95 protein-coding genes (1 of these 95 cut by a window edge) are annotated in these 114310 nt (G+C 73.4%); 34 read left to right on the forward strand and 61 right to left on the reverse strand.

Annotated elements, in window-relative coordinates; all coding sequences use genetic code 11:
- The first annotated feature begins 620 nt into the window (after positions 1–620).
- Positions 621–1070: a PTS glucose transporter subunit IIA gene (locus tag AB0C96_RS16645; RefSeq protein WP_362917992.1), complete on the forward strand. Its 450-nt coding sequence runs from the start codon at positions 621–623 to the stop codon at positions 1068–1070.
- Between the two features lie 76 nt (positions 1071–1146).
- The gene (gene ptsP / locus AB0C96_RS16650) at positions 1147–2817 is read left to right on the forward strand and encodes a phosphoenolpyruvate--protein phosphotransferase (RefSeq protein WP_362917994.1); all 1671 of its coding nucleotides are present in this window, start codon (positions 1147–1149) and stop codon (positions 2815–2817) included.
- A 96-nt stretch (positions 2818–2913) separates the two neighbouring features.
- Here the strand turns inward: ptsP and AB0C96_RS16655 are convergent, their stop codons facing one another.
- Both AB0C96_RS16655 and AB0C96_RS16660 read right to left on the reverse strand, forming a co-directional pair.
- Entirely contained in the window at positions 2914–3879 is a 966-nt protein-coding gene (locus tag AB0C96_RS16655; protein ID WP_362917996.1) for a hypothetical protein, read from the reverse strand.
- Positions 3880–4025: 146 nt separating this feature from the next.
- On the reverse strand, positions 4026–6044 hold the full coding sequence (locus tag AB0C96_RS16660) for an acetoacetate--CoA ligase (RefSeq protein WP_362917998.1): 2019 nt from the start codon (positions 6042–6044) through the stop codon (positions 4026–4028).
- A 330-nt stretch (positions 6045–6374) separates the two neighbouring features.
- Here AB0C96_RS16660 and AB0C96_RS16665 point away from each other — a divergent pair, with 330 nt between their 5' ends.
- Positions 6375–8780, forward strand: coding sequence for a glycoside hydrolase family 31 protein (locus tag AB0C96_RS16665; RefSeq protein ID WP_362918000.1), 2406 nt, complete (start codon positions 6375–6377; stop codon positions 8778–8780).
- Between the two features lie 91 nt (positions 8781–8871).
- Positions 8872–9672 carry a M15 family metallopeptidase gene (locus tag AB0C96_RS16670; protein WP_362918001.1) on the forward strand — a complete coding sequence of 267 codons (801 nt, stop codon included), beginning with the start codon at positions 8872–8874 and terminating at the stop codon, positions 9670–9672.
- On the opposite strand, the gene AB0C96_RS16675 is transcribed toward AB0C96_RS16670, so the two are convergent.
- The 8 genes from AB0C96_RS16675 to AB0C96_RS16710 form a co-directional block, all read right to left on the reverse strand.
- The gene (locus tag AB0C96_RS16675; protein WP_362918003.1) at positions 9617–10930 is read right to left on the reverse strand and encodes an adenylosuccinate synthetase; all 1314 of its coding nucleotides are present in this window, start codon (positions 10928–10930) and stop codon (positions 9617–9619) included. The genes AB0C96_RS16670 and AB0C96_RS16675 overlap by 56 nt on opposite strands.
- Positions 10931–10971: 41 nt before the next feature.
- Positions 10972–11961: a hypothetical protein gene (locus tag AB0C96_RS16680; protein WP_362918005.1), complete on the reverse strand. Its 990-nt coding sequence runs from the start codon at positions 11959–11961 to the stop codon at positions 10972–10974.
- Between the two features lie 129 nt (positions 11962–12090).
- Complete coding sequence (locus tag AB0C96_RS16685) at positions 12091–13200, reverse strand: molecular chaperone DnaJ (RefSeq protein ID WP_362918007.1); 1110 nt, start codon at positions 13198–13200, stop codon at positions 12091–12093.
- A complete protein-coding gene (locus tag AB0C96_RS16690) occupies positions 13197–14189 on the reverse strand; it encodes an NUDIX domain-containing protein (RefSeq protein WP_362918009.1) in 993 nt (330 codons plus the stop codon). Before AB0C96_RS16690 ends, AB0C96_RS16685 begins: the two co-directional genes overlap by 4 nt.
- Before the next feature lie 139 nt (positions 14190–14328).
- Complete coding sequence (locus AB0C96_RS16695; protein WP_362918011.1) at positions 14329–15141, reverse strand: ABC transporter permease; 813 nt, start codon at positions 15139–15141, stop codon at positions 14329–14331.
- Positions 15142–15164: 23 nt separating this feature from the next.
- Positions 15165–16007, reverse strand: a complete 843-nt coding sequence (locus AB0C96_RS16700) for an ABC transporter permease (protein ID WP_362918013.1) — start codon at positions 16005–16007, stop codon at positions 15165–15167.
- A 19-nt stretch (positions 16008–16026) separates the two neighbouring features.
- Positions 16027–17205: an ABC transporter substrate-binding protein gene (locus AB0C96_RS16705; RefSeq protein ID WP_362918015.1), complete on the reverse strand. Its 1179-nt coding sequence runs from the start codon at positions 17203–17205 to the stop codon at positions 16027–16029.
- A gap of 126 nt (positions 17206–17331) precedes the next feature.
- A complete protein-coding gene (locus tag AB0C96_RS16710) occupies positions 17332–18408 on the reverse strand; it encodes an ABC transporter ATP-binding protein (RefSeq protein WP_362918017.1) in 1077 nt (358 codons plus the stop codon).
- 207 nt (positions 18409–18615) lie between these two features.
- Here AB0C96_RS16710 and AB0C96_RS16715 point away from each other — a divergent pair, with 207 nt between their 5' ends.
- The 3 genes from AB0C96_RS16715 to glpK all read left to right on the forward strand — a co-directional run bounded on the left by AB0C96_RS16715 (position 18616) and on the right by glpK (position 22908).
- Positions 18616–20310: a GGDEF domain-containing protein gene (locus tag AB0C96_RS16715; protein ID WP_362918019.1), complete on the forward strand. Its 1695-nt coding sequence runs from the start codon at positions 18616–18618 to the stop codon at positions 20308–20310.
- Positions 20311–20544: 234 nt separating this feature from the next.
- Positions 20545–21318, forward strand: a complete 774-nt coding sequence (locus tag AB0C96_RS16720) for an MIP/aquaporin family protein (RefSeq protein ID WP_362918021.1) — start codon at positions 20545–20547, stop codon at positions 21316–21318.
- 63 nt (positions 21319–21381) lie between these two features.
- Entirely contained in the window at positions 21382–22908 is a 1527-nt protein-coding gene (gene glpK / locus AB0C96_RS16725) for a glycerol kinase GlpK (RefSeq protein WP_362918023.1), read from the forward strand.
- Between the two features lie 102 nt (positions 22909–23010).
- Here the strand turns inward: glpK and AB0C96_RS16730 are convergent, their stop codons facing one another.
- The 3 genes from AB0C96_RS16730 to AB0C96_RS16740 all read right to left on the reverse strand — a co-directional run bounded on the left by AB0C96_RS16730 (position 23011) and on the right by AB0C96_RS16740 (position 25330).
- A complete protein-coding gene (locus AB0C96_RS16730; protein ID WP_362918024.1) occupies positions 23011–23619 on the reverse strand; it encodes an ATP/GTP-binding protein in 609 nt (202 codons plus the stop codon).
- A 162-nt stretch (positions 23620–23781) separates the two neighbouring features.
- The gene (locus tag AB0C96_RS16735) at positions 23782–24399 is read right to left on the reverse strand and encodes a TetR/AcrR family transcriptional regulator (RefSeq protein ID WP_362918026.1); all 618 of its coding nucleotides are present in this window, start codon (positions 24397–24399) and stop codon (positions 23782–23784) included.
- Positions 24400–24460: 61 nt separating this feature from the next.
- Entirely contained in the window at positions 24461–25330 is an 870-nt protein-coding gene (locus AB0C96_RS16740) for an alpha/beta hydrolase (RefSeq protein ID WP_362918028.1), read from the reverse strand.
- Between the two features lie 157 nt (positions 25331–25487).
- Here AB0C96_RS16740 and AB0C96_RS16745 point away from each other — a divergent pair, with 157 nt between their 5' ends.
- Positions 25488–26312 carry a PP2C family protein-serine/threonine phosphatase gene (locus AB0C96_RS16745; protein ID WP_362918030.1) on the forward strand — a complete coding sequence of 275 codons (825 nt, stop codon included), beginning with the start codon at positions 25488–25490 and terminating at the stop codon, positions 26310–26312.
- Between the two features lie 31 nt (positions 26313–26343).
- The gene (locus AB0C96_RS16750; protein ID WP_362918032.1) at positions 26344–27345 is read left to right on the forward strand and encodes an MASE1 domain-containing protein; all 1002 of its coding nucleotides are present in this window, start codon (positions 26344–26346) and stop codon (positions 27343–27345) included.
- An 85-nt stretch (positions 27346–27430) separates the two neighbouring features.
- Here AB0C96_RS16750 and AB0C96_RS16755 read toward each other — a convergent pair whose 3' ends face one another.
- From AB0C96_RS16755 to AB0C96_RS16765, 3 genes are read right to left on the reverse strand one after another with little or no spacing between them, the layout of a single operon-like run.
- Positions 27431–27844 (reverse strand): DUF742 domain-containing protein, encoded by a 414-nt coding sequence (locus tag AB0C96_RS16755; RefSeq protein WP_362918034.1) that lies wholly within the window; start codon positions 27842–27844, stop codon positions 27431–27433.
- Between the two features lie 14 nt (positions 27845–27858).
- Entirely contained in the window at positions 27859–28299 is a 441-nt protein-coding gene (locus AB0C96_RS16760) for a roadblock/LC7 domain-containing protein (protein WP_362918036.1), read from the reverse strand.
- On the reverse strand, positions 28296–31142 hold the full coding sequence (locus AB0C96_RS16765) for a nitrate- and nitrite sensing domain-containing protein (protein WP_362918038.1): 2847 nt from the start codon (positions 31140–31142) through the stop codon (positions 28296–28298). Before AB0C96_RS16765 ends, AB0C96_RS16760 begins: the two co-directional genes overlap by 4 nt.
- 377 nt (positions 31143–31519) lie before the next feature.
- On the opposite strand from AB0C96_RS16765, the gene AB0C96_RS16770 reads away from it, so the two are divergent.
- Together AB0C96_RS16770 and AB0C96_RS16775 are read left to right on the forward strand one after the other, a co-directional pair.
- Positions 31520–31861 (forward strand): hypothetical protein, encoded by a 342-nt coding sequence (locus AB0C96_RS16770; RefSeq protein ID WP_362918040.1) that lies wholly within the window; start codon positions 31520–31522, stop codon positions 31859–31861.
- 299 nt (positions 31862–32160) lie between these two features.
- The gene (locus tag AB0C96_RS16775; protein ID WP_362918262.1) at positions 32161–32958 is read left to right on the forward strand and encodes an IclR family transcriptional regulator; all 798 of its coding nucleotides are present in this window, start codon (positions 32161–32163) and stop codon (positions 32956–32958) included.
- An 85-nt stretch (positions 32959–33043) separates the two neighbouring features.
- Here AB0C96_RS16775 and AB0C96_RS16780 read toward each other — a convergent pair whose 3' ends face one another.
- From AB0C96_RS16780 to AB0C96_RS16815, 8 genes are all read right to left on the reverse strand, one after another.
- Positions 33044–37750: a hypothetical protein gene (locus tag AB0C96_RS16780; RefSeq protein ID WP_362918042.1), complete on the reverse strand. Its 4707-nt coding sequence runs from the start codon at positions 37748–37750 to the stop codon at positions 33044–33046.
- A gap of 58 nt (positions 37751–37808) precedes the next feature.
- The gene (locus tag AB0C96_RS16785; RefSeq protein WP_362918264.1) at positions 37809–38708 is read right to left on the reverse strand and encodes a hypothetical protein; all 900 of its coding nucleotides are present in this window, start codon (positions 38706–38708) and stop codon (positions 37809–37811) included.
- A gap of 202 nt (positions 38709–38910) precedes the next feature.
- Complete coding sequence (locus AB0C96_RS16790) at positions 38911–40434, reverse strand: hypothetical protein (protein ID WP_362918044.1); 1524 nt, start codon at positions 40432–40434, stop codon at positions 38911–38913.
- 118 nt (positions 40435–40552) lie between these two features.
- Positions 40553–40693, reverse strand: coding sequence for a hypothetical protein (locus AB0C96_RS16795; protein ID WP_362918046.1), 141 nt, complete (start codon positions 40691–40693; stop codon positions 40553–40555).
- On the reverse strand, positions 40690–41334 hold the full coding sequence (gene pcp / locus AB0C96_RS16800; protein WP_362918048.1) for a pyroglutamyl-peptidase I: 645 nt from the start codon (positions 41332–41334) through the stop codon (positions 40690–40692). The genes AB0C96_RS16795 and pcp overlap by 4 nt, the downstream gene beginning before the upstream one ends.
- Before the next feature lie 124 nt (positions 41335–41458).
- Positions 41459–42427 (reverse strand): DUF979 domain-containing protein, encoded by a 969-nt coding sequence (locus tag AB0C96_RS16805; protein WP_362918050.1) that lies wholly within the window; start codon positions 42425–42427, stop codon positions 41459–41461.
- Positions 42424–43134, reverse strand: a complete 711-nt coding sequence (locus AB0C96_RS16810) for a DUF969 domain-containing protein (protein WP_362918052.1) — start codon at positions 43132–43134, stop codon at positions 42424–42426. Before AB0C96_RS16810 ends, AB0C96_RS16805 begins: the two co-directional genes overlap by 4 nt.
- A gap of 154 nt (positions 43135–43288) precedes the next feature.
- Complete coding sequence (locus AB0C96_RS16815; RefSeq protein WP_362918054.1) at positions 43289–44032, reverse strand: GntR family transcriptional regulator; 744 nt, start codon at positions 44030–44032, stop codon at positions 43289–43291.
- 293 nt (positions 44033–44325) lie between these two features.
- Between AB0C96_RS16815 and AB0C96_RS16820 the strand changes: the two genes are divergently transcribed.
- The 4 genes from AB0C96_RS16820 (at position 44326) to AB0C96_RS16835 (ending at position 47149) form a co-directional block, all read left to right on the forward strand.
- Complete coding sequence (locus AB0C96_RS16820; RefSeq protein WP_362918056.1) at positions 44326–45132, forward strand: 5-oxoprolinase subunit PxpA; 807 nt, start codon at positions 44326–44328, stop codon at positions 45130–45132.
- Entirely contained in the window at positions 45129–45803 is a 675-nt protein-coding gene (pxpB, locus tag AB0C96_RS16825) for a 5-oxoprolinase subunit PxpB (protein ID WP_362918058.1), read from the forward strand. The genes AB0C96_RS16820 and pxpB overlap by 4 nt, the downstream gene beginning before the upstream one ends.
- The gene (locus AB0C96_RS16830; RefSeq protein ID WP_362918060.1) at positions 45800–46663 is read left to right on the forward strand and encodes a biotin-dependent carboxyltransferase family protein; all 864 of its coding nucleotides are present in this window, start codon (positions 45800–45802) and stop codon (positions 46661–46663) included. The genes pxpB and AB0C96_RS16830 overlap by 4 nt, the downstream gene beginning before the upstream one ends.
- Before the next feature lie 204 nt (positions 46664–46867).
- Positions 46868–47149: a hypothetical protein gene (locus AB0C96_RS16835; protein WP_362918062.1), complete on the forward strand. Its 282-nt coding sequence runs from the start codon at positions 46868–46870 to the stop codon at positions 47147–47149.
- A gap of 56 nt (positions 47150–47205) precedes the next feature.
- Here AB0C96_RS16835 and AB0C96_RS16840 read toward each other — a convergent pair whose 3' ends face one another.
- Genes AB0C96_RS16840 through AB0C96_RS16855 form a run of 4 tightly spaced genes read right to left on the reverse strand, consistent with a single transcriptional unit; the run spans position 47206 to position 54297 of the window.
- Positions 47206–50841, reverse strand: a complete 3636-nt coding sequence (locus AB0C96_RS16840; RefSeq protein ID WP_362918064.1) for a hydantoinase B/oxoprolinase family protein — start codon at positions 50839–50841, stop codon at positions 47206–47208.
- Positions 50838–51932, reverse strand: coding sequence for an SGNH/GDSL hydrolase family protein (locus AB0C96_RS16845; protein ID WP_362918066.1), 1095 nt, complete (start codon positions 51930–51932; stop codon positions 50838–50840). The genes AB0C96_RS16840 and AB0C96_RS16845 overlap by 4 nt, the downstream gene beginning before the upstream one ends.
- 2 nt (positions 51933–51934) lie before the next feature.
- Positions 51935–53173, reverse strand: coding sequence for a glycosyltransferase (locus AB0C96_RS16850; protein WP_362918068.1), 1239 nt, complete (start codon positions 53171–53173; stop codon positions 51935–51937).
- Complete coding sequence (locus AB0C96_RS16855) at positions 53170–54297, reverse strand: glycosyltransferase family 1 protein (RefSeq protein ID WP_362918266.1); 1128 nt, start codon at positions 54295–54297, stop codon at positions 53170–53172. The genes AB0C96_RS16850 and AB0C96_RS16855 overlap by 4 nt, the downstream gene beginning before the upstream one ends.
- A 157-nt stretch (positions 54298–54454) precedes the next feature.
- Here AB0C96_RS16855 and AB0C96_RS16860 point away from each other — a divergent pair, with 157 nt between their 5' ends.
- The gene (locus AB0C96_RS16860; protein WP_362918070.1) at positions 54455–54703 is read left to right on the forward strand and encodes a DNA-binding protein; all 249 of its coding nucleotides are present in this window, start codon (positions 54455–54457) and stop codon (positions 54701–54703) included.
- Between the two features lie 159 nt (positions 54704–54862).
- Here the strand turns inward: AB0C96_RS16860 and AB0C96_RS16865 are convergent, their stop codons facing one another.
- On the reverse strand, positions 54863–56287 hold the full coding sequence (locus tag AB0C96_RS16865; RefSeq protein WP_362918072.1) for a HEAT repeat domain-containing protein: 1425 nt from the start codon (positions 56285–56287) through the stop codon (positions 54863–54865).
- Positions 56288–56608: 321 nt separating this feature from the next.
- Here AB0C96_RS16865 and AB0C96_RS16870 point away from each other — a divergent pair, with 321 nt between their 5' ends.
- On the forward strand, positions 56609–58072 hold the full coding sequence (locus AB0C96_RS16870) for a SpoIIE family protein phosphatase (RefSeq protein WP_362918074.1): 1464 nt from the start codon (positions 56609–56611) through the stop codon (positions 58070–58072).
- 218 nt (positions 58073–58290) lie between these two features.
- Here the strand turns inward: AB0C96_RS16870 and AB0C96_RS16875 are convergent, their stop codons facing one another.
- Positions 58291–59829 (reverse strand): hypothetical protein, encoded by a 1539-nt coding sequence (locus tag AB0C96_RS16875; protein ID WP_362918076.1) that lies wholly within the window; start codon positions 59827–59829, stop codon positions 58291–58293.
- 287 nt (positions 59830–60116) lie between these two features.
- Between AB0C96_RS16875 and AB0C96_RS16880 the strand changes: the two genes are divergently transcribed.
- Both AB0C96_RS16880 and AB0C96_RS16885 read left to right on the forward strand, forming a co-directional pair.
- On the forward strand, positions 60117–61250 hold the full coding sequence (locus tag AB0C96_RS16880; protein WP_362918078.1) for an aminoglycoside phosphotransferase family protein: 1134 nt from the start codon (positions 60117–60119) through the stop codon (positions 61248–61250).
- 472 nt (positions 61251–61722) lie between these two features.
- Positions 61723–63729, forward strand: coding sequence for an N-acetylmuramoyl-L-alanine amidase (locus tag AB0C96_RS16885; protein ID WP_362918080.1), 2007 nt, complete (start codon positions 61723–61725; stop codon positions 63727–63729).
- A 140-nt stretch (positions 63730–63869) separates the two neighbouring features.
- On the opposite strand, the gene AB0C96_RS16890 is transcribed toward AB0C96_RS16885, so the two are convergent.
- From AB0C96_RS16890 to AB0C96_RS16900, 3 genes are all read right to left on the reverse strand, one after another.
- On the reverse strand, positions 63870–64370 hold the full coding sequence (locus tag AB0C96_RS16890) for a hypothetical protein (RefSeq protein WP_362918082.1): 501 nt from the start codon (positions 64368–64370) through the stop codon (positions 63870–63872).
- A gap of 85 nt (positions 64371–64455) precedes the next feature.
- On the reverse strand, positions 64456–64851 hold the full coding sequence (locus AB0C96_RS16895; protein WP_362918084.1) for an ACT domain-containing protein: 396 nt from the start codon (positions 64849–64851) through the stop codon (positions 64456–64458).
- 10 nt (positions 64852–64861) lie between these two features.
- Positions 64862–65470, reverse strand: a complete 609-nt coding sequence (locus AB0C96_RS16900) for an ABATE domain-containing protein (RefSeq protein ID WP_362918086.1) — start codon at positions 65468–65470, stop codon at positions 64862–64864.
- A gap of 61 nt (positions 65471–65531) precedes the next feature.
- On the opposite strand from AB0C96_RS16900, the gene AB0C96_RS16905 reads away from it, so the two are divergent.
- Genes AB0C96_RS16905 through AB0C96_RS16915 form a run of 3 tightly spaced genes read left to right on the forward strand, consistent with a single transcriptional unit; the run spans position 65532 to position 67253 of the window.
- On the forward strand, positions 65532–65786 hold the full coding sequence (locus tag AB0C96_RS16905) for a pyridoxine 5'-phosphate oxidase C-terminal domain-containing protein (RefSeq protein WP_362918088.1): 255 nt from the start codon (positions 65532–65534) through the stop codon (positions 65784–65786).
- Positions 65777–66514: a maleylpyruvate isomerase family mycothiol-dependent enzyme gene (locus AB0C96_RS16910; protein ID WP_362918090.1), complete on the forward strand. Its 738-nt coding sequence runs from the start codon at positions 65777–65779 to the stop codon at positions 66512–66514. The genes AB0C96_RS16905 and AB0C96_RS16910 overlap by 10 nt, the downstream gene beginning before the upstream one ends.
- Positions 66515–66524: 10 nt before the next feature.
- On the forward strand, positions 66525–67253 hold the full coding sequence (locus tag AB0C96_RS16915) for a leucine-rich repeat domain-containing protein (RefSeq protein WP_362918092.1): 729 nt from the start codon (positions 66525–66527) through the stop codon (positions 67251–67253).
- Positions 67254–67299: 46 nt separating this feature from the next.
- Here AB0C96_RS16915 and AB0C96_RS16920 read toward each other — a convergent pair whose 3' ends face one another.
- The 5 genes from AB0C96_RS16920 to AB0C96_RS16940 form a co-directional block, all read right to left on the reverse strand.
- Positions 67300–67539, reverse strand: coding sequence for a DUF397 domain-containing protein (locus AB0C96_RS16920; RefSeq protein ID WP_362918094.1), 240 nt, complete (start codon positions 67537–67539; stop codon positions 67300–67302).
- Positions 67540–67654: 115 nt separating this feature from the next.
- Positions 67655–68821: a thiolase domain-containing protein gene (locus tag AB0C96_RS16925; RefSeq protein ID WP_362918096.1), complete on the reverse strand. Its 1167-nt coding sequence runs from the start codon at positions 68819–68821 to the stop codon at positions 67655–67657.
- Between the two features lie 17 nt (positions 68822–68838).
- A complete protein-coding gene (locus AB0C96_RS16930; RefSeq protein ID WP_362918098.1) occupies positions 68839–69897 on the reverse strand; it encodes a thiolase domain-containing protein in 1059 nt (352 codons plus the stop codon).
- A complete protein-coding gene (locus AB0C96_RS16935; protein WP_362918268.1) occupies positions 69897–70844 on the reverse strand; it encodes an OB-fold domain-containing protein in 948 nt (315 codons plus the stop codon). Before AB0C96_RS16935 ends, AB0C96_RS16930 begins: the two co-directional genes overlap by 1 nt.
- 24 nt (positions 70845–70868) lie before the next feature.
- Positions 70869–71669, reverse strand: a complete 801-nt coding sequence (locus AB0C96_RS16940) for a crotonase/enoyl-CoA hydratase family protein (protein WP_362918100.1) — start codon at positions 71667–71669, stop codon at positions 70869–70871.
- A 221-nt stretch (positions 71670–71890) separates the two neighbouring features.
- Here AB0C96_RS16940 and AB0C96_RS16945 point away from each other — a divergent pair, with 221 nt between their 5' ends.
- Complete coding sequence (locus AB0C96_RS16945) at positions 71891–73519, forward strand: acyl-CoA synthetase (protein ID WP_362918102.1); 1629 nt, start codon at positions 71891–71893, stop codon at positions 73517–73519.
- Positions 73520–73611: 92 nt separating this feature from the next.
- Here AB0C96_RS16945 and AB0C96_RS16950 read toward each other — a convergent pair whose 3' ends face one another.
- Positions 73612–74265 (reverse strand): chorismate mutase, encoded by a 654-nt coding sequence (locus tag AB0C96_RS16950; RefSeq protein WP_362918104.1) that lies wholly within the window; start codon positions 74263–74265, stop codon positions 73612–73614.
- A gap of 249 nt (positions 74266–74514) precedes the next feature.
- Between AB0C96_RS16950 and paaK the strand changes: the two genes are divergently transcribed.
- Positions 74515–75843: a phenylacetate--CoA ligase PaaK gene (paaK, locus tag AB0C96_RS16955; protein WP_362918106.1), complete on the forward strand. Its 1329-nt coding sequence runs from the start codon at positions 74515–74517 to the stop codon at positions 75841–75843.
- 28 nt (positions 75844–75871) lie between these two features.
- Here the strand turns inward: paaK and AB0C96_RS16960 are convergent, their stop codons facing one another.
- The 7 genes from AB0C96_RS16960 to AB0C96_RS16990 all read right to left on the reverse strand — a co-directional run bounded on the left by AB0C96_RS16960 (position 75872) and on the right by AB0C96_RS16990 (position 84558).
- Positions 75872–76672, reverse strand: coding sequence for a VOC family protein (locus tag AB0C96_RS16960; RefSeq protein WP_362918108.1), 801 nt, complete (start codon positions 76670–76672; stop codon positions 75872–75874).
- A 98-nt stretch (positions 76673–76770) separates the two neighbouring features.
- On the reverse strand, positions 76771–78318 hold the full coding sequence (locus AB0C96_RS16965; RefSeq protein WP_362918110.1) for an acyl-CoA synthetase: 1548 nt from the start codon (positions 78316–78318) through the stop codon (positions 76771–76773).
- Between the two features lie 72 nt (positions 78319–78390).
- Positions 78391–79443 (reverse strand): tetratricopeptide repeat protein, encoded by a 1053-nt coding sequence (locus AB0C96_RS16970; RefSeq protein WP_362918112.1) that lies wholly within the window; start codon positions 79441–79443, stop codon positions 78391–78393.
- A complete protein-coding gene (locus AB0C96_RS16975) occupies positions 79433–80053 on the reverse strand; it encodes a hypothetical protein (protein ID WP_362918114.1) in 621 nt (206 codons plus the stop codon). The genes AB0C96_RS16970 and AB0C96_RS16975 overlap by 11 nt, the downstream gene beginning before the upstream one ends.
- A 134-nt stretch (positions 80054–80187) precedes the next feature.
- On the reverse strand, positions 80188–81747 hold the full coding sequence (locus AB0C96_RS16980; RefSeq protein WP_362918116.1) for an acyl-CoA synthetase: 1560 nt from the start codon (positions 81745–81747) through the stop codon (positions 80188–80190).
- A 19-nt stretch (positions 81748–81766) separates the two neighbouring features.
- Positions 81767–82885 carry a nitronate monooxygenase family protein gene (locus AB0C96_RS16985; protein WP_362918118.1) on the reverse strand — a complete coding sequence of 373 codons (1119 nt, stop codon included), beginning with the start codon at positions 82883–82885 and terminating at the stop codon, positions 81767–81769.
- Positions 82886–82986: 101 nt separating this feature from the next.
- Entirely contained in the window at positions 82987–84558 is a 1572-nt protein-coding gene (locus AB0C96_RS16990) for an NAD(P)/FAD-dependent oxidoreductase (RefSeq protein WP_362918120.1), read from the reverse strand.
- Positions 84559–84734: 176 nt separating this feature from the next.
- On the opposite strand from AB0C96_RS16990, the gene AB0C96_RS16995 reads away from it, so the two are divergent.
- Entirely contained in the window at positions 84735–86024 is a 1290-nt protein-coding gene (locus tag AB0C96_RS16995; RefSeq protein ID WP_362918122.1) for a glycoside hydrolase family 27 protein, read from the forward strand.
- Between the two features lie 127 nt (positions 86025–86151).
- Here AB0C96_RS16995 and AB0C96_RS17000 read toward each other — a convergent pair whose 3' ends face one another.
- The 7 genes from AB0C96_RS17000 to AB0C96_RS17030 form a co-directional block, all read right to left on the reverse strand.
- Entirely contained in the window at positions 86152–86286 is a 135-nt protein-coding gene (locus tag AB0C96_RS17000; RefSeq protein WP_362918124.1) for a hypothetical protein, read from the reverse strand.
- 93 nt (positions 86287–86379) lie between these two features.
- Entirely contained in the window at positions 86380–88344 is a 1965-nt protein-coding gene (locus tag AB0C96_RS17005; protein WP_362918126.1) for a serine/threonine-protein kinase, read from the reverse strand.
- A 32-nt stretch (positions 88345–88376) separates the two neighbouring features.
- Entirely contained in the window at positions 88377–89294 is a 918-nt protein-coding gene (locus AB0C96_RS17010) for an oxygenase MpaB family protein (RefSeq protein ID WP_362918128.1), read from the reverse strand.
- Positions 89295–89316: 22 nt separating this feature from the next.
- Positions 89317–90507 carry an acyl-CoA dehydrogenase family protein gene (locus AB0C96_RS17015; protein ID WP_362918130.1) on the reverse strand — a complete coding sequence of 397 codons (1191 nt, stop codon included), beginning with the start codon at positions 90505–90507 and terminating at the stop codon, positions 89317–89319.
- A gap of 266 nt (positions 90508–90773) precedes the next feature.
- Entirely contained in the window at positions 90774–91208 is a 435-nt protein-coding gene (locus AB0C96_RS17020; RefSeq protein ID WP_362918132.1) for an SH3 domain-containing protein, read from the reverse strand.
- Between the two features lie 147 nt (positions 91209–91355).
- Complete coding sequence (locus AB0C96_RS17025) at positions 91356–92120, reverse strand: VOC family protein (protein WP_362918134.1); 765 nt, start codon at positions 92118–92120, stop codon at positions 91356–91358.
- A gap of 235 nt (positions 92121–92355) precedes the next feature.
- On the reverse strand, positions 92356–93513 hold the full coding sequence (locus AB0C96_RS17030) for an NAD(P)/FAD-dependent oxidoreductase (RefSeq protein ID WP_362918136.1): 1158 nt from the start codon (positions 93511–93513) through the stop codon (positions 92356–92358).
- Positions 93514–93753: 240 nt separating this feature from the next.
- Between AB0C96_RS17030 and AB0C96_RS17035 the strand changes: the two genes are divergently transcribed.
- From AB0C96_RS17035 to AB0C96_RS17060, 6 genes are all read left to right on the forward strand, one after another.
- A complete protein-coding gene (locus tag AB0C96_RS17035; protein WP_362918138.1) occupies positions 93754–97977 on the forward strand; it encodes a bifunctional nitrate reductase/sulfite reductase flavoprotein subunit alpha in 4224 nt (1407 codons plus the stop codon).
- Positions 97978–98165: 188 nt separating this feature from the next.
- Positions 98166–98417, forward strand: a complete 252-nt coding sequence (locus AB0C96_RS17040; protein ID WP_362918140.1) for a hypothetical protein — start codon at positions 98166–98168, stop codon at positions 98415–98417.
- Positions 98418–98533: 116 nt separating this feature from the next.
- Positions 98534–100930, forward strand: coding sequence for a phosphoketolase family protein (locus AB0C96_RS17045; protein ID WP_362918142.1), 2397 nt, complete (start codon positions 98534–98536; stop codon positions 100928–100930).
- A gap of 132 nt (positions 100931–101062) precedes the next feature.
- Positions 101063–101461 carry a hypothetical protein gene (locus tag AB0C96_RS17050; RefSeq protein ID WP_362918144.1) on the forward strand — a complete coding sequence of 133 codons (399 nt, stop codon included), beginning with the start codon at positions 101063–101065 and terminating at the stop codon, positions 101459–101461.
- Positions 101462–101479: 18 nt separating this feature from the next.
- The gene (locus AB0C96_RS17055; RefSeq protein ID WP_362918146.1) at positions 101480–102880 is read left to right on the forward strand and encodes a DUF2252 domain-containing protein; all 1401 of its coding nucleotides are present in this window, start codon (positions 101480–101482) and stop codon (positions 102878–102880) included.
- A 67-nt stretch (positions 102881–102947) separates the two neighbouring features.
- On the forward strand, positions 102948–103895 hold the full coding sequence (locus AB0C96_RS17060; RefSeq protein ID WP_362918270.1) for a Ku protein: 948 nt from the start codon (positions 102948–102950) through the stop codon (positions 103893–103895).
- Positions 103896–103975: 80 nt separating this feature from the next.
- Here the strand turns inward: AB0C96_RS17060 and AB0C96_RS17065 are convergent, their stop codons facing one another.
- Both AB0C96_RS17065 and AB0C96_RS17070 read right to left on the reverse strand, forming a co-directional pair.
- Positions 103976–105517 carry an alpha/beta hydrolase gene (locus AB0C96_RS17065; RefSeq protein ID WP_362918148.1) on the reverse strand — a complete coding sequence of 514 codons (1542 nt, stop codon included), beginning with the start codon at positions 105515–105517 and terminating at the stop codon, positions 103976–103978.
- A gap of 197 nt (positions 105518–105714) precedes the next feature.
- The gene (locus AB0C96_RS17070; RefSeq protein WP_362918150.1) at positions 105715–105888 is read right to left on the reverse strand and encodes a CsbD family protein; all 174 of its coding nucleotides are present in this window, start codon (positions 105886–105888) and stop codon (positions 105715–105717) included.
- A gap of 261 nt (positions 105889–106149) precedes the next feature.
- On the opposite strand from AB0C96_RS17070, the gene AB0C96_RS17075 reads away from it, so the two are divergent.
- Positions 106150–108270 carry a SpoIIE family protein phosphatase gene (locus AB0C96_RS17075; protein WP_362918152.1) on the forward strand — a complete coding sequence of 707 codons (2121 nt, stop codon included), beginning with the start codon at positions 106150–106152 and terminating at the stop codon, positions 108268–108270.
- 117 nt (positions 108271–108387) lie between these two features.
- Here AB0C96_RS17075 and AB0C96_RS17080 read toward each other — a convergent pair whose 3' ends face one another.
- Positions 108388–108816, reverse strand: a complete 429-nt coding sequence (locus tag AB0C96_RS17080) for an SRPBCC family protein (protein WP_362918154.1) — start codon at positions 108814–108816, stop codon at positions 108388–108390.
- A gap of 224 nt (positions 108817–109040) precedes the next feature.
- Positions 109041–109634, reverse strand: coding sequence for a helix-turn-helix domain-containing protein (locus AB0C96_RS17085; RefSeq protein WP_362918156.1), 594 nt, complete (start codon positions 109632–109634; stop codon positions 109041–109043).
- Between the two features lie 104 nt (positions 109635–109738).
- On the opposite strand from AB0C96_RS17085, the gene AB0C96_RS17090 reads away from it, so the two are divergent.
- Positions 109739–110665, forward strand: a complete 927-nt coding sequence (locus AB0C96_RS17090) for an alpha/beta hydrolase (RefSeq protein ID WP_362918158.1) — start codon at positions 109739–109741, stop codon at positions 110663–110665.
- A gap of 96 nt (positions 110666–110761) precedes the next feature.
- On the opposite strand, the gene AB0C96_RS17095 is transcribed toward AB0C96_RS17090, so the two are convergent.
- The gene (locus AB0C96_RS17095; RefSeq protein WP_362918160.1) at positions 110762–111871 is read right to left on the reverse strand and encodes a PP2C family protein-serine/threonine phosphatase; all 1110 of its coding nucleotides are present in this window, start codon (positions 111869–111871) and stop codon (positions 110762–110764) included.
- A gap of 96 nt (positions 111872–111967) precedes the next feature.
- Between AB0C96_RS17095 and AB0C96_RS17100 the strand changes: the two genes are divergently transcribed.
- Positions 111968–112834 (forward strand): alpha/beta hydrolase, encoded by an 867-nt coding sequence (locus AB0C96_RS17100; RefSeq protein WP_362918162.1) that lies wholly within the window; start codon positions 111968–111970, stop codon positions 112832–112834.
- Positions 112835–112913: 79 nt separating this feature from the next.
- Here the strand turns inward: AB0C96_RS17100 and AB0C96_RS17105 are convergent, their stop codons facing one another.
- From AB0C96_RS17105 to AB0C96_RS17115, 3 genes are all read right to left on the reverse strand, one after another.
- On the reverse strand, positions 112914–113234 hold the full coding sequence (locus tag AB0C96_RS17105) for a helix-turn-helix domain-containing protein (RefSeq protein ID WP_362918164.1): 321 nt from the start codon (positions 113232–113234) through the stop codon (positions 112914–112916).
- A gap of 65 nt (positions 113235–113299) precedes the next feature.
- Positions 113300–114289, reverse strand: coding sequence for a hypothetical protein (locus tag AB0C96_RS17110; RefSeq protein ID WP_362918166.1), 990 nt, complete (start codon positions 114287–114289; stop codon positions 113300–113302).
- Positions 114286–114310 carry the 3' portion of a flavoprotein gene (locus AB0C96_RS17115; protein ID WP_362918168.1) on the reverse strand. Its footprint extends 587 nt past the window's final position, so the window shows 25 of its 612 coding nt (coding positions 588–612); its start codon lies off the right edge, out of view — the gene reads right to left on this strand; the stop codon is at positions 114286–114288. The genes AB0C96_RS17110 and AB0C96_RS17115 overlap by 4 nt, the downstream gene beginning before the upstream one ends.

Genomic DNA, 114310 nt, shown 5'->3' on the forward strand with positions numbered 1-114310 from the left:
GCACGCCGCCAGCGTTCGTCCTGAGCCAGGATCAAACTCTCCGTGAATGCTTCCGGGCTATCCCGGTGAACACTCGCGTTGAGCGGAACGAGCGGAAGGAATAGTCCCGTTCGTTCACAGCGTCCTCGCTGTGTTTTTCAAAGGAACCTCGTCACCGGAAGGTTTTCCGGCAGACGGGGTTATCAACATATCTGGCGTTGACTTTTGGCACGCTGTTGAGTTCTCAAGGAACGGACGCTTCCTTTGGATTCCCTCTCGGGTTTCCTCCGGGCGCTTCCCTTCGGTGTTTCACACTCTATCAGGCCTTTTCCGGCTTTCGAACCGCCGCTCTTCCGCAGGCATGCAGAAGCGTGCAATTCTTGAGTCGCGATCAAGACGCAGAGGAGTGCCGCCCACCATCAACCGACCGCAGTTGATTGCGGTCTGGCTGTCCGGGGCAGGTCTCAGACAGTACAGCCCTGCTGTGGGCGAGGCAAATCGATTCAGCGGGACTCGCGGTGTGCAACCGGTGTCTCTCATGCGGAACCGTCAGTTCTTATGACTTACGCTTCTGAACGGTGCGCCGTCCAGGACAGGTAGTGACGGCGACCTGATGAATCTCCACCCCTGGGAGGCTTCCCATGACCACCGTGACGTCCCCGCTCGCTGGACGCGCCATCGGACTCGCGGCCGTGCCCGACCCGGTGTTCTCCGGAGCGATGGTGGGTCCCGGTACCGCCATCGACCCGGTTCGTGAGCCCTCTGCCGCCGTCTCGCCCGTGGACGGCGTGCTCGTCTCGCTGCACCCACACGCGTTCGTCGTCGTCGACGGTGAAGGACACGGCGTGCTCACCCATCTGGGCATCGACACCGTTCAGCTCAATGGCGAGGGCTTCGAGCTGCTCGTGAACAAGGGCGACACCGTCACCCGCGGCCAGGAGATCGTGCGCTGGAATCCGGCCGCGGTCGAGGAGGCCGGTAAGTCGCCGATCTGCCCGGTCGTCGCGCTGGAGGCCACGGCCGACTCGCTCGGCGGCGTCCGTGAGGACGGCGACGTCAAGGCCGGCGACGAGCTGTTCTCCTGGCAGTAGCCGGGCGCCGTCCCGAACGGCAGGTACGACATCCACAGCGGCGGCCCGGCCGCCGCATCAACCGGAGACGGGTGCAATGGAGACAACGCTGCGAGGCGTCGGCGTGAGCCACGGTGTGGCCATAGGCGAGGTGCGGCACATGGGCACGGCGGTGCTGGAGCCGCCGGCCAAGCAGATTCCGGCGGACGAGGCGGAGCGCGAACAGGGGCGTGCCCGCCAGGCCGTGGAGGCGGTCGCCGCCGACCTGATAGCGCGGGGGAATCTGGCGGGCGGCGAGGCCCAGGCCGTGCTGGAGGCCCAGGCGCTGATGGCGCAGGACCCGGAGCTGATGGCGGACGTCGAGCGGCGGATCGCCGTCGGCAGCACCGCCGAGCGCGGGGTGTACGACGCGTTCGCGGCGTATCGGGCGCTGCTGGCGGGTGCCGGTGAGTACCTCGCCGGTCGGGTCGCCGACCTCGACGACGTCCGGAACCGTATCGTCGCCCGGTTGCTCGGCGTGCCGATGCCGGGTGTGCCGGACAGTGACGAGCCTTTTGTGCTGATCGCGCGGGATCTGGCGCCGGCCGACACGGCGCTGCTCGACCCGTCGCTGGTGCTCGGTTTCGTGACCGAGGAGGGCGGGCCGACCAGCCACAGCGCGATTCTCGCGCGGGCGCTGGGCGTGCCGGCCGTGGTCGCGCTCCCCGGTGCGAGTGAGCTGGTCGAGGGCACCGTGATCGCCGTGGACGGCAGCACCGGTGAGATCTTCGTGGAGCCGAGCGCCGAGAAGCGCGCGGAGCTGGAGCGGGCGGCGGCCGAGCGGAAGGCGGCACTGGCCGCGTCGTCCGGTCCGGGTGCCACCTCCGACGGGCACAAGGTGCCGTTGCTGGCGAATGTCGGCGGTCCCGGTGATGTGGCCGCGGCGGTCGAGGCCGGGGCCGAGGGCGTCGGGCTGTTCCGTACCGAGTTCCTCTTCTTGGACGACAGCAAGAACGCGCCGACCGAGGAGAAGCAGGTCGAGGCGTACCGCAAGGTTCTGGAGGCCTTCCCCGAGGGGCGGGTCGTGGTGCGGGTGCTCGACGCCGGTGCCGACAAGCCGCTGGACTTCCTGACGCCGGCCGACGAGCCGAACCCGGCGCTGGGCGTGCGGGGTCTGCGGACGCTGCTCGACCACCCGGACGTGCTGCGCACCCAGCTGACGGCGCTGGCGAAGGCCGCCGAGGGGCTTCCGGTCTACCTGGAGGTCATGGCCCCGATGGTGGCGGACCGGATCGACGCCAAGGCGTTTGCGGACGCCTGCCGGGAGGCCGGGCTCCAGGCGAAGTTCGGCGCGATGGTGGAGATTCCGTCGGCCGCCCTCCGGGCGCGGTCGATCCTTCAGGAGGTGGAGTTCCTGTCGCTGGGGACCAACGACCTGGCGCAGTACACCTTCGCGGCGGACCGCCAGGTGGGCGCCGTGTCGCGGCTACAGGACCCGTGGCAGCCGGCGCTGCTGGACCTCGTGGCGGCGTCGGCCGAGGCCGCGAAGGCCGAGGGCAAGAGCTGTGGGGTCTGTGGTGAGGCGGCCTCCGATCCGCTGCTGGCGTGTGTGCTGACGGGGCTCGGTGTCACCAGCCTTTCGATGGGCGCGGCGTCGATCCCCTACGTGCGGGCGACGCTCGCCAAGCACACGCTGGCCCAGTGCGAGCGTGCGGCGGCCGCGGCGCGGGCCGCGGACACGGCCGACGATGCCCGGGCGGCCGCGCAGGCGGTGCTGTCCGGGGAGTGATCCCGCGCGGCACCCTGGCCCGTGTGTCGCCGTGTGCTGACGGCCGTCCCGCCCTCGTGGCGGGGCGGCCGTTCGCCGTTCGGGGGGGCGTGACGGTCAGTGGTGGGTGTGGGGGTCGGGCGGTGGGGTGAGCGGGAGGCCGGGGGCGTAGTCGACGCCGTGCTCGGGTGGGATCGGTTCGCCGGTGTCGGTGTCGGTGCAGTAGGCGCTGAAGACCTCGGCGGCGCTGAGGGGGCGGAGCCAGGAGTCACGGAGGGACCAGCCGCGGACGGTGCTGGGGTCGGGGGTGGCGGTGTCGGTGGGGTCCGTGTGCTCGGCGGGGCGGGTCGTGGTGCGGGCGACGATGCCGCCGGGGGTGCGCAGGGCGAAGCCGACGGCGAGGACCGTGCTGAAGAGGAGGCTCTCGGATGCGGCGAGTTGGGGCGGGGCGCCGTCGCGGGCGGTGGCGTGCAGGACCGCGAGGAGGGACGGGTCGCCGGCCGCGAGGGAGCAGACGAGGTGGTGGGCGCCGTCGCCGAGGGCGGCCAGAAGCTGCTGGAGCGCCTGGGTGGCCCGGGTGAACGCGGCCGGGGCGAGGTCGGCACCGCACTCTTCGCAGCCGCCGGCCCGGGACAGCAGGGCCGAGGCGTGGTGCCAGGTCGCATGGCGGGCGGCTTCCTCGACGAGTAACGGGAGGAGCTGGCCGAGCGGCTCGCCGTCGTACGTCAAGGTCGCGCCGGTACGGGCGACTTCGGCCGTGTAGCGGGTGCGGCTGTCCGGGCGGTCCGGGTCCAGGGCGAGGTCCGCGCAGTACCTCTCGTAGGCCGCCGGGTCGAAGAGGCTGAGAGTCGTCAGGACGCCCTGGGCGCTGAGGGCGCGCAGCAGGGACTCCAGGTGCCGGAGGTAGCTGCGGTGGTCGTCGAACGGGAAGCTGCGGTAGCGGCGCATGGCGCGGAAGTCCCGCTCGTCGGCGAGGACCGCGGCGGCGCTGGGGACTTCGCGGCGCAGGGCGCGACGGGCGGCCGCGCCGTCGGTACGGTCGCCGCGCGCGCTGCGGCCGGCGGGCCGGGATGTGGATGTCATGACTCCCCCTGGGTGTGCTCGGCGTGGTGTGCGCGGACCGCACGCCACTGGTCACCGAGAGTAATCGGAGGGTCTGACAATGCCGGCCCCGCGCCGGTCCGTGGGCCTCCGAGCGGCCTCCGGTCCGGCGCGGGCGGGTGCGCGGGCTACTGCGCGCGGTCGCGGGCCACCTGCTCGTAGAAGCGGAGGAGTTCGAGGTTGTCGACGGAGCCGGGGTTCACGGCCTTGTCGAGCGGGGTGCCCTGGAGGAGGCGCTTGACCGGGACCTCGATGCGCTTGCCGGTGAGGGTGTGCGGTACGCCGGGGGCCTCGATGATGTCGTCGGGGACGTGCCGCGGGGAGAGCTGCTCGCGGATGGTGCGCTTGATGCGGTCGCGAAGGTCGTCGTCGAGGGTGGCTCCGGGGGCGAGGTGGACGAAGAGCGGCATCCAGTAGCCGCCGTCGGGGAGTTCCAGGCCGATGACGAGGGATTCGCGGATCTCGGGGAGCCGTTCGACGGCCTCGTAGATGTCGGCGGAGCCCATCCGGACGCCCTGGCGGTTGAGGGTGGAGTCGGACCGGCCGTGGATGACGACGCTGCCTCGTGAGGTGACGGTGATCCAGTCGCCGTGCCGCCAGACACCGGGGTAGGTGTCGAAGTAGCTGTCGTGGTAGCGGGCGCCGTCCGGGTCGTTCCAGAACCGGATGGGCATGGACGGCATGGGGTTGGTGACGACGAGTTCGCCGACCTCGTCGACGAGGGGCTTGCCCTGGGGGTCCCAGGCCTGTAGGTCGGTGCCGAGGCAGGGGGCCTGGAGTTCGCCGATGTGCACCGGGAGGGTGGGGACGGCGCCGGCGAAGCAGCTACAGACGTCGGTGCCGCCGCTGACGGAGGCCATCCACAGGTCGGCGCCGCTCTCCGCGAAGGAGTCGTGCAGCCAGCGGAAGCCGTCCGGCGGGAGTGGTGAGCCGGTGGTGGCGACGCAGGTGATGGCGGAGAGGTCGAGGTCGCGGGCGGGGTGGAGACCGGCCTTGCGGCAGGCCATGACATAGGCGGCGGAGGTGCCGAAGAGGGTGGCGCGGGTGGCTTCGGCGACCCGCCACTGGGCGGCGATGTCGGGGTGGCCGGGGCTGCCGTCGTAGAGGACGACGGTGGCGCCCACCAGCAGGCCGGCGACGAGGAAGTTCCACATCATCCAGCCGGTGGAGGTGTACCAGAAGAACCGGTCGTCGGGGCCGAGGTCGCAGTGCAGGCCGGTCTGCTTGAGGTGTTCGAGCAGGATGCCGCCCTGGGACTGGACGAGGGCCTTGGGCAGTCCGGTGGTGCCGGAGGAGTACAGGACCCACAGCGGGTGGTCGAACGGAACCTGCTCGAAGACCGGTTGGACGTCCTGATCGGTCAGGTCCGACCAGTTCAGGGCGCCTTCGGGGGCGGGGGTGCCGAGCAGCGGGATGTGCACCACCGCGCGCAGGGTGGGCAGCTCGGCGCGGAGTTCGGTGACGGTGTCGCGGCGGTCGTGCTCCTTGCCGCCGTAGCGGTAGCCGTCGACCGTGAACAGGACGACCGGTTCGATCTGTTGGAAGCGGTCCAGGACGCTGCGGGCGCCGAAGTCGGGGGCGCAGGAGGTCCAGATGCCGCCGACCGCGGCGGTGGCGAGCAGGGCGACGACGGCCTGCGGGACGTTCGGGAGGTAGCCGCTGACCCGGTCGCCGGGGCGGACGCCGAGGCGGCGGAGCGCGGCGGCCAGCGAGCCGACCTGGGCGCGGAGCTCGGCCCAGGTGACGGGGGTGGGCCGGTGGGTCTCGTCGACGTACAGCAGCGCGGGGTCGTCGGCGCGGTCCGGGTCCTCGGCGGCGCGCAGGGCGTGCTCGGCGTAGTTGAGGGTGGCGCCGGGGAACCAGCGGGCGCCGGGCATCGTTCGGTCGGCGAGGACGGTTTCGTAGGGGGTGGTGAAGCGGACGTCGAACCACTCGGCGGTGGCCTGCCAGAAGGCCGGGAGGTCGTCGACCGACCAGCGGTGCAGCGCGGCGTAGCTGGCGGCGGGGTCGCCGGGGGTGGGGGCGGGCGCGCCGTGGTGGGCGGCGGCCCAGGTCTGGAAGCGGGTGACCTGTGCGCCGGCGATCCGGTCCGGTCCGGGCTGCCAGAGGGGTTCCGGCTGGGCGGCGGACTGCGGTGCGGTGGTCATGATGCGGCTCCCGGGCGGTACGCGTCGTCTGCGTCGGGCGCGCACGGCGGCGGGGGTCTCCCGTCTGTGCGTGTGCGCGTGACACGGCTTGCCTGGACGATGCCATGTGATCGACTCGTGCACCAGGGTGGACCCCCCACATTCGGGGGTGGCCGGGTGTGGTGTCGCCACGTGGGCCTGGTCCGGCGCCGGGCATGCGCCAGGCATACAGCGGGATTCGGCCAGCGGACGGCGGCCATCGGCCTCGGCGTGGCCGAGCGTGACCGCGTGCAGGTGAACGGCAGTTGAACGGTGCCCGCACACCGTGGCGTCAATGGCAGGCTGACCGGCATGGACGGGCGTGATCTGGTGCGGTCGGTACGGGTGGTCAGGGCGGTCGGGTCGGCGCAGGGGCTGCGGTCCGTGCGCTCGGCGTGGCGGGCGCGGCGGGCGGATGCCCGGGCGTTGCCGGCGCGGACGGTGGAGCGGGCGCGGGTGCCGGGGCCGGCGCGGGACGCCGAGCCCCACCCCGGCGGTGGGGTGATCCACTTCGCGCGGTCGTCGCTGCGGGTCCGGGTGGCGTCCGGGGGTGCGGTGTTCTGCGGCTGGGACGGCGCCGAGCCGGAGCCCTCGTACGCGCTGGCCGGGGCGTGTCCGGACGTCGATGCCCGGGCGGTGCTGGAGCCCGACACGGAGGGCGGCTGGCGGGTGGTCTCGGAGCGGGTGCTGGTGGTGGTGTCCCGGCACGGCGCGGTGGAGGTGCGGACGCCCGGCGGGGCGGTGCTGCGGCGGGAGCTGCCGCCGCGCTGGTGGGACCGCACGGAGGGGCCGGGCGCCGCGGCGGGGGGCGAGCGGGCCGGGCGGCCGGAGGGGGGTGGCGCCTCGCGGTGGGTGCAGCGCTCGGAGGTGGCCGCGGACGCGCGGTTCTTCGGGCTGGGCGGCCGGGCGCACGGGCCGCGGCTGCGGGACGGCTCCTACCGGCTGTGGAACACCGATCCGGGCGGGGCGTTCGAGCCGGGTGACGATCCGCTGTCGCTGACGATGCCGGTCCAGCTGGTGGTGGCGGACGCCGGTACGCACCTGGTGTTCCACGACAACTCGTGGGACGGCCGGGTGCTGCTCCGGGAGGGCGCGGAGGGCGCGGGTTCGGGGCACGACCGGCCGGGCACCTGCGAGCTGCGGATGGACGGCGGGCCGCTGCGCTACTGGGTGCTGGCCGGCACCCCGGCCCGGGTGCTCCAGGTCTGGACGGCGCTGACCGGTGCGCCCGCGCTGCCGCCCCAGTGGGCGTTCGGCCATCAGCACGCGCGGTGGGGGTTCGGCGGCCAGGACGAGGTGCGCCGGGTGGTGACCGGCTATCAGGAGCGTGATCTGCCGCTGTCCGCGGTCCATCTGGACATCGACCACTACGACCGCCACCGGGTGTTCACCGTCGACCGCTCGCGCTATCCGGATCTGCCGGGTCTGGCCCGGGAGTTGCGGGCCGAGGGGGTGCGGCTGGTGTCGATCGTGGATCCGGCGGTGAAGGCGGAGCCGGGGGACGCGGTGTACGAGGGCGGGGCGGCCGCCGACGCCTTCGTGCGGGACGCGCGGGGGCGGGAGGTGCGCGGGGTGGTCTGGGCCGGTGAGTCGGTGTACCCGGACTTCACCGACGCCCGGGTGCGCAAGTGGTGGGGTGCGCTGTACGCGGAGCGGCTGGCCGAGGGCTTCTCGGGCGTCTGGCACGACATGAACGAGCCGGTCTCGTTCGCCCCGTTCGGGGAGCGGACGCTGCCCCGCTCGACCCGGCACGCGCTGGAGGGCCGGGGCGGTGACCACCGGGAGGCGCACAACGTCTACGGTCTGGCGATGGCCCGGGCCGGCTTCGAGGGGCTGTGCGAACTGCGGCCGGACGAGCGGCCGTTCCTCTTCTCCCGTTCGGGCTGGGTCGGGTTGCAGCGCTACGGGGGCACCTGGTCGGGGGACGTGGCGACCGGCTGGCCGGGGCTGCGGGCGTCGCTGTCGCTGGTGTTGGGGCTGGGGCTGTGCGGGGTGCCGTACAGCGGTCCGGACGTGGGCGGGTTCTCCGCCGAGCCGTCGCCGGAGCTGTATCTGCGCTGGTTCCAGCTGGGCGCGTACCTGCCGCTGTTCCGTACCCACTCGGCGGCCCGGGCCGGTCGCCGGGAGCCGTGGGAGTTCGGGACGGAGGTGCTCGACCACGCCCGCACGGTGCTGCACGAGCGACGGCGGCTGCTGCCGTACTTCGAGACGCTGGGCCAGTTGGCGCGGCTGACCGGGGCACCGTACGTCCGGCCGGTGTGGTGGAGCTCGCCGCGGGACCGGGCGCTGCGGGACTGTGAGGACGCCTTCCTGCTGGGCGATGCGCTGTTGGTGGCGCCGGCGCTGGCCGAGGGCGTGACCCGGCGGCCGGTGCGGCTGCCGCGCGGGCGGTGGTACGACACCGCGAGCGGGCGGGCGTACGACGGTCCCGGGCAGGTGTGGGTGGAGGCACCGCTGTCGCGGATTCCGGTGCTGGCGCGGGCAGGTGCGGTGATGCCGGTGGCCGGTGCGGACGGTGCCACGGAGCTGGAGGTGTGGGCGCCGACGGCCGGACGTGGTGGCAGCGGCCTGGTGGTGCCGGACGCCGGGGACGGCTGGCAGCGGCCGACCGTGGAGCGCTTCAGCACCCGCCGGGAGGGTGACCGGGTGGTGGTGGAGCGGCGGGACGGGGAGCCGGTGGGGTACCCGGTGCGGGTGCGGGGGCTGGCGGACGGGTAGGCGGGGCCCGGCGGCGGTGCGGGTGGCGGTGCGGGTGGCGGTGCGGGTGGCGGTCTTCCGCCGCCCCGGCCGCGCCTGGTAGACGAGGGCCATGCCGAGACTCGCTGCCGCGCTGCGCGGCCTGGCCGTTGCCGCCGCCGCCCTGATGACCGTCACCACCGCGCCGTCGCCGGCGGCGGGTGCCGCCCACCGGGCGGCGTCCCCGGCCACGATGCCCGAGGAGTTCGTCGCGCTGCGCGAGGTGGACCCGACGATCGTGCAGGAGATGCGGTACGCCACGCCGCACACCTTCATGGGCGTGCCGGTGGACGGCTACCGCCGGCCGACGTGCCTGCTGACGCGGGACGCCGCCCGGGCCCTGCACCGTGCCCAGCGGGCCTTCGTGCGGCGCGGGTACACGCTCAAGGTGTACGACTGCTACCGGCCGCAGCGCGCCGTGGACCACTTCGTCCGGTGGGCGACGGACCTCGGCGACCAGCGGATGAAGGCCGAGTTCTATCCGAGGGAGGACAAGGCGAAGCTGTTCGACGACGGGTACATCGCCGCCAAGTCCGGGCACAGCAGGGGCAGTACGGTCGATCTGACCCTGGTGCGGCTGCCGGCGGTGCCCACCCGGCCGTATGTGCCGGGTGAGCCGCTGACGTCCTGTTACGGGCCGAAGGCGGAGCGCTTCCCGGACAACTCGCTCGACATGGGGACCGGCTTCGACTGCTTCGACACGCTCGCGCACACCCTCGACCCGCGGATCCACGGGCGGCAGTTGCGCAACCGGCTGCTGCTGAAGCACGGTCTGGAGCGGGCCGGGTTCGTCAACCTCCCCGAGGAGTGGTGGCACTTCACCTTCCAGCCGGAGACCTTTCCGGACACCTACTTCGACTTCCCCGTCCGGTGACCTTGTCGGCGGCGGTGGGGCCGTGGGACTCCATGACGACGGGGGCGTCCAGGGCGTGCGCGAGGGCGTCGCACCAGGCGTGCGGGTCGGTGCCCGGTGACTGCCAGGCGGTGGGGGTGGCGGCCAACAGGCGTGCGGTGAGCCGCTGTTGATGGTCCAGGTCGCCGGCTGGGGTGGTGGGGATGTGGTCCCAGGTGCCCTCGGGGGTGCGGTAGGCACAGGCCATGCGCAGGGCGCCACGGGACCGGGCCGGGGCGTCCAGGTGGGTGACGGCCAGGGCGTCCACTCCCCCGCAGACCTCGACGGCGTAGGCGTGCGCCGGGGCGTCGAAGTGGCCGGTGCGGAAGGCACCTTGCCACCGGCCGGTCCCGTTGTGCGCCTCGGGGAGGAGGGAGCCCAGTGACGGGTCCTCGGTGACCAGCGGGCCGGGGCCGTGCCGGGTGGTGTGGGTCCGCACGACGCCCAGGCGGCGGGCCGCGCCGGGCGCCCCGGCCTCGGTGAGCAGGTCCTCGGCCCCGGCGAAGGTGGTCGTCGACCAGGTGGTGTACGGGTGGAAGCCGTGCCACTCGTCGAGCAGCACGCCCTGGGCCCCCTCGAAGACCACCGGACCGGTGCGCAGCAGCCGCGCCAGATGGTCGCCGTCGACGAGCCGTACGTGGTCGGCGAAGGCCGCGAAGGCGTCCAGGCAGGCCTCGACGGGCGGGGCGGCGAGCGGGCCGATCTCGTCGGTCAACCGGTCGCGGAGCAGGGTGAGTTTGCGTCGCAGGGTGGCGGGCGAGGTGCAGTCGCCGGCCGTGGGGGCGTCGTCGGGGTGGGCCAGCGCATAGGCGGCGGTCTCACCGATGCCCATCCCGCAGGAGCCGTGCCGGGCGGTGCCGCGGGCGCGCTCCCGGGCCTGGTTGGCGGCCGCGTGGTAGGGCGTGGTGAGCCGGGCCCGTCGGTCGACGGTCAGCAGGGCGAGCGGGGCCGGGACGCCGAGTGCGGCGAGGTGGCGGGCCTCGGCGGCGAGCGCGAGCGGGTCCACCAGCATCCGGCGGGACAGGTGGGTGGGGACGCCGCTGAAGGTGCCGGAGCCGAACTGGGCGAAGGTGTGGTGCCGGCCGTCGGTGGTGACGACGTTGTGGGCGGCCTGGGCGCCGCCGTTGAACCGGACCACCGCCGTGACCGGCGCCGCGCCCGGTCGGGGTGCGCAGAGCCGGTCGACGACGGTGCCCTTGCCGGCGTCGCCGTAGCCGAGGTCGACCACGATGGTGTGCATGGGCGTTTCCTTGGGTGTCCTCGCAGGTCGTCGGGGTGTCCCTACAGCCGGGTGGTGCCGCCGGCGCCGGCGTCGTCGATCAGCGGTGCGGAGGACCGGGCCACGGCGCCCCGGCCGCGGCCGAGGGTGGCCAGCGCCTTGCCGACGCTCTCGCCCGCGTCCGAGCCGACGTCGGCGAGGTCGTCGAGTCCGGCCGCGAGGTCGATGGCCTCCTCGCCGAGTCCGATGGTCAGGGCGATGGTTTCGCAGACGGCTCCGAGGTCGTCGAGTTCGATGACGTTCTGGCCGAGCAGCTTGCGCCAGGTGTCCAGGACGGCGGTGTTGCCGACGTGCAGGGCGCCGGCCGGGACGATGAAGTAGACGTCGAACGTCCGTTGCAGCTCGGCGAGGATCGTGCGGATCGGGATGTCCTCGGTGAGCTGGTCGCCGAAGACCGCACGGACCTCGCGGGCCTTGACCTTGCCGTAGGGCATCTCGTCGCCGATGAGGAAGAGGTAGCCGCGGCGGCCGCGCTTCTCGTGGCAGTCGATGCTGGTGTGCCGGGCCATGGCGTACAGGGCGAGCTCGTACGACTCGGTCATCTGGCCGCCTCCGCCGCCCTCCAGGAGGATGTTGCCGAGGTGGTCGTCCATGCGGTTGTCGGACTCGAACTGGCCCAGCTGGAGCGGCACCCGGTCGCAGGTGGCGTCGCCGACGGCGCCGAAGAGGATCTGCGGGTGCTCGACGTACCCCTTGCGCAGCAGCAGGCCGAACAGCTCGGGGAGCTTGGTCTGCAACACCCGCGGCACCGAGCCCATCGATCCGGTGACGTCGAAGAGGACGGAGACGGCCAGCGAGGTGGGGTGTTCGTCGGAGTCGCGGCTCTCCCGGACGGTCAGGCCCTTGGGGTCGAGCGACGGGTGCGCCGTCCAGGTGTGGCGCGGGGAGGAGCTGGTGGTGCGGTCGCTGTAGTCGAAGGCGCTGGCGCCGGAGGCGGCGCGGTAGCTCGCCGCGGCGCCGTAGACGTTGGTGGACCAGATTCCGCTGCCCATGGTGGATTCCCCCTGTGGTGTGGACTGTGGTGTGAGCTGTCGAGTGGTGGGTCGGATGTCGTGAGGTGTGGCGAGGTGAGGTGCGCCCGTGGGGGGCGCGTACGGCTGCGCCGCCTATGGGTACGGGATCTAAACCCGCTCCGGCTCCGGTTGCGGTTCCCGCTCCGACTCCGACTCCGGCTCCGGCTCCGGCTCCGGCATCGTGAACGGCCGGAAGGTGCGCGGCCCGTAGAGCCGGTCGAGGAGGTCGTCCAGCTCGGCGAGGAGCCGCCAGGCGTCGTGCGGGCGGCGCTGCGGAGACGGGAGCGTGCAGCCGCGCAGGAAGGCCCGCATCGGTTGCGGGGCGCGCTCCCCCATCAGTGCCTCGATGGTGCGCGAGGCGAGGTGGATGTCGGTGGCCTCGGTCGCCGGACGGCGGCCGGTGACCTCGGGTGGGTAGTGGGCCCGGTGGCGTTCGACGAGCGCCGGGACGCGGTCGCCCGGCGCCGTGCTGTAGCACCAGTCGACGAGGACCAGGCCGTGCAGCCCCGGGTGGATGAGGACGTGTTCGGGCAGCACGGCGCCGTGGACGCGGCCGGCGCGGTGCGCCCAGCCGAGGGCGACCAGGAGCCGGCGCCACATCCAGGCGGCGTCGCGCGGGTCGAGTCCGCCCGGGTGCGCGTCCCGTACCGCGGTGAGGGTGTGGAACCCGGTGAGCGGCACCAGGGCGTTGACGCGCCGTTCGGCGCCGGTGTCGGGCGCGCGGTGCCGGAAGGACTCCAGCAGACGGGGTGCGTAGCCGCGGTGGCGCGGTTCGCCGTACCGGGCCAGCCCGTCCAGCGCCGCCGCCTCGCGCTCCAGCAGGTCGTTGTCGGTGACCGCGCGCGGGATCTTCAGCAGTGCGCGGTGCCGGGTGCCGTCCTGCTCGTACCAGGCCTCGCGGAGCACGGTGAGGTCGCCGGTGGCCAGCGGCGCGCCGAGGGTGTAGGTGCGGTTACGGGTCGCCACCGTCACGGTGGGGCTGGCGGCGGCGGTGCGCTGCTGCCAGAGGGCGTTGAGGCGGGCGAACTCGCCCTCGGCGGCGGGGCGTTCGGCCGGTGGGGCGGTGTCGGGGTGGAGCAGTCGGGCGAGCCTGCGGAAGGTCCCGGCGGCCTCGGTGTCGTCGGCGGGGAAGAGGTCCGCGGGCCGGTGGGCGGCGGCCAGCGCCGCCCGGGCAGCGGCGCGGGTGCGCGGGGCGTGCGCGGCCGTCGTGGTGGTCATCGCACGCTGTCCTCCCGGTCGGGGCGCAGCAGCGCCGGGTGCAGCAGCCGGGCGTCGCCGGCGCGGTAGAGGCGGGCCCGCGGGCCGCCACGGGCTCCGCCGCGGGCCGCGGTGGCGCCGGTGGACTCGACGAATCCGGGGACGGAGAGCACCTTGCGGTGAAAGTTCCCGGCGTGCAGCGGGCTGCCCCAGATGGATTCGTAGACCCCGCGGAGTTCGACGATGGTGAACTCCGCGCCGAGGAAGGCGGTGGCCAGCGGGGTGTACTCGATCTTGGCGCGGGCGCGGTCGAGTCCGTCGGCGATGATCCGGGCGTGGTCGAAGGCGAGCGGGAGCGGCGCCGGAGCGGCATCCTCGGCCGGCGCCGCGTCGTCGGCGGGCCGGGGCACGGAACCACCCCCGTCGATCCCGTGCCCCGGACCCAGTCGTGGGGGACGCGGTCCTACCGCGTCCGGTTCGCCGACAGCCTGCGGAGCGCGCGCCTCGGTGGCCGCCGCGTCGCCCGGGGCGCCGAGGTCCAGCCGGGTGACCGGGACCCAGGCCGCGGACGAGGCGTCGCCGCCGCCCCGCGCCTCGGGGAGGTCGGGCGCGAAGGCGAGGTAGGCCACGGTCACGACGGGCATCCGCGGGTCCCGGCCGGGATCGCCGTACGAGCCGAGCTGTTCGAGGTGGACGCGCTCCAGCTGGGTGGCGTCCAGCCCGGTCTCCTCGGCGAGTTCGCGGGCCGCGGCCTCGTCGAGCGACTCCTGCCCGGCGCGGACGAAGCCGCCGGGCAGGGCCCAGGCGCCCTGGAAGGGCCGGCCGCCGCGCTCGACGAGGAGGACGTGCAGCACCCCGGCGCGCAGGGTCAACGCGACGATGTCGACGGTCACCGCGATGGCGGGGAAGTCGCGCGGGTCGTAGGACGCGAGGAACGCGCGCTCGTCGCCGTCATCGGGACCACTGCCCCCGTTGTCCCGCCGGTCCACGTCCACGGCCGCCCCCGTCATTCAGTCATTCTCACTTCGAGTCTTTCTCGGAACGAGAACAACATAGCATCGGGGGCGGTGCGCGTCCAGGAGAAGCAGGGCGGAGGGGCCCTGACGCCCTGCCAGGGCCGGGCGAGGGCGACCGCCGCCGCCCGGGCGCTCAGAGTCGGCCGCCGGCCGGGTCCGACGAGAGCCGCTGGGCGACGTGGACCGGGAGGACCGACAGGACGATCAGCAGCGCGGCGACGACGTCGACGACCGGGGCCTGGCGGGGGCGGGCCAGGTTCTCGTAGATCCAGATCGGCAGCGTCCTGGTGCCGGCACCGGCCGTGAAGGTGGTCACCACCACCTCGTCGAAGGAGAGCGCGAAGGCCAGCAGGGCACCGGCGAACAGGGCCGGAGCGAGCGCCGGAAGGGTGACGTGGCGCAGGGTCTGCCAGGGGCGGGCGCCCAGGTCGGCGGAGGCCTCGGCCAGCGAGGGGGCGATCCGGCGGAGCCGTGCGGCGACGTTGTTGAAGACGATGACGACGCAGAAGGTCGCATGGCCGACGACGACGGTGAACAGGCCGAAGCCGATGCCCAGCGGGACGAGCACGGTGCGGAAGGCGGCGTTGAGGGCGATGCCGGTGACGATGCCGGGCAGCGCGATCGGCAGCACGATCAGGAACGAGACGGTCCGCCGGCCGAAGAACCGGTGGCGGTGCACGGCGAAGGCGGCGAGCGAGCCGAGGACCAGCGCGACGGCGGTGGCGCCCAACCCCGCCCGCAGCGAGGTCCACAGCGCATCGCGCGCACCCGGGCTGTCCAGCGCGCGGCGCCACCACTCGCCGGTGAGCGCGCCGGGCGGCCAGGCGAACGAGCGGTCGGCGCTCACCGAGTTGAGCAGGACCAGCAGCAACGGCAGGTAGATCAGGGCGAGTCCGGCGGCCGTGAGGCAGCCGAGGACGATCCGGGCGGTGCGGGTGAGGTGCATCCGGCTGCCTCCTTCGGGACCGGTCAGAGCGAGTCGAGCGCGCCGGCCCGGCGGACGGCGGCGAGGTAGCAGACCACCAGGGCGACCGGAACCACGGACAGCGCCGCGGCCAGCGGGAGGTCGAGGGTGACCTGGGCGGCGATGACGTTGCCCAGCAGTTGGGTGCGGCCGCCGACGATCTGCACGGCGAGGTAGTCGCCGAGCGAGAGCGAGAAGGTGAAGACCGAGCCGGCCAGCAGCGCCGGACGGACGGCGGGGGCGACGACGGAGCGCAGGGTGCGCACGGTGCCCGCGCCGAGGTCCGCGGAGGCCTCCAACTGGTGCGCGGGCAGGCGTTCCAGGGCCCCGTGGATCGGCAGGATCATGTACGGCAGCCAGAGGTAGGCCAGCACGATCACCACCGCGGTGGTGCCGTATCCGGGGCCGTGCAGCCCGAACGGGGCGAGTGCCGCGTTGACGACGCCGTGCTCGCCGAGCATCAGCCGCCAGGCGTAGGCCTTGACGAGGTAGCCGGCCCACAGCGGGGTGACCACCGCCACCAGCAGGGCGCGGCGCAGCCGGCCGCGGGCCACGCGTGCCGTGAAGTAGGCCATGGGCAGCGCGAGCAGGGCGTCGAGCACGGTGACGAGGAGGGCGATGCCCAGGGTGCGCAGCGCGACGGTGCGGTAGACGGGGGTGGTGAGGACGGCGCGGAGGTTGTCGGTGGTCCAGCTGCGGACCACGTCGGAGGTGAACGGGTCGGTGGTCCAGAAGGCCGAGAGCAGCAGCACGGCGAGGGAGCCGAGGTAGGCCAGGACCAGCCACAGCAGGGGCGGGGCGAGCAGCGCCGCGAGCCGGGTGCGGGCGCCCGGCTCGCGGGTCGTCACGGGCACCGGGTCCCCGGGCTCAGCCCTTGATCTCCGTCCAGGCACGGGTCCACTCCGCATAGTCGGTGCACCGGACGTTCGTGCGGCCGTCGAGGCACTGCGGGACGGGGGTGGTCCAGAAGTGGACGCGGCGGTAGTAGCCCTCGTCGTCGGCGTGGTAGACGGCGCAGTGGTGCGGGTCGGAGGTCTCCCGGCAGGCCTCGGCGTTCGCCGGCGCCTCGCCGAAGTACTCGGCGACCTGGGCGTTGACCTTCGGCGAGATGATCCAGTCGAGCCACTTGTAGGCGCAGTTGGGGTGCTGGGCCTTGGCGGAGACCATCCAGGTGTCGGACCAGCCGGTCGCGCCCTCCTTCGGGAGGACGGCCCTGACCGGTGCCTTCTCCGCGCTGGCGGTGTTGGCGATCACCTGCCAGGTGGTGCCGATGACGCTGTCGCCGCCCTTGAAGGCCGTCACCTCCTTCTGGTAGTCGCTCCAGTACTCGCCGACGTGCTGTCGCTGCTTCTTCAACAGCACTACTGCGGCGGCCAGTTGATGCTCATCGAGGGCGTAGGGGTCCTTGATGCCGAGGGCCGGCCGGGTCTTCATCAGGTACAGCGCGGCATCGGCGATGTAGATGGGCGAGTCGTAGGCGGTGACCTTGCCGGAGTACTTCGCGGCCCCGTCGAAGACGGCCTTCCAGGAGTCGGGGGCCGGGGAGACCTTGTCGGTGCGGTACATCAGCAGATTGGCGCCGCGACCGTGCGGGATGCCGTACATCCGCCCGCCCTGGGAGTTGAACGGGCGCATCTTCAACCCGGCGAAGACGTCGCGGTAGTGCGGGACCAGCCGGGTGTTGACCGGTGCCACGTCCTTGGCGGCGATCAGCCGCAGGGTGGCGTCACCCGAGGCGGAGACCGTGTCGTACTGGCCGGTCTTCATCAGGGAGACCATCTCGTCGGAGGTTCCGGCGATCTTGGCGTTGACCCGACAGCCGGTCCGCTTCTCGAAGGGGTGCACCCAGTCCGTCTTCGGGTCGTTGGAGCCGTCCTCGACATATCCGGCCCAGGCGATGATGTCGACCCGGCCCTCCCCCTTCCCCACGGACCTCTGCTCGGTCGCTCCCCCACCGTCCTCGCCCCCACCACCGGAGCCGCAGGCGACGGCCAGCAGCAGGACGCCGGCCGCCACGGCCGCCTTCCACGGATTCGCGTTGCGCATGGTGAACTCCCTGTCGCGCACGGCTGTCGGGCCCCGCCAGTATCCGGAAGCAGACGCGGTGCCACCAGAGCGCGTCCGACGCCCGACGCGCAGCGTCCCTGCCCCCTCTCGGATTCCGGCGATCCGTCAATCCGGCACGGCGAGAACGTCATTGACGTTCCACAGCAGGTGTACGGGCGCGTCGGGGCGGGTCGTGGCGGGCAGCTCCGTGGAGTTCAGCCGCAGCGCGGTCAGCCGGTCGTCACCGCCGTCGAGCCGGACGACGAAGCGGGTGTGCGCGCCGGCGTGCGCGATGTCGGTGATCCGGCCGGGCAGGCACCGCTCGTCCGGTCCCGGTGCGCCGTCCGGACCGTCGGGGGCGGCGAGCCGGATCCGTTCGGGGCGGATGCTGTAGGTGCCGGGGGTGCCGACGACGCGGACCGCGGCGGGGCCGCTCAGCAGGTTGGTGGTGCCGACGAAGCCCGCGACGAAGGCGGTGGCCGGCCGGTCGTAGATCTCCAGCGGCGGGCCGGTCTGCACGATGCGGCCGTGGTCGAGGACGGCCAGCCGGTCGCTGAGGGTCAGCGCCTCCTCCTGGTCGTGGGTGACGAGCAGGAAGGTGACGCCGGTGGCGCGCTGGATGTGCCGGAGTTCGCGCTGCATCTCCTGCCGCAGCCGGAGGTCGAGCGCGCCGAGCGGCTCGTCGAGCAGCAGCAGTCCGGGGCCGTCGATGAGGGCGCGGGCCAGGGCGACGCGCTGGCGCTGACCGCCGGAGAGCTGGGCCGGGCGCCGTGGTCCGTGGCCGTCGAGCCGCACGGTGCGCAGCGCCTCGCGGGCGCGGGCGAGGCGTTCGGGTTTGCGCACCCCGGCGACGGTCAGGGCGTAGGCGACGTTCTGCTCGACGGTCATATGGGGGAAGAGGGCGTAGTCCTGGAAGACGGTGTGCACGTCGCGGCGGCTGGGCGGGAGGGCGGTGACGTCGCGGCCGGCGAGTTCGATCCGGCCGGCGGTCGGGCGCTCGAAGCCGGCGATCAGGCGCAGCAGGGTGGTCTTGCCGGAGCCGGACGGACCGAGGAGGGAGAAGAACTCACCCTGTCCAATGGTGAGTTCGGCGTGCTCGACGGCGCGCAACGGGCCGAAGTCCTTGCTGACGGCGGTGAGGCGTACGGCGGGTGCGGCGACCGGGGGGAGGGGACGGGCGTCGGTGCGGGCGGCTTCGGTCACGGGCGCTCCCCTTCGCGAACGGCACGATCGCGCGGTGACTGTACCGGGGTTCGGGGCCGGGCGGCAGGGGGCGGCACGGGCCCGCCGCACGGCCCGTCGAACGAGCTGTGTGCATCGCGCGGGAGCCGCCCGTACGCTCCGGAAGGATGCGTGAACAGTGCGTTAATCAGCCGCAGTTCACGAGGGGGGCCGGGCAAGCTACTGCCCGTGCCTGCCTGGACGGACCAGCTCCGATTCGCCTTCCAGCCCGTGGTGAACCTCTCCACCGGGTCGGTCGCCGCGCTGGAGATACTCGCCCGACCCGAGCCCGGCGCGGTCGACGTCCTGACGTCCGCGCGGCGCTGCCCCGACCTGGACGCCGAACTCGCGGCGCTCGCCGTCCGGGCGGCGGCGCACCAGGAGACGCTGCTGCCGCTGCACCTCAACGTCTTCGCCACCACGGTCGCCGAGCTGCCGCGGCTGACGTCGCTGGGCAAGGCCGTCCACGACATCGGCCGGCGCCCCTGGGAGGTCACCCTGGACCTGGTCGGGCCGTTCACCCACGTTCCGCACGCCGCCCTGCTGGAGTCGGTGTCGGTGCTGCGCGACGAGGGGTACCGGATCTGCGCGGACGGCGTCGGGGACGGGGACCTGCCGCTGCGGCTGCTCGGTGAGCTCGCGCCGGACCTGGTCAAGCTCGACGCCTCGCTGTGCACCCGGCTGGACACCGACCGGGGACGGCAGGCCGTGGTGGCCGCGATGCGGCAGCTGTGCGAGCGGGTGGGCGGACTGCTGGCCATCGAGGGGGTGGAGACCGAGCGGCAGTACGCGGCGGTGCGGGACGCCGGGGTGCAACTGGCGCAGGGCCATCTGTTCGCGCCGCCGACCCGGCGGCCGGCCACCGACGTGTACCTCCCGCCGTCGGTCCCAGCGGCGGCGGGCGGGCCGGCGGTGCCGTACCGCCCGCCGTCCGGGCCGCCGGTCGCGCAGTTCCTCCAGCCCGCCGCGCTGCTGCCGATGTCCGCGTCGGCGGGCGCGGTGCGCAGCCACCTCACCGGATTCCCCGAGGTGTCGGGGGTGCTGCTGGTGGACACCGACGGGGTGCCGGTCCGGGCGATCGACCGGGACCGGTTCCTGCTGTCGCTGTCGGGGCGGTACGGGCACGCGCTCTACGCCGACCGGCCGGCGCTGCGCCTCGCGGACCGGCCGCGGACGGTCGGCGCGGACGCCACCGCCTGGCAGGTGCTCGATGTGATCGCCGAGGGCGACCGGGACCGCACCGGGGACGACGTGGCGGTGGTGGACGAACGCGGCCGGTGCATCGGCGTGGTGCACCTCGCCGACATCCTGCGGGCGCTGGCCGAGAGCCGGGTGGAGGAGGCGGCACGGCTCAATCCGCTGACTCGGCTGCCCGGTTCGGACGAGGTCAACGGCGAGGTGGACCGACGGATCGCCGAGGGGCGGGCGTTCGCCCTGAGCTGGCTGGACGTGGACGGGTTCAAGCAGGTCAACGACGGGGCCGGGTTCGCCGCCGGCGATGAGCTGATCCGCTCGGTGGGGCGGACGCTGGCCGAGGTCGCGGCGGGCCGGCCGGGCTCCCGAGTGGGCCACATCGGCGGCGACGACTTCCTGGTGCTGGTCGAGCCGGACGGCGTGGAGCCGTTCGCCGCCGCGCTGTTGGACGGGGAGTGGTCGGCGGGCGGGCGGCCGGTGACGCTGTCGTTGGCGACCGTGGTGTGCCCGCCCGGCAGCGTCGGCGGCCACCACGAGACCGCGGCGGCGCTCGCCCCGCTGAAGCAGGAGGCGAAGGCGCTGCCGGGGGCGAGCTGGGTGCTGGGCCGTCCCGGCTCGGAGCGCACCGAGATCCTTCGGGGGGCGCACGCCCGGGTGCCCGGCCAGGAGGGTGCACGGGCCCGCGGCTGACGGCTGCCGGTCCCCGTCGAGGCGCCCGCCGAACCGCTTAGAAGATCCCAACATCGCCTGCTGTAGGCGACCTTGACGCCCCCTCAGCTCGGGTGAACACTTCCGGGTGCCAGTCAGCACCGCCGCACTCAGGCACCCCGGCCGGGTGGCAGCGGCTGCCCGCTGCCCGCCGGTGGCACGCACCCTGCACGGAGGACCGGGGGACGTTCCCCGGGCGAGGGCCAAGGAGCCGCCATGTATTCCAATGGGGACATCGTCGCCGGTGAAGTGATCGGCACCGCCGTCCTGATCCTCTTCGGCGCCGGCGTGTGCGCCGCGGTCACCCTGCACCACTCCAAGGCCAGGGCCGCCGGCTGGGTGGCGATCGCCTTCGGCTGGGGGCTCGGCGTACTGGCCGGGGCGTACACCGCCGCGCCGCTGTCCGGCGGGCACCTCAACCCGGCGGTGACGCTCGGCTCGGCGGTCGCCGGCGGCACCCCGTGGTCGAAGGTGCCGCTGTACGTCCTGGCGCAGATGGTCGGCGCGATGATCGGCGCCGTACTGGCCTGGGCGCTGTACTACGCGCAGTTCGCCGCCAACGACGGACGGTCCGGTGCGACCCCGCAGCCGACGCTGGGGATCTTCTCCACCGCCCCGGAGATCCGCAAACCGGTCGCCAACCTCGTCACCGAGATCATCGCCACCCTCGGGCTGGTGCTGCCGCTGCTGTTCTTCGGCCAGAACAAGGGCATCGGCCTGGGTCAGGTCCCCGGCGCACCGGCGGGGGTCTACGGCTCGGGGATCAATGTGCTGCTGGTCGCGCTGCTGGTCGTCGGCATCGGGCTGTCGCTCGGCGGACCCACGGGCTACGCCATCAACCCGGCCCGCGACCTCGGCCCGCGCCTCGTCCACGCACTGCTGCCCATCCCCAACAAGGGCTCCTCCGACTGGAGTTACGCCTGGATACCGGTGGCCGGGCCGCTGATCGGCGCGGTGCTCGCGGGCCTGGTCCATCGGTGCGTGTTCTGAGCGCGTTCCGATACCGGCGGGCCCGCACTCACTCAGAGCCAGGACGCAAGGAGGCGTGACGGCATGACGGACCACACCGAGAAGTACGTCGCCGCGATCGACCAGGGCACCACGTCGAGCCGCTGCATCATCTTCGACCACGGCGGGGCGGTCGTCGCCGTCGACCAGCGCGAGCACCGACAGATCTTCCCCCGGCCCGGCTGGGTGGAGCACGACGCCACCGAGATCTGGACCAAGGTGCAGGCCGTGGTGGCCGGCGCGCTCACCAGGGCGGGGCTGCGGGCGGACCAGCTCAGCGCGTTGGGCATCACCAACCAGCGGGAGACGACGGTCCTGTGGGACCGGGCCACCGGACGGCCGGTGCACAACGCCATCGTCTGGCAGGACACCCGCACGGCCCAGCTGTGTACCGAACTCGGCGGCGCGGACGGCCAGGACCGCTTCCGGGACGCCACCGGCCTGCCCCTGGCCAGCTACTTCTCCGGCCCCAAGGCGGCCTGGCTGCTGGACGAGGTACCGGGCCTGCGGGCCCGCGCCGAACGCGGTGAGATCGCGTTCGGCACCATCGACTCCTGGCTGATCTGGAACCTGACCGGCGGCACGGACGGCGGGGTGCACGTCACCGATGTGACCAACGCCGGCCGCACCATGCTGATGAACCTCGCCACCCTCCAGTGGGATCCGACGATCTGCTCCGCGATGAACGTCCCCGCCGCGATCCTCCCGGAGATCCGGTCGTCGGCGGAGGTGTACGGCACGGCCGTGGGCCAGTTGCACGGGGTGCCGGTGGCGTCCGCGCTGGGCGACCAGCAGGCCGCGGTCTTCGGGCAGACGTGCTACGGCGTCGGCGAGGCCAAGAACACCTACGGCACCGGCTCGTTCCTGCTGCTGAACACCGGCAACCGTCCGGTCGCGTCCAAGAACGGACTGCTGACGACCCTGGGCTACCGGCTCGGCGGTGAGGCGCCGGTCTACTGCCTGGAGGGGTCGATCGCCATCACCGGCGCACTGGTGCAGTGGTTCCGCGACCAGCTCGGCATCATCGCCTCCGCCGACGAGATCGAGCCGCTGGCGGCGAGCGTGCCCGACAACGGCGGGGCGTACATCGTGCCGGCGTTCTCCGGGCTCTTCGCGCCCTATTGGCGCTCGGACGCCCGCGGTGTGGTCACCGGCCTGACCGGCTTCGTCACCAAGGCGCACCTGGCGCGCGCGGTGCTGGAGGCGACCAGCTGGCAGACCCGTGAGGTGGTGGACGCGATGTTCCAGGACTCCGGCGTACGGATCACCCAGCTCAAGGTCGACGGCGGGATGACCGCCAACAAGCTGCTGATGCAGCATCAGGCGGACGTGCTGGGCGTGCCGGTGATCCGCCCGGTGATCTCCGAGACCACCTGTCTCGGGGCAGCGTACGCGGCCGGCCTGGCCACCGGTGTCTGGCAGGACCTCGACGAACTGCGCAGCCACTGGAAGCGGGATGCACAGTGGACGCCGCGGATGGACGGGCCCACCCGGGACCGCGAGTTCGCCAACTGGCGCAAGGCGGTGGAGCGCAGCTTCGGCTGGCTGCCCGAGGACGGCTCGGCGTCCTAGACGATCGCTCCTCGGGGGGGGCTCCGGCCGGGCCCCTCGTACGACGCAGGCGTACGGCCGGCGCCCCGGACGGCGGGGTACCGGCCGTACCTCCGCGTCCGGTCAGGGCAGCGCGGGCTCCCGCTGCTGGACGCCGCGCCGCATCGCGTGCTCGACGACGGCGACCAGCACGTCCCGGGCGGACTCCCGGACGCGGGCGTCGCACAGCACCACCGGCACCTGCGGATCCAGGTCCAGCGCCTCCCGTACCGCCTCCGGCGGGTAGCGGTCGGCGCCCTCGAAACAGTTGACGGCCACCATGAACGGCAGTCCGCGCCGCTCGAAGTAGTCGATGGCGGAGAAGCTGTCCGGCAGCCGGCGGGTGTCGGCGAGCACCACCGCGCCGAGCGCACCGCGCGCCAACTCGTCCCAGAGGAACCAGAAGCGGTCCTGGCCCGGCGTGCCGAAGAGGTAGAGGATCAGCTCGTCGTTGAGGGTGATCCGCCCGAAGTCCATCGCCACCGTGGTGGTGGACTTGCCCTCCACCCCGACGAGGTCGTCGACCGGCCGGCCGGCCTCGGTCAACCGCTCCTCGGTGCGCAGCGGTTTGATCTCGCTGACGGCACCGACCAGGGTGGTCTTGCCGACGCCGAACCCGCCCGCGACCAGGATCTTGAGCGTCATCGGCTCGGCAGTGGCGGTCCGGCGGTGACGGGCGGAACGCCAGGCCATGGGATTCTTCTCCTGATTTGCCGGGTGTGCGGGTGGAGCTCACGCTTGTGCGCCGGGCATCCAGAGCACGAGGCAGCAGGTGCAAGGGAACCGTACAACGTGCTCAGCACGGCGCCCACTTGAGATGCATCACGCTTGGGCCACAGGTGGCCGGACGCCCCCTCAGCGCGGTGCGAGGGCCCTCGGCCGGTCGAGGAGGCCGAGCAGGCTGACGAAGCTGGCCTCGATGAAGGCGCAGAGTTCGTCGCGGGCGGCGTCGTCGTCCTCGTCCAGCGGCCAGGAGATGACGGCCTCTTCGGCGAAGGCCATCCAGGCGCGGGAGGCCGGCTCCAGACGCGGGGCGTCGGGCATGCCGAGCCGGCGCTGGCCGTCGCGCAGTCGACGGGCGAGGGTCTCGCGGGCCTCGCCGACGATGTCGCCGACCGCGGGGTGGCTGCCGGCCGCGCCCCGCACCAGGGCGAGGTAGACCCGCCGGTGCTCCAGGACGTACGCCACGAAACCGGTGATGAACGCCCGCATCCAGGCGACCGGTTCCAGCGATCCGTCCGGTTCCGTGGCGGCGGTGAAGCGGTCGCAGGCGGCGCGGACCACCGCGCGGTAGAAGTCGCGCTTGGAGTCGAAGTAGTGGAAGAGCAGCCCGCGCGAGATCCCGGCCCGGCGGGCCACCTCGTCGGTGGACAGTTCGTCCAGCGAACGGTCGGCGAGCATCTCCAGGCCGATCTGGACCAGCTGCTCCCTGCGCTGGTCGGGGGTTAGTCGGGTGGCTCGCTTGCCGGGCATGTGCGCAGTTTACGGGCGGGTGGCGGGCCGGGACCCGCGCGGCCGGCCCCGGCGCCGGGGGTCAGGCGTGGCTGCGCAGGTGGTCGAGGATGGCGGGCGTGACGAGGTCGGGGACCTCTTCGGGGAGCCAGTGGCTGACGCCCTCCAGGGCCTCGAAGCGGTACGGGCCGTCCACCCACTCCCCCGTCGACTCGGCCGCGCCGCGCCCGAGGGCGACGTCCTCGCTGCCCCACAGGAAGAGGGTGGGGACGGTGATCCGCCCGGCGGGTACCGAGATGATGGACTCGGGGGCGCGGTACCAGTTCAGGGTGGCGGTCAGCGCGCCCGGTTCCGAGAGCCGGCGGACATTGGCCTCGACCAGTGCGTCGGGGACCTTGCCGCCGTATGCGGCGCGCAGCCGGGCCGCACCGTCGGCGAGCAGGGCGGCCTCCGCCACGCCGTCGCCCTGCCGGAAGAGCCGGACGTAGTCGAGGCGGTGGTACTGGACGGCGTCCTCGGCGGCGGCGCGGTTGAGCGCGTCCGGGTGCGGAGTGGCCAGCACCGTCAGGGACTTCAGCCGCTCGGGGTGGGCGCCGGCCAGCGCCCAGGCGACCATCCCGCCCCAGTCGTGGGAGACCACGTGGAAGCGGCCGGCGCCCTGGGAGTCGGCGAAGGCGAGGGCGTCCGCGACGAGTTCGGGGACGGCGTAGTCGGCGATCCGGGGCGGGCGGGCGCCCGGGGAGTAGCCGCGCTGGTCGACCGCGACGGCGCGGTAACCGGCCGCTCCCAGGGCGGGAAGCACACCGCTCCAGGAGTCGGCGAACTCGGGCCAGCCGTGCAGCAGCAGGACGACGTCCCCGTCGGCGGGTCCCGAGGCCAGGGCGTCGTAGGTGTGCGGTCCGACCTGGATCTCCAGGCGGTCGAAGGGGGTGGCGTTCGCATCGGTGGCCATGGCTGCGCTTCTCCTCCTGTTGACTGTTGCTCAATAGAGCCTAGCGCGATATTGAGCATTGCTCAACGAAGCCGGGACGGGCGTCGTACCGGGCGTAATGTGAGAATTCAGCGGCGCATTCCCCCACCGGAATCGGCCATCTGGAGCGGGGTGCTGAATGAACCGACACCGCACCACCGCCGGCCCACCGTCCGAGGAGCTGCTGCATCTCCTCGGCCAGCTCACCGGCCGGGTCATGGAACGGATCAAGTTGCAGCAGGCGCGGGTGGCCCTCGCCGTCGAACTGCAACGGCACATGCTTCCGCCCGATCTCCCCGGCCTGCCGGGACTTCAGACCGCGGCGCGTTACGTACCGGCGCAGACCGGGCTGGACATTGGCGGCGACTGGTACGACTCCTTCCTGCTGCCGGACGGCTCGCTTGGCTTCGCCATCGGTGACGTCCAGGGCCACGACGTGGAGGCGGCCGCCTTCATGGGCCAGGTCCGTACCGGCCTGCGCGCCGTCGCGGGCGCCACCACCGACCCCGGCGACGTCCTGGGCCGAGCCAACAACCTGCTGCTGTCCATGAGCTCCGACCTCCTGACGACCTGCACCTTCCTCCGCTTCGAACCGGAGACCGGCGAGCTGACCGACTCCCGGGCCGGCCATGTGCCGGCGGTCTGGGGCACGGCCGACGGCGTGGAGGTGCTCCAGGACCCGGGCGGCCTGCCGCTGGGGATCTTCCCCGGCCAGCGGTACCCGGTCACCCGGCGCCGGCTGAACCGGGTGGGAGCGTTCGTGCTGATCACCGACGGGGTGGTGGAGGGGCCGACCTACCCGATCGAGCAGGGGTTGTGCCGGGTGGCCGAACTGGTCGGCGCGGCGTACGACGCGGACGCCGACGACCTGGCCGCCGAGGTGATCGGGGTGGCCGATCTGACCGGGCACAGCGACGACGCGGCCGTCCTGGTGATCCGCCACAACGGCGGCCCCTACACGTAGGCGCATTCCGCGGCGGCGAACGGAGGCCGGAGTGGCGCAGAACGCGTGGCTGAGGCGAAAGGGCAGCACGGTCGTGCTGGTCCTGGTGGTCGCCGGGGCCTACTACGGCGGCGCCCGGCTCGGCCTCCTCCAGGAACTGGTCCGCGGCCAGGTCACCCCGCTCTGGCCGCCGACCGGTATCGCCCTCACCGCGCTGCTGCTGTTCGGCATGCGGGTGTGGCCGGGGATCGCCCTCGGCGCCTTCCTGGTCAACGTGTCCTTGGGGCCGTCGCTGCTGGTGGTCCTGGCGATCGTCGCGGGCAACACCGTGGGGCCGCTGCTGTCCTACCGGTTGCTGGGCCGGGTGGGGTTCCGAACGGAGCTGGACCGGTTGCGGGACGCCGTGGCACTGGTGTGCCTCGGCGCGCTGACCGGGATGCTGGTCAGCTCGACCGCCGGCAGCGGGGTCCTGGTGCTCTCCGGGGCGCTGCCCGCCGCGGACTTCTGGCCGACCTGGGCGGTGTGGTGGACCGGCGATGCGATGGGCGTGCTGGTGATCACGCCGGTGCTGCTGCTCCTGAGCACCCTCCACCGGCCACGGAACGCCCGTGTCCGCCCCGCGAGATGTGCGGAGGCGGCGCTGCTCGCGGTCTGTACGGCCGTCGTCACGGAGCTGGCCGTGAGCAGCTCGATGAACCTGCTCTTCCTCGTCTCGCCGTGCCTGATCTGGGCCGCGTTCCGCTTCGAGCGGGCCGGGGCGGCGCCGTGCGCGCTGCTGGTCTCGACGATCGCGATCGTGGCGGCGGCCGAGCGGGCGGGGCCGTTCGCCCATCACGACCTGTTCACCAACATGGTCACCCTTCAGGCGTTCAACGGGATCACCTCGCTGACCGCGCTGCTGCTCGCCGCGGTCATCACCGAGCGGCGCACCACCCACCGGGAGATCGAGCGGGTCGTCGCCCAGCTCACGGATGCGGTCAGCCAGCTGGAGGCGGGTACGCCCGCGGAGCAGTGGCCGCCGCCGCGCCGGAGGAAGACCGACGACGACGGCTGACGGCCCTGGGCCAAGGCCAGGGCCAGGGCGACACGCCGCGGGGGCCGGTGCGGCGGATGATCCGCCGCACCGGCCCCCGCGCGGGTCACAGAGCGCGCAGACCGTCGATCACCTCGCGCAGCACCTGCTCGTCGGGCAGCTCGGCCGGTGGCACCGGCCGGCTGACCCGGACCAGGTCCGCGTCGAGCAGATCGCCGATCAGCACCCGTACGACGCCGACCGGCAGGTCCAGCTCGGCCGCCAGCTCGGCGACCGACAGCGGCGACCGCCGGCACCGCTCGACGATCTCGACGTGCTCGGGCGCCAGCGTCTGGTCCTCGATCGCCTCCGGTGTGCGGCTCTCGGCGATCACCTGCGCGATCAGGTCGAGACGCCCCTCCGCGGCCGTACGGGTACGCCCGCGGGTCATGGCGTACGGCCGGACGACGGGACCCGCCTCGTCGTCGTACCAGCGGGCCGCCTTTCGGTCGCGCGCCGCCCGGCCGTCCTGGTCGCTCATGGTCGTCGTCGCGCTCAGGTGGACAGGCCGGACCGGGGCGCGGTGCCCAGGTGTGCGCCCACGCGCTTGACCAGCAGGGTCATCTCGTAGGCGACCAGCCCGACGTCGGAGTCCGCGTCGGCCAGTACGGCCAGGCAGCTGCCGTCGCCGGCCGCGCTGACGAACAGGAACGCCTCGTCCAGCTCGACCATGGTCTGACGGACCTGCCCGGCGTCGAAGTGCCGGCCGACGCCCTTGGCCAGGCTGTGGAAGCCGGACGCGACCGCGGCCAGGTGCTCGCCGTCCTCGCGGGTGAGGTCCTTCGAGGCGCCGGTGGCCAGACCGTCGCTCGACAGGACGAGCGCCTTGCGGATCGAGCCGACCCGGTCGACCAACTCGTCCAGGAGCCAGTTCAGCTCACCGGATCCCCTCTCCGAGACCGATGCGGTGGAAGCTGCTGACTTCGGTGCGGTCATGGACCGTCGCCTCCCGATGTGGTTCCTGGTGGTGCTTGGGTGCCCGTGGCGTCGCCGTTGTGGCTGGCCGTGTCGCGGGCATCCGGGCGTGTGGTGTCCGCGGCGGCGGGTCGCCCGCCCGTCGCGTCCTCGTCGGTCGGCGCCGCGGTCCCCCGCGGGTCGTCGCCGTTGTCGCGGCGGCCGCGCTGCCAGCCGCGCTGGAGCGAGCTCATCCGGGCGCGGACCGCCTCCGCGTCCCGGTCGTCCGCGGGCGGTACGGTCCGCCCCTCCCCCGCGGGCTGCTCGCCGTCCTCCGACTTGAGCTGCGGCGCCAGGCTGGCCTGCCGGACCCGGCGGGGCAGCCCCGTCGGCGTGGTGGCCGGTGGTGCGTCCCGGGGCGGGGCCGCGTCGCCGGCGCCTGTGGTGGCGGGCTGCTCGGTGGACGGCTCGGCGGGCGGCTGCCGGTCCGCCGCACCGCCGTCCCGGCCGTCGACCGTCCGGCCGTGGTCGGAGACCAGCACCGGCGGGCGGGGGCGGCGCGGCAGCGGCGCCAGCCCTTCCCCGGCCGTCGCTCGGGTGGGGGTGCCTCCGGGCGCCTGGTCCCGGGACTGCTGGTGCTGCTCGCCGTCGGGAACCGGCGGCACCGCGGCGATCCCGCGCGGTGCGGGGCCCGGCCGGGACGGCGGCGCACCCGGGCCGCGGCGCTCGCGTCCGCGGTCCCTGCCGCGCTCCCGCTCCCGGCCCCCGAACAGGCCGTCGCCCTCGTCCTCGTGCCGCTCCGACCCGTCCGGCCCCAGCGGCGGTTCGAGCTCCACCGGGCCGTCGATGATGCTCGGTGTACGCCGCCGCGGGAGCGGCTCCGGCGCATGGGCGAGCGCCGCCAGCTTGCCCGCCGCGTGCTCCAGTTCGTTGCCGGCCGGGCCGCCGGAGAGCGCGTCCACGGCCGGCCCGTCGTCCCGGCCGGCGTCCGGGGTCTCGGTGAGGATCTCGCCCGGGACGAAGACCACGGCGGTGGTACCGCCGTACGGCGAGGGCTGGAGGGAGACCCGTACGTGCTGCCGCTGGGCGAGCCGGCTGACCACGAACAGGCCGAGCCGGTCGGTGTCGGAGAGCTCGAACTCGGGGGTCTCGGCGAGCCGGAGGTTGGCCTCCAGCAGCAGGTCGGGCGCCATGCCCAGGCCGCGGTCGTGGATCTCCAGGGTGTAGCCGTTGGCGACCCGCTCGCCGAGCACCTGGACGGAGGTGTGCGGCGGCGAGAAGACGGTGGCGTTCTCCAGGAGTTCGGCTACCAGGTGCGTGAGGTCCGAGACCGCGGAGCCGTCCACCGCGAGCCGGGGCAGCCGGCGCACCTCGATCCGCTCGTAGTCCTCGACCTCGGCGACCGCGGCGCGCACCACGTCCATCAGCTGGACCGGGTTGCGCCACTGCCGGGAGGGGGCCGCGCCGGAGAGGATGACCAGGCCCTCGGCGTGCCGCCGCATCCGGGTGGTGAGGTGGTCGAGCCGGAAGAGGTCGGCGAGTTCGTCGGTGTCCTCGGTGCGCCGCTCCATCGCGTCCAGGAGCGTCAGCTGGCGGTGCAGCAGGACCTGGTTGCGCCGGGCGAGGTTGACGAACACCTCGGAGACCCCGCGGCGCATGTCCGCCTGCTTGACGGCGGCCTCGATGGCGGCCCGCTGGAGGGTGTTGAGCGCCTGGCCGACCTGGCCGGTCTCGTCCGGGCCGAATTCGAGGCGGGGCGCCTCGGTCTCCACGTCGACCTGCTCGCCGGCCGCGAGCCGGCGCATCACGCTCGGCAGCCGTACGCCGGAGACCTCGTGGGCGGTCTTGCGGAGCCGGGTCAGGTCCCGGACGTGGCGGCGGCCGATGCGGAACGACACGATGATCGAGACCAGCAGCGCGACGAAGCCGAGCACACCGGCGACCGCGGCCTTGAGCAGGATGCGCGTCGCGACCGGTGCCACCCGTTCCTGGTAGCGGTCGCCGGCGTCCTTGCCCATCCGTTCGAGGTCCCCGAGCACCTTGCCCGCGGCCGAGTTCCAGCGCTCGGCGTTGATCACCCGCGGTCCGGCCTGCGCACCGGCGGTGATCACCCGGTCCTCGTACGAGGTCAGTTCACGGGCCTCGGCGGATCGCCAGTAGTCCTCGTAGAGACCGCGGTCCTTGGCGGGCAGGACGGGGAGGCCGGTGCCGTAGAGGACCCGGCGCTCGGCGACCCGGTCGGAGAGTGCGCGCAGATCGCGCTTGCTCATACTGCCGGAGGCCAGCACCGCGGACATCAGCGCGTCCTCGCGGGCCACCGCCTCGCGGGCGCGGGTGACGTTGACCAGCGCGCGCCCCTGCTTGTCCATGTCCACGTTCTCCAGGGTGTGGAGCGCGGACAGGAAGTCGTAGCCGGGGTCGACCAGGGAGTTGTAGTCCTCCATGGCCTCGTCGCGGCTGACGGTGTTGTCCTCGACCTGGGCGCGCAGCGAGGTGAGCGTGGCCAGGCCCTTGAGGACGCCGTCCAGCCGGTCGCCGGCCTCGCCGGTCAGGTCCTCGCGGACGTCCCGGGTGTCGGCGTCCGCGCGCAGCCGGGTGACGGCCTCGTCGGTGGCCCGGGTCCGGCTGCGGAGTTCGCCGAGCGCGTCCGCGCCGCGCCGGTCGGCCAGGTAGAGGAGGCTCTGGCGGCGCTCGCGCTGGAGGGCCTGGATGACGTCCTCGACCGGATAGCCCAGGTTCTGCACGACGTTGCCGACGTCCAGCAGCTGGTTGGCCTCACGCCCGGTGATATAGGTCGTGAACGCCCACATGGACGTCAGGGACACCAGCGGTACGAGCAGCAACGCCACGATCTTCCGGCGGACCGACTTCCCGCGAAAGCGCATGGCCTCCCCTACGTCAACCCCGGCGCACGGGGGTGGTGTTCCGTCAATAAACGGCGCGAGCCTACTACTGCCGGGTGACCAACCCGAAGGCCTCTCGTGACGTCGGGGAAGGACCCGGTGCGGGATCGTCATACGTTGTCCGTTGATACCCGGAAAACCCGCCCGTATGTACGAGCCCGAGCGCCGCCCCGGCAGCGGGGCGGGCGCACACCCCGGTCGGTTGGCCGGTTTCCCTCTCCCCCGGATGAACCCCTGCCGCTTCGGTGCGTGACCATGGAGGGGGACGGTGGACGACACCCAGGGAATGCAACCGGCGAAACCGGTGCAGCACCCCCGGAGTCGGACACTCTGGAGAGTACGGGGAGTGTGACACGTTCATGGACACCGGACGGCCGCCGTTGTGGCAGGAGGAGCCGACGGCCCGGCCCAGGATGCCCGATGCGGTGCGCACGGCCGCGGTGCGCGCGGTCATCATCGTGGCGCTCACACTGATTCAGGCCATGGTGGCGTTCCTCAGCACCCTGGCCGGCTCCTGGCTCGCCTTCCCGGCGGTGCTCAGCACGGTCGCCAGCACCGTGGTCGCCACCTGGGCGGTGCTCGACGTCTGGGTGACCCGCCAGGTCTGGGTGCAGCGCCACGGGGTCCACTCGCAACCGAGCAGCACGGCACGGCAGTTGCGCCGCGAACGGCGACGGGCCCGACGGGCCGCGACCCGGTGACGGGGCGGTGGGCCACGCCACCGCCTCTTCCCGTACCGCGGGCCGCACAGGGATCGCTCCGTCCAGGACGCCGACCCCGTGCGTACGGACTCGCCCTCGGGCAGGTCCTCGATGCGGCAGAGGGGAAGCCTCTGGTCCGCCTCGCGCCGATCGGTATCATGTGTTCTGAATAACGCATCACGGAGCGCGATGCGCAACAGAATCCAAGGCGGAGTGCGGACCGTCAAGGGCCCCGGCAGGTGCCCGACCGCGCACCCGTCGGGGGCCACCGGACGGTGACGGAAAGACCCATGTCGAACATGAGCGGTACGGCGGACGAGCGGTCCGAGGAGCGACGCGGCGCGGTGGCATCCGTCCAGTCCGTGGACCGTGCGGTGAGCGTACTGGAGATCCTGGCCAAGCTGCGCGAGGCCGGGGTGACCGAGATCGCCGAGGAGCTGGGCGTCCACAAGTCCACCGCCTTCCGGATCCTGGGAGTGCTGGAGAAGCGCGGTCTGGTGGAACAGGAGAAGGAGCGCGGGAAGTACTACCTGGGCGCCGGGGTGCTACGGCTGGCCGGCGCCGCGGCGGTCCGGCTGGACATCTCGCAGGAGGGCCAGCCGGTGTGCCGCGCGCTCGCCGATGACACCGGGGAGACCGCCAACATCGCGCTCCTGGACGGCGACGCCGCGGTCAACATCATGCAGGCCCGGGGCGCCGCCGCGGTCACCGCGTACAACTGGCTGGGCCGGCGCACCCCGCTGCACGCCACCGCCAGCGGGAAGGTCCTGCTGGCGCACCTGCCGCAGCAGCGCCGGGAGCGGCTGGTGACCCGCAAGCTGGCGCGGTTCACCGAGCACACCCTGACCACGGCGGCCGACCTGCGCACCCAGCTGAGCGCCGCGCTGGAGGACGGATTCGCCTGCACCAGCGAGGAGTTGGAGATCGGGCTGAACGCCGTGGCGGCGCCGGTGCGGGCGCACGACGGCGCGGTGATCGGCGCGATCGGGGTCTCGGGGCCGGCCTACCGGATGGACCGCGCACTGCTCCCCGAACTCGCCGAGCGCTCGGTGAAGGCCGCGCTCGAACTCTCCCGCCGGATGGGCTACCCGGCCTGAAGCGGTGGCGGAAGTCCCGCTCCGCCCGAAGTCCGGCCGGTACGGCACCTGCCTGCCCGGCCGTGACGTCCCACCGCGGCCCCGGTCACCCGACGTCCACCCGCTCCCCGGGGGCGGGCCCGTCCGGACGCGCTTCGGGGGCGGGCTCTTCCGGACGGCGGAACATCCGGGTCGCGGTGATCTCGCCGTGCACCGCCTCCCCGCCCGGGTCCTGCTGCGGCAGGCCCGGTCGCAGGTGCTCCTCGACGCTGATGTACTTCAGGCCGGCCCGCAGGTCCGCGTCATTGCGCAGCCGGATGACCAGCGGGAACTCTGCGAGCGCGGTGGTGTCGAACAGGCCGGTGGTGTAGAGCAGCTGGACGCCCAGCGCATCGGCCACCGCCCGTTGCAGCTCCAGCAGGTAGGTGGCGTTGGCCCGGCCGATGGGGTTGTCGAGGAACAGCGTGCCGGCGTGCCGCTGCTTGTCCCGGCCCCGGTCGTTGCTGCGCAGCGCGGCCATCGTGCAGTACAGCGCGATGGCCGCGGTCAGCAGCTGGCCGCCGGAGAAGACGTCGCCCATCTGCCCGACCGGCACCCGCTCGGCGCGCAGCACCGCGTCCGGCTTGAGGATCTCCACGGCCACCCCGCGCGGCTGGAGGGCGGCGTGCACCCCGCGCAGCAGCAGGGACATCCCGTCCCGCCGCAGATCGCTGTTCTTCTTGACCGCCGAGCGGGTCGCCTCGTCGATGACCTCGCCCAGCCGCTCGGCGAGCGTGGCCTGGTCGGGGTCCTCGAAGCGGATCCGCAGGAACTCCTGGCCGGACCACTCCCCCAGCCCCTCGGGCAGCCGGGACAGCCGCTGGGCCGAGCGCAGCGTGGTCAGCGACGACTCGACCAGGCCGCGGAGCCGGTCGACGATCGAGTCGCGGTTGCGCTCCAGCTGCGCCAACTCGTCGGTGAGCACCCGCAGTCGGGGCGCGAAGGCCTCCGCCCACTTGGCGGCGTGGTCCGGCAGCGCCGCCGCCGGCAGCTCGCGGATCTGCTGCCGGGCCGGCGTACGGACCTGCTCGTAGCGGGTGGCGTTGGCGTGCCGTACGAGGACGTCGGCGGCCTCGCGGACCGCGGCCTCGGCGGCGGACAGGTCGGCCGCGCAGCCGCGCAGCGAGCGGCGGGACTCGGCCGCGGCCTGCCGGGCCTCGGCGAGGGAGCCGGCGTACGGCTCGATCGGCGTCTCGGCCCCGCCCTCGGTGTCCTGGTGGTCGCGGAGCAGATCGCGCAGCAGCGCGGCGGTCTCGTCGAAGCCGCCGGCCGCGTCCTCGGCCGCGCGATGGGCGCGCAGCAGCTCCTCGTGGCGCTCCCGGGCGCTCGCCAACGCATCGGTGGCGGTGGCCAGTTCGCCCGACGCGGCGCGCAGCAGCCCCTTGGCCCCGTCGGCGTCCGCCGGCACCAGCTCCTCGGGCAGCTCGGTGTGGGCCTCGCCGTCCGTGGGGGCGAGGCGCTCGGCCTCGCCGCGCAGCCGGCCGAGCTGCTCGCTGGCGGCCGAGGCGCGGCTCTCCAGCATCTGCACCAACGATTCGGCGCGGGCCGCGGCGGCCTGCCGGGACGGGCCGTCGGCGGCGTCCGGGCTCTCCAGCAGCGCCTCCGCCCGGGTGCGGACCTTGTTGGTGAGGCGGTTCAGCTCGGCCAGGGCGGCCGACTCGTCGCCCTCGGCACGGGCCTGTTCGGCACGCAGATCGGCGCCGACGCCGACCTTCTCGTAGAGCTGGGAGGCCGCGCGGTAGGCCTCGCGCAGCGCCGGCAGCGAGGCGTTCGCGGCCTCCGACGCGTCCCCGAGGTCGTCCGGCACCCCGGCGATCTCGGCGCGCTCGGCACGCAGCGCGCGGGCCGTGCGCCGGGCGTCGTCGGCGGCCCGCTGGGCGGCGCGGCGGTCCTCGTCGGCGGCCCGGGCGCGGTCCACGCACTCCTCCGCGCGGGCCTCGAACTCGGCCGCCTCATCGGCGAGTTCCCGCATCCGGGACTGCCAGGAGGCGCGCTCGCGCAGCCGGTGGGCGAGGCCCGCCAGCAGGTCGGCGGCGCGCCGGGCGCGCTGCGCGGCGTCCTGCCGTTCGTCGCGCACCCCGGTCGCCTCGGCCGCGAGCTCCTCGGCCTCGGCACGGGCGGCACGGGCCTCGGCGAGCTCGGCGGCGGCCTCGTCCGCGGCCGTCCGGGTCTCCTCCGCGGCGGCGGCCAGCTCCACGAGCCGGCCGGCCGGGCAGCCGGCGCGCCACGAACCGAGCCGGGCGGCCAGCGCACGGTCCCCGGCGAGCCGGGCGGCCAGCGCGCGGATCTCCTCGTCGCGCTCTATCGCGCGGGCCCGCAGCGCCTGCCGCTCCTCGTCGGCGGCCGACTCGTCGTGCATCGCCGGGTTCGGCGGGACGAGAAAGACGTCGGAGTCCCGCTCGTCGGGGGCCGGGGTGGGGGCCAGCAGCGCGGCGGCGGTGCCGACGGCGACCGCGGAGCGCGGCAGCAGCGCTGCCTGGGCGAGCACCTCGCGGGCCCGGGCGTGGGTGTCCGGGTCGGTGATGATCACACCGTCGACGAGCTCGGGGCGGGCGGCGAGTACCCGTGCGTGGTCCGCGGGGTCGACGGACTGGGCGAGGTAGCGCCAGCCGGGCAGCGCCGGGACGCCGTGCTCCCCCAGGTACTCGACCGCGGCCAGCACGTCCGGGCCGGGCGGCAGCAGACCGCCGTCGCCCAGCGCGCCCAGGATCCGGGCGTCGTCCGCGGCGGCCGTCCGCAGGTCGAACAGCTGCCGCTCGGCGGCGGCGACGCCGTCCTCCAGCAGCTCCCGCAACGCATCGGCGCTGCGGTCCAACTCCTCGGCGGTCAGCGGGCCCGCGCCGCCGGGGCGCCGCGGGACGCTCCGGTCCGCGCCGGCGGTCTCCGTACGGGGGCCGGGCACACCCGCCGGCCGCGGTCCGGACTGCGGGAGTCCGAGGAGTTCGGTGAGCCGCTGCTCGGCGCCGATCGACTCGGCGGCCCGCCGCTCGGCGTCGTACGCCCGCCCGGCGGCCTGCGCGGCGTCCTCGGCGCGGGCCGCGGTCAGTTCGGCGGCGGAGTGCCGGGCGGTCGCCTCGCGGGCCCGGTCGGTGGCCTGCCGCGCCGTCTCACGGGCCGCGTCCCAGGACTCGACGGCGGCCTTCTCGGCGTCCGAGGCGGCGAGCGCGGCACGGGCCGGATCGGCGTCCGGTGCGCTGTCGTCCAGCCAGCCGGCCCGGACGGCCTCGGCGGTCTCCTCGGCGACCTCGGTGAGCCGCTGCTTGAGGTGGTCGGCCTCACTCCGGGCGCGCTGGGCGTGGGTGGCGGCCGAGGTGGCGTCGCGGTGCGCGGACTCACCGGCCTCCTGGAGGGCGACGGAACGCTCCTCCCCCTCGTTGGCGATCCGCTCACCGGCCTCGGCGGCCGCGTGCAGGGCGCGGACCAGGTCGGCGGCGGCGGTGGCGCGGGCGGCGAGCGCCGGGGCGGCGTCCCGTTCGGCCTCGCGGATGGCGGCGGCGACCCGCGCGGAGCGGTCGGCGGCGGCGCGGTGCCGCAGCGCGGTCTCCGCGGCCTGCCAGGCGCTGTGCAGCGTCCGTGCGTCGTTCAGCTCGCGGCGCTGGGCGGCGGCGCCCTTCTCGGCGGCGGCCAGCGCCAGCGAGGCGTGCCGGTAGGCGAGTTCGGCGGAGACCAGGGCGCGGCGCTCGCGGACACGCTCGGCGTCGGTGACGCGGTGGGCGGCGCCGGCGACCTGCTCGGCCAGCTCGGCGGCGCGGCCGCGCTCCTCGGTGCCGCGGGCGTGCAGCCGCTGGGCCAGGCCGCGGGTGCGGCGCTCGGCACCGGCGTGCACCTCACGCGCCCGCCCGCGGTGTTCGGCGGCCTCGCCGATGCGGGAGAGCATGTCGAGGGAGCCGGCGGTGAAGTCCCGCTCAGCGGTGAGCTCGGCGCGCCGGCCGAGTTTGTGGGCGAAGCCGTGGACGAGGTCGGCGAGGCCGTCGGTGTCCCGGGTGTCCGTGACGGCGCGCAGCAGCAGATCGGTGAAGTCGGAGTCGTTCTTCACCGCGAACAGGCCGGCCGCCTCGCCCTCGTCCGCGTTCATCTCCCGCTGGTAGCGGAAGAGTTCCGGGTCCAGGCCCAGCTCACCGAGGTGCTCGTTCCACCGCTCGTGGATCTCCTCCCAGACGACGTCCAGGTTGGGGTAGTTCTTCCCGGCCTCGGTGAGGACGTCGCGGAAGCCCTTCATCGTGCGGCGGCGGCCCTGGGCGCCCGAGGTGCCCTCGCCCTCCTGGCGGGGGCGGACGACGGTGGCCTCGGCGACGGGCAGCGAGTCCAGGCTCATACCGGGCCCGGGCCGGAAGCTGTACCAGGCCTCGGCGAACTTCCTGGGGTCGTTGGAGACCTGCCGGCCGCGCCACTCGCTGACCTTGCCCACGACCACGGTCTCGCCGGTGAGGACGTGCTGCCACTCCAGGGCGACGTGACCGCAGTCGTCGGCGAGCAGGAACTTGCGCAGCACGCCGGAGCTGGCGCCGCCGAGGGTGTTGCGGTGGCCGGGCAGCATCACCGAGAAGATCAGCTTGAGCAGCACCGACTTGCCGCCGCCGTTCTCCAGGAAGAGCACGCCGGCGGGCGCGGGGCGGCGCGGCGGTCCGACCGGTTCGTCCTCGAAGAAGTCCGCCTGCGCCGGTGCCGGTTGGGGCACGGGTGCACCGACTCCCCGCAGGTCCAGCACGGTGTCGGCGTAGCGCGCACCGGCCGGCCCGATGGAGTAGAGGCGGACCCGGGACAGCTCGTACATGGCGGACTCTCGTTGTCGTGGCGGGGAGGCGGTGGTCGTGCGGTCGGTGGGGCGGCGGTCAGCCCGAGTGGAACGGCAGGCCGGCGTCCGCGACCAGGTCGAGGTCGTCGGTGTCCTCGCCCGGGAGGAGCGAGCCGCTGCCGTCGGCGACGGGGACGATGCCCAGGTCGAGGAGTTCGGCCATGGCGGCGGTGCCGGCCATGTCGCGGACCTGGAGTTGGTAGCGGGCGGTGGTGCGGTAGGCGCCGCCGGCGTCGTCGCCGGTGCGCTGGAGGAAGCCGGAGTCGACGAGGAAGGTGACGGCCTTGGCGATGATGCCGGTGGTCGAACCGGCCAGCCGCCGGGCGTCCTTGGTGGCGCCGGTCGCGCTGCGCCGCGCGTAGATCCGCCAGGCGGACTCCAGGCCGGGGGCGTCGCTGACCGGGTCGGTGTTCTCGCCGTCCTGCTCGGCGCGCTCCTCCAGGCGGCGACAGGCCTGCCGGACGAAGGCGTCCACGCCGTTGACGGTGATCCGGCCGATGTACCCGTCGTCGGCGAGGTCCTCGGGGCGCGGGAAGGCCAGCGCGGCCACCGCCAGGTGTGCCAGGCCGTGCAGGAAGCGGTCGGCGGAGTCGGCGGAGGCGCGGCGGGCGTAGTCGCCCATCCGCACGGCGAAGACGGAGTCCTCGGCGGCCGTGACGGCCATCCCGGCGCGGGTGGAGACCTCCAGGACGACCAGGCCGAGGCCGGTGGCGACGGCGTCGGCGAGCCGGGCGAAGGCGGGCTCGTCGCGATAGCGGCGCAGCAGTTCGCCGTACTCGGCGTCGCGGGCGGGCAGCAGCTTGGGTTGGAGCCCGAAGGAGACCAGCCGCGCGGCGTCGGCGGCGTCGGCCGGGGTGAGGGGCGAGGGCGCCGCCGCGGCCGGCTCGGCATCGGCGGTGGGCGCGCCCCAGCCCGGTTCGCCGGTACCGGACGCCAGGTCCGGCTGCGGCACCTCGTCGGCGTCGTACTGGGTCACGGGACGGGCTCCTTGCGGGGGACGGTCGGGGGGTTCTCTTGCCGGTGCGCGGTCCGGCGGCCGGGCGGCACGGGTCGGCGGCGGCCGGCGCCGGGTGACGGCTGCGGCCCGCCGGGGGTCGGCGGGGTGCCGGGTATCCGCGGCCGGCCGTGGGCGCGGGGCATCACGCCGCCTCCGAGCGGTCGGCGGCCATCCCCGCGGCGTCCAGCAGGGCCGTGCCGACGATGAGGTCGGCGCCGCCGAACTCGGGGTCTATCAGCTCGGTGCCGTCGTCGACGGCGAAGAGCAGCTGCTGCTCGCCCTGGCGGTAGGCCGTGCCGACCGGCGGACTGGCCGCGTGCACCGCCAACAGGGCGACGAGGTAGGGGAGTTCGGGGTCGCTGCGGCGGGCCTCGGCGAGCAGGCCGGAGAGTCGGCGGGGCGCGTCGGCGGGCAGGTCGAGCAGCGCCATCGCGGCGTCCAGCTGCGCCTCGCTGAAGCGGCTGTCGTCGGGCGTGGCGACGAGGTCGGGCTCGGGCATCTCGGCGCCGAGGTGCTCGCGCTCCACGGGCGGGGTGAGCAGCATCTCGACGAGGTCGCCGACGCGGACCGCCGACGGGGTGCGCAGGCCCGTGCCCTTGGCGAAGAAGGCGTCGGTGACGCGGATGGCCTGCTCGGCGGGGAGCGGCAGCACGGGCGCGACGAGCTGGCCGTACAGGTCGAGGCCGGAGCGGGCGACGGGGGCGGCGAAGGCCTGCCGGTCCTGTTCGGCGCGGAACAGCGGGCCGGCCTCCAGCAGCCGGGACTGGAGCTGGGTGTGGCGGCGGATGCAGTCCTTGACGATGTCGACGAGCTCGGCGGCGCGGCGCTTGTGCTCGGGCTCCTCGGTCTCGTCGCGCGCCTTGCGGATGTTGGTGAGGATGGCGTTCTCGTGGCGGTAGCGGTCCGCGACGTGGTCGAGCGCCTCACTGATCATGTTCGGGACGGTCTCCAGCCAGTCGACCGCCCGGACGTTGCGCCGGGTGGCGTCCAGGGTGCGGCGCAGCGTCTCGGCGTACTGGACGGTGCGGTAGCGGGCCTGCTCGGCGGCGAGCTGGGCGTCGGCCAGCCGGCCGCGGCTGATCAGCACCTCCAGCTTGACCTCGGCGGCGATCTGGGCGCTGGTGACGTCCGTGTCGAGCGCGCCGACCAGGACGTTGACCGCCTCGTCGGTGGCGCGGAGGTACACGCTGCCGCCGGCGCCGGGGACCTCCTCGATGAGCTTGAAGTCGTAGTCGCGGCGGACGTACTCGCCGTCGGTGGTGAAGGTGCCGTAGACGGCGCGGAAGCCGCGGTCGACGCTGCCGACGTTGATCAGATTCTCCAGCACCCAGCGGGCGACCCGCTCGTGCTCGCCCGGGGGACGGCCGGGGGTCTGGGCGGCCACCCGGGGGAGCACCTTCGCCACTATCTCCTCGTGGTCGGCGCCGGTGTCGAAGTCCATGTTGAGGGTGACGAGATCGATGACGGCGAGCGCCACCTCGGCCATGGCGTAGACGCCGTACTCGCCCGCGAGGTTGGCCTTGCGCACGTCGAGGTCGTGCAGCGGCGCGGTGCACGCGAGGGCGCGCAGCCGGCGGGCCAGGCCTTCGTCGGCGGCCGGGCCCGGCGCGGGGCGGTTACCCCCGTTGAGCTGGGGCGCAGCGGGCCCCGGGGCGGGAAGAGTCACGTCGCACAGAGTAGGCGGTCGCACTGACAACGGACGAAACGGCGCGGATCCGCTCATGGGTGGAACGGCTGGTGGGCCCGTTGACGGGCGGCCGCCGGACGACGCGTCGGCCGGTGCGTCAGTCTACGGCGTGGCCTGCGGCGGCCGGCCGCCAGGTCCCGTCGTGTGCCGGCGGCCCGTCCGGCGCGAGGGCCGCGGAGGTGGCGAGCCGGTGGTCGGCGGGTCCGCCGGCCCGCGCGTCCCGGTCGTGGTCGCTCAATGGGTGGCCCCGCCGGCCGCGCGGAGGTCGGTACGGGTGTGTGCCGCGGTGACGGCGATCTCCGCCAGCGCCCGGGTCACCGCGGCGACCGGTAGCGACGGCTGGGACCGGTCGGTGACCTGCTCGGGCGCGTAGGGAACGTGCACGAACCCGCCGCGGATGTCGGGGAGTTCGGTCGCGATGAGGTGGGCGAGGCCGTAGAAGACGTGGTTGCAGACGAAGGTGCCGGCGGTGTTGGAGACGGAGGCGGGCAGCCCGGCGGCGCGTACCGCCGCCACGCAGGCCTTGATCGGGAGGGTGGAGAAGTACGCGGCGGGGCCGCCGGGCACGACCGGCTCGTCGATCGGTTCGGCGCCCGTGGTGTCGGGTATTCGGGCGTCGTCGACATTGATGGCGACGCGTTCCACGGTGATGTCCGGACGGCCGCCCGCCTGGCCGACGCAGACGACGACCCCGGGACGGGCCTCCTCGATCGCGGCGCGCAGCACCGCGATCGAGGCTCCGTAGACGCAGGGCAGCTCGACGGCGGAGACCTCGATGCCGGCGGGCGGTTCGGCCGCGACGGCGCGTACCGCCTGCCAGGAGGGGTTGGTGGATTCACCGTCGAAGGGGGCGAATCCGGTCAGCAGTACCCGGGTCATACGGCCATCCTTGGTGCGGATCACGGTGCGGATCGTGGTGCGGTGCGCGGAGCGTACGGGGCCGGGGGCGCCGTGCCGCGAAAGTGCGCCGAAAGCGCGCGGTTCCTGCGGGGCCGACGGCGGTTCAGAACGCGAACAGCGCCATGATCACGATGTTGCAGCCGAGCAGCACCCCCGCGGTGGGCAGCTGCGCCTTGATGGGCCCGTACTGGTCCTTGAGCTCCAGGAGGGCGGCCGGAACGAGGTTGAAGTTGGCGGCCATGGGCGTGACGAGCGTGCCGCAGAATCCGGCGAGCATGCCGATGGCCAGGACGGCGGCGGGGTTGCCGTCGAAGTGCCCGATCAGCACGGGCCAGCCGACGGCGGCGGTCATCACGGGGAAGGCGGCGAAGGCGTTGCCCATGATGACGGTGAAGGCGAACATGCCCACGCAGTAGACGACGACGGCGACGTAGAGCGAGTCCTTGGGCAGGACCGCGGTGGCGAGCTTGCCGACCTGGTCGCCGACGCCGGAGACCTGGAAGATGGCGCCCAGTGTGGCCAGCATCTGCGGCAGCAGCATCGCCCAGCCCATCGCCTCCAGCATGGAGCGGCCGGACTGCACCGGCACCGAGATCCGCTTCTCGCGCAGCATGACCATGCCGACGACGAGGGCGACGACGGCGCCGATCCCGAGGCCGAGGATGGTCTCGCTGCCCTCCTGGAGGACCGGTTCGCCCCCGATCGAGAGGTGCTTGACGCCGATGGCGCAGGCCATGGCGACGACCGGGATGGTGAGCGCGGGGACGAACAGCTTGTTGCCGAGCCGAGCGGCGCTGGCGGTGCGCTCCTCGGGGGTGGTGGTGCGCGGGGTGCCCCGTCCGGTGAAGCCGAAGCCGGCCAGGCAGGCCATGACCAGGACGGCGACGCCCAGCGGCTCGGCCGGCGCCTGCTTGGTGACGACCCAACTGCTGTAGACGAAGCCGGCGCCGATCAGGCCCCAGAAGGCGCCGGTGCCGTACCGCTTGGGGTTGCTGCGGTCGGTGACCATCTGGGAGGCCATCACCAGGAAGCTCAGCCCGACCAGCCAGTAGAACCACTCTGCCTTGATCACTGTGCTGCCTCCACTGCGGCGTCGGACGGGACGTTGGCGGCGAGCAGTTCGCGCTCCAGCCGGCGGTCCAGGCGCAGCAGCCGCCAGCCGTGGACCACGAAGGCGCACACGGCGGTGGGGATCGCCCACAGCGCGAGGTGCAGCGGTTCGAGGTGGGTGCCGTAGGTGGTGTTCACGAACCCGGTGATCAGCAGGATCGACCCGACGGCGAGGAAGACGTCCTCCCCGAAGAACAACCCGACGTTGTCCGCGCTCGCGGCGAACGACCTGATCCTCTCCTTCGTCCGGGCCGGGAGGTGTCCGTACGCGCGCTCCGCGGCACCCTCGGCCATCGGGACGGCGAGCGGACGGACGGTCTGGGCGTGCCCGAACACATTGGTCAGCCCGACAGCGGCGCCGATCTGCCGCAGGCCAAGGTAGAGCGCGAGGAAGCGTCCGGTGGTCAGCTTGGCGAACCGGGCGATGAGGCTGCGGGCCCGCTCCTTGAGGCCGTAGCGCTCCAGGAGGCCGATGACCGGCAGGGTGATCGCGAAGATCGTCACCGCCCGGCTGCCGGCGAAGCCCTCGCCGAAGGCCGCGAGCACCCTGCCCGGTGACAATCCGCCCAGAAGACCGGTGGCGATGCCCGCCACCCCCACGACCAGCAGGGGATTGCGTTTCGTGGCGAAGCCGATGACGACCACGAGCACGCCGAGGAGCACGATCATGGATCCGCCTTCCGCGTACGGGACCCGAGGGTCCTTGGAGAGGGACGAAGAGATTGCAGCGGAGGCTAAGTGATTGTTCAACGATCCGACAAGGGGTCTGCGGAGACCAACCCCAAAACCGTGCTCTTCCCCGTCTCCCTCTCCTGCCGCCTGCTCACTCCTCCGCGATGCGCCGGGCGTACGCCCCGGACAACTGCACCCGGGAGTCCTCCAGGTAGGCGTGCAGCAGGCGTTCGGCCTCGGCGGCGTCGCCCGCCTGCAACGCCTCCAGGATCTGGCGGTTGCGGGTGAGGTAGGGGGCGTGGAAGCGCCGCGGGTCGGCCATGACATGGAAGACCAGCCGGAGCTCGGCCAGCACGCCGCGCATCAGCTCGTCCGTGCGCGGACTGTCCGCCAGGGCCACGACCCCTTGGTGGAAGCGGATGTTGGCGGTCGACAGGTCCTGCCACTCCCGTTCGTCGGAGGCGGCCTCACCGGCCTGCACGGCGGCCTCGATCGCCGCGATGGCCTGGCGCGCACGGGCGCCGTAGGGCCCCTTGCCCAACCCGCGGACCGCCGCGCACTCCACGAGCTGGCGCACCCGGTAGATGTCGTCCAGGTCCTCGACGGTCACCACCCGGACGAACACCCCGCGGTTGAGCTCGTGCACCAGCAGCCGCTCGTGCGTGAGCAGCCGGAACGCCTCCCGCAGGGTGTTGCGCGAGACGCCCAGGGCGCCGCCGATGCTCTCCTCGGAGAGCCGGGCGCCGGGCGGGAAGTAGCCCTCGGTGATCCGGTCGCGCAGGATGTCGGCGACCCGCTCGGCCGTGCTGGCGCGCCCCAGCAGCGCGCGGTCCCGTTCCAGCCCCGCGACCTCGGAGAGCCGCCCCTGGTCGTTCTTCGCCACTCCGCCCGCCATACCGCTCCCCGCTCTCGCGCCGTGCCCGGCGGCCGGGGCCGTCCGGGTCTTCTCCGGGCGAAAGTCAATACCAGCTGGGGGGACAAGACAACGGAGTCCCTAACGGGCGCCGCACACCCCTTGTCGGATCGTTGAACAATCCTCTACGTTGTCCTGACCGCCGGCCGGCCCGAGTGCCCTCGGGGGAGAGTCACTACGGATACGGGCCGGCCGGAGCGCCCGCCCCCGGGCCGCCCCGCCGTGCGCACGGCGGCCCGCCCGACCGGCACCGAACACCTCTGGAACGGACAGACATGACCGACGCGGTGGACCCCGAGGACCTTCCCGAACCCCCCGTCATCACGCCCGTCATCGACCTCAACGCCGACCTCGGCGAAGGCTTCGGCCGCTGGCAGCTCACCGACGACGAGGCCCTGCTGTCCGTCGTCACCAGCGCCAACGTCGCCTGCGGCTTCCACGCCGGCGATCCGGCCACCATGCGCCGGGTGTGCGCACTGGCCGCCGAGCGCGGCGTGGTGATCGGCGCCCAGGTCTCCTACCGGGACCTGGCCGGCTTCGGGCGCCGCGCGATGGACGTACCGCCGGACGAACTGGCCGACGAGATCACGTACCAGATCGGCGCGCTGGAGGTGTTCGCCCGCGCGGCCGGCAGCCGGGTCGGCTACGTCAAACCGCACGGCGCCCTCTACAACCGTTGTGTGCACGACGAGGAGCAGGCCGGCGCCGTCATCGAGGGCATCCGCGCCGCGGGCGGTGGTCTGCCGGTGCTCGGCCTGCCCGGCTCCCGGCTGCACGAGGCCGCGCGGCGGGCCCGACTGCCCGTCGTCGGCGAGGCGTTCGCCGACCGCGCCTACACCGCCGAGGGCACCCTCGTGCCGCGCCGCGAGCCCGGTGCGGTGATCCACGACCCGGACGAGGTCGTCAAGCGCACCATCGGCATCGCCCGCGAGCGGACCGTCACCTCGCGCGAGGGCCGGCCGGTCGGGATCACCGCCCGCTCGCTGTGCCTGCACGGCGACACCCCGGGCGCCGCGGACCTCGCCCGGCGGGTACGGGCCGAGCTGACCGCGGCCGGTGTGCGCGTACGGAGCTTCGTATGAGGCCGCTGCCGGTCGGCGAACACGGGCTGCTGATCGAACTGGACAGCGCCGAGCAGGTCGAGGCGCTGCACGCCGAGTTGCTCCGCCGGGCCGCCGCCGGCGACCTGCGGTGGGCGGGAGGCCCGCCCGCGGCGACCGGCGGGACCCCCGCCCGGACCGCGCCCCGGGGAGAGATCGTGCCGGCCGCCCGCACCGTCTTCCTCGACGGGCTGGCCGACCCGCGCGGTCTGATCGCCGAGCTGGCCACCTGGGACGTGCCGCCGCTCACCGCCGGCGACCGGCCCACCGTCGAGATACCGGTCCGCTACGACGGCCCCGACCTGGCCGAGGTCGCCGCGCTGTGGGACACCACCACCGACGAGGTGGTCCGCCTGCACTCCGGCACCGCGTTCCGCGTCGCCTTCTGCGGCTTCGCCCCCGGCTTCGGCTACCTGACGGGCCTGCCGGAACCGCTGCACGTCCCGCGCCGGGCCACACCGCGCACAAAGGTCCCGGTCGGCTCGGTCGCGCTGGCCGGCCCGTACACCGGCGTCTACCCGCGCTCCTCCCCCGGCGGCTGGCAGCTGATCGGCACCACCGACACCGTGCTGTGGGACCCGCGCCGCGAGCCCGCGGCCCTGCTCTCCCCCGGCACCCGGGTCCGCTTCGTCCCCGTGGAGACCACCCGATGACCGACCGCGCCTTCTCGGTCGTCCGGGCCGGGGCGCTCACCACCGTGCAGGACCTCGGCCGACCCGGCCACGCCCACCTCGGTGTGCCGCGCGCCGGCGCCCTGGACGAGCCCGCCCACCGCCTCGCCAACCGCCTGGTCGGCAACCCCGAGTCGGCGGCCGCCCTGGAAACGACGCTGACCGGCTGCGCGGTACGCCTCCGCAGGGCCACCACCGTCGCCGTCACCGGCGCCCCGTGCCCGGTGACCGTCGACGGCCGCCCCGCCGCCTGGGGCGCCGCGGTGCACGTCCCGGCGGGCGCCGTCCTGGACGTGGGGACGGCCACCCACGGCGTGCGCTGCCACCTCGCCTTCGCCGGCGGCATCGACGCCGAAGAGGTCCTCGGCAGCCGGGCCACGGATCTGCTCTCCGGCCTGGGGCCCGAGCCGCTCGCCGACGGCGCGGTCCTGCCCCTGGGCACCCCCCGCGGCACGCCGGCCGGCGCCGACGCCGTCCCGCACGCCGGTCCGGTGGCCGAGCTGCTTCTGCCGTTCCTCCCCGGCCCCCGCGACGACTGGTTCACCGACGCCGGACTGCGCACCTTGGCCACCGGCCGGTTCCGGGTCTCCCCGGCGAGCAACCGGATCGGACTGCGCACCGAGGGCCCCCCGCTGGAGCGCGCCCGCTCCGGCGAACTCCCCAGCGAGGGGATGCCGTTGGGCGCCCTCCAGGTCCCGCCCGACGGCCTGCCGGTGCTGTTCCTGCACGACCACCCCACGACCGGCGGCTACCCGGTCGTCGGCGTCGTCCCCGAGCGCCACCTGGCCCGGGCGGCGCAGGCGACACCGGGCACACCGATCCGGTTCCTGCGGCTGCGCTGATCGCGAGGCGGGCGGCCGGGACGCCGCACGCCGGCGGGCACCGGGGCGCGCCCCCGCGCCGACGTGCGCTTCACACCCCCGCTGTTCCCTCGCCGCGCCCCACTCCCGCCGCGTCACCGCCCACGCCGTGGGTACTTTCCGTGACGGATCAAACACGCCGAGTGATCCGCTCGGTGTCGTCACACGGAAGGAACCACCGTCCCCATGCGCCTCATCCCGCGCCTCGCCGCCGCCGTCACCGGTCTCGCCCTCGTCCTCGGCGGGGTGGTGGCCGCCGCCCCAGCCGCCGACGCCTCCCCTCTGGGCTGCTTCTACCACGTCCTCGAGCAGCACCCCGGCGCGGATCCGGAGCTGGTCGAACAGGCCTGCCGCAGCGGCGAGGAGGGCGGCCCGGAGAACTTCCGCATGTGCTACTTCCAGCTGCGACAGGAGTACGTACCCGCGGTCGTCGCCGCCGAGGCGTGCCGGCGGGCCGGCCAGGAGTAGCGGCGGGCCCCGACCCGGTTGCGGGCGCGGCGGCGTCCGCAACCGGGCGGTGGCGACTACGGCACCCCGTACCCGCCGCCGCCCGGCGTCCGGACCACCAGCACGTCGTCCACCCCCACCTCGGCCGCGTCGCAGCCGCGCAGCTCCTCGCGGGAACCATCGGCCCGTTCGAGGGAGTTGACGCCCAGCGCCCCGGGGGCGCCGCCCGCCATCCCGTACGGCGGGACCCTGCGGTGGTTGGTCAGCAGGGCGATGGTCATCGGCTCCAGGAAGCGCAGCCGGCGCTCGACGCCGCAGCCGCCGTGCCAGCGTCCGCTGCCGCCACTGCCGGTGCGGACGGCGAAGCCGTCGACACGGACGGGGTAGCGCCACTCCAGCACTTCCGGGTCGGTCAGCCGGGAGTTGGTCATATGGGTCTGCACGGCGTCCGCGCCGTCGAAGCCGTCGCCGGCGCCCGAGCCGCTGGCGACGGTCTCGTAGTACTGCACCCGGTCGTTGCCGAAGGTGAGGTTGTTCATCGTCCCCGAGCCCTCGGCCTGGACACCGAGGGCGGCGTAGAGCGCGCCGGTGACCGCCTGGGAGGTCTCGACATTGCCCGCGACGGTGGCCGCCGGGAAGGCGGGGGCGAGCATCGAGCCCTCGGGGATGCGCACGTCGACGGGCTTGAGGCAGCCGCTGTTGAGCGGGATGTCCTCGGCCACCAGGGTGCGGAAGACATAGAGGACGGCCGCCATCACCACCGAGGTGGGCGCGTTCGCGTTGCCGGGTTGCTGGGGCGAGGTGCCGGCGAAGTCCAGTACGGCGCTGCGCGCGGCGCGGTCGACGGTCAGCGCGACGTGGATCTCCGCCCCGCTGTCGGTCTCGTAGCGGTACCGCCCGTCCGACAGCCGCGCGACGATCCGCCGCACCGACTCCTCGGCGTTGTCCTGGACGTGCCCCATGTAGGCGCGGACGACGTCCAGGCCGAACTGCTCGGTCATCCGGTGGAGTTCCTGGATGCCCTTCTCGTTGGCGGCGATCTGGGCGCGCAGGTCGGCGAGGTTGGCGTCCGGCGCGCGCGACGGGTACCGGCCGGAGGTGAGCAGCTCCCGGGTCTCGCGCTCGCGCAACCTCCCGTCGCGCACCAACAGCCAGTTGTCGAAGAGGATGCCCTCCTCCTCGATGGTGCGGCTGAACGCCGGCATCGAACCGGGGGTGATGCCACCGATCTCGGCGTGGTGGCCGCGGGAGGCGACGAGGAACAACAGTTCGTCACTGTGCGTTACTGCATCAGAAGAGTCGGAAGGCGTCGCGAAGACGGGCGTGACGACCGTGACATCCGGGAGGTGGGTACCGCCGTGGTAGGGATCGTTGATCGCATACACATCGCCCGGCCGCATGTCGTCGCCGCGCCTGCGGAGCACCTCCTTGATGGACTCCCCCATCGACCCCAGGTGCACCGGGATGTGCGGGGCGTTGGCGATCAGGTTGCCGTCCGCGTCGAAGAGCGCACAGGAGAAGTCCAGCCGCTCCTTGATGTTGACGGAGTGTGCGGTGTTCTCCAGCCGTACGCCCATCTGCTCGGCGATGGCCATGAAGAGGCTGTTGAAGACCTCCAGCATCACGGGGTCGGCTCCGGTGCCCACCGCGACCCGGTCGCTGCGCGGGCGGGTCCGGGTCAGCAGGAGGTGGCCGCGGTCGCCCATCGTCGCCTGCCAGTCCGGGTCGAGGACGGTGGTCGCGTCCTCCTCGGCGATGATCGCCGGCCCGGTGAGTCCGTCGCCGGGGCGCAGGTCGGTGCGCCGGTGGAGAGCGGTGTCCCGCCAGCGTCCGCCGGTGTACGTCCGCACCGTGGCCGCCGGCCGCAACTCCCCTTGCCTGCCGCCCTGGTGGACCTCGTAGCCACGGGCTCCGCCGGCCTCCCCGAGCGCCTCGACCGACACCGCCTCGGCCACCAGGGGCTTGTCCATGGTGAAGGCGTAGCGCTCGCGGTGCGCCCGGACGAAGTCCGCGGCCATGGCGTCGAGGTCGGCGAGCGGTACGCCGATGGTGGAGTCGGTCCCGGCGTAGCGGACCAGGACCCTGGCGCGGGTGGTGATCGACGCGTCCGGCACCCCGTCCGCGCGGAGTTCGTGCCGGGTCTGGCCGGCGAGCGTCCCGCAGACCTGCTGGACGCGGGCCATGGCCGTGGCGTCCGTGAACTCCGCCTCGACGGCCTGCTCGCGCATCGCGGTGGCGTCGGCGACGCCGATGCCGTACGCGGAGAGCACCCCGGCCAGCGGCGGGACGAGGACGGTGTCGATGCCCAGTGCGTCGGCGACCGCGCAGGCGTGCTGGCCGCCGGCGCCGCCGAAGCTGGTCAGGGCGTAGCGGGTGATGTCGTGGCCGCGCTGGACGGAGATCTTCTTGACCGCGTTGGCCATGTTCAGCACGGCGATGTCGAGGAAGCCGGCGGCGACCTCCTCGGGGCCGCGGTCGTCGCCGGTCGCGGTGGCGGCCCGCCGAGCCAGCTCCGCGAAGCGGGCGCGGACCACCTCGGCGTCCAGCGGCTGGTCGCCGGCCGGCCCGAAGACCGCGGGGAAGTGCTCGGGCTGGATGCGGCCGAGCATCACATTGGCGTCGGTGACGGTGAGCGGGCCGCCGCGCCGGTAGCAGGCCGGCCCCGGGTCCGCGCCGGCCGAGTCGGGGCCGACCCGGTAGCGGCGCCCGTCGAAGTGCAGCACGGAGCCCCCGCCGGCCGCGACGGTGTGGATGTTCATCATGGGCGCGCGCATCCGTACGCCGGCGACCTCGCTGCCGAAGACCCGCTCGAACTCCCCGGCGTAGTGCGACACATCGGTGGAAGTGCCGCCCATGTCGAAGCCGATGACCCGGTCGTGGCCACCGCCCGCCTCGGCGGCGGCCCGGACCATCCCGACGACGCCACCGGCCGGCCCGGACAGCACGGCGTCCTTGCCGCGGAAGTGCGCGGCCTCCCGCAGCCCGCCGTTGGACTGCATGAACATCAGCCGGATGCCGGGGAGTTGGGCGGCCACCTCGTCGACATAGCGGCCCAGGATCGGGGAGAGGTAGGCGTCGACGACGGTCGTGTCGCCGCGCGGCACCAGCTTCATCAGCGGGCTGACCTCGTGCGAGCAGCTGATCTGCCGGAAGCCGGCGCGGCGGGCCAGCTCGGCGACCGCCCGCTCGTGGTCGGCGTACCGGTAGCCGTGCAGCAGGACGACGGCGGCGCTGCGCAGCCCGTCGGCGCGGGCCCGCAGCAGCGCCTCGCGGACCCGGTCCGCCTCCAACGGCCGGACCAGCTCACCGTGCGCGCCGATCCGCTCCGGTACCTCGATCACCCGCGCGTAGAGCGCTTCCGGCAACAGGATCCGCCGGTCGAAGATCCGTGGCCGGTTCTGGTAGGCGATCCGCAGCGCGTCCCGGAAGCCCTCGGTGGTCAGCAGCACCGTCGGTTCGCCCGTACGCTCCAGGAGGGCGTTGGTGGCGACGGTGGTGCCCATCTTGACGACGGAGACCCGCTCGGCGGGCACCGGGTCGTCCGGGCCGAGCCCCAGCATCATCCGGATACCGGCCACCGCGGCGTCCCGATAGCGCTCGGGGTGGTGCGAGAGCAGTTTGCCGGTGACCAGCCGCCCGTCCGGCCGCCTGCCGACGACGTCCGTGAACGTGCCACCGCGGTCGATCCAGAACTCCCAGCGTCCGGTCGTCATCCCGCCATTGTCGCAGCGCCCTCCATCGTGACGGTGTCTTTCGGCGGGGAGCCGGCTCCCAGCGCGGCGAGGGCGCGCCGGGTGGCGTGCTCGGCCGCGGCGTCCAGCAGCCGCCCGGAGCCCGCCAGTCCGTGCCGGCACTCCGTGACCGCCAGGCCGAGCAGGCCGGGCAGCAGATCCGTGCAACGGTCGGCGACCCAGCGCGTCCCCTTGGTCGCCATCCACAGCGCCGATCCGGTACGGGTCGGCGGGCGGCCGTCGAGGGTGAGACCGGGCGGCGGACCGACCGGCAGACCGGCGTCGGCGAGCGCCGCGTGGAAGCCACGGGCCAGCAGTCGATGGCCGCGCTCGCTGGGGTGCAGCCGGTCCACGCTCCACGACGTGCGCTCGGTGGTCCAGGGGTGCTCGGCGAGGTGCAGATGCACACCCCCGTGGCGGGCGGAGACGGCGTGGACGACAGTGTTGACGGCGCGCATCCGGCGCGCCAGCGGACGCGCCAGCGGACCGGGCAGCCCCAGCATCCGGCCGGGGTCCGGCAGACACGCCGTCAGGACCACGGCCCCGTCGGCGCTCAGGGCACGGTGTGTCAGGTCCAGCGCGGCCGCGATCCGGTCGATGGCGAAGGCGGCGCGCAGGGTGTCGTTCGCGCCGACGACCAGGGAGACGTACCGCGGCTTCAGCGCACGCGCGGCGGGCAGCTGGCGCTCCGCCACATCGGCCGCCAGGGCTCCGCTGAACGCGAGGTTGACCAGCGCGACGCCTCCGGACCGTTCGCCCAGCGCCCCGGCCAGCAGCGCGGCCCAGCCACGCCAACCGCCGTCCGGCAGCGGGTCGCCCAGTCCCTCGGTCAGCGAATCGCCGAGCGCGACAAAGCGGACCGGCGCCGCGGCCCGGCCGTCGGCCGCCGCCGGCCCGGCCCTCCCCGCCCGTCCGGGCTGCTCGGGTACCGCCACCCGTGCCGCCTGCTCGGGTATCGCCACCCGTGCCGCCTGCTCGCGTACCGCTGCCCGTCTCACCTGCTCGGGTATCTCCACCGTCTCCCCCCGTGCCGCCTGCTCGGATATCGGTGCCGCCGCCCCCTCCGACGCCATCGTCACCACCCGCCCCGTGGGCCCGCCGGGTACGGCGACGCCGGTGCGGCGACCGGGTGGCCGAGGAGCGCGGGCGCGTCATGGGCCGCGAGGAAGGCATCGACGGCGGGCTGCCAGCCGTAGCCCTCGGCCCGGGTGCGGGCGGCGGCGCGCCGGGCGGCCTCGGGCCGGGCCAGCACCCGCTGGACCGCATCGGCGAACGACGGCCCGTCGTCGAGCGCGGTGTCGCCGCCGCTGCCGACCAGCCCGGCCAGCGCCGAGGCCGCACTGGCGACCACCGGCGTGCCGCAGGCGAGCGCCTCCAGGGCGGCCAGTCCGAAGGTCTCGGCCGGTCCCGGCGCCAGTGCGAGATCGGCGCTGGCCTGGAGCGCCGCGACCCGGGAGCGGTCAGCAAGGTGCCCGAGGAACGCCGCGGGCAGCCGCTCGGCGCGGGCCCGGACCTCCAGCCGCTCCCGCAGCGGCCCGTCCCCGACCACCACCAACGCCGCGTCGACGCCGCGCCGGCGCAGTTCGGCCAGTGCGTCCAGGGCCCGCCCGGGCCGCTTCTCCTGTGACAGCCGGGAGCACATCAGCAGCAGGTACTCCGACCGGCCCGCACCGCGCCGGCGCAGCTCCGGACTGTGGCAGTCCGGGTGCCACGCGTCGAGGTCGACCCCGAGCGGGGCGCGGACGACGTTGCGCGCACCGGCCCGGATGAACTCCGCCGCGGCCCACTCGGTCGTGCACACCACCCGGCTGTAGGCGTGCGCGGTACGGCGGTTGAGCCGGTCGGCGGCGGCCCTGGCGACCGGCTGGGGCACGCCCCAGGTGCGCAGCACCCCGTCCACGCTCTCGTGCGAGACCATCACCGCGGGCACCCGCGCCCGGCGCGCCCATTCGCCGGTCCAGCGCAGCGTCGTCCGGTCGGAGACCTCCAGCCGGTCGGGTGCCAGCGTCGTCAGCAGCCGCTGCAACCGACGGCGGTCGGTCAGCATCCGGTAGCCGCCGCTGCCGGGCAGCACCGGCCCGGGCAGTGTGATCACCCGGCCCTGCGCGGTGAGTTCGTCGCGCATCCCGGCCGCCCCGCCGACCCCGTCCGCTCCCGGCGGCCCGGGCACGATGAGCACCGGCTCGTGCCCGGCGGCCCGGTAGCCCTTGCCGAGTTCGCGCAGCGCGGTGCGCAGCCCGCCGGAGGCCGGGGTCACGAAGTTGGCGATCCGTACGATCCGCAGGCCCGCCCCGGTGCCGTGCCGCCGGTTCATGCCGCCACCGCCGTCCGGTCGGCGAGCACGGCCTCGTAGTGGCCCAGGAGCTGGTCCCCCACCGCCTCCCAGGTGCGGTCCTCGACCGCTCGGCGGGCCGCGGCACCGTACCGCAGCCGCAGTTCGGCGCTGTCACCGAGGAACCGCACCGCGTCCCGGAACGCGCCGCCGTCGCCCGGTGCCACCAGCAGGCCCGTCCGGCCGTGGTCGACCAGGTCGACCGGCCCGCCCGCGTGCGGTGCGACCACCGGCACGCCGGACGCCATCGCCTCCTGCACGGTCTGGCAGAAGGTCTCGTACGGCCCGGTGTGCACGAAGACGTCCAACGAGGCGTAGAGCCGGGCGAGTTCGTCACCGGTGCGGCGGCCGAGGAAGCGGACCTCGGGCAGCGCGGTCCGCAGCCCGGCGGCGCTGGGGCCCTCGCCGATGACGACCGTGCGGACGCCCGGGAGCCGGGAGGTCTCGGCCAGCAGCCGGACCTCCTTCTCGGGTGCGAGCCGTCCCACGTATCCCACCAGCAGCTCCCGCCCCGCCGCCAGCGAGCTGCGCAGCACGGCGTCGCGCCGCCCGGGGTGGAACCGCTGGGAGTCCACACCGCGCGGCCACAGGTGGACCCGCGGCACACCGTGCTCGGTGAGGTCCAGCAGCGCCGCACTGGACGGCGCCAGGGTCCGGTCGGCGGCGGCGTGCACCGCACGGATGCGCCGCCAGGCCGTGGCCGCACCCCCGCCGAGATAGGTCCGGGCGTAGCGGCCCAGATCGGTCTGGTACACGGCGATCGCGGGCACCTGCCGCCGGGCGGCGGCGGCCATCCCGCGGGCACCGAGGACGAAGGGACTGGCGAGGTGCACCAGGTCGGGTCGGTGCTCGGCGAGCGCCGCGGACAGCCTTCGCCCGGGGAGCGCGATACGCACCTGCGGGTATCCGGGCAGCGGCATCGAGGGCACCCGGACGACCGGGCAGGGGCTCTCGTACGTGGCGGTGGCCGGCGAGGCGCTCGCGAGCGGTGCGACGACCAGCGGTTCGTGCCCACGGCGGACGAGGTGCCGGGCGGTTTCCAGGGCGCAGTGGGCGACGCCGTTGACGTCGGGCGGGAAGGATTCGGTGACGATGACGACACGCATACCGCTGTTGTCGGCGGGCCGTGCGTTCAAGGGACCACGTGGATCTTTCCTGCTGGAGAACGTCCCATGAGCGTTCCTCTGCGGGCGGCCCGGCCAGCGCGGTGTCAGGCTGGGAACAGGGGGACAGAGGGAACGGAGCGGACGACGAGGAGTCCCTGTGACGCTGGACGACGCGGTGCCGGGTGAGCCGTCGGACGAGCCGTCGGACGGCATCCCCCCGCGGATCGGCGCCCCGGCACGCCGGGCCCTGGAGCGGGCGGGTTACCTACGGCTGTCGCAGCTGGCCGGCGTCAGCGAGACCGAACTGCGGCAGCTGCACGGCATGGGCCCCAAGGCACTGGGCATCCTGCGCGACGCGCTGGAGGCCGAGGGCATGTCCCTCGCCCCGAACGGCAACCCCCGCTAGGGGGTGTCGTCCCAGCCCCCGCCACCCCACCCCGGCCTCAGCCGCACCAGGCCGCAGTACCCACCGACGCCGCAGCGCCCACCGACGCCGCAGTACCCACCCAGACCGCAGTACCCACCCAGACCGCAGCGCCCACCGAAGCCGCAGCGCCGACGCGGCTCACACCGCCGAGGCGTCCGGTCCGAATCTGCTGCGGACGGCCAGCTGGACGTCGGCCTCCTCGGCGGGGTCGGCGGCGAGCCGGCGGAGCTGTTCGACGACCCGGTCATCGCCGGTGGCGGCGTGCCGGGCGGCCAGCTCGCGGGTGGTCTCCTCGCAGTCCCACAGGCACTCGACGGCGAAGCCGGCGGCGAAGCCGGGGTCGGTGGCGGCGAGCGCGGCGGCGGCCCGGCCGCGGAGGTGGGAGGAGGAGGTTTCGCGGTAGACGTGCCGCAGTACGGGGGCCGCGCAGGCGACCCCGAGGCGGCCGGTCCCGTCGACCAGCTCCCACAGGCCGTCCGCGTCCGGGCCCTCCTCACGGACCGTACGGCGCAGCGCGGCCAGCACCAGCTCGGCGTCGCGCTGGGCGCCGCGGCGGGCGAGCATCGCGGCGGCGGACGCGCCCAGCCGGTCCCCGCGCGGCGCCCAGCGCCGGGCCCGTTCGACGGCGGCGACGCTGTGCATCCGCTCGAAGGAGGCGAGCGCGGCCGCGACCAGTTGCTCGGTGGAGAAGGGACAGGTGGCCGCGGACTCGATCAGGTCGAGCGCGTCCGGATCGGCGCGCTCGGCGAGGTGATGGAGGACCGCGGCGCGGGCCGGGTCCGGTGCGCTGCGTGCGGCACGCAGCAGCTCGGGGCGGTCTTCGGGGCCGGCCACCGCGGACAGGCAGCGGGCTGCGGCGATGTGGCGGTGCTCGGTGGGTTCCAGGTCCAGGCCCTGCTGGGCCCACTGGAGGACCTCGGCGACGCTCCAGCCGGGGCGCGGCCCGCGCGGCCGCAACTGCCGCTGCCAGCGGTCGAAGGAGCCCTGTTCCCCGGCGGCGGCCAGGCGGGGGCCGTAGCGGGGGTCCTCGGCCCACAGCCGCCAGGGCCGGGGCTCGAAGGCGTCCCGGACGGCGGCGGCCAGCTCGGCCTCGCCCTGCTCGGTCTCCAGGAAGCGGGCCAGTACCGCGGGGGCGAGGGTCATCAGCCCGGCGTCGTCGTCACGCAGCGCAAGCTCGTCCAGGGCCCAGCGCCAGTTGCTGCCGGCCGCGGCGTAGCTGCGCAGCAGCAGGCGGGCGGCGTTCCTGCCGTACGCGGCGAGGTGGCCGAGGACGGCGAGGGCGAGGCCGGTGCGCTCCTCGCCGGTGTCGAGGAGGTCGTCGGGGTGGAACAGGTGCCGTTCGATCTCCTCGAGCCCGCCGTCGAGCTGCATGTAGAGGCGCGCGTAGTAGAGCGAGCGGTTCTCGACCTGCCAGTCGCGTCGGGGGTCGCGCAGCACGCTGTCGTTGAGCGCTGCGAGCGCCTCGGCCCGCGGCGCCGCGAGGGCATGCAGGGTCCCGTCGCCGCGGCCTCGCTGAAGGAGGCCGAGCAGGGTGCCACTGGGCGCTATGTCTGGATCGAACATGAGGTCAGCATCCGGTGCGGGGGACAGGCTGGCAACGGGATTTCCGCTGACCGGCATTCTTGCCGGTGACTGCGGGCCGTATGCATGGCATCCCTCGTTGACCCCGTGGAATCGGCGGGAACGCCTACGGTACGGCGGCCGAAGCCTAGCCTGGAAGCTGTCATTCCGCAGGTTCACCCTGGGTATGCCAGAGGGAGGCCAGCGTCATATGCCAGCTGCACCACCGTATCGGGTAGTGCCAAATCCCTTACGCACGGTCGCTGCCTGTGCGACAGTCGTTACCGGCCCTCAGCCCGGCGCCGCCTGATCACGGAGTACGTCATGCCGTCCCCCCTCTTCGCGGACCACCCAGCCGACCGGCCTCCCGAGCGCGACACGGTCGAGGCACTCATCACGCAGGCCCGCCGCCTGCGCGGCGACCTCGATGCGGTGCGCCGGGAGTCCGCGGTGGACACCGGCCTCGACGCGGACCCGCAGCTGCGCTGGCAGCGCGCGCTGTGCGACCTCGCTGTGCACCACCTCGACGACCTCGGGGGCCACCTCGACCAGCTGAGAGACGGACTGCCCACCGAGAGTGACGACACCCCGGTGGTGGAGGAGGCGCCGGCGGCCCCGCCGAAGAGCGAGCCGCATGAGCGCGGCGCCCTCCTGCGCCGGGTGGGCAGCGCCGAGTGGAACCTCCTCACCGACGAGGTCAGCTGGTCCGACGAGCTGTTCACCATCTTCGGCAGGTCACCCTCCGACGGCCCGCTGACCCTTGACGAGCTGCCGTCCCTGGTCTATCCGGAGGACCAGGAGGGGCTGACCACGATGGTCACCGACTGCCTCGTGGACGGCCGGCCGATCGACGGTGAGTTCCGTATCGTGCGCCCGGACGCGACGCTGCGCACGGTGCACATGGTGGGCGAGCCGGTGCTCGACGCGGACGGCGGTACCTCATGCATGTGGGCCGTGCTGCGGGACGTCAGCGAGCTGCGCCGCAGCCAGCAGGCGGTGCGCGAGACCCGTGACTCGCTGCATCGCGAGCGGCAGATCGCGCAGACCGAGCACCGGCTTGCGGTCGAGCTGCAGGAGGCCGTGCTACCGCCGTGGCGCGGCTCCCTGCGGTTCCCGCAGGGCGGCCCGGTCGCCCTCGACCTCGCCGGGCGCTATCTGCCGTCCGGCACCAGCGCCCTGATCGGCGGCGACTGGTACGACGCCCTGCAACTCCCGGACGGCACCACGCTGTTGAGCGTCGGCGACCTCACGGGGCACGGCGTCACGGCCACCTCGGGGATGGCCATGCTGCTCGGCGCGCTCCGGGGCATGGCGGTCGCGGGGCACCGGCCGGGACCCCTGATGGGCCTGCTCAACCAACTGCTGGACGCCTCCGCCCAACCGGCGCTGGGCAGCGCGGTGTGCGGACGGTTCGACCCCGATACCCGCACGCTGGAGTGGGCCCAGGCAGGACACCCCGCACCGCTGCTCTTCCGCGGCGGCACGGGGCGCGTGCTGGACCCACCCGAGGGCGTGCTGCTCGGGGCGACATCGGGGGCGACGTACACCCAGCACACCGAGCAGCTGGAGCCCGGCGACCTGCTCGTCCTGCACACCGACGGTCTCGTACCGCGCCGTGCACATGGCGCGGAGGTCGCCCATGAGGGTGCCGAGCGACTCCTCGCCCTGGCGCCGCGCTTCGGCACGGCCCGCAGTGCGCAGGACAGCGTCCGCATCGTCGTCGAGGAGTTCGGCAGCACCGAGCGCGAGGACGACGCATGTGTGCTGATCGCCAGGGTCGGCGACTGACGCACACAACGGCAGCTGAGGGCGGTACGGCGGATCCGGAGCCGGCCGCCCCGAAGGCGTGGGTTGAGGGTCCGTCAGTGGTGGGTTGAGCGAGTGGGCCTCCATACGGCAGGTCCGTGTACAGCTGATGTGGGTACGGCTGGTGTGGGTACGACGCTTCGTCACGTGCCGTGACACGTGACGCCCCGTCACCTCTCAGTTGTGTGTCATCTCGCCCCTCAGACCGAGAAGTTCTGTCCCAGTCCCGATCCGAGCGCCGATCCGATCCCTGGCTTGAGCCCCGACCCCTTGGTCTTCGGCTTCGCCTTCGGCAGGACATGCTGGATCTCCTCGCGCAGGTCCTGGATCTTGGCGTAATTCGCGTACTGGCCCGTCAGTCGGAACATTTCGCGGAGTCGGTCCCAGGTGCGGTGTGAGGAGTTCTCTCCGATGGACACCAGCGCCAATCGGGCGTACCGGTCGGCCTGTTCGGGATCGTCGCCGATGAAGCAGGCCGATGCCATCGAGATGTAGTCGAAGATCTGTGATCGCTGACGGCCGCCCTCCCGCAGCTCCAGCGCCTGTTTGGCGTGGTGTTGGGCGATCTTGGCGGCCGACGGGTCGTGCTCGGCGAGGGTGCGGAAGGCCAGCGCCTGCATACCGTGCAGATCCGCCTCGTCGAACATCTGCATCCAGCACGGTGGCGGCACATCGCCCTTGTCCGAGACGAAGAGCTCCTCCGCCTCGCCCAGGGTGCGCCGCATCGCCTGGCCGTGCCCCTTGGACGCCTGGGCCCAGGCCTCGATGGTGTGCAGCATGGCGCGGGTGCGCGGCAGGTTCTCCTCGCCGGAGCCGGACTTGGCGAGTTTCATCAGGTCCAGCGCATCGTCGGGACGGCCCAGATGGACCATCTGGCGGGCCGCGCGGGAGAGCGCCTCCCCGGCACGCGGGCGGTCGCCGCCCTCGCGTGCCGCATGGGCGGCGATGATGAAGTACTTCTGGGCGGTGGGTTCCAGGCCCACGTCGTGGGACATCCAGCCGGCCAGCACCGCCAGGTTGGCGGCCACGCCCCACAGCCTGCGCTGGAGGTGGTCGGGGTGGCGGTAGGCGAGCATGCCGCCCACCTCGTTGAGCTGTCCCACCACGGCCTTGCGCTGCAACCCGCCGCCACGGGCCGCGTCCCAGGCGCGGAAGACTTCGACCGAGCGCTCCAGCGCGTCGATCTCCTGCGACCCCACGGGGGCCGCCTCATAGCGGTCGAGGCCGATCTGGTCGAGTTCGTCAAGGGAGTCGGAAGCGAACGGGTCGTGGCGTGTGGCGCCGGCGGGAGCCGGGTCGGTGTGCAGCCAGTCGTGCATGGCGCCGGTGAGTGCGGAGCCCGCGGCGAGCGCCGCGCCCGCTCCCACCAAGCCGCGTCGGTTGAGCATGAGGTCCATTCCCGTGAATTCCGTGAGGACCGCAGCGGTCCGTTCGGGAGCCCACGGCAGACCGTCCAGGGCCTGCCGCTTCCCCGAGCGACCGGTTCTTGCGAACCCGAGGTCCTCGATGGTTACGACACGGCCGAGGCGCTCGGTGAACAGGGAGGCCAGTACCTTGGGCACCGGATCCCGCGGGGTCTCCCCCATGTCGATCCAGCGCCGCACTCGCGAGGTATCGGTCGCCAGCTGCGGATGGCCCATGGCCGCCGCCTGCCGGTTGACGAGCCTCGCCAGCTCGCCTTTGGACCAGCCGGCAAGGCCGAAAAGGTCCGCGAGACGGGTGTTCGGCTGCCTGTCCACGTCAAGCCCCCAGGTTCCTCGACTGAGTTGACAGTAACGGCCCGTGACATGCGCTGCGACCATTCGCCAGGGTTCGCCAGGGTGCGCCAGATGGTCTGCCACCCGCAGTCGCGTGTTCTGTAGGTGTGCCGCCCCCGGCCTGGTGGCGGGACCGCATTCCCCAGGGTGCGCGCCCTTTTGACAGGGACCCTGGATCGGACTCCTGCACGGGGCTCGTTCACGGGTTCCCTCCACCGGGCCGGGGAACGCACGCAACTCGTCGGCGCACGAAGGGATCTGTCTCACCCATGTATGCAGCATCGTCCGCCGTGACCGCCCCCACCCGGCCGTACCGTCCGCACCCGGCAGGCAGCGGGCCGTACCTCGCCCCCTCCTCTGCCACGGGGGCGGTCCCCGGTCTCGCCGGCGGCCGGACCCGGCGGGCACAGGGGACGGGCACCCAACCGCTCAGCGGGAGACTCGACTTGTCCGGGCCCCAGGGCGCCCAGCTGCGCGCCGCGGTCGCCTCGGTGCACCGCATCTGTCCTGAGTTCAATCCGGTCCAGGTGCTGCGCCGGAGCGGGAAGTCCGTCCTTCTCGTCGGCACGACAGGACGTATGACCGCCGTCGCCAAGTGTTTACTGGACCACTCCCCCGCCTGGGCGGAAAGGTTCCGGCAGGAAATAAGCGCTTACCGCGCATTCGTCCGGCATCGTCCGCCGGTACGGGTGCCGCGTCTGGTGGCCGCCGATCCCGACAACTGCACGCTGATCGTCGAGCGGATGCCCGGCCGGGTCGCCGCCATGACGCGGCACCCGTCCGAGGCACCGCCGCGGGCGGACGTGCGCGCCGCGCTCGGCGCGATCTGCCGGGTGAACACCTGGCGTCCGCCGGCCGGGCTGTTCGACGCCCCGCTGGACTACCCGGGCCGCATCGGCCGGTACCACGACCTGGGGCTGCTCACCGACCGGGACCTGGGCGACCTTCAGAAGCTGATGCACGGTCTGTCCCACGTGCAGGGGCAGTTCTGCCACGGCGACGCGCTGCTGAACAACGTGCTGCTCTCCCCCGCGGGTCCGGTGCTGCTGGACTGGGACAACGCGGGCTGGTACCTGCCCGGCTACGACCTGGCGACGCTGTGGTCGATCCTCGGCGACGCCCCGGTGGCCCGCCGTCAGATCAGTCAGCTCGCCCAGAACGCGGGCCCGGCGTCCAGGGACGCCTTCCTGGTGAACCTGATGCTGATCCTGACCCGCGAGATCCGCCGCTATGAAACCGCGGTCCAACGGACCATGCGCGAGCCCACGCCGACGGGAACGCCGGGCCCGGGACACCCCGCCGTCCCCGCGGCGGGCGAGGAGCAGCGGCTGCTCCTCCGCCGACTGCACGACGACTGCCAGATGGCACGCCGTGCGGTGCGGGCGGCGGTCGGCACCCGCTGACCGCCGGGATGACACCCCCTGGGCGTGCCATCCCGATCAGGCCGGAATCACCGGCCCGGCCTGATCGGGATGGCACGGCTTAGGGGGTGTCGGCCGTGGGGGTGACCTCTGGACACCATGAGCGGCGCGCCTCGTGCGAGGCGCGCCGCTCACGCCTGTGTGTCGGGCGGCCGCTCGTCCCGTACCCGTTGATTGGTCCATTCCACTGACGCCTCGCAGACCGGGCGCCGGTCCGGCACGGCTCCTCTGAAGATGCGCTGACATGCGCAATCCTGACCCGGCACGGTGATTGACGGCCCGTCGGCGGGTGTATAGCCCTAGGGAGTGTCTCCCCGATCGCCGCAGGCCTACGGAGAGCGGGAAGGCGCCCCTGGAGCCGACGGGGGGATCTCCTCTCGGGTCCCACCCGACACGGCCGTTTGCGCACCAACCGTCACACCGCCCGGCTCGGGCCGGCTTTGAGGAGGTTGTTTTGCGAGGTACCGCCCCGGAAGACGAGAAGAGAGTCCACCGCCCCGCCCTGCGCAGATCCACCACGGCCATCGCCGCGGCGGCCTTGCTGCTGCCGCTCTCGGGGGCCCCGTCCGCGAACGCCGGGCAGCCCCGTCCGGACCGGTTGGCGCGTGCGTTCACCGACGCCGCCGCCCGCTTCCATGTGCCGCGCAGCGTGCTGCTCGGCGTCTCGTACCTCGAATCCCGGTGGGACGAGCACGGTGGCGCGCCCAGTGTCACCGGGGGCTACGGCCCGATGCATCTGACCGATGCCCGGACGGCCCTGGCGCGGGTGCCGGAGTTCAGCGAGCCGGGTCAGGACGCCCGCGGGGACGGTGCGCGGCCCCGCAGGCAGGTAGCGTCCGGCCCGGCGCAGCGGGCCGCACTGCCGGCCCAACTCCCGCCTCGGCTACGGACGTTGCCGACCGCCGCACGGCTGACCGGGCTGCCCGCCGCGCGGCTGCGCACCGACCCCGCGGCGAACGTGCTGGGCGGTGCGGCGCTGCTCGCCGCGGAGCAGCGCAGGCTGGGGTTGCCGGCGGCCGCCGACCCGGCGCAGTGGTTCGCGGCGGTGGCGCACTACGGCGGCCAGGACGACACCGCCGGCGGCCGGGGCTTCGCGGACGAGGTCTATGCGGTGATGCGCCAGGGTCAGGCCCGTACGACGGATGCGGGACAGCGGGTCACCCTGGCGGCCGCGCCTCGGCTGACGCCCGACGCCGCCCAGGCGAAACGTCTCGGCAGACCGGCGACCAAGGCCTCGGCGGCGCGCACCGGTCACGGGTTGGAGTGCCCGTGGACCGTCGCCTGCGAGTCGGTCCCGGCGCCGTACGAGGAGTACGGCGACCACGACTACGGCAACCACGACAAGGCGAACCGGCCGGCGGACCAGAAGGTCGACGCGATCGTCATCCATGACACCGAGGGGTCGTGGGAGGTGACCCTGAAGCTGATCAAGGACCCGAAGTACGTGTCGTGGAACTACACGATCCGCTCCTCGGACGGTCTGATCGCGCAGCACGTGCCGACCAAGGACGTCGCCTGGCACGCCGGGAACTGGTACGTCAACTCGCACTCCATCGGCGTCGAGCACGAGGGCTTCCTCGCCGCGCCGGACGCCTGGTACACGGAGGCGATGTACCGTTCCTCGGCCCGCCTGGTGAAGTACCTGAGCCGCAAGTACGGCCTGCCGCTCGACCGGCAGCACATCCTGGGCCACGACAACGTGCCCGGCACGACGCCGTCCACGATCCCCGGTATGCACACCGACCCGGGCCCGTACTGGGACTGGGCGCACTACTTCGCGCTGCTGGGCAAGCCCTTCCACCACACCGCGGGCCCGAGCGGCGGGCTGGTCACCATCCGTCCCGACTACGCCGGGAACCAGCCGCGCTACACCGGCTGTGAGAAGCCCGGTGACGTCTGCGCGCCGCACGGCTCCGCCGCGGTCCGGCTGTACACCGCGCCGAGCGAGACCGCCCCGTTGGTCAAGGACGTCGGGCTGCACCCGGACGGCAGCGACTCCACGGACGGGGTGAACGACACCGGTGCCCGCGCCACGACGGGCCAGCAGTTCGCGGTGGCGCGCCGGTCCGGCGACTGGACGGCGATCTGGTACCTGGGGCAGCTGGCGTGGTTCCGCAACCCGCACGACGCGCCGACCGCGGTGGACGCCAAGGGGCTGATCGCCACCCCGAAGGCCGACATCGCGGAGGTTCCGGTCTACGGTCGTGCCTACCCGGAGAAGGCCGCCTACCCGGCCGGGGTCCCGTACCAGGCCGTCACTCCGTTGCCGTACAAGATCGGCGCGGGGCAGAAGTACGCGGTCGGCGGCCGGGTGACCGGCGAGTACTTCTACGCGCCGACCTTCGACGTCTCCAAGCACGCGATCGTGCGCGGCAAGGACGTGTACTACGAGATCCAGCTGGGGCACCGGGTCGGCTACGTCCGGGCCGCCGATGTCGACGTGCGGCCCTCGGACTCCTGAGCCGGGCCCGCACGGCACCGGCCCCGCACGGCACCGGCTGCGCTCGGCACCGGACCGGCGGGGCACCGCGCCCGGTGGACGGCGAAGGTCTCGTCGTCCACCGGGCGCGGCGGCCGTCCGCGCGCGGGGGCGCGGGCGGGTCAGCCCTGCTGGAAGAGCTCCGCCGGCAGCGGCTTGAGCAGCGCGTAGAGGTCGTCGGTGATCGGCCGGTCCCAGCTGGCGATGGTGACCAGCACGCCGTCGTTGCGGTCGAACTGGGCGCAGGAGATCCGGCTCTCGGAGCACTTGATGCGCTTGACGATCAGCAGGTTGTCGTCGTGCATCACCGGGGTGTCCTCCTTCTCGACGACGGTCACCGGCTCGTCGTTGCCGAGCGCCGCGAGCAGCTGGGCCACCTCGAAGGGCACCTCGTCGTCGGCGAGCTCGCGGGCCGGGGAGCCCTCCGGCAGGTTGCCGATGATCATCGCGGGTCCGCGACCGCCGAACAGGTCGTAGCGGAGGAAGACGCCCTGGCAGCTCCCGTCGGGTGCGGGCAGCAGCCCGGCACCGAGGTTGCCCGGCCAGTCCCCCGGGTCCATGGCGAGTACGTCGAAGTCTGGACCGGCGGGCGTGGCTGCGCTACGGCGGCGGAGGAAGGACATGCCGCCATCGTACGTGGCCCGGGCGGACATGCCGCGCGGACGTGGGGTGCGGTCGCGGTCGGTGCCGCGCGCTCGTCGTCGGGGGTCAGGCCCGCTCGGCGAGCGCGCCGAGTCGGCGCAGCACCTCGTCGGCCGCGGCATGGGGCACGAAGAGGTGGTCGTGGTGGAAGCCGGCGACGACGTTGCAGCTGAGGCCGGCGTCGGCGAGTGCGGTGGCGACGGCGGCGGTCAGGCCGACGGCGTCCAGCGCGGAGTGCACCCGCAGGGTGATCCAGGCGGCGAGGTAGTCGTAGTCCAGGCCCTGCCGGTCGGCCTCTTCCTGGCGGACGACGAGGGTGAGTCCTTCGGGTTCGGCGACGGTGACCACCGGGGCCAGGCCCGCGGGGACCGCCCCGGGCACGGTCGTGAAGACGTACCGGCCGTCGTGCAGCTCCGGCCGCATGCCGCGCAGCAGGACCTGGAGATCGCGTTCGCCCGTCATGCCGCCCACCCTACGAGGCGTCGCCCCCTGCCGCCCGGCGCCGCTCGTGGTGGCGGGCGACCCGGGCGCGGTTGCCGCAGGAGGGTTTGCACCATTCCTGGCGGGCGTGGTCCTTGACGAAGTAGCGCACACAGCGCGGCGCGGGGCAGGCGCGCAGCAGGGCGCGCTCCGGGCCGTCGAGGAAGGCGATGGCGTCGCGGGCCAGCGCGGCGAGAATCCGGTCGGCGGCCGGCGCGGCACCGGCGGCCCGTTGCCGTACCGCGGGCGGTGTGCCCGGGTCCCAGCTGAGCTGCGGTGCGACGGGCACCAGGGCGGCCGCGGCGTTCAGCCGGCGGATCGCCTCGTCCTCCGGGAGCAGTCGGTGGGCATCGGCGGAGCTGGGCGGTCCGGGCCGCACGGCGCGCGCGAACAGCGACCGGACCGCGGCCCGGAGTTCCCGTACGGCGGTGTGCAGCGCCGGGTCCACGGCGACCGGCTCCGCGGGGTGGTCCAGCAGCGCGGCCCGTTCACCGATCCAGGCCGCGAGCCCGGCCGGGTCCGTCAGGTCGTCGGCGACGCCGCCGTGGCCGTCATGGCGGATGGTGACGGCGAGATCCAGTACGAGCCGTGTGGCAACCATGCGACTAATGGTAGCTTCAGCGACAACCATTAACCCCACCGGGGGGCTTCACGGGGGAGACATGACCGATCTGCGTCAACTGCTGCGCGAGCCACCGGTCTTCGCGGGCGCGCTGCCCACCTTCGATCCGGCGGACACGCCCGACGATCCGACGGAGCCCGCGCGGGAGCCCGGTCCGGTCGCGCCCGGATGGACGCTGCACACGGTGCGCGCCGAGGCGGTGGAGTTCCGGCAGGGCGACACGGATCTCAAGCACACCCGGCCGGCCCACCGCCGAGCCGGTGAGCACTGGACGAAGGAGCTGTTGTGGCCGTGACGACGTCGGCGCACACACTGCCGCCCGAGGCGGTACGGGAGAGGATCGAGGCGGGTCAGGCGCGGTTGCGGGCCCTGCTGCCGGGGCTGACCGAGGCCGGGATACGGGAGCCGAGCGAGCTGCCCGGCTGGTCCCGCGCCCATGTCCTCGCGCACATCGAGGGCATCGGCCTGGCGATGGCTCGACAAGCCCGCCATGCGCTGCGCGGCGAGCTGATCGAGCCGTACGACGGCGGGCGCCCGGCGCGCGCCGCCGGGATCGAGGCGGGGTCGCGGCGGGATGCGGCGGCGCTCGGCCGAGCCGTGGCGGCCGCGCTGGACGAGGCGTCCGCGGCCTGGGCGGCGGTCGGCCCGGCCGACTGGTCGCGCCCGGTGCACTACCGCGACGGCGATCTGCGCACCGCACTGCTGTGCTGGTGGCGGGAGTTGGAGATCCACCTGGTGGACGCCGGGATGGGCCACGGCCCCCAGGACTGGCCGCGGGAGCTGTGCCACCACCTCCTGGACCACCTGGCGCCCCGGGCGCCGCACGGGCTGCACCTGGTGCTGGAGGCGACCGACGAGCCGTCCGCACGGCCGTTCGGCCCTCAGGGCGCGCCGACGGTGACGGTGCGCGGACCGCTGACCGCTCTCACGGCGTGGATGGCGGGCCGTGCGCCGGGTCGACCGCTCGACTGCCGCCGGGCCGGGGCGACCGTCCCCCTGCCCGAGCTGCTCGACTGGCCGTAGGAGGCGTCACGTGCTCACGGGATCGCGCACCCTCAACCTCTGGAAGGCGGGCCTGCGTTCGGTACCGCCCGAGGCCTGGCAGCGGGCCGACTGGGAGGTGCTGATACTCGCCGACAACCACCTGACCGAGGTCCCGCCGGAGTTGGGCCGGTTGCGCACGCTGCACACCCTGGACCTCGGCCACAACGCACTGACCGCGGTTCCGGACGCGATCGGCGCGCTCCCCGGCCTGACCCGCTACCTCTACCTGCACGACAACCGCCTGACGGCGCTGCCGGACACCCTCGGCGGGCTGTCCCGGCTCGGCTACCTGAACGTCGGCGACAATCCGCTCGGGCGGCTGCCCGATGCGGTGGGCGGGATGGCGGGCCTGGTCGAACTCCGGGCGCAGCGGGCCGAGTTGACCACCGTCCCGGGGTCGTTGGGCGGGCTGGGCCGGCTCCGGGAGCTGTGGCTGGGCGGCAATGCGCTCGCCGAGCTGCCCGGGAGCCTGTCGGCGCTGCGGGAACTGCGGGTGCTGGAGCTGCGGGACAATGCGCTGCCCCGCGTCCCCGAGGCGCTCTGCGCGCTGCCGCTCCTGCGCCGGCTCGATCTGCGCGGCAACCGGCTCGCGCAGCTGCCGCCGTGGCTCGTCCGGCTGCCGTCGCTGGAGAAGCTGGATCTGCGCTGGAACGCCGTCGACGACGGGGCGCCGGCGGTGCGGGCGTTGCGGGCACGCGGGTGCGTGGTGCTGACCTGACGGTCCGTCCGGGCACCGGCCGGACCGGTGGTGCCCGGACGGACCGTCAGGTGAGGTCGAACTCGCCGTCCCGGGCGTCGACGACGAACGCGCGCCACTCGGCCGGGGAGAAGATCACCGCCGGGACCTCCGGGCTGCGGCGGTTGCGCATCGCGATGAAGCCCTCGACGAACGCGATCTGCACGTCTCCCACCCCCTGGGTGCTCGACTGCCACTCGGCCTGCGTCAGGTCGAGGTCGGGCCTGGGCCCGCCCACGAGCCGCTGCTCGGTGATGCTGTCGATCACGTGTCCCCGCTCCTCCCGGTTCGTCGTCCGCGGTCAGGTTAACCACTGCGTCCGGGGATCGACAGAGGGCGTGGCGCGGCGGTCGAGTGGTGGGCGACGGGGCTCGCCCCGCCCCTCAGGCGGCCGGGGAGTCGGCGCCGACCAGCCACATCGCGAAGAACTGGGAGCCGCCGCCGTAGGCGTGGCCCAGGGCCCGCCGGGCCCCGTCGACCTGGTGTGCGCCGGCCCGGCCGCGCACCTGGAGGGCGGCCTCGGCGAAGCGGATCATCCCGGAGGCGCCGATGGGGTTGGTGGAGAGCACCCCGCCGGACGGGTTGACGGGGAGGTCGCCGTCGAGTTCGGTGACACCGGACTCGGTGAGCTTCCACCCCTCGCCCTCCTCGGCGAAGCCCAGGTTCTCCAGCCACATCGGCTCGTACCAGCTGAAGGGGACGTACATCTCCACCGCGTCGATCTGCCGGCGGGGATCGGTGATGCCGGCCTGGCGGTAGACGTCGGCGGCGCAGTCCTTGCCGGCCTGCGGGGAGACGAAGTCCTTGCCGGCGAAGAGGGTGGGTTCGCTGCGCATCGCCCCGCCGTGCACCCAGGCCGCCGGGTGCGGTGCGCGGGCGGCCCCGGCGCGGTCGGTGAGGACCATGGCGCAGGCGCCGTCGGAGGACGGGCAGGTCTCGGAGTAGCGGATCGGGTCCCAGAGCATCGGTGCGGCCTGGACCTTCTCCAGGGTGATGTCCTTCTCGTGGAGGTGCGCGTAGGGGTTCTTCAGGGCGTTGCGCCGGTCCTTGTAGGCGACGAGGGAGCCGATGGTGTCGGGGGCTCCGGTGCGCCGCATATAGGCGCGTATGTGCGGGGCGAAGAAGCCGCCGGCGCCGGCCAGCAGGGGTTGCTGGAAGGGGACGGGCAGGGACAGGCCCCACATCGCGTTGGACTCGGACTGTTTCTCGAAGGCGAGGGTGAGGACGGTGCGGTGGACCCGGGCGGCGACGAGGTTGGTGGCGACCAGGGCGGTGGAGCCGCCGACCGAGCCGGCCGTGTGCACCCGCAGCATCGGTTTGCCGACGGCGCCCAGGGCGTCGGCGAGATAGAGCTCGGGCATCATGACGCCCTCGAAGAAGTCGGGGGCCTTGCCGATCACCACCGCGTCGATGTCCGCCCAGGTCAACTCGGCGTCCTCCAGGGCGCGTCGGGCGGCCTCGCGGACGAGTCCGGCGATCGACACGTCCCGGCGGGCGGCCACGTGTTTGGTCTGGCCGATGCCGACGACGGCGACGGGCTCCTTGCTCACCTTGCCTCCCCCACTCATCAGTGCGCCTCTCCTTCCAGGACGGCGACCAGGTTCTGTTGCAGGCACGGGCCCGAGGTGGCGTGGGCCAGGGCGCGGTCGGACTCGCCCCGCTGGATGCGGGCGGCGGCCTCGCCGAGCCTGATCAGTCCGGTGGCCATGACGGGGTTGGCGGCCAGTGCGCCGCCGGACGGATTGATCCGGACGTCCGCGCCGGCCGGGCCGTCGAGCTTCAGGGCGCGGCGCAGCACCACCTCCTGGGAGGTGAACGGGGCATGCAGCTCCGCGGTGTCCACGGGGCGGGCGAAGTAGCCGGCGCGCTCCGCGGCGAGCCGGGTGGAGGGGGAGTCGGTGAGGTCACGGACGCCCAGGCCGTGGGCCTCGATGCGGTGGTCGAGGCCGCGGATCCAGGCGGGGCGGTCGGTCAGCCGGCGGGCGGTGTCCCCGGCCGCGAGGACGACCGCGGCCGCGCCGTCGCCGATGGGTGGGCAGTGGCCGCGGTGCAGCGGGGCGACCAGCGTCTCCCCGGTGGGCACCGCGCCGCGCAGTTGGGCGTGCGGGTTGTCCGTGGCGTCGGCCCGGCTGCGCGCCGCGATCGCGGTCAGCTCCCGCTCGTCGGTCAACCCGGCGTCCATCAGGGCCCGGGCCTGTAGGGCGGCGAGCGCGACGGAGTCCGGCCAGAGCGGGGCGACGTAGTACGGGTCGAGTTGGCGGGTCAGGACCTCGCGGACGTCGCCGGGCGAGGACTTGCCGTACGCGTAGACCAGGGCGGTCTCCGCCTCGCCGGTGAGGATCTTCACCCAGGCCTCGTACAGCGCCCAGGCGCCGTCCATCTCCACGTGGGACTCGGAGATCGGCGGCCAGGCGCCGACGCCGTCCAGGGCCATGGTGAAGGAGAACGCCCGGCCGGCGAGGTAGTCGGAGGAGCCGGAGCAGGTGAAGTCGATATCGCTGGTCTTGAGGCCGGTCCGGGCCAGGACGTCGTGCAGCACCGGCATCAGCATCTCGACCTCGGAGGTCTCGGCGCTGTCGCGGACGTGGTGGCTCTGCCCGAAGGCGACGATGGCGACCTCGCGCATCAGATCAGCTCCTTGTAGCCGTCGTAGTCGGCGTCGGGCTCGCCGGTGGGGCGGTAGTGGTCGGGGAAGCGCCCGTCCTCGGCCCATACCGGTTCCACGCGCAGGCCCATCCGGACCTGGTCGTAGGGGATTCCCCCGATCCGGGCGTGCAGGGCCAGGTCGGCGCCGTCGAGGGCGATATGGGCGTAGACGTAGGGGACCTCGATGTCCAGGTTGCGCGCCTTGATGTTGACGATGCAGAAGGTGGTGACGGTGCCGCGGGGGCCGACCTCGACCTGGGCGTCGGTGGCGACGCCGCAGGTGGGGCAGGCTCCGCGGGGCGGGACGTACACCTTGCGGCAGGACGGGCAGCGTTCGCCGACGGTGCGGTGGCCGGCGAGCTCCTGGAGGTAGCGGGACTGGGCGCGGCCGGGCGCGTAGCTGTAGTCGAGCCGGGCGGGGGTGGTGATACCGGTGACCGGATCGGCGAACTCCCCGCTGTGCGGGGTGGGTTCGTCGGGGCGCGCGGTGCCGTCGTCCGGTACGAAGCAGGCGATGTCGGTGAGGGCGCCGGTGCGTTCGGCGGCCCAGCGGATCCGGACCCGCATACCGGTGTGCACGGCGTCGGGGCCGGGGGCGTCCAGGGCGTGCAGCAGCGCGGTGTCGGCACCGTCGAGGCGGACCAGGACCCAGGCGAAGGGGGTGGTCAGCGGCTGGCCGCGGCGCGGGGTCGGGTTCCAGGCCCAGGTGGTGACGGTGCCGCCGGTGCCGACCTCGACCAGGTCGCGGATCTCCTCGGCGGTGACCGGGTCGTACTCGGTGGGCGGTACCACCACCCGGCCGTCGCCCGCCCGGACGCCGAGGACGGTGCGCTCGCGCAGTCCGGTGAGGAAGGCGCTCTGGACGGGGCCGAGTGAGCGGGTGAAGGGGAATTCCACAACGAGGGGCGCGGTGAGGACCTCTGGCACCTGTGGCATGCGGTTCTCCTTGGGTCAGGCGCGCCGGTAGACGGGCGGGCGCTTCTCCGCGAAGGCCCGGGCGCCTTCCTTGGCGTCGGCGGTGTCGAAGAGGGGCCAGCCGCGGGCGAGTTCGGCCGCCAGCCCGTCGGCCTCGGTCAGCTCGGCGGTCTCGTAGACGGATGCCTTGACGGCTTCGACGGCGAGCGGACCGCAGGCGTTGATCCGCTCGGCGATCTCCAGGGCCTTCTCCAGCGCGCCGCCGTCGGGCACGACGTGGCCGATCAGGCCGATGCGTGCGGCCTCGCGGGCCGGGTAGGGGCGGCCGGTGAGCAGCATCTCCAGGGCGTGGGTGCGCGGGATCTGGCGGGCGAGTCGGACGGTGGAGCCGCCGAGGGGGAAGAGTCCGCGCCGGACCTCGAAGAGCCCGAACGTGGCGTTCTCGCCGGCGACGCGGATGTCGGTGCCCTGGAGGATCTCCGTCCCGCCCGCGACGCAGTGGCCCTCGACGGCGGCGATCACGGGTTTGCGGGGGCGGTGGTGGCGGAGCATCGCCTTCCAGTGCAGATCGGGGTCGGCGCGCAGCCGCTCGCGGTACTGCTCGCCCGCCATGCCGTCGCCGGCGAGCGCCTTGAGGTCCATGCCGGCGCAGAAGGTGCCGCCGGCGCCGGTGAGGACGACGGAGCGGATCGCGTCGTCCTCGTCGGCGGCGACCCAGCCGTCGTACAGGCCCACCAGCATCGGCAGCGAGAGCGCGTTCTTCGCCTCCGGCCGGTTGAGGGTGAGCACCAGCGTCGCGCCGACGCGCTCCACGGTCAGATGTTCCGTCCCGCCCATGACGTCCTCCCACCCATGGCGTGCTCGCCGCCTGTGGCGTCCTGCGTACCCGGACGGGGAACAGGTTGCAGGAGCGGCACGGCGAGTTCAAGGCTTTTCTGACACACAGTCAGATTTCTTGGGCCGCGGCCTTCCCTGCTCCCGTCGGCGGCGCTCTAATGACGGCCTGGGTCCGGTCGACAGACCGGTCCGCGCCGACGCCCGCCCGGTCTGGAGGAGACGTGGAGTACAACCTTGCCGACCTCTTCGAGTCGATCGTCGACACGGTCCCCGACCGCGAGGCGCTGGTGTACGTCGACCACCCGGGCACCGGCGACGAGCGGCGGCTGACGTACGCGGAGCTGGACCGCGCCGCCAACCGGCTCGCCCACCACCTCGGCGACCACGGCATCGGGCCGGGCCAGCACGTCGGGCTGCACCTCTACAACGGCGTCGCCTACCTCCAGGCGGCCTACGCCTGCCTGAAGATCCGCGCCGTACCGGTGAACGTCAACTACCGCTACGTGGAAGAGGAGTTGGTCTACCTCTACCGGGACGCGGACCTGGTGGCGCTGGTCTTCGACGCGGAGTTCACCGCCCGGGTCGCCGCCGCCCTCCCCAAGACCCCGAAGCTCCGCCACCTGGTACGGGTCGGTGCCCCGCCCGCCGGCGCCCCCGAACCGTCCCCCGCCCCGTTCGACCTGGCCCACGCCGAGGCCGCCGGGTCACCCGCCCGGGGCTTCGGCCCGCGCTCGGCCGACGACCAGATGGTCATCTACACGGGCGGCACCACCGGGATGCCCAAGGGCGTGATGTGGCGCCACGAGGATCTGTTCTTCTCCGGGATGGGCGGAGGAGCGCCGACCGGTGAGCCGGTGAAGCGACCGGAGGAGCTGGCCGAGCGGGTCGCGGCCGGCGGGGAGGGGCTCGCCTTCTTCCCCACTCCACCGCTGATGCACGGCACCTCCACGCTGACCGCGTTCATCGCCTTTCACTTCGGCCAGAAGGTCGTCCTGCACCGCAAGTTCGTGCCCGAGGAGGTGCTGCGGACCGTCGAAAAGGAGCGGGTCACCAGCGTGTCGCTGGTCGGCGACGCGATGCTGCGCCCGCTGGTCGACGCCCTCGACGGACCGCTCGCCGGCGTCGACTGCTCCTCGCTCCTCAGCGTCAGCAGCTCCGGCGCGATCCTCTCCGAGACCGTGCGCGCCCAGTTCCGCGCGCGGGTCCCGAATGCGATGCTGCTCAACAACTTCGGCTCCTCGGAGTCCGGGTTCAACGGGACGGCCACCGACGACTCCGGCCCCGACAAGGGCTTCCGGCTGCGGGTCAACTCCCGTACGGCGGTGGTGGATCCGGCGACGCACGAACCGGTGCCGGCCGGCGAGGCGGGCCGGCTCGCGCTGCGCGGGCACGTACCGCTCGGCTACTACAACGACCCGGCCAAGACGGACGAGACCTTCTTCGAGGCACACGGGGAGCGGTGGGTGCTGCTGGGCGACATGGCCACGGTCGACGAGGAGGGCATCGTCACCGTTCTCGGCCGGGGCTCGCAGTGCATCAACTCCGGAGGGGAGAAGATCTATCCGGAAGAGGTCGAACAGGCGCTGAAGGCCCATCCGGACGTGTACGACGCCCTGGTCGCCGGCGTGCCGGACGAGCGGTGGGGCAACCGGGTCGCGGCCGTCGTCCAACTCCGGGAGGGTGCCGCGCCATTGGACCTGGACGGCATCCAAGTCCACTGCCGCGCCCGGCTGGCCGGGTACAAGATCCCGCGCGCCGTGGTCTTCACCGACCGCATTCAGCGCTCGCCCAGCGGCAAGGCCGACTACCGCTGGGCGAAGGCGGTGGCGGCCGGCGAGCGGGAGGCGTGACCCGAGCCCCGTGGTCCGCCACCGGGGAAAAGCCCTCGGCGGCGCGGACCGCGGCCCCGGCCCGGCCCGGCCCCGGGGAGCGTCGGGCCGGTTCAGCCCACCGGCTCGCAGACGGACCCGAGCGAGCGGGCCAGCGCCACGGTGTGCAGCGCGTCCAGGTGCCGCTCGTGGTGCACCCGGGCGGCGGCCACGGTCAGCAGTGGGCGGCACGACGGAGCGGAGCGGGCGTCCGGGGCGGCGGCGAGGGCGCGGACCAGTTCGCCGTTGATCCGGTTGATCTCCTTGCGGACCTCGCCGAGGTCCGGGCGGTCGGTCGGCGCCTGGCTGGGATCGGCCTCCCAGAGCCGGTGCAGGCCACGCTGCACGATCTTGCTGGCCTCGATCTGGTCCCGGAAGACCCGGACCGTCGCCTCCGGGTCGGCGCCCAGCTGCCGGGCCTGCGCGGCCACCGCGTCCAGGACCTGCTGTTCGCGGACGGGGTCGTCGATCGGACTGCCGGTGCCCCACTTCGCGGCGGCGACCAGGTCGCCGGTGGCGAGCCGGTCGGCGGACAGCGCAGCGAGCGGGCGCAACCGGCCGTACGGGGAGTGCGCGGCGACGGCGGGGGCGCCGGTCAGGGCGGGCGGCGCGGCGGGGGCGTCGGCCGGGGCGGGCGGCGCGGCGACGGCCCCGCCGGCTCCGGTGAACAGGACGGTCGCGGCGGCGCCGGCGATCAGCGCACGGCGCATCCAGGTGGTCGGCTGCACGGTCGGCCTCTCTCGAACCTCGGGGCGGCGTCGGGGAGTTCCCCAGGACCCGGTACGGCGCGAGCCTAGGCGAACCAGCCGGTTGCGGTGCCGGGAACCGCGCGCCGGGCTCCGGGCGCGGGCTCGTCCCCGGTGTCGCTCCCGGTGGGCCGTCTGCGCCAGACCCTTGACGTGATCCCCGCGCGCTGATTGTTTGGACCGGCATCCAGCTACCGAATGATCGGTAGGCAGACGAGGCGGTGACACTCCATGGCGGAAGCGACGACGGGCAGGACCCCTGACGGTGCGACGTTCGACGAGGCGGAGCGGCTCTCCCGGGACGCCTTGCAGGAGCGGCAACTGACCCGGTTGCGCGCCTCGTTGCGGCACGCCTACGACCACGTCACGTTCTACCGGGAGGCCTTCGACCGGGCCGGGGTGCATCCCGACGACTGCCGCTCGCTCGGTGATCTCGCCCGCTTCCCGTTCACCGTCAAGGACGATCTGCGCGCCCAGTACCCCTTCGGGATGTTCGCCGTCCCCAAGGAGCAGGTGCGGCGCATCCATGCCTCCAGCGGCACCACCGGCCGGCCGACGGTCGTCGGCTACACCGAACGCGACCTCTCCCACTGGGCGGACGTGGTCGCCCGCTCCCTCCACGCGGCCGGCGGCCGGCCCGGCCACACCGTCCACATCGCCTACGGATACGGGCTGTTCACCGGCGGACTGGGCGCCCACTACGGCGCGGAGCGCCTCGGCTGCACGGTCGTGCCGGCATCCGGCGGGATGACCAGCCGACAGGTGCAGATCATCCGGGACCTCCGCCCCGAGATCATCATGGTGACGCCGTCGTACATGCTCACCCTGCTGGACGAGTTCGAGCGGCAGGGCGTCGATCCCCGCAGCACCTCGCTGAAGGTGGGCGTCTTCGGCGCCGAGCCCTGGACGCAGGAGATGCGCCGCGAGATCGAGGAGCGGTTCGCGATCGACGCCGTCGATCTCTACGGGCTGTCGGAGGTGATGGGACCCGGCGTCGCCCAGGAGTGCGTGGAGACCAAGGACGGACTGCACATCTGGGAGGACCACTTCTACCCGGAGGTGGTCGACCCGATCACCGGCGAGGTGCTGCCGGACGGCGCGCACGGCGAGCTGGTGTTCACCTCCCTCACCAAGGAGGCGATGCCGGTCATCCGCTATCGCACCCGCGATCTGACCCGGCTGCTGCCCGGTACCGCGCGCCCTGCCTTCCGCCGGATGGAGAAGGTCACCGGGCGCTGCGACGACATGATCATCCTGCGCGGGGTGAACCTCTTCCCCGCGCAGGTCGAGGAGATCGTGCTGCGTACGCCCGGCGTCGCTCCGCACTTCCAGTTGAAGCTGACCCGCGAGGGCCGGATGGACCGGCTGACGGTGCGTGCCGAGGCCCGGCCGGGCGCCACCACCGAGCAGCGCACGGCGGCCGCCGGGCTGATCGCACGAGCCGTCAAGGACGGCATCGGGGTCTCGGTCGCCGTCGAGATCGTCGACCCCGAGACCCTGGAGCGCTCGGTCGGCAAGATCAAGCGCATCGTGGACACCCGCCCTCGGGACGGGTCCTGACGGCGGCGCCCGGCCGGCCCGGCGCCGCTCAGGTCATGTTCGGATCCCCCTTGATCAGCGCGAACGGGGCCCCGGCCGGGTCCTTCAGCATGGCCAGCCGGCCGACGCCCGGGACGTCGACCGGCGGGATGAGGACGGTGGCCCCGTGGTCGGTGGCGGCGGCGAACGTCGCGTCGCAGTCGGTCACACCGAAGTACGGGTGCCACTCCGACGTCGAACCCGCGTCGAGGTGCTCCTGCGTCAGCTGCATGATGCCGCCCTGCCCCGTGTCGTCGCCCTTCCCGCCGCCCGGCGCGGAGACGATCGAGTAGACCATGTCGGGGCCCATCGGCATGTCCTGGTAGCTCCAGGAGAGGACCGAGCGGTAGAAGTCCTTCGCCGCGGCCGCGTCGGTGGTGTACAGCTCCGTCCAACAGAGCGTGTTCGGCTCCATGACCGTCTCCAGGCCGGCGGTGTCGCCCGGCTGCCACACCGCGAAATCGGCCCCCGCCGGGTCGGTGAAGGCCGCCAGCCGACCCGCGGTGAAGACGTCCATCGGCGCGACCCGCACCGCGCCGCCGGCCTGCTCGACCGCCTTGGCCGTGGCGTCCGCGTCGGGGGTGTGGAAGTAGGCCGTCCAGGCGGAGCCGGCGCCCTCCTCCGTCAGCGGGCCGACGGCGCCGACCGTCTTCCCGTCGCGTTGGAAGAAGCCGTAGCCGCCGGCATCCGGGCCGGCCGACTGGAAGGTCCAGCCGAACACGGCCGCGTAGAAGGCGGCCGCGGCGTCGACGTCCGGCGCCCCGAGGTCGAGCCAGTTCGGTGTGCCGGGAACGTAGTTGGTGGTCAGCATGGGTGCTCCTCCGTCGTGCGGATCGAGGCGTTCGGCGCTGTTGTCCCGCCGTTCCTCAGCATGGCAGGGGGCACTGACAGTCGCCCTCCGCGCGCCGCTCAGGGCGTGCCGAACCGCTCGCGCAGCCGGCGCTTGAGGACCTTCCCGCTGGCGTTGCGCGGCAGCGCGTCCACGAACATCACCCGTTTGGGCGCCTTGAACGGTGCCAGGCGGGCGCGGGCCACCTCGATCAACTCCTGCTCCCCCACCGGCTCGCGCTCGTCCGTCCCGTCCGTGCGCCGCACCACCACCGCGGTCACCGCCTCGATCCACCGCTCGTCCGGCAGCCCGATGACCGCGACCTCGGCCACCTGGGGATGCCCGTAGAGCGCCTCCTCCACCTGGCGCGAGGCGATCAGCACCCCACCGGAGTTGATGACGTCCTTCACCCGGTCGACCACCGTGAGGTAGCCGTCCGCGTCGCGCACGGCCAGGTCGCCGGAGTGGAACCAGCCGTCCCGGAACGCCTCGGCGGTCTCCTCGGGCTTGTCCCAGTAGCCGGTGCACAGTTGCGGGGACCGGTAGACGACCTCGCCCGGGGTGCCGTCCGGTACGTCGCGGCCCTCCTCGTCCACCACCCGGGCCTCGACGAACAGCACCGGCCGCCCGCAGGACGCCGGCCGCCCGTCGTGCTCGTCCGGGCCGAGCACGGTGGCCAGCGGCCCGATCTCGCTCTGCCCGAAGCAGTTGTAGAAGCCGAGTCCGGGCAGCCGGGCGCGCAGCCGCTCCAGGACCGGCACCGGCATGATCGAGGCGCCGTAGTACGCCTTGCGCAGCCCGCCCAGCTCCCGGGTGGTGAAGCCGGGGTGGTGGGAGAGCGCGATCCACACCGTCGGCGGTGCGAACAGGCTGTCCGCCCGGCCCGCCTCCACCAGCTCGAAGATCCGTTCCGGGTCGGGCCCGTCCAGAATCGTGTTCTCCGCGCCCACCGCCAGGTAGGGCAGCAGGAACACATGCATCTGCGCGGAGTGGTAGAGCGGCAGCGAGTGCAGCGGCCGGTCCGTCTCGGCGAGGTCGAGGGCGACCACGGCGCTGGTGTACTCGTGCACCAGCGCCCGGTGCGTCATCATCGCGCCCTTGGGGAGGGCCGTGGTCCCCGAGGTGTAGAGGAGTTGGACCAGGTCGTCGTCCGCGACGTCGGGCAGCGCGTCCGCCCCGTCGTCGCCCGCGTCCGGCGTCGCCCCGAAGGCCGCCAGCCGTTCCAGCAGCCCGTCGGGCGCGCCGTACAGCGGCAGGGTGCGTGCGGAGTCCGGCAGCCGGGGCGCCAGTGCCGTGTCCGTGAGCACCAGTGCGCTGCCCGACTGTTCCAGGATGTAGCGCAGGTCCTCGCCGGTGAGGCCGTGGTTGACCGGTACGTGCACCAGTCCGGCACGGGCACAGGCCAGGAAACCGATCAGATACGCATCGGAGTTGTGCCCGTAGGACGCGACCCGGTCGCCGGGGCGCAGGCCCGAGGCCAGCAGCACCCGGGCGGCGGCGGTCACCGCGTCGTCGAGTTCCCGGTAGGTCCAGGCCCGCTCCCCGTACCGCACCGCGGTCCGCCCGGGCACCCGCCGGGCGCTGCGCCGCAGGACTCCGTCGACCGTGTTGCTCCGCGCTCGCCTCATGGCGCGATCCTCGACCGCACCCCACCCGGGGTCAAGACACCCGGCCGCGCGGGGGCGAGTGGGAGGCGGCTCCTAGGGCAGCCTTTCCGACCCTGGCCCGTCGGACAGGCCCGAGTCCGGGCCGTCCCCCGCTCGCCGGAGAGCGGCGAGCCGGTCGCGCACGGTTCGGGTGGTGGCGTCGTCCTCGCCCAGGGTCCGGAGGCAGTCCGCGAGGACGCGGGCGTAGAGGGAGCGCACCTCCTGTGCGTCCCGCGCCGCGGACTCCTCCCACAGGGCAAGGGACGAGGTGACGTTCTTCTTGACCCGGGCCTCGCCGGACGCGTCCCCGATGGCGCGGAACTCCCCCAGCGCGCGCCAGGACACCTCCATCGCCTCGACGATCCGGCCGGACTGGGTCAGCGCCCCGGCGAGGTTGTTGAGCGTACGGGCCAGGCCGTGGCGGTTGCCCGCCGCGTCGAACCGCTCGACGGCCCTGCCGTACGCGGCGAGGGCGTCCTCCAGCATCCCGGCCGCCATGAGGGAGCTGCCGAGGTTGGACAGCACGGCTCCCTGCCGCGGATGGTCCTCGGGCAGATCGGCGGCGGCCTGCCGGCCCAGGTCGATGGCCTCCGTGAGGTCCCCCTCGTACCGCGACCGCTCGTAGCGGATGCGCAGCGCGCTGCTGAGGCTGGCGAGCGCCGCGGAACGCTGCGGCAGGCCGGGCGGAATGCGGACCGCCGCGTCACGGCCCAGGACGATCGCCTCGTCCAGGTCCTCCCAGTTGCCGGTGTACTCGGCCCGGGCGTGCAGGGCCCCGATGAGGTTGGGGATCGTGGCGCTCAGTTCGGGGTGGAGGTCCTGGGGCGGCTGCGCCGCATGGGCCGCCTGGGCTTCCCGGAAGCAGAAGATGGCGGCGTCCAGGTCGGCCAGGGACGAGGTGAGTTGGAACCGGACCATCCGGATCAGGCCGAGGTTGGACAGGATGGTGATGTGCAGCGGTCCGGGAGGGGTGGCGGTGAGCACCTTGTCCAGGGTCGCGATGGCGTCGTCGGTCTCCTCGAGGCCCCGGTGCAGACGGCGTGGGGACTCCAGGATCTCCGCGGCCCGCAGTGCGGTCGCCGGATCGATTCCGTGGTCAGTGTTCATCGCCCCGCCCCCCGTCTTCGGACTGCCGCTGGTCCAGTACCGCGGTGATCCAGATGCGCGCCAGTCCCTCATCGTAGAACTCGATGGTCTCGGTGCCCCGTTGCACCCGGATCACCACGCGCGGGTCCCGCTGCTGCGGCACGCCGGACGGCGGTGCGGACGGGGCGTTGGCGGGGTCGGGGGGCGGGTGGACGTGGACGCCGCCGTTGATGGCGCCGGCCTGCACGGTGGGGCCGAGGAGTCGGGCGTGCCCGTCGACGACGTTGCCGACCGACTCGCCCGGTGCGTCGGACGGCGGGTGCGTGGTGCGGTACCACAGCAGCTCCCACCACTGCGGCGACCGCGGCAGGTGACCTTCGCCGCCCGTCTGCCGGGCGAGGCCGTCCAGCAGCTCGACGAAGGCCAGCAGGACCGTGCACGAGGCGGGCGCGGTGCCGTCGTGGAGCCAGCCGTGCACCGCGGCGGCGGTCGGCCGCTGGCCGGCGGGGAGCCGCCCGTGGGCGAGCTCGACGAGCCTGCCCACGGCCGGACTTCCGGCGGCCCGGTGCAGCCGCCGCAGCTCATCCCCGAGGTCTTCCGCCGGTTGCTCCACCTGTTCGACTTCCCCCATGACGACCGTGCGTGCGCTCCGAGGGGACTGTCCCTCGGCACCAGCCGCGTTACCGGGTCCAGGCTAGCCGTTGGGGTGGGAGCGGCTCACGCTGACGCATGGGGTCGGTGTCCGGTCCTGTGCATGACGGTCGGTCACACGTTGCGCTGCCGCCCCTCCCAGTACTGGTCGCGCAGCCGCCGCTTGTAGAGCTTGCCGTTGGGGTCGCGGGGCATGGCGGTGAGGAAGTCGACGGACTTGGGGCGTTTGTAGCCGGCCAGTCGGCGGGCGCAGTGGGCCAGGACGTCGGCGGCCAGGTCGGGGCCCGGGGTGTGGCCCTCGGCGGGTTCCACGACGGCTTTGACCTCCTCGCCCCAGTCGTCGTGCGGGATGCCGAAGGCCGCGGCGTCGGCGACCGCCGGATGGCTCAGCAGGACCGCTTCGATCTCGGCGGGGTAGATGTTGACCCCACCCGAGATGATCATGTCGATCTTGCGGTCGCGGAGGAAGAGGTAGCCGTCCTCGTCCAGGTAGCCCAGGTCGCCGACGGTGAAGAAGTCCCCGATCCGGTTCTTGCGGGTCTTGTCCTCGTCCTTGTGGTAGCTGAAGCCTCCGGTGGTCATCTTCATGTAGACGGTGCCGAGTTCGCCGGTGGGCAGCCGGTTGCCGTCGTCGTCGAAGACCGCCAGCTCACTGATCGGCCAGGCCTTGCCGACCGTTCCGGGCTTCTTGAGCCAGTCCTCGGCGGTCGCGAAGGCACCGCCGCCCTCGCTGGCCGCGTAGTACTCCTCGACGCAGGCGCCCCACCAGTCGATCATCGCGCGTTTGACGTGGTCGGGGCAGGGCGCGGCGCCGTGGACGGCGTGCCGCATGGCGCTCACGTCGTACGCCGCCCGGGTCTCGGCGGGCAGCGCGAGCAGGCGGTGGAACTGGGTGGGGACCATATGGGTGTGGGTGCAGCGGTGTGCGTCCATCAGGGCCAGCATCCGTTCCGGCGTCCACTTGTCCATCAGGACGATGCGGTGGCCGATGTGCAGTGAGGCGCCGGCGAATTGCAGGACGGCGGTGTGGTAGAGCGGCGAGCAGACCAGGTGCACGTTGTCGTCGAACGGCCGGATGCCGAAGATGGCGAGGAAGCCGCCGAGGTAGGTCTCCTCCGGGAGCTTGTCCGGCAGCGGACGGCGGATGCCCCGCGGACGGCCTGTGGTGCCCGAGGTGTAGTTCATCACCCAGCCCAGGGTGCGGCCGTCGGGCGCCGACTCCGGCTCCCCGTCGAGGAGTTGGGCGTACGGGCGAAAGCCGTCGATGTCGCCGACGGCGTAGCGCCGGTCGGCCGGGAGGCCCGCCTCGTCGGCGGCGTCCCGGGCGGCCGCCGCGAACCGCTCGTGGGCGATCAGCACCTTGGCGCCGGAGTCGGCGACGATCCAGGCGATCTCCGGGCCGACCAGGTGGTGGTTGACGGGGACGAGGTAGAGGCCGGCCTGGGACGCGGCGAGGTAGGCGGTGAAGAGTTCGACGCCGTTGGGGAGGACCACGGCGAAGGCGTCGCCGCGCTCCAGCCCCGCCGCGCGCAGCCCGTGGACGAGCCGGTTGCTCGCCGCGTGCAACCGGCCGGCGGTCCACTCCTCGCCGTCCGGGGCGATCAGGACGGTGCGGTCCGGGTCGGCGGTGGCCTGTGCCCAGAAGCCGTTGGGCGGTGCGGAGTCCTTGGTCATTCCACTGTCCTCCTGGGGGTCATGCGCGTCCGGCGATGCGGTTGATGCGGTCGACGGCCCGCTCGAACCCGCGGGTGAGGTCGTCGAAGACGGCCCGGACGCTGCGTTCGCTGGTCATCCGGCCGACGATCTGGCCGACCGGGGTGCCCAGCAGCGGCTCGACCTCGTGCCGCTGGATCCGGGAGTTGGCCTCGGCGACCAGCAGGCCCTGGAGCGGCATCGGGAGGGTGCCGGGGCCGTTCGGGTCGTCCCAGGCGTCGGTCCACTCGGTGCGCAGCTGACGGGCGGGCTTGCCGGTCAGGGCGCGGGAGCGGACGGTGTCGCCCGGCCCGGCGGCGAGGAGCTTCGCGGTCAGCCGCCGGGAGTGCAGTTCGGCCTCCTCGGTGGTCAGCCAGATCGAGCCGAGCCAGACGCCCTGGGCGCCGAGGGCGAGCCCGGCGGCGATCTGCTCGCCGGTGCCGATGCCGCCCGCGGCGAGCACCGGCAGCGGGTCGACGGCGGCGACGACTTCCGGGGTGAGGACCATGGTGGCGATCTCACCGGTGTGCCCGCCGGCCTCGTACCCCTGGGCGACGACGATGTCGATGCCGGCGTCCTTGTGGTGCCGGGCGTGTCGTGGACTGCCGGCCAGTGCGGCGACGAGGATGCCGTGGTCGTGGGCGCGCCGGACGACGTCGGGTGGAGGTGAGCCCAGGGCGTTGGCGAGCAACTTGATCGGGTAGTCGAAGGCCACGTCGAGCTGGGTGCGGGCGACCTGCTCCAGCCACCCGGTGATCCGCCAGCCGGACGTCTCGCCCTCCGCGAGCGGCGGCACCTGGTGCTTTTCGAGGAGCTCGGCGACGAACCGGCGGTGCCCGGCGGGGATCATCGCCTCGACGTCGGCCTCGGTCAGCGGACGGCCGTCGGGGGCCTCGACCTTCGTGGCGGGCATCACCACGTCGAGGCCGTACGGCAGTCCGTCGGTGTGCTGCTGCATCCAGTCGAGGTCGCGGGCCAGGTCGTCCGGCGCGGTGTAGCGGACCGCGCCGAGCACCCCGAAGCCGCCGGCCCGGGTGATCGCGGCGGCGACCGCGGGGAAGGGCGTGAACCCGAAGACGGCGTGCTCCGCTCCCAGCGTGTTGCTCAGCTCCGTCTGCATGCGCGCAGGATGCCGCAGCGGGCCGTTCGAGGGAAGAGATTTTCTGATGTAGCGTCAGAAACTTGTCGAGCGGCCCGACTTCTCGGCGGACCGACGGCATCTCACCCCTCCTCCAGCACCGCCATCGCCGCGTTGTGCCCCGGAATTCCGCTCACCCCGCCGCCGCGCACCGCGCCCGCCCCGCACAACAGGACGGTGGGGTGCGTGGTGGCCACCCCCCAGCGCGCCGCCGCTCCGTGGGCCGGCCCGCCCTCCGGGTCCGCGTACGGGAAGGCCAGGTCGCGGTGGAAGATGTTGCCGCCCGGCAGGCCCAGCTCGCGGTCCAGGTCGAGGGGGGACTTGGCCTCGATGCACGGGCGGCCGTCCGCGTCGTGGGCCAGGCAGTCGGCGAGCGGCTCGGCGAGGTGGGCGTCCAGCTCGGCGAGGGTGGCCGCCAGCAGGCGGTCGCGGGTGGCCGGGTGGTCCGCGTCGTCGGCGGCGAACAGCCGCGCCGGGGCGTGCAGGCCGAAGAGGGTGAGCGTCTGGTAGCCCTGGCGGACCAGGTCGGCGCCGAGGATCGAGGGGTCGGTGAGCGAGTGGCAGTAGATCTCCGAGGGCGGGGAGGTCGGCAGCTCGCCGGCTGCGGCCTGCCGGTAGGAGCGCTCCAACTGCTCGTAGCCCTCGGCGATGTGGAAGGTCCCGGAGAAGGCCTCGCGGGGGTCCACCCGGTCGTCGCGCAGCCGCGGCAACCGGGTGAGCAGCATGTTCACCTTGAGCTGGGCGCCTTCGGCGGGCGGCGGCGGGGCCTGGCCCAGGAGGCGGGCCAACTCCCTCGGCGAGGCGTTGACCAGGACCCGGCGGGCGCCGATCGTGCCCTGCACACAGGTCACCTCCGCGCTGCGGCCGTCCGTCGCGAGGGCGGTCACCGGGCAGTTGGTGACGATCTCGGCACCGGCCCGGCGGGCGGCGTCGGCCAGCGCGTCGGTGAGGGCGCCCATACCGCCGATGGGGACGTCCCAGTCGCCGGTGCCGCCGCCGATGACGTGGTAGAGGAAGCAGCGGTTCTGGCGCAGCGAGGGGTCGTGGGCGGTGGCGAAGGTGCCGATCAGGCCGTCGGTGAGGACGACGCCGCGGACCAGGTCGTCGCGGAACGTCTCCTCGACCAGCTCGCCCAGGGGGCGTTCGAAGAGAGCGTGCCAGGTGGCGTCGTCGTCGACGGTGGCGCGCAGTGCGGCGCGGGTCGGGAGGGGTTCGGTCAGGGTGGGGAAGACCCGTTCGGCGAGCCGCCTGGTGGTGCCGTAGAAGCGCTGCCAGGCGTCGAACTCCCGCTCGGAACCGGTGAGTCGGGCGAAGGACTCCCGGGTGCGGGCCTCGTCGCCGCCGACCAGGAGGCCGGTGGGGCGGCCGCCGCGCACGGCGGGGGTGTAGGAGGAGACGGTGCGCTTGCGGACCGCGAAGCGCAGTCCGAGGTCCCGCACGATCTTCGACGGCAGCAGGCTGACGAGGTAGGAGTAGCGGGAGAGCCGGGCGTCGACCCCGGCGAACGCCCGGGTCGACACGGCGGCACCACCGGTGTGGTCCAGCCGCTCCAGCACGAGCACGCTGCGCCCGGCGCGTGCGAGGTAGGCGGCGGCGACCAGCCCGTTGTGCCCGCCGCCGACGATGACCGCGTCATACGAAGTCCGTTCCGGCATGCCCCTTGGTAACACGCGGTGATCCCGGCCGCCAGCGGCACGCGGCTGAAACCTTCGGTGCGGTCGGTGCGGCTTCTTGACCGACCGGGGGGCTGCTCCTAGCGTCCGGCCGTGCTCCGTCCCGGCGCCTCCCCGCCGTACTCCCCAGGCCGTCCCGCCCACCCGTGAGGTGACCCGTGCCCCACTCCTCGGTACCCCGCATCGGCCGCACCCTCGCCGGACTCACCACCGCCGCCGTCTGCTCGGCCGGGTTGCTCGCAGCCCCCGCACCCGCGGCCGCCTCCCCCGGCGTGCCGCACGCCACCGAGCCGTACCCGAATCTGGCCCCGACACCGCCGATGGGCTGGAACAACTGGTCGTACTACACCTGCCACATCGACGAGAAGGTCGTCCTCGACAATGCGCGGGCGCTGGTGCGCACCGGGCTGGCGCGGCGCGGCTACAACACCGTGACCGTCGACGACTGCTGGATGGGCAGGCAGCGCGGCCCGAAGGGCGAGCTGGTGCCGGACCCGGCGAAGTTCCCACACGGCCTGGCGTACCTCGGCCAGCAGCTGCACCGGATGGGGCTGCGGTTCGGCATCTACGCCGATGTCGGAACGCTGACCTGCGAGAAGTACCCGGGAAGCCTCGGCCACTTCCAGGCGGACGCCCAGCTGTTCGCCCGTTGGAAGGTGGACTACGTCAAGGCGGACGGCTGCAACGTGCCCACCGTCCCGGGCCACAGCAAGGAGCAGACCTACCGCGATGTGTACGGGCAGATGAGCGCCGCCCTGCGCACCGCCGGCCGGCCGATCACCTTCTCGATCTCGGCGCCGGCCTACTTCCAGTTCGACGGCGACGCCGTATGGCACCGGGTCATCGGCTGGTCGTCCGAGCTCGGCAACCTGTGGCGGGGCGGCCGGGACGTGGCGCTGCAACAGAGCACCCCCGCCGCGAAGTGGGCCTCGATCGTCTACAACTTCCGCTACAACGCCGACCTGGCCGACCTCCAGCGGCCCGGGCGCTGGAACGATCCGGACTTCCTGCTGGCCGGCGACACCGGCCTGACGCGGCAGGAGATGCAGAGCCAGATGTCGCTGTGGGCGGTGATGGCGGCACCACTGATCTCCAGCACGGACCTCGGCAAGCTGTCCCCGGCGGCCCGCGAGGTCCTGGGGAACGAGCGGGTCATCGCCGTCGACCAGGATCCGCTCGGCGTCCAGGGCCGCATCGTGCAGCAGGGCGAGGACGCAACGGTGCTGGCCAAGCCGCTGCGGCACGGCGCATGGGCGATCGCGCTGTTCAACGCGGGCGACACGGCGCGCACGCTGTCCGTCACGGCGGGCGCGGCCGGGCTGCCGGACGCCTCCTCCTACCGGCTGCACGACCTGGTCACCGACCGCCGTACGCGCAGCGACGAGGACATCGTGGCGCGGGACGTACCGGCGCACGGCACGGTGCTCTACCGCGTCACCCCGGACTGACCGGGGTGACGCGCGGACCTGGGGTCGGTCCGATGGGTCGGCGCCGCGGACCCGGCCACGACCCATCGGACCGGCCCCGGGGCTTGTCCGACGAAACGGCCCACCTGTCGATCGATTCGGTGGTCAGTCATGGCACCAGAGGCGACCAGCCGAACATGATGCACACGACGAGGCTGAAGCTCCACAGCACGGCGAGTGCGGCGACCGCGCCGAGGACGCCGATTCCGACGACAACGACCTTTGCTCCTGTGGTATTTGCCATGGCCACATTATCTACTTCCCCGCCTCCAGGGTGTCCGGCGAGGTGCCGTCCTTGCGCGCTCCGGGCGGCCTCACGAGACCTATCGGACAGACCCTAGCGCCGGCGCGCGGCGCGCTCCCGGCGCAGGGCCGCGACCCGGCGGTGCAGGGCGGCCGCCTCGTCCGTGCGGCCCAGCTGCTCCAGGCACTCGGCCAGGTCGTTCTGGCTGGCCAGCGCGCCGGGATGGCCGACGCCCAGCACCCGTTCGCGAGCCTCGGCGACCAGCCGGTAGCTCTCCAACGCCTCGCTCCAGCGGCCGAGCCAGCCCAGGGCGACGGCGGTCTCCCGGCGGCTGACCAGGGTGTCGGGGTGGTCCGGACCGAGCACCCGCTCGCGCGAGGCGGCCAACTCGCGGGCCTCGACCAGCGCCTCCTGCCAGCGGTGCTGCCGTCCGAGGTTGACGCCCAGGCCGTGCCGGGCGCGGAGGGTGTCCGGGTCGTCGGCGCCCTGGACGCGGGTGCGGGCGGCGATCAGGTCGCGGTAGAGCGCGAGTGCCTCCGCGCTGCGGCCGAGCCGCCCGAGACCGATACCGATCTCGTAGCGGGCGGCGAGGGTGTCGGGGTGTTCCGGACCGAGCGAGGCGGCACGGGCCGCCGCGACCTCCCGGCAGGTCTGGAGCGAGGCCGCCCAGTCGCCCAACTGACCGAGGACGTAGGCAAGTTCGTAGCGGGTGGTGAGGGTGTCGGGGTGGTGTGCGCCGAGTACCCGGGCGCGCGCCTCGGCCACGTCGTGGGTCAGGGTGCGGCAGTCCTCCAGCCGGCCCAGCCGGCCGAGGTTGAGCGCGAGGTGGTGGCGGCAGCTCAGGGTGTCCGGATGGTCGGGTCCCAGGACGCGTTCCTGGCCGGCCAGCACCTCGGCGTAGATCTGGTGCGCCTCGACGTACTGGCCCGCGCGGCCCCGCTCGTGGGCGGTCTCCAGGCGGGCGGCGAGGGCCGCCCGTCGGCCGGCCGGGGGTGCGGGGCTGGCGAACGTGCCGCCGGGCGCGTCGGCACCGCGCTGCGGTGCGCCTCCGGTCCAGGTGTCGGTGAGGATCGCGGCGGCCCGGTCGGACGGCCGGGGGCCAGGGCGCCGGGCGGTGCCCGCCGGGGAGCCGGCGCCGATGCCCCGGGTCCAGGAGGGCAGCCGCGGGACCGGGACGGTGGTCTCCCCGCCGCCCCGGCCGGAGTGCGGATGGCGGGCGTCGGCGAGGCGTTTGGCCAGTTCGTCGGCGTCGCCGGGCCGGTCGTCGGGATCCTTGGCGAGCAGCTCCAGCACGATCCGCTCGTAGGCCTCGGGCAGGTCGGGGCGGAGCGTGCGCGGGGGTGTCGGGGCGGTGTCCCGGTGCCCGACGAGCACCGCCCAGGCATCGCCGAGGTCGAACGGCGGGACGCCGGTGGCCAGCTCGTAGAGCACACAGCCGAGCGAGTAGAGGTCGCTGCGGTGGTCTACGGGGTGCGCGCCGATCTGTTCGGGCGACATGTAGTGCGGGCTGCCCATGGCGATGCCGGTGCCGGTGAGGCGGGCGGTGAAGCCGATGTCGTGGTTGAGGCGGGCGATGCCGAAGTCACAGATCTTGACCGTGCCGTCGGCGGTGCGGACGATGTTCGCCGGCTTCAGATCGCGGTGCACCACGGCCTGTTCGTGGGTGTACGCGAGCGCGGCGGTGACCTGCTCGGCGATCTCGACGAGGTCCGGGACGGGCAGCGGCTGTCGCCGGTTGTCGTCCAACAGTTGGCTGAGGTTACGGCCGCTCAGCAGCTCCATGACGATGAAGAGGGTGCCGTCGTCCTCGCCGAAGTCATGGACGACGGTGATACCGCGGTGCTGGAGGGCGGCCGCGACCCGGGCCTCGCGGCGGAAGCGCTCGCGCAGCACCTGGAGCAACGACGCTTCGTGCCGCGGCCCGAGGGGCTTGAGGCACTTCACGGCGACCTGCCGCCCCAGTGATTCGTCGCGGGCCCGCCAGACCTCGCCCATGCCGCCGCGCCCGATGGTGTCGAGCAGCCGGTACCGCCCCTGGATCAGTCTGTTTTCCGCCATCGTGAATCGCCGCCCCCCGTCCCCGTTGCCGGTCAGCCGCGCAGCTCCCCCTGCGTGTCCAGCTGTGCGTCCAGTATGGCCGTGGAACGGCGGAGCTTGTAGGCCGCTGGACGGGTGTCGGGGCCCAGTCGTGCGACGGCCCGCAGGATATGACGGGGTGGGAGCTGCCAGCGGACCGTGGGCGGAATGGCGCGAAGGAGGCGGCCGGTGGCGCGGAGCCGGCGGGTGACGGCACGCGGCGGGGGTGCGGGGCGCCCGTAGAGCTCGTGGGCGTACGCCGGGAGTGCGCCGTAGGCGAGCCGGGCCACCCACCCCCACACCACGGCACGGGCCGGCACGAGCGGGGCGGGGGTCGGGGGCCGGCACAGGAAGTCGTCGACCGCGCGGGCCTCGGGGGTCAGCGCCAGCTCGGACCGCACCCGGTCGAAGTAGGCGGCCAGCGCGGCCCGGTCGCCGGGTACGCCTTCCGGGTCGAGGCCCACCAGCCGGGCGCTCGCCCGCTGCTCGCGGAGGTAGCGGTCGGCCTGGGCGGCGCTCAGCGGGAAGCCGGAGCGGCACAGCACGTGGAGGTAGGAGTCCACCTCGGCGCAGTGCACCCACAGCAGCAGGTCCGGTGCGTCGATGCGGTAGCGCTCGCCGGTGGCCGGGTCGGTGGCGGTCAGCCGGCGGTGGATCCCGCGAACCCTCGCGCCGGCCCGCTCGGCGGCGTCGGTGGTGCCGTAGGTGACGGTGCCGACGAAGTCGGCGGTGCGCATCAGCCTGCCCCAGGCGTCACGCCGGCCCCTGTCGTCCATCTGGAAAGCAGCCGAGTTCTGGAGGACCCCGCGCACCGCGGACGGGTGCAGCGCCTGGAGGTAGAGCGCACGGACGCCCGCGATCCACATCATCGGGTCGCCGTGCAGCTGCCAGGTCACCGAACGGGGGCCGAAGAGCCCGGGGTCGCCCGCCATCACCACACCTCCCGCAGGCCGGTCAGCGTCGCACCCGGGGCATCCCGAGGCCGATCCACGAGATGATCTCCCGCTGGATCTCGTTGTTGCCACCGCCGAAGGTGAAGATCACGGCCGAGCGGTAGCCGCGTTCCAGTTCGCCGTGGAGCACCGCACCGGCCGAGCCCTCCTTGAGCGGGCCCGCGGAGCCGACGACCTCCATCAACCAAACGTAGGCGTCCCGGCGGGCCTCGGAGCCGTAGACCTTGACCGCGGAGGCGTCCTGCGGGGTGAGCGTGCCGTGCTGGAGCGCGTCGACCATCTGCCAGTTCAGCAGCTTCATGGCGTCCAGTCTGGTGTGGGTGCGGGCCAGCCGGCCGCGCACCCAGCCCAGGTCGATGACCCGGCGGCCGTCGGCGAGCTTGGTCCCGGCGGCCCAGCGCTGGACGTCGTGCAGCGCGCGGATGGCCATGGTGCCGTGGGCGGCGAGGGTGACCCGTTCGTGGTTGAGCTGGTTGGTGATGATCCGCCAGCCCTTGTTCTCCTCGCCGACCCGGCGGGTGGCCGGGACGGTGATGTCCTCGTAGTAGCTGGCGGTGGTGTCGTGGGAGGCGAGGGTGTTGATGACGGTGCAGGAGTAGCCGGGGTCGCTGGTGGGGACCAGGAGCATGGTGATGCCCTTGTGGGGCGGCGCGTCAGGATCGGTGCGCACGGCCAACCAGACCCAGTCCGCGGTGTCCCCGTTGGTGGTCCAGATCTTCTGTCCGTTGACGACGTAGTGGCCGCTCTCCTCGTCGCCCACCCGCACCGCGCGGGTCTTGAGGGCGGCCAGGTCGGTGCCGGCGTCCGGTTCGCTGTAGCCGATGGCGAAGTCGATCTCGCCGGAGAGGATTCTGGGCAGGAAGGAGGCCTTCTGCTCGTCGGTGCCGAACTGCATGATCGTCGGGCCGACGGTGTTCAGCGCCATCAGCGGCAGCGGCACGCCCGCCTGGGCGGCCTCGTCGAAGAAGATGAACTGTTCCATCGGGGTCATCCCGCGGCCGCCGAACTCCCTTGGCCAGCCGACGCCGAGCCAGCCGTCGGTTCCCAGTCGGCGCACGGTCTCGCGGTAGAAGCGCTTCTGGGCGGCGGGGTCGGCGTAGCGTGCGTAGGCATTGTCCGGCACCAGTGCGGCGAAGTAGGTGCGCAGCTCGGCGCGCAACTGCTGCTGCTCGGGGGTGTATTCGAGGTGCACGGCCCCTCCCGTTCGTCCGGTCCGGTCGTCCGGTCCGGGGGCCGTCTGTGCGGTTCTGACGCCCCGTCGGATCCTGGTCGGGGCACAGTAGAACTTGTTCCAGAAATACGGAAGGGGCCCTCCCCGCACGGCCGTCCACCCTACGCCCTACGCCCTGAACGACGATCAACACCGCGGTGGGGCCGGGACGGGCTGACCTGACCCGCGACACACAAAGGCCCGGTCCGGCAGCTACCGCACGCCGAACCGGGCCTGCCCCCGGCGCCTCACCCCACGGCGTGCTTCGCCGCGTTGCCGCTGCCGGGCCGGATCCCGCCGCGCTGCACGTCCTTGCAGTACTTGACGTAACCGGCGTTGGTCACGTACTTCGCCGTGATCCAGCTTCCGCGCTCCTCGCGGGTGAGGTACCAGACGCTGTTGCCGCCGACGCTCTGGGTGCGGACCTTGCACACCAGGCCGATCTGCGCGCGGTGACGGTAGTAGCCACGCACGGAGGCGTCCGTGCTGGGGTACTGACGCGCACTCAGGCCCATCTTCGCGGTGACGGTGCCGTAGGGCTTCATGGTGGTGATGGGCTCGGGCGTCGCGTGGGCGGGGGACGCGACGGACAGCGTCGCGCCGAGGGCGACCGCCGCGGTCAGCGCACCCGTGACGGCTGCCAGCTTCTTACCTCGGGCCACGAGGATTTCAGTCGTGGACATAGGGGGTTCTCCTGTTCTTGACGCGCAATGCCACCCATTGGCGCGGAGTGGACATTACGCTCAAAACGCCCATGCGCTGCGGTGCAACGACGAACAGGCCGCCGATCGTGTGACAAGAACATGTGCACCCCACAGGGGCCGTGCCGGTCAGCCCTCGGTGCCCACGCGATGGATGCCGAAGGAGGCCCCCTGCGGGTCCCGGATCACCGCGATCCGGGGCCCGTGCGGAACGTCCGTGGGGGGCACCAGCAGCATGCCGCCGGACTCGGCGGCCCGGGCGGCCGTGTCGTCGACGTCGGCGACCGCGAAGTACGGCAGCCAGTGCGCCCTGACGTCGTCCGGGTAGAACTCGTCCAGCGCACTCATCCCGCCGAAGTCGGCCCCGTCCAGGCCCCACTGGGGGTAGTCCTCGTGCGTGCCCACGGTCCAGCCGAAGACCCGGGTGTAGAAGGCCTTGGCGGCCTCCTCGTCGCGGGTGGCGAGTTCGACCCAGCCGAGCGAGGCCGGTTGGTTGAACACCGCGGCGCCGGCGAAGGACCGGGCCTGCCACACCGTGAACACGGCGCCCTCCGGATCGGCCAGTACGGCGAAGCGGCCCGCGTCGAAGACGTCCAACGGCGCCATCAGCACCCGCCCGCCGGCCTCGCCGACCGCCGCGGCCAGCGCATCGGCGTCCCGCGTCGCGAACGACACGGTCCAGGCGGTCGGCTGTCCGGGAGCGTACAGCGGGGTCACCGCGGCGACCGGGGCGTCGCCCAGGCGCAGCACGGTGTAGCCGCCGGCCTCGGGGCGCGGGTCGGTCTCGGCGTGCCAGCCGAAGACCTCGCGGTAGTACACCTTGGCGGCATCGACGTCCGAGGTGCCCAGCTCCACCCAGCAGGGCGCGCCGGGGGTGGGCTCAGTGATCTTCACGGTGGGTTCCGTCCCTCTGCGCCGGGTCGTGGCCGGGCGGCCGCGCCCCGCACTGCCGCTCGCTCTCCGTACGCTGCCGATCGTGCGACGGGGGCGAGGGGGCCGCAACCGGAGGGCGGCCGCGGCCGGGAGGCGGTTCACACACCCAGGTCGGACCAGCCGTTCCGCAGCCGCGCGAAGATCCCCTCCAGGGCGCGGCGTTCGCGGCGGCCTGGCGCCGGGCCGTCGGCGCCGGTCACGCCCCGTCCCCTCCGGCCATCCGGCGCAGGTGCCGCAGGGAGCCCTGCGGGGCGTCGGGGGCGAGGGCGTTGGCCAGCCCGCGGGCGGCGGCCTCGGCGGCCTCGGCGGAGCGGGGCAGCAGCGCCGCTTCGTACACCCGCACCGCCTCGTCGGCGTCGTCGTGGCCGACCAGGGCCTCGGCGAGTTCGGCGCCGTCGAGCATGGCGAGGTTGGCGCCCATGCCGGAGAACGGGGTCATCAGATGGGCCGCGTCACCGAGCAGGGTGAGGCCGAGGGTGTGGTTCCAGGTGTGCGGCACGGGCAGCGCGAACAGCGGCCGGTTGACGAACCCGCCGTCGTTCTCCCGCAGCAGCGCCAGCAGTCGGTCGTCCCACCCGGCGAACCGGTCGAGCAGGGCGGACCGCACCGCCTCGACGTCCGTGAGCTGCACGCCGGCCTCCAGCGCCCAGTCCTGCGAGCCCCGGAACGCGGCGTAGACGCGGAGGTGGCCGTGGCTGTTGCGCTGGGCGATCAGTGCCCGGCCGGCGAAGGACGCCAGCATGGTGCCGTCGCCGACGAGGCGGGCGACGTCCGGGTGGCGGGCGTCCGCGTCGTCGAAGCCACACTCGACGAAGGTGACGCCGGAGTAGTGCGGAGTGGCGTCGGAGAGCAGCGGCCGGACCCGGGACCAGGCGCCGTCGGCGCCGATGACCAGGTCGAAGGTCTCGGTGTGGCCGTCGTCGAACTCGGCCCTGTGGCGGCCGTCGCCGAGCGGGTGCAGGGTGCGCAGGAAGTGGCCCCAGCGCACCGTCCCGGGAGCCAGGGAGTGCAGCAGCAGGCGGCGCAGCTGTCCCCGGTCGATCTCGGGGCGGTCGGTCTCGGCGTCGGCCGGGGTGTGCTGGAAGAGCACCGCGGCGGTGTGGTCGAGCAGCCGCATCTGCTGCCCTTCGGGCCGGGCCAGGGCGGTGAACTCGTCGTGCAGGCCGGCCGCCAGCAGTGCCACCTGGCCGGTCGCCCGGTGGAGGTCCAGGGTGCCGCCTTGCGGGCGGGCGTCGGCGGACGCCTCGTGGTCGACGACGGTGACCGGGACGCCGTGCCGCTGGAGCACACGGGCGCAGGTCAGCCCGCCGGGGCCGGCACCGATGATCGCGATGCGGGGAGGTGTGGGATTCATGCCACCAGAAAAGCACAGCGACTTAGAAAGTGCAATGACTACACTTTCTGTCTCGCTCAACCAAAGGTGTCGGGAATCTGCGTGCCGTCGCCTCCACGGCCGCGGGCGGGACGGTTCTCACGGAGCGCCGGGTGGCACTGTGTGGCCTCCGTAACGCCCGCTGATCGCTTCATGTGACACCTGGTTAACGGGCGGTTCATAGGCTCGGGGTCGAGCAGCCGACCACGAAGGGGCCCGCCCGTGACCGCACCGGAACCGCTGGCAGAGAGCACCACGCAGGTGCGGACCGCGTGCTCGTACTGCGGTGTCGGCTGCGGGATCGTCCTCGACGTCGCCACCGACGGCCAGGGGCGGCGCACCGTCCGCAGGGCCGCCGGGGACAAGGCGCACCCGGCCAACCGCGGCCGGCTGTGCACCAAGGGCGCGACCAGCGCCGAGCTGCTCGCCGCACCGGGGCGGCTGTCGACCGCTCTGGTCCGCGCGGACCGCGGCGACGAGCCCGCGCCCACCGCCATGGAGACGGCGATCCGGCAGACCGCCCGGCGGCTGCGGGAGATCGTCGACGGGCACGGGCCGGACGCGCTGGCCCTGTACGTGTCCGGGCAGATGACGCTGGAGGCCCAGTACCTGGCGAACAAGCTCGCCAAGGGCTTTGTGCGCACCCGGCACATCGAGTCCAACTCACGGCTGTGCATGGCCAGCGCGGGCAGCGGCTACAAGCTGTCGCTGGGCGCCGACGGCCCGCCCGGCTCGTACCAGGACTTCGAGCACGCCGAGGTGTTCCTCGTCATCGGCTCCAACATGGCCGACTGCCACCCGATCCTCTTCCTGCGGATGATGGAGCGGGTGAAGGCGGGCGCCAAGCTGATCGTGGTCGATCCGCGGCGCACCGCCACCGCGGCCAAGGCGGACCTGTTCCTCCAGGTCGCGCCGGGCACCGACCTGGCGCTCTTGAACGGGCTGCTGCGGCTGCTGGTCGAGGACGGCCGGATCGACACCGCGTTCATCGCCGAGTACACCGAGGGGTGGGAGGCGATGGAGGAGTTCCTCGCCGACTACCCGCCGGCCGTGGTCGCGGAGATCACCGGGATCCCGGAGGAGGACCTCCGCCGGGCCGCCGGGTGGATCGGTGCGGCGGGCGCCTGGATGAGCTGCTGGACGATGGGGCTGAACCAGTCCACCCACGGCACTTGGAACACCAATGCGCTGGTCAACCTGCACCTGGCGACCGGCGCGATCTGCCGCCCGGGCAGCGGCCCGTTCTCGCTCACCGGCCAGCCCAATGCGATGGGCGGCCGCGAGATGGGCTACATGGGGCCGGGGCTGCCCGGTCAGCGGTCGGCGCTGGTGGCCGAGGACCGGGCGTTCACCGAGGAGCTCTGGGGGCTCGGGGCCGGGACGCTGCGGGAGGACGACGGCGGTCGGGGCACCGTCGAGATGTTCCGGCGGATGGCGGACGGCGACGTCAAGGCGTGCTGGATCATCTGCACCAACCCGGTCGCCTCGGTCGCCAACCGCCGGACGGTCATCGAGGGGCTGGAGGCCGCGGAGTTCGTGGTGGCGCAGGACGTCTTCGCCGAGACCGAGACCAACGCGTACGCGGACGTGGTGCTGCCGGCCGCCATGTGGGCCGAGTCCGAGGGCGTGATGGTCAATTCGGAGCGCAACCTCACGCTGGTGCGGCAGGCCGCCGATCCGCCCGGCGAGGCCTGGCCGGACTGGCGGATCATCGCGCGGATCGCCTGCGAGATGGGGTACGAGGACGCCTTCGACTACCACAGCGCGGAGGAGATATTCGAGGAGATCAAGCGCGCCTGGAACCCGAAGACCGGCTACGACCTGCGCGGGGTGTCGTACGAGCGGCTGCGGGGCACTCCGGTGCAGTGGCCCAGCGCGGCCGCCGACGGGCCGGACCGCAATCCGGTGCGCTATCTGAACGACGGCGTCAGCCAGCGGCTGGTCGAGCGTCCGGACGGCTCCCGGCCGCGGTTGGCGTTCCCCACCGCGAGCGGCCGCGCCGCGTTCTTCGCCCGGCCGCACCTCCCCCCGGCCGAGATACCGGACGACGACTTCCCCTACGTGCTCAACACCGGGCGGTTGCAGCACCAGTGGCACACCCTGACCAAGACCGGCAAGGTCGCCGCCCTGGGCAAACTCAACCCGGGGCCGTTCGTGGAGATCCATCCGCGCGACGCGGAGGCACTGGGCGTCGCGGAGGGCGATGCGGTGGAGGTCGCCTCGCGGCGCGGGCGGGCGGTGCTGCCCGCCGTGCTCACCGACCGGGTGCGGCCGGGGAACTGCTTCGCGCCGTTCCACTGGAACGACCTGTTCGGCGAGTACCTCAGCGTCAATGCGGTGACCCACGACGCGGTCGATCCGATCTCCTTCCAGCCCGAGTTCAAGGTGTGCGCGGTCTCGCTGGCCCGGGTCGCCGGCGACGTCACGGGGGCGGCCGGCGGCTCCGCGACGGCGCACACGGACGAGGCGGCCGAGCCGGAGCGCGGCGACCGGGCGGGCGGCGCGGTGGCGCTGCTCACCGAGGTGTTCGGGCTGCCCGACACCGTGCCGCCGGCGCTGACCGAGCACGAGCGCCGCTATCTGTCCGGCTTCCTCACCGGGCTGCGCTCCCAGCCGGTGGTCGGCACGCCCGTGCTGCCCGCCCGGGCGCCGTTCCGCCCGGAGAGCGCGCTGTGGGTGAACGGGGTACTGGCCGGGATGTTCTCGCGGGGCCCGGACGCCCCACCGACGGCGGAGGAGCACCCGGCGGCCCCGGCCGTCAAGGCGCCGGGCGGTACGTCCGCCCGTGCCGTGATCGTGCTGTGGGCGTCGCAGACCGGCAATGCGGAGGAGTTCGCCGCCGACGCGGCCCGGCGGCTGAAGGGCAGCGGGCGGGACGCGACGCTGCTGAGCATGGACAGCGCACCGGCCGCCCTGCCGCGCAGCGCCGATCTGCTGATCGTCACCAGCACGTTCGGCGACGGCGACGCCCCGGACAACGGGTCGGAGTTCTGGGAGACCCTCAATGCGCCGGACACCCCGCGGCTGGACGGGGTGCGCTACGCGGTCCTGGCGCTGGGCGACTCCTCGTACGACGACTTCTGCGGCCACGGCCGGCGGCTCGACGACCGGCTCGCCGAGCTGGGCGCGGTGCGCCTGGTGCCGCGTACGGACTGCGAACCGGACTACGAACAGCCGGCGGGGCAGTGGCTGGAGCGGGTGCTGGAGGCGCTGGAGGACGGCGGCGGCGAGCCGGCCGGCGGAGCGGCGGTCGCCGGACGGCCGGGTACGGGCACGGCACCGGCGGCCCCCGCCCCGTCGGCCCCGGCGCGCCCCTCCAAGGCCGCCCCGGCCACCGCCCGGCTCGTCGGCAATCAGCTGCTGAGCCGTCCCGGGGCCACCAAGGAGGTGCGCCGGTTCACCTTCGACACCCGTGACCGTGACGGCGCGGACGCCCCGCTGGCCTACGAGGTGGGCGATGCGCTCGGGGTGCGGCCGCGGAACTGCCCGGACATGGTCCAGGAGTGGCTGGCCGTCACCGGGCTCGACCCGAGCGCCGCCATCGCCGTCGGGGACCTGGGCGAGGTGCCGCTCGGCGAGGCGCTCCACCACCACCTGGACATCTCCCGGATCACCCCCGGCCTGCTCCGACTGGTCGCCGAACGCACCGGTGACCGGGTGCTCAAGAAGCTGCTGCGGCCGGACAACAAGGGCGAGTTCGCCCAGTGGGCATGGGGCCGGCAGGCGGTCGACGTGCTCGCCGAGCACCCGGTCCGGGCCGATGCGGCGGAGTGGGCCACGGTCCTCACCCGGCTACAGCCCCGGCTGTACTCGATATCGTCCAGCCCGCTGACCGACCCGGGGCGGATCGATCTGACGGTCTCGGTCGTCCGGTACGAGAACCTCCACGGCCGGCCGCGCAAGGGCGTGGCCTCCTCCTTCCTGGCCGACGCCGAGCCCGGCAGCCCGGTGCCGGTCTTCGTGCAGCGCGCCGCCCACTTCCGGCCGCCGGCCGACCCCGCCACCCCGATGGTGATGGTGGGGCCGGGCACCGGCATCGCGCCCTTCCTCGGCTTCCTCGACGAGCGGCGCGCCCGCGGCCACCACGCGCCGAACTGGCTCTTCTTCGGTGAACAGCGCCGGGCCACGGACTTCTACTACGAGGAGGAACTCGGCCGGCTGCGCCGGGACGGGCTGCTCACCCGGCTGGACACCGCCTTCTCCCGCGACCAGCGCGCCAAGGTCTATGTCCAGGACCGGATGCGCGAACACGGCGCCCAGCTGTGGTCCTGGCTGAAGGACGGCGCCCACTTCTATGTGTGCGGTGACGCGTCCCGGATGGCCAAGGACGTCGACCGGGCGCTGCGCGAGATCGCCGTGGGGCACGGCGGGCTGACGGAGGACGCGGCCGCCGACTACGTCAAACGGCTCGCGGCCGACAAGCGCTACGTCCGCGACGTGTACTGAGACCGTCCGCCGGCACGGGCGGACGGGCGGGGCGGCTCCCCTCAGGGAACCGCGCGGACGATGACCAACGAGCCACAGTGCGTTGATCCATGCCCCGAACATGACTCTTCGTACCTGCGTGTGTGGCGGCTTTCCCGAACGGGCCGCCAGGGAGCAGCCGGCGCACGATGGAGAGGAAGGAGAGCACCATGACCGCCATGACCCCCTTGATCGCCTTGATCGCCTTGACCCCCTTGATCGCCTTGATCGCCTTGATCGCCTTGATCGCCTTGGCCGTCGAACGCACGCCCAGCGGCCCGCGCCCCGTGCCGAGCCAGCCCGATCCCCTGCCGCGCGACCCGTTTCCGGCCGAACCCGAACCGGACGGGCCGGGTCCCGGACCGGACGAACCGCCCGGCACCGGACCGGACGAGAACCCCTCCCCCGAGCCACCGGACTGAACCGGGCGCCCCCGGTTGCATGCGCTCCGTCACCACCGCAAGGTGGAGGGAACGGTGCACGTCCGACCCCCGCCCGGTGCACGCCCGTTGCCCGCCGTCTGGGTGAGGAGATGAGCATGCACGACGCCGCTTCCCCGGCTGCGGCACCGGCACCGGGGGTCCTGGACGCCGAGGAGCTGCGGACGCTGGACGCCCACTGGCGGGCCGCCAACTACCTGTCGGTCGGGCAGATCTACCTGACGGACAATCCGCTGCTGGCCGAGCCCCTGCGCCCCGAGCACATCAAGCCGCGGCTGCTGGGCCACTGGGGCACCTCGCCCGGGCTGAACCTGGTGCACACCCACCTCAACCGCGTCATCAACGCCCGCGCGCTCGACGCGCTGTGCGTATGGGGCCCGGGGCACGGCGGCCCGGCCGTGCTGGCCAACTCCTGGCTGGACGGCAGCTACTCCGAGACGTACCCGGACGTCAGCCGGGACGCCGCGGGCATGGCCCGGCTGTTCCGCCAGTTCTCGTTCCCCGGCGGGGTGCCCAGCCATGTCGCACCACAGACACCGGGCTCCCTCCACGAGGGCGGCGAGCTGGGCTACTCGCTCGCCCACGCCTACGGCGCGGCGTTCGACAACCCGGAGCTGCTGGTCGTCTGCGTGGTCGGGGACGGGGAGGCGGAGACCGGGCCGCTCGCCGCGTCCTGGCACTCCACCAAGTTCCTCGACCCGGTGCACGACGGTGCCGTGCTGCCCGTACTGCACCTCAACGGCTACAAGATCGCCAACCCGGCGGTGCTCGCCCGGGTGCCGCAGGACGAGCTGAACGCCCTGCTGCGCGGCTACGGCCACGAGCCGATCCACGTCGCCGGCGACGACCCCGCGGCCGTGCACCAGGCGTTCGCCACCGCCATGGACCGCTGCCTGGACCGGATCTCCGACATCCAGCGCCGGGCCCGTACCGACGGCGCGACGGAGCGCCCCCGCTGGCCCATGATCGTGCTGCGGACGCCCAAGGGCTGGACCGGCCCGCGCGAGGTCGACGGACTGCCGGTCGAGGGCACCTGGCGCGCGCACCAGGTCCCGCTGGCCGGCGTCCGCGACAACCCCGACCGGCTGCGGCAGCTGGCGGAGTGGCTGCGCTCGTACCGGCCCGAGGAGCTCTTCGACGCCGCGGGCCGGCCACGACCGGAGGTGCTCGCCTGCGTCCCCACGGGTCCGCGCCGGCTGGGCGCCTCGCCGCACGCCAACGGAGGGCTGCTGGTGCGCGATCTGCCGCTGCCGCCACTGGAGCGGCACGCCGTCGAGGTCGACGAGCGCGGCACCGTGCTGCACGAGCCGACCCGGGTGCTGGGCGGGCTGCTGGCCTCGGTCATGGAGGCCACCGCGGAGCGCCGCGACTTCCGGGTCGTGGGCCCCGACGAGACCGCGTCGAACCGGCTGGACGCGCTCTACGACGTCACCGGCAAGGCCTGGCACGCCGAGACCCTCGACACCGACGAGCACCTCGCCCCGGACGGCCGGGTCATGGAGGTGCTCTCCGAGCACCTGTGCCAGGGGTGGCTGGAGGGCTACCTGCTGACCGGTCGGCACGGGCTCTTCTCCTGTTACGAGGCGTTCGCGCACCTCGTGGACTCCATGGTGAACCAGCACGTCAAATGGCTCCGGACCGCCCGCCGGCTGCCCTGGCGGCGCCCCGTCGCCTCGCTGAACTACCTGCTCACCTCGCACGTCTGGCGGCAGGACCACAACGGCTTCTCGCACCAGGACCCGGGCTTCGTCGACCACGTCCTCAACAAGAGCCCGGAGGTCGTCCGGGTCTATCTGCCGCCGGACAGCAACACCCTGCTGGCGGTGGCGGACCATGTGCTGCGCAGCCGCGACTACGTCAATGTGATCGTGGCCGGCAAGCAGCCCGCCTTCGACTGGCTCACCCTCGACGAGGCCCGGGCGCACTGCGCGCGCGGTGCCGGCGCCTGGGAGTGGGCGGGCACCGAGGACGGCAGCCGGGACCCGGACGTCGTGCTGGCCTGCGCCGGGGACGTGCCCACCCAGGAGACGCTGGCCGCCGCCGGTCTGTTGCGCCGGCACCTGCCGGAGCTGGCGGTGCGCGTGGTCAACGTCGTCGACATGGCCCGGCTGCTGCCGCCCGGGGAACACCCGCACGGCATGCCGGACTTCGAGTACGACGCCCTCTTCACCCGTGACAAGCCGGTCGTCTTCGCGTACCACGGCTACCCCTGGCTGATCCACCGGCTCGGCTACCGCCGCGCGGGCCACCGCAATGTGCACGTCCGCGGCTACAAGGAGGAGGGCACCACGACCACGCCGTTCGACATGGTGGTCCGCAACGACCTCGACCGGTATCGGCTGGTGATGGACGTGATCGACCGGGTGCCGGGCCTCGGGGTCCGCGCCGTCGCCGTGCGCCAGGCGATGGCCGACGTCCGGACCCGTCACCATGCCTGGATCCGCGCGCACGGCATCGACCTGCCCGAGGTCGCCGAGTGGACCTGGAACGGCTGACGGCCGCCCGCCGGCTGACCGGGGGTCGGCTGACATGCGGATGACCGGTACATGTGGAAACGTGGAACCAGGGCATGGCCACCGGCGGGATCATGAGCCGGCGGCGCGGTTTCTCAAGTGAGGAGTGACCCAATGGCCCCTCAGAAACAGGCCGTCGTCGGCGGCTGGACGGCATTCGCCGGAGTCCTGATGATCTTCGGCGGCGCGATGACCCTCCTGGAGGGCATCTCCGCCATCGCCAAGGACAACCTCATCATCACGACGAGGAACTACGTCTACTCCTTCAACCTCACCGGTTGGGGCTGGATCCACCTCATCCTCGGCATCGTGATCCTGCTCGCCGGTATCGCGCTGCTGACCACCGGCGCGATGTGGGCGCGGGTGCTCGGTGTCGTCCTCGCGGGCCTCAGTGCGCTCGCGAACTTCCTGTGGATCCCGTACTACCCGTTCTGGGCCATCGTCGTGATCGCCGTGGACATCTTCATCATCTGGGCGCTGTGCGCGGGGGACCACCGACACCAGACGGCCTGAGGCCGGGTGAACCCCACCATGGCCTCGGAATCCGCTGCACTCACCCCCCAGGAGCGTGCGGCACGGGGCAGGGCACTTCGCACCGAGGTGCCCCGCTCCGGCCATGCGGAGTTCTCCCCCGGGCTCGGCCGCGCCGACCCGGTGGACATCCTGGAGCGACAATCGGCCGAGCGCGTAGGGGAGTTGGTGCCGCTGCGCTACGGCCGGATGCTCCAGTCGCCGTTCCGCTTCTACCGCGGGGCCGCCGCCATCATGGCGGCCGACCTGGCCACCACCCCGTCCACCGGGTTGACCACCCAGCTGTGCGGGGACGCCCATGCGCTGAACTTCCGGCTGCTGGCCTCCCCGGAGCGCCGTCTGATGTTCGACATCAACGACTTCGACGAGACCCTGCCGGGCCCCTGGGAGTGGGACGTGAAGCGACTCGCGACCAGCCTCGCCATCGCGGGCCGGCAGAACGGCTTCGACGAGGAGGTACGGGCCGGCATCGTCCGCTCGGCGTGCGCGGCGTACCGGGAGCGGATGCGCCAGTACGCCGACATGCGCAACCTCGACGTCTGGTACGCCCGCGCGGACATGGCCGACGTCCAGGTCGAGGAGGCCGGCGAACTGGACCGCACGGGGCGGGCGCGGCTGGCCCGGGCCATGGAGGAGGCCCGGGCCCGCGACTCCGTCCAGGCGTACCGCAAGCTCACCCATGTCGTCGGCGGTCGGGTCCGGATCGCCCCGGACCCCCCGCTGATCGTGCCGCTGGGCGACCTGCTGCCGGACGTGGAGCGGGACCGGCAGGCGGAGCAGCTCCGCCAGCTCATCGAGGGCTACGGGCACACGCTGCGGTCGGACCACCGCAGTCTGCTGGAGCAGTACCGGGTGGTGGACATGGCCCGCAAGGTCGTCGGGGTCGGCAGCGTCGGCACCCGCTGCTGGGTCGTGCTGCTGCTCGGCAAGGACGCCGACGACCCGCTGCTGCTCCAGGCCAAGGAGGCCGGTGAGTCGGCACTCGCCGCGCACACCGGGCCCAGCCGGTACGCCAACCAGGGTGAACGCGTGGTCTCCGGGCAGCGGTTGATGCAGGCGGCCAGCGACATCTTCCTCGGCTGGGAGCGCGTCGCCGGCTTCGACGGACGGCAACGCGACTTCTACGTACGGCAGTTGCGCGACTGGAAGGGCATCGCCAAGACCGAGACCATGGTGCCCGGCGGCATGGGGCGGTTCGCGGCGCTCTGCGGCGCGACGCTGGCCCGGGCGCACGCCAGGTCCGGCGACCGGCTCGCGATCGGCGGCTACCTGGGCAAGAGCGGGGCCTTCGACGACGCCGTGGCGCGGTTCGCGGAGCGCTACGCGGACCAGAACGAGCGTGATCACCAGGCGCTGGCGGAGGCGGTACGGGCCGGGCGGGTCACGGCCGAGACGGAGTAACCCGGGATGTACGGTCCGCCCGCCGCGCCTAGCATGGAGCCGAATGGCACCGATGAAGGCGGCACCCATGCGCCCCACGGCGAAGTTCTCCATCAGCTTCGGCCTGGTCACGATCCCGGTCGCCGCGTACAACGCCACCGACAGCTCCGCGGTGGTCAGCTTCGTACGGATCCACACCACGGACGGTGGACGGGTCCGCAACCAGCCGGTGTGCTCGCTGGAGGGCGTCGAGATCCCCCCGGACGAGATCGGCCGCGGCTACCAGCCCGGCGACGGCGACACCATCGTGCCGTTGACCGACCAGGACCTGGAGGCGCTGCCGCTGCCCACCGCCAGGACGCTGACCATCCTGGCCTTCGTCGCCGGTGGCGACATCGACCCGCTCCAGATGGGCAAGGGCTACTACCTGGGCGTCGACAGCCCCGCCGCGGCCAAGCCGTACGTCCTGCTGCGCGATGCCATGGAGCGGCACCAGCGGGTCGGGCTCGGCAAGATCGCGCTGCACGGGCGGGAGACCCTGGCGATGATCCGCCCGATGGCGGGCGCGCTGGTGATGCAGGTGCTGCTGTGGCCGCACCAGATCCGCCCGATGGACGGGGTGCTGCCGGAGCGCGAGGTGGCGGTCGCCGACAAGGAGGTGGCGGCCGCCGAGGCGCTGATGGACTCCTTCGGCGAACTGTCCGAGGAGGATGTGCACGACCACTACCGCGAGGCGCTGGAGGAGCTGGTGGCGGCGAAGCTGGCGCACCGCGAGCCGGAGTTCGCGACCGGCGAGGAGCAGCCCGCCGGCCAGGTGATGGACCTGATGGCGGCGCTTCAGGACAGCGTCCGCGCGGCCCAACGGTCGCGCGGCGAGGAGGAGGGGTCCAGGACTCCCGCGAAGCGGGCCGCCTCGAAGAAGACCGCGGCCTCGAAGAAGACCGCCGCGGCGAAGAAGGCCGCCGGGCAGCAGTCGTCCACCAAGAAGGCGACCGCCAAGAAGACCGCGGGCCGGGGTGCCCGGCGGGCCGGTTGAGCCACCGGCAGGCGGGTTGAGCCACCGGTAGGCGGGTTGCGCACCGGCGGGCCGCCGCCCCGCCACCGCCCCGCCGCTCCTCAGTCGCAGGAGGTGCCGGTCTTCGGCATCCTGCCGTCCAGGAGGAAGTCGTCCACGTACCCCTGGATACAGGGGTCGCCGGTGGTGTATGCGGCGTGGCCCTCGCCGCGGTAGGTCAGGACGGTGCTGGAGTTGTCCAACGCCCTGGCCATGTTGAGGGCGCCCTCGTAGGGCGTCGCCGGGTCGTTGGTGGTCGCGACGAGCAGCAGGGGCGGTGCGTGCGGCGCCGCGACGTCACGGGAGGTGTCGTCGCCGGCGGCGGGCCAGTCGTAGCAGTCCAGCAGCGTCGGGGCGATGTCCGGGCCGAACAGCGGGGAGGCCTGGGTGAGTTCCCGCTGCGCCCTGGGGTAGTCGGCGGCGCCGTAGCGTTCGGAGGTGTCCCGGCAGGAGATCGCCCGCAGGGCCAGTTGGTCCTGCGGCGGCATCTCGTCCCGTCCGACCTCGCGGCGGGGACCGTCCTGCCGCACGGGGGACCTGCCGACCGCGCCCGCCGCGCTGCCGCCTTCGTTGCTGAGCCGGAGGACCCCGGCGCCGTCACCGTGCTGCAACTGCGCCAGTGCCCGCCGCAGCACCGGCCAGTCGCTCCTGCTGTACAGGGCCTCCCGCAGCGCATAGACATAGGTCGTCTGGTCGACGGTCTCGCCCTTGACCTGCATCGGTGAGTCGCTCAACTTCCGGTACCAGTCGAGCAGTTCGCCCTGGGCGCGCTTGGTGTCGGCTCCCAGGGGGCAGCCCTCGGCGCGGATGCAGTCGGCGGCGAAGTCGTCCAGCGCCCGCTGGAAGCCCCGGGCCTGTGCCAGCGCGGTCTGCCAGGTGTTCTTGGTCGGGTCCTCGACGCTGTCCAGCACCATCCGCCCGACCTTGTCCGGGAACTCATGGGCGTAGACCGCGCCGAGCTTGGTGCCGTACGAGAACCCCAGGTAGTTGAGCTTGTCGTCGTGGACCGCGGCACGCAGCAGGTCCATGTCCCGTGCGACGTCCGGGGTGCCGACCCAGGGCAGCAGCCCGCCGGAGTACCGTCCGCAGGCGTCGTTGATGCGCTTCTCCTTCGCCGCGAGGGTGTCGTCGGCGCCCGGGGAAGCCGGGGCGAGCCTGCTGCCGCAGGAGACCGGTTCGGTGTGGCCGGTACCGCGCGGATCGAAGCTGACGAGGTCGTAGCGCTGCCCGAGCCGGTCGAAGGCGCTGTCACTGTCGATCAGATAGTTGACGCCGGAGGCACCCGGTCCTCCTGGATTGAGCACCAGCGAACCTAGCCGCTTACCGGGCCTGGTGGCCCGCAACCGGATCAGCTGGACCTGCACGGTGCTGCCGTTGGGGTGGGCGTAGTCCCGTGGCACCTCCAGTCGGGCGCACTCCAGCCGCTGCCGGGGGCCGGGCGACGGGGTCTCCCCCGGAGGCTGCGCAGCGCCGTGCTGCACGTCCGGGCCGCACGGCTCCCAGGAGAGCTGCTGCTGGTAGAAGCGCGCAAGGCCGGGGTCATCGGCGCCCGTGGCGACCGGAGTTCCACCGAAGCCACCGAGCAGCGCCGCGGCCGCCGCCACAGCCGTCAGCCGGGGTGGTACCGCACTACGTCGGCGAACACGCCGGGCGGCCCCTGCTCCCACACGAGACGGCACACGGAGTGTTCCCGGCATACTCCGAGCCTAGGACCGTCCCACTCCTTCCGCACACCTGCCGCAGCGGGCGTCGGCGGGCATCGGCCCGGCTCCGAAGGAACATCAGGGCCGGGCCGTGCCGGTCAGTGCTTCAGCGAGCGCTTGCCCCGCGCCACCGCCTGCTTCACTCTCTCCTTGGCCTGGTCGGCCTTGCCCTTCCGCTCCAGGCGGGTGTCCCCGAGGACCTTGCCGGTGATTTCCTTGGCCTTCCCTTCGGCCATCTCGCCGAGGTGCTTGGCTCTCTTCGCAATTCCCATGTCTCGCTCCTGTGGTGCAGACACGACGTCCTGTGCGCCACTTCAAAGACACCTACATGGTTCACCTACATGGTATACGGCATAGACATGCGGAAGTATGGATATTTCGGGCTATTCGCACGCACCCCCGTGGCCTCCGGCGTGCCGCGGCACGCGCATGCCGGGGCCCGGCGGGCGGCGTAACCTCGGCACTGACCCACGGGACGGCGCACGCGGCCGGGTGGGCACGACATCACGACGACAGCGGTGTGAGGGTGCGAAATGAGCGGCGGGGCCGAGTCCGGCGCGGTGGAACGCGCACTGCTCGGGGCCGTCCGGGAGACCGGGGCGTCCGCCGCCGGGCTGTACGTGCTGGCGCCCGACGAGCCGGTACTGCAACTGACCGTCATGAGCGGCGTCCCGGCACCGCTGCTGGCCCCCTGGAAGCGGGTCGCGCTGGCCGCCCCGATCCCGGTCGCGGTGGCCACCCGCCGGCAGTGCGTGGTGTGGGCGGCCGACCACCAGCAGCTGGCCCGCGACTTCCCCCGTACGGCGGTGGCGGTCCCCTACGACTTCTCGCTGGCCGCGGCGCCGATCACCGACGGCACCGGCAGCAAGGGCGCCCTGCTGCTGCTGTGGCCCGCCGGCCACCCGTCGCAGCTGTCGGACGAGGAGCACAAGGCCGTGGAAGGCGCCTGCCGGCACCTGGCGGAGGCGTTGGCGCAGAGCCCGCCGCCCGACGGTCGGGCGACCACGGAGGGGCCGAGGGTCGTGACGCCCACGCCCGCCCGGACCGCCGGCCCCGAGGAGGCGCGGGCCGCGGTCGACTACCTGGAACGGCTGCCCGGCGGCTGCTGCGCCCTCGACCTGGACGGCCGGATCACCCTGGTCACGACCGGTGCGGTGGAGCTGCTCGGCGAGACGGCCGACCGGCTGCTCGGTTCGCGGCCCTGGGACGTCCTGCCGTGGCTGCACGACCCGGTCTTCGAGGACCGCTACCGCGCCGCGGTGCTCAGCCGCCACCCGGTGTCGTTCACCGCCTTCCGCCCGCCGGACCGGTGGCTGTACTTCCGGCTGTTCCCGGACGCCCGGGGGCTGAGCGCCCGGATCAGCCCGGCCGGCAAGGACCACGGCGCGGTGGCGCCGCGCCCCACCGAGGGCGAGGCGCTGCCCGTCCGGGCCGGGCAGATCTACCACGTGCTGCACCTCGCCGCGGCGCTCACCGAGGCGGTGGGCACCCGGGACGTCGTCGATCTCATCGCCGACCAGATCATGCCGGCCTTCGGCGCCCAGGGCATGCTCATGTACGCGGCGGAGGGCGGCCGGCTGCGGACCATCGGCCATCGCGGCTACCCCGCGGAGGCCATCGCGCACTTCGAAGGCGTCGCCCTCAGCGCGGCCGACAGCCCGGCCGTGCACGCCCTCGCCACCGGCCAGCCCAGCTTCTACTCCACCCCCGAGGAGATCGAGCGGCACTACCCCGGCCTGCCGCAGCTGACCGGCAAGGCGGCCCGGGCCGTCCTGCCGCTGATCGTCTCCGGCCGCCCGGTCGGCTGCTGCATCCTCGCCTACACCCGGCCGCGCCCCTTCAGCCCGGAGGAACGCCAGGTCCTCACGTCACTCGCCGGGCTGATCGCCCAGGCCCTCGACCGGGCCCGCCTGTACGACACCAAGCAGCAGCTGGCCCACGACCTCCAGGCCGGGCTGCTGCCGCACAGCCTGCCCTCGGTGCCCGGCCTCGCCGTCGCCGCCCGCTATCTGCCGTCGGCCCGCGGGATGGACATCGGCGGCGACTTCTACGACCTGATCCGCCTCGACGAGAACAGCGTCGCCGCGGTCATCGGCGACGTCCAGGGCCACAACGCACGGGCCGCCGCCCTCATGGGCCAGGCCCGCACCGCGGTGCACGCCCATGCCACCGCGGGTGCCGCACCGGGCGAGGTGCTGGCCCGTACGAACCGCCTGTTGACCGACCTGGACCCGGATCTGTTCACCAGCTGCCTCTACGCCCACATCAACCTGCGCGCCGGCCGGGCGTGCCTGGCCAGCGCCGGCCATCCGCCCCCGATCCTGCGCCGCCCGGACCGCAGCACCACGGTCCTGGACGTGCCCCCCGGCCTGCTCCTGGGCATCGACCCCCGGGCGCGTTACGAGGCCACGGAGATCGCGCTGCCGCCGGAGTCCGTACTCGCCCTCTACACCGACGGGCTCATCGAGACGCCCGGCGTCGACCTGGAGCGCTCCGTCGCCGACCTCGCCCGGCGGCTCAACGACGCACCGCCCCAGAGTCCCGACCAGCTCGCCGACGCCCTCCTCAAGACCCGCCTCGCCGACACGGATCGCCAGGACGACGTCGCGCTCATGCTGCTGGCGCCCGAGCCGACCGACCCCCCACACTCCTGACACATCGCCAACTGCCCGGAATCCGCCCCTACTTGTCGACAAGCGGACACGTGCCGCCGCCCCGACCCGGTCGCGACACTCGGCGTCGAGGCGGCACGCGCGGTGCACTGGACCGCCTCACCGCCCCTGCTCGACCAACTCCTTGAACTGCTGGAGGTCGCTGCGCACTCCCCGCTCGATCGCGGCTGCCTGGGCGAAGCCCTTCGGCCCGCCGAACGCCTCCGTGACCGTGCCCGGCTCGTACTCGAACCGGGCCTGGAGCCGGGTGTGCTGCCCGTCTATCGGCAGCAGCGAGAACGTGCCGGACAGCTTGGGACCGCTCGTGGTCTTCCACGCCATCACGGTGTCCTGGTCCCGGTCGACGATCCTGACCTCGAACTCCCGGGCCCGGCCGCCCGTGTCGACGTCGAGGTGGGTCAAGCCGCCGTCCGACCGGGCCTCGCGGACCCCGTTCAGGAAGCGGGGATAGGTCTCCGTGCGGTGCAGGCATTCCCAGGCCGTCGGGAGGGGGACGCTGATATCGATGTGTTCTTCGAGCGTGCTCATCAGGCACCTCACAGCTCGGCTCATGGCTACGCGTTACCTCTCCAGGGTGCTCCGGGCCGGGTCCGGAGTCGACCCGGCCCGGCACCGGGCCTCCGGACGGGCCTGGCGCCGGCCTCGCCCTGGAGCCCGCCCGGGCCGCTTGGGGGTCGTTCGCCGTCGTCCGCCGGTGACCGCCCCGCCGCCGCTGTCGCGGGGCGACACACCTACGAGCCGTCGACCGACCGCTACCCCTCCGCGGGCGGATGCTCCGTGGGCGACTGCTCCGTGGGCGACTGCTCCGTGGGCGACTGTCGCTCCTCGGCGGGGAAGAGGATCGGGCTGAGCAGGTAGCGCTTGCGGTCCGGTGCGGGCTCGTTCTCCAGCTGGGCCAGGATCACGGCGCGCATCCCGTCGATCAGCTCCACCAACTCCCCCTCGCTGAGCCAGACCGCGTGCTGGCGGTAGCCCACGAGATCGGCGACGGGTTCGACGCCGTCCCGGTCGAGGTAGGAGTGGAACTCGGCCAGCAGGGTGGCCATGGCCACCGCGAACGCCCGCCGATGGTCCTCCGGCGACATCGACGCGGCCGCATCGGCACCGATCACCGCCCGCGCCCGGCGCAGCCGGTATCGGCGTTCGACGGCGCCGCGCACCCGCTGTTCCCCCTCGACCTCAAGGACCCCGCCGTCGGCCAGCAGGCCGACATGCCGGTACACGGTGGCCTTCGAGACGTCCGGCAGCAGGGCACACACCTCCGAGGTGGTCAGCGTCCGGTCACCGGACAGGGCGTGCACGATGCGGAGCCGCACGGGGTGCAGCAGGAGGTCAACGGCGTCCATGGACACACGATCTCACGACTGATAGCTTTCTCAAACTTGAGAATGTTCCCGCTTGGGCGCCCGACGCCACGGCGGAGCGTTCGCCTACCCGAAGGAGACCATCGATGTCACAGCAGCCTTCCGCGGCACGGCCGGTGCCCGTCGTTGCCGAACCGCCGCTGGGTCGCCACCACGACCTCGGCCGGGACCGACGGCTGATGCTGCACCGCTCCGGCACCGGGGGCCCGGCCGTGGTGTTCCTGCCGGGGGCCGGCCTGGTCGGTCTGGACTACCTCAACACCCACGACCGCGTCGCCGAGCGGACGACCAGCGTGCTCTACGACCGCGCGGGCACCGGCTGGAGCTCACCGGCCGCACTGCCCCGCACCGCCGCCGAGGTCGTCGCCGAACTCCGCGACCTGTTGCACGCCGCGGCCGTGCCCGGCCCTTACCTACTGGTCGGCCACTCCCTGGGAGCCGCCTATGCCCGTCACTACGCCCAGCGCTTCCCCGACGAGGTCGCCGGACTGCTGCTCCTCGACCCCTTCCACGAGGACCTCCACGCCCTCGTATCCCAGGACGTGCGGGACAAACTGGAGTTGATGCGCGATCAGGAGCTTCCGGAGGTCACCGAGGAGCAGATCGAGCGCTCGCGCAGCCAGGTGGCACCGCTCTTCGCGGCGTGGCCGGACACCGTCCGTACCGCCCTCGTCGAGTACCACCTGACCGCCTGGCGGACCGGCGCGTACGAGAGCCGGAACGTCTACGCCGAGGTCGCCGACGAGCTCCGGCAGGGGCCGGACCTCCCCGACGTGCCGCTGATCGTGCTCACCGCACTGGGGCACGACGCCACCCAGGCCCACCTCTGGTCGGAGGACACCCTCCGCGAGATCAACGCCGGTAAGCGCACCCTGCACGCCCGGCTGGCCGCCTCGGTCCCGCGCGGCGAACAGCGCGTCCTGGACGACGCCGGCCACGGCTTCCTGCACGAGGAGCGTCCGGACGCCGTGCTGCAAGCGATCACGGAGCTGCTCGCACGGGCCGGGGGGTGAGGAGGTCCGCCTGAGGGGGCGAGGGGGCAGGGGCGGAGGTCAGGCGGCGGGGGTCTACGGGCCGCGGGTCAAGGGGCGCAGGTCAAGGGGCGCAGGTCAGGGGGCGCGGACGATCCCGATCATGGCCACGTCGTCGCCCAGGTTGCCGCCGGCGTACCGGAGCAGGTCGTCGTGGAGGCGGCGGACCAGGAACCGGGGATCGGTCTCGTGCCAGGAGGCGACCCGGTCGACCAGCGGGTAGAAGGTGCCGTCGGGCGCGCGGGTCTCGACGACGCCATCGGTGTAGAGCAACAGGACGTCGCCGGACGCGAAGCCGAACGTCTCGACCTCGTAGTCGTTCTCCGAGGGCGCTTCGAGGCCCAGCGGCAGTGCGGGCTCGCGCACCTCCAGGGCGTGCACCCCGCCCTCACGCAGCACCAGCGGCGGTGGATGCCCGCAGTTCACCATGCTGACGGACGGGACGTCGTGGTGGACGTCCATGACCAGCGCGGTCACGAACGACTCCGCGGTTTCGGGGGCGTCGCCGCCGAGGTGGGCCATGTTCCAGTACACGGAGTTCCCCAGGTGCGCCACGATCCCGGGCAGGGAGAGGTTCCGGTACGCCGACCCCTGGAACGCCCCGATCAGCACCGCGGCCTCCCCGATCGCGGACAGCCCCTTGCCCCGTACGTCGCCGATCACCAAACGGGTCGCCGCTCCCGGGGCCGGCACCGCCGCGTACAGGTCCCCGCCGATCTGGGCCTCGGCCTCGGCCGCGATGTACGCGGACGCGATCCGCAGCGGCCCGATCCGCTCGGGCAACGGACGCATCAGGACGTGCTGCGCCGCGTAGGCCACCGACTGGACCTGGTCCAGCCGGTGCTCGCGCCGGTCGCGCAGATAGCGGAAGACCGTGACCAGTATCGAGATCAGCAGGAGGGCGGCGATCTGTGCCTGGTGGTTCGGGGTCATCAGGCCCCCGTGCAGATACCCGATGACCACCTGGGCCGCCACGGCGAGGGCCCCGACGGCGCCGGTGAGGCCCGGACCGGCGAACGAGGCGGTGATCGCGGGCGCGGCCACCAGGAACGGGCCGAGGTGGATGGTCGGCGGGGTGTTGATGTCGATCACCGTGACCCCCACGATGATCGCCAGCGGCACGGCGAGCAGCCCATGACTCGGCCGCCAGGACCCACCGAGCCGGGTGAGAACGCGCCGGACGCCCATGACTCCTCTCTACACCTGTGCGGACCCTCACGCCCCACGGGCGCGGGGAGGGCAAACCACTTGCCATGATCGCCAACTGGCCATGAGAATCACGCAGTGCCGATACTCACCGCTGCCGACGGGACCCCGCTCGCCTACCACCTCATCGGGGAGGGCGAGCCGCTGCTCTGCCTCCCCGGTGGACCGATGCGGGCCTCCACCTACCTCGGCGACCTCGGTGGGCTGTCGGCCCACCGTCAACTGGTCCTGCTCGACCTGCGCGGCACCGGCGACTCCGGTGTCCCCGCCGACCCGGCGACGTACCGCTGTGACCGCCAGGTCGCCGATGTCGAGGCGCTGCGCGAGCACCTCGGGCTGGAGCGCATCGACCTCCTCGCGCACTCCGCGGCCGGCGATCTCGCCCTGCTCCACGCCGCCCGGCACCCGCACCGCATCCGCACCCTCACGTTGATCACTCCCCGTGGGCGTGCCCTGGGCATCGACTTCACCGTGGAGCACCGCCTGGAGGCGGCCGCCCTCCGCGCGGCCGAGCCGTGGTTCCCGGCCGCCCGGGACGCCTACGGAGCGATCTGGTCCGGTACCGCCACCGACGCCGAGTGGGACGCCAGCGTCCCGTTCTTCTACGGCCGTTGGGACGCGGCGGCCGCGGCACACTCCGCGGAAGAGGTGGCACAGACCAACGAGCCGGCCGGGGAGGTCTATGCGTCGTCCGGCGCCTTCGACCCCGATACGGCGCGTACCGCCCTCGCCGCCCTGGACGCCCGGGTGCTGGTCCTCGCCGGCGCACTGGACGGCGGCCCGCTGCCGCGCGTCGCCGCCGCCATCGCGGAGTCGTTCCGCACGGCCGAACTGAGCGTCCAGCCGGGAGCCGGGCACTTCCCGTGGATCGACGACCCCCAGCACTTCCGCCGGACCGTCACGGAGTTCCTCTCCCGGCCGGGGTCGGGCCTCGTCGGGACTTGAGCGGCGGGGTTGCGGGCGCAGCGGTCCCCGGCGTGCCTCGATCGGATGCGTTCGGCTTCATTCGCGACGTGGGTCGGCTTCATTCGCGACGTGGATCGATGTGCTCGCCCCGGCGGCGGGTGGGTAGGCCGCGCAGCGCGAGGTGCGCCTCCCCCAGCGTGACCTTGAGAGTCTTGATCACTTCGAGGAGTTCGCGTTCCCGGCGGGTGGTTTCCGTCTGGCCGGCAGCGGGGTACAGGCCGCGCCGCCCCGCCTCGATGAACTGCCGGCGCCAGGTCGACACCGCCTGCGGGGAGACCCCGACCTGGCGTGCCGCCTGGGACAGGGTGAGACGACCCGAGAGCAGGTCGAGGACGATACCCGCCTTCTCGTCGGGTGGGATGACTGGTTGCCTTGGCACTGGCGGTCCCTGGGGTACTCGTGCGACGTGGGTGGGTACGGGTTGAGGGTCGGCGGACGGGGTGTTCACACCACTGCCAGGCTTGCGGCCCCATCGGTGTCGAGCAGGTCCGTCAGCATCGGGACGTAGCCGTGCAGTTGGGCGCCCCACCCGATGTAGGCGGCGAAGTCGTGGGCGTGCGTGGCGATCCGGACCACGGCTCCGGCCGCGAGCGTGCCGGCCTCCCAGCCCGTCCCGTAGTGCGTGAGGAACGTGTGCTGGAGCGTGTCGGGCACCGGCCAGTCCGCGCCCGCCCGCTCGGCCGCCTTCCGGTACTCCGCCAGTTCGCCGATCAGGCACGCCAGGTCCAGCTCAGGACGGCCCCATGTCGCCTCGAAGCCGGACAGTACGCAGGCACGGGGTGTCGCATCGGGCGGGTCGGCCACGATGATGCGCCCCAGCGAGAACCAACCGTGCACGACGCCGGTCCGGTCCGTCGGCCGGGGGTGCAGCAGGTGGTGGGTGAAGTCGCGCAGCTTCTCCCACCTGGCGGGGCCCAGTTGTGCCCGTAGCCGGTGGTGGAAACCGGCGCCGGCGCGCGGGGCACGGCCGCTGTCGAGCCAGGCCAGCAACCGGGCCGGGCCCGGTGGGGGTGCCGGGTCGGTGGGTGGGTCGGTGCCGGGCGGCTGGTCGTGCAGGGCGCGCAGCCGGAGTCCGAGACGGCCGATGGTCTCGTGCAGTCGCTCGGTGGGGTCGTCTTCCCCGGGCACCAGCCACGAGGCGAGGCTGTGGCGACCGTTGACGTCCCAACTGCACTCCGTCGGTGATGCCACGGACGGGGTGGTGAAGCGTATGTGCGGGTCCGAGGCGGCGTGCAGGCGGTGGACGACGTCGGGCCGTACGGGCGGATAGAGGCCGTCGTGGTGGGTTCCCGGGGTGTGCTGCCAGCGGATTCGCCCGTCGGGCAGCGCGGTGACCCGGGTGGCCTGGTATCCGGTTCTGAACGCGGTGAGGACTTCGGCGACTTCGGGTTCCTGAGCGGCGGCGGGCAGATCGCCTTCCTGACGGTCGGTCACTTCTCCTCCTCCATCCAGGAG

The organism is Streptomyces sp. NPDC048506 (assembly GCF_040651315.1).
Classification (GTDB): Bacteria; Actinomycetota; Actinomycetes; order Streptomycetales; family Streptomycetaceae; genus Streptomyces.

What these genes read in the sequence shown, in the direction of transcription:
- AB0C96_RS16645 (WP_362917992.1), top strand. Translation starts at nt 621, where the DNA reads ATGACCACCGTGACGTCCCCGCTCGCTGGACGCGCCATCGGACTCGCG.
- ptsP (WP_362917994.1), top strand. Translation starts at nt 1,147, where the DNA reads ATGGAGACAACGCTGCGAGGCGTCGGCGTGAGCCACGGTGTGGCCATA.
- AB0C96_RS16655 (WP_362917996.1), bottom strand. Translation starts at nt 3,879, where the DNA reads ATGACATCCACATCCCGGCCCGCCGGCCGCAGCGCGCGCGGCGACCGT.
- AB0C96_RS16660 (WP_362917998.1), bottom strand. Translation starts at nt 6,044, where the DNA reads ATGACCACCGCACCGCAGTCCGCCGCCCAGCCGGAACCCCTCTGGCAG.
- AB0C96_RS16665 (WP_362918000.1), top strand. Translation starts at nt 6,375, where the DNA reads ATGGACGGGCGTGATCTGGTGCGGTCGGTACGGGTGGTCAGGGCGGTC.
- AB0C96_RS16670 (WP_362918001.1), top strand. Translation starts at nt 8,872, where the DNA reads ATGCCGAGACTCGCTGCCGCGCTGCGCGGCCTGGCCGTTGCCGCCGCC.
- AB0C96_RS16675 (WP_362918003.1), bottom strand. Translation starts at nt 10,930, where the DNA reads ATGCACACCATCGTGGTCGACCTCGGCTACGGCGACGCCGGCAAGGGC.
- AB0C96_RS16680 (WP_362918005.1), bottom strand. Translation starts at nt 11,961, where the DNA reads ATGGGCAGCGGAATCTGGTCCACCAACGTCTACGGCGCCGCGGCGAGC.
- AB0C96_RS16685 (WP_362918007.1), bottom strand. Translation starts at nt 13,200, where the DNA reads ATGACCACCACGACGGCCGCGCACGCCCCGCGCACCCGCGCCGCTGCC.
- AB0C96_RS16690 (WP_362918009.1), bottom strand. Translation starts at nt 14,189, where the DNA reads ATGACGGGGGCGGCCGTGGACGTGGACCGGCGGGACAACGGGGGCAGT.
- AB0C96_RS16695 (WP_362918011.1), bottom strand. Translation starts at nt 15,141, where the DNA reads ATGCACCTCACCCGCACCGCCCGGATCGTCCTCGGCTGCCTCACGGCC.
- AB0C96_RS16705 (WP_362918015.1), bottom strand. Translation starts at nt 17,205, where the DNA reads ATGCGCAACGCGAATCCGTGGAAGGCGGCCGTGGCGGCCGGCGTCCTG.
- AB0C96_RS16720 (WP_362918021.1), top strand. Translation starts at nt 20,545, where the DNA reads ATGTATTCCAATGGGGACATCGTCGCCGGTGAAGTGATCGGCACCGCC.
- glpK (WP_362918023.1), top strand. Translation starts at nt 21,382, where the DNA reads ATGACGGACCACACCGAGAAGTACGTCGCCGCGATCGACCAGGGCACC.
- AB0C96_RS16730 (WP_362918024.1), bottom strand. Translation starts at nt 23,619, where the DNA reads ATGGCCTGGCGTTCCGCCCGTCACCGCCGGACCGCCACTGCCGAGCCG.
- AB0C96_RS16735 (WP_362918026.1), bottom strand. Translation starts at nt 24,399, where the DNA reads ATGCCCGGCAAGCGAGCCACCCGACTAACCCCCGACCAGCGCAGGGAG.
- AB0C96_RS16740 (WP_362918028.1), bottom strand. Translation starts at nt 25,330, where the DNA reads ATGGCCACCGATGCGAACGCCACCCCCTTCGACCGCCTGGAGATCCAG.
- AB0C96_RS16745 (WP_362918030.1), top strand. Translation starts at nt 25,488, where the DNA reads ATGAACCGACACCGCACCACCGCCGGCCCACCGTCCGAGGAGCTGCTG.
- AB0C96_RS16755 (WP_362918034.1), bottom strand. Translation starts at nt 27,844, where the DNA reads ATGAGCGACCAGGACGGCCGGGCGGCGCGCGACCGAAAGGCGGCCCGC.
- AB0C96_RS16760 (WP_362918036.1), bottom strand. Translation starts at nt 28,299, where the DNA reads ATGACCGCACCGAAGTCAGCAGCTTCCACCGCATCGGTCTCGGAGAGG.
- AB0C96_RS16765 (WP_362918038.1), bottom strand. Translation starts at nt 31,142, where the DNA reads ATGCGCTTTCGCGGGAAGTCGGTCCGCCGGAAGATCGTGGCGTTGCTG.
- AB0C96_RS16770 (WP_362918040.1), top strand. Translation starts at nt 31,520, where the DNA reads ATGGACACCGGACGGCCGCCGTTGTGGCAGGAGGAGCCGACGGCCCGG.
- AB0C96_RS16775 (WP_362918262.1), top strand. Translation starts at nt 32,161, where the DNA reads ATGAGCGGTACGGCGGACGAGCGGTCCGAGGAGCGACGCGGCGCGGTG.
- AB0C96_RS16780 (WP_362918042.1), bottom strand. Translation starts at nt 37,750, where the DNA reads ATGTACGAGCTGTCCCGGGTCCGCCTCTACTCCATCGGGCCGGCCGGT.
- pcp (WP_362918048.1), bottom strand. Translation starts at nt 41,334, where the DNA reads ATGACCCGGGTACTGCTGACCGGATTCGCCCCCTTCGACGGTGAATCC.
- AB0C96_RS16810 (WP_362918052.1), bottom strand. Translation starts at nt 43,134, where the DNA reads ATGATCGTGCTCCTCGGCGTGCTCGTGGTCGTCATCGGCTTCGCCACG.
- AB0C96_RS16815 (WP_362918054.1), bottom strand. Translation starts at nt 44,032, where the DNA reads ATGGCGGGCGGAGTGGCGAAGAACGACCAGGGGCGGCTCTCCGAGGTC.
- AB0C96_RS16820 (WP_362918056.1), top strand. Translation starts at nt 44,326, where the DNA reads ATGACCGACGCGGTGGACCCCGAGGACCTTCCCGAACCCCCCGTCATC.
- pxpB (WP_362918058.1), top strand. Translation starts at nt 45,129, where the DNA reads ATGAGGCCGCTGCCGGTCGGCGAACACGGGCTGCTGATCGAACTGGAC.
- AB0C96_RS16830 (WP_362918060.1), top strand. Translation starts at nt 45,800, where the DNA reads ATGACCGACCGCGCCTTCTCGGTCGTCCGGGCCGGGGCGCTCACCACC.
- AB0C96_RS16835 (WP_362918062.1), top strand. Translation starts at nt 46,868, where the DNA reads ATGCGCCTCATCCCGCGCCTCGCCGCCGCCGTCACCGGTCTCGCCCTC.
- AB0C96_RS16840 (WP_362918064.1), bottom strand. Translation starts at nt 50,841, where the DNA reads ATGACGACCGGACGCTGGGAGTTCTGGATCGACCGCGGTGGCACGTTC.
- AB0C96_RS16845 (WP_362918066.1), bottom strand. Translation starts at nt 51,932, where the DNA reads ATGGCGTCGGAGGGGGCGGCGGCACCGATATCCGAGCAGGCGGCACGG.
- AB0C96_RS16850 (WP_362918068.1), bottom strand. Translation starts at nt 53,173, where the DNA reads ATGAACCGGCGGCACGGCACCGGGGCGGGCCTGCGGATCGTACGGATC.
- AB0C96_RS16855 (WP_362918266.1), bottom strand. Translation starts at nt 54,297, where the DNA reads ATGCGTGTCGTCATCGTCACCGAATCCTTCCCGCCCGACGTCAACGGC.
- AB0C96_RS16865 (WP_362918072.1), bottom strand. Translation starts at nt 56,287, where the DNA reads ATGTTCGATCCAGACATAGCGCCCAGTGGCACCCTGCTCGGCCTCCTT.
- AB0C96_RS16870 (WP_362918074.1), top strand. Translation starts at nt 56,609, where the DNA reads ATGCCGTCCCCCCTCTTCGCGGACCACCCAGCCGACCGGCCTCCCGAG.
- AB0C96_RS16880 (WP_362918078.1), top strand. Translation starts at nt 60,117, where the DNA reads ATGTATGCAGCATCGTCCGCCGTGACCGCCCCCACCCGGCCGTACCGT.
- AB0C96_RS16890 (WP_362918082.1), bottom strand. Translation starts at nt 64,370, where the DNA reads ATGTCCTTCCTCCGCCGCCGTAGCGCAGCCACGCCCGCCGGTCCAGAC.
- AB0C96_RS16895 (WP_362918084.1), bottom strand. Translation starts at nt 64,851, where the DNA reads ATGACGGGCGAACGCGATCTCCAGGTCCTGCTGCGCGGCATGCGGCCG.
- AB0C96_RS16900 (WP_362918086.1), bottom strand. Translation starts at nt 65,470, where the DNA reads ATGGTTGCCACACGGCTCGTACTGGATCTCGCCGTCACCATCCGCCAT.
- AB0C96_RS16905 (WP_362918088.1), top strand. Translation starts at nt 65,532, where the DNA reads ATGACCGATCTGCGTCAACTGCTGCGCGAGCCACCGGTCTTCGCGGGC.
- AB0C96_RS16930 (WP_362918098.1), bottom strand. Translation starts at nt 69,897, where the DNA reads ATGCGCGAGGTCGCCATCGTCGCCTTCGGGCAGAGCCACCACGTCCGC.
- AB0C96_RS16940 (WP_362918100.1), bottom strand. Translation starts at nt 71,669, where the DNA reads ATGGGCGGGACGGAACATCTGACCGTGGAGCGCGTCGGCGCGACGCTG.
- paaK (WP_362918106.1), top strand. Translation starts at nt 74,515, where the DNA reads ATGGCGGAAGCGACGACGGGCAGGACCCCTGACGGTGCGACGTTCGAC.
- AB0C96_RS16960 (WP_362918108.1), bottom strand. Translation starts at nt 76,672, where the DNA reads ATGCTGACCACCAACTACGTTCCCGGCACACCGAACTGGCTCGACCTC.
- AB0C96_RS16965 (WP_362918110.1), bottom strand. Translation starts at nt 78,318, where the DNA reads ATGAGGCGAGCGCGGAGCAACACGGTCGACGGAGTCCTGCGGCGCAGC.
- AB0C96_RS16970 (WP_362918112.1), bottom strand. Translation starts at nt 79,443, where the DNA reads ATGAACACTGACCACGGAATCGATCCGGCGACCGCACTGCGGGCCGCG.
- AB0C96_RS16975 (WP_362918114.1), bottom strand. Translation starts at nt 80,053, where the DNA reads ATGGGGGAAGTCGAACAGGTGGAGCAACCGGCGGAAGACCTCGGGGAT.
- AB0C96_RS16980 (WP_362918116.1), bottom strand. Translation starts at nt 81,747, where the DNA reads ATGACCAAGGACTCCGCACCGCCCAACGGCTTCTGGGCACAGGCCACC.
- AB0C96_RS16985 (WP_362918118.1), bottom strand. Translation starts at nt 82,885, where the DNA reads ATGCAGACGGAGCTGAGCAACACGCTGGGAGCGGAGCACGCCGTCTTC.
- AB0C96_RS16990 (WP_362918120.1), bottom strand. Translation starts at nt 84,558, where the DNA reads ATGCCGGAACGGACTTCGTATGACGCGGTCATCGTCGGCGGCGGGCAC.
- AB0C96_RS17000 (WP_362918124.1), bottom strand. Translation starts at nt 86,286, where the DNA reads ATGGCAAATACCACAGGAGCAAAGGTCGTTGTCGTCGGAATCGGCGTC.
- AB0C96_RS17005 (WP_362918126.1), bottom strand. Translation starts at nt 88,344, where the DNA reads ATGGCGGAAAACAGACTGATCCAGGGGCGGTACCGGCTGCTCGACACC.
- AB0C96_RS17010 (WP_362918128.1), bottom strand. Translation starts at nt 89,294, where the DNA reads ATGGCGGGCGACCCCGGGCTCTTCGGCCCCCGTTCGGTGACCTGGCAG.
- AB0C96_RS17020 (WP_362918132.1), bottom strand. Translation starts at nt 91,208, where the DNA reads ATGTCCACGACTGAAATCCTCGTGGCCCGAGGTAAGAAGCTGGCAGCC.
- AB0C96_RS17030 (WP_362918136.1), bottom strand. Translation starts at nt 93,513, where the DNA reads ATGAATCCCACACCTCCCCGCATCGCGATCATCGGTGCCGGCCCCGGC.
- AB0C96_RS17040 (WP_362918140.1), top strand. Translation starts at nt 98,166, where the DNA reads ATGACCGCCATGACCCCCTTGATCGCCTTGATCGCCTTGACCCCCTTG.
- AB0C96_RS17045 (WP_362918142.1), top strand. Translation starts at nt 98,534, where the DNA reads ATGCACGACGCCGCTTCCCCGGCTGCGGCACCGGCACCGGGGGTCCTG.
- AB0C96_RS17050 (WP_362918144.1), top strand. Translation starts at nt 101,063, where the DNA reads ATGGCCCCTCAGAAACAGGCCGTCGTCGGCGGCTGGACGGCATTCGCC.
- AB0C96_RS17055 (WP_362918146.1), top strand. Translation starts at nt 101,480, where the DNA reads ATGGCCTCGGAATCCGCTGCACTCACCCCCCAGGAGCGTGCGGCACGG.
- AB0C96_RS17060 (WP_362918270.1), top strand. Translation starts at nt 102,948, where the DNA reads ATGCGCCCCACGGCGAAGTTCTCCATCAGCTTCGGCCTGGTCACGATC.
- AB0C96_RS17070 (WP_362918150.1), bottom strand. Translation starts at nt 105,888, where the DNA reads ATGGGAATTGCGAAGAGAGCCAAGCACCTCGGCGAGATGGCCGAAGGG.
- AB0C96_RS17075 (WP_362918152.1), top strand. Translation starts at nt 106,150, where the DNA reads ATGAGCGGCGGGGCCGAGTCCGGCGCGGTGGAACGCGCACTGCTCGGG.
- AB0C96_RS17080 (WP_362918154.1), bottom strand. Translation starts at nt 108,816, where the DNA reads ATGAGCACGCTCGAAGAACACATCGATATCAGCGTCCCCCTCCCGACG.
- AB0C96_RS17085 (WP_362918156.1), bottom strand. Translation starts at nt 109,634, where the DNA reads ATGGACGCCGTTGACCTCCTGCTGCACCCCGTGCGGCTCCGCATCGTG.
- AB0C96_RS17090 (WP_362918158.1), top strand. Translation starts at nt 109,739, where the DNA reads ATGTCACAGCAGCCTTCCGCGGCACGGCCGGTGCCCGTCGTTGCCGAA.
- AB0C96_RS17095 (WP_362918160.1), bottom strand. Translation starts at nt 111,871, where the DNA reads ATGGGCGTCCGGCGCGTTCTCACCCGGCTCGGTGGGTCCTGGCGGCCG.